The following is a 114,704-nucleotide window of genomic DNA, read 5'->3' as shown; positions in this document are numbered from 1 at the left end:
GCCGCTCCAGCGCACAAAGGCATGCCGGAAACTCGCGGTTTCGCTGAAACCCAGTTGCTCGGCGATGCGGTAGATCGGCAGTTCATCCGCCGCCAGCCATTGCTTGGCGCGCTCGAAGCGCAGTTCGTCGAGCAGTTCCTGATAGCTGCACCCCAGCTCGTGCAAGTGTCGGCGCAGGGTGCGCGGCGAGCAGTTCATCTGTGCGGCCAGGCCTTCAATCCCCGGTGCGGCGCCGAGTTGGCTGGCGAGCAACTGGCGGATTCTGCCCAGCCACGCCTGGCGGCCGGTGAACTCCAGGTTCTGTTTGCGGCAGCGCTCGGCCATGGCCTGGTGGGTCACGGCGTCGGCCAGGGGCAGGGGTTGGTCCAGCCAGCGCTTGTCGAAGGCGAAGGCGTTGGTGCCGGCGTCAAACTGCAGCGGGCAGGCGAAGCACTCGCTGTAGCGCGCGCGATAATCCGGTGCGCTGTATTCGAAGCGTGCGCCAAGCAGCGCCAGGGGCTGGCCGAGCAGGTCGTCGCAGATCACCTTCAGCGAGGCCAGGCACAGTTCGACGTTGAACATTTGCATGGCCGGGCTTTCGCGATAGTCAGCGGCAGTGAACCAGATGCGTTCGCCGTCCGCCTCCAGGCTCAGCGTGAACAGTGTTCCCAGCAGCGCCGGATAGCGCAGCGCCAGGCGCAAAGCGTCACCGAAGGTGGCACTCGTCAGCAGCGCGTAACCGAGCATGCCGTAGGCCGACACGTGCATCTGGCGGCCCAGCGCCAGGCCGACATCGCGGCGCAGGGCCACGGCATTGGCGCACACGCGCATTTCCTGATTGGTGGTGATGCGCGTGTCGGCGCGGCTCAAGTCCGCCGCGCAGATGCCGCTGCCCGCGAGCAAGGCCTCGCTGGGCAGCCCTTGGGCCTTGAAGGTGTCGAGCACCAGCGACACCGCGTTGAGGGTGGTGAGATGAGCGTGCAGCATCGACGGCTCCAACGGGTCTGGTGCGCTGAAGGAGCAAATTGTGTGCCGTCGGCCACGTATCAGGTCCGGTTGAAAAATAAGGTTTGGGCCTGGCTCTCGTTGATCTCGCTGCGGTGGAACGCGATGCGTTGTGCGCTGTTCAGGCCGTTGGTGGTATCGGCTGCCGCGCCCAGGCTGTGCTCCTGTGGGGTCTTCAGACGCGCGCGGATAAACGCCCTGGGCGTGGTCCAGTCGGCTGAATAGTGGAAATGCGCGTACCACAGCACCTTATGGGTGCTGCGGTCGGTGATGGTGTATTCGTCCAGGTAATCCGGTGTGGCGGACTTGATGCGCCGTCGGCTGACGGTTTTTTTGATGGTGATTGCGTCGCGGGCCTTGAGCCATTGCACGCCGGAGGGGGTGGGCGGATGCTGCTGGGTCATCCTCTGCACATTGTCTATGGAGTGTTGATAGAGGGTGGCAGTGGCGTCGCTGAGGGCCTTTTTGACGGTACTGGCCAGGGTCACGTCGCCGTGCGCGAGATTCTTCTGGGTCAGGGCTTGCTCGATACTGCGCGTGGCTTGTTCCAGGCGCTGGGCGTGTTGATGGTACAAGTATTCGATGCCGATGGGCGTGCGCTGGGCCTGACTGGCCAGGCCGGTGATCCGTTGTTTGAAGTCCGGTAAACCGTCGAGCAGGTCCTGGCCTGCGTCCACGCTGGTTGGCAGGTCGATGGGCGTGTTCGCCGTCTGTGGACTCTTGGCCCGTTGCACCCAGAAGCCGTCCGGCTTCTCGTGAAACGTGGCGACCACGGTGTTGGAGAGGGGCGAGCGAACATCCACCAGCCCGGTGTCCAGGCCCGTGGCGGACAATTGCGGCTCGCCCACCACCATGCCGTGGTAACGGGTGCGGATGAATTTTTTCTGCGGGCGTGGCGGGGTGGGCGGCGGGCTGGGGGTGGTTCTCAGTGTGCTGCGTCGGTCGGCCAATTGCGCAAGGTTGGTATTGGCGCGTTCTGTGTACTCGCCGAGCCGGTCGCGCAGGCGGGTCAGCGGTTCCGCCAGGGAGGCGCTGGAGAATTCGGTGGGGAAGTCCTGCAGGCGCTCGCCCAGCACGCTGAACTGTTCGATCAGGCTGCTCAGGGTCTCGATCTGTTCGTCGATGCGCCTGTCACTGCGCTCGTGCAAGGTGTCGCGCAGGGCCTGGATGGCGATGTCGCAGGCGTCGACAATCTGGTCGATGGCCGCCCATGCCAGCGGTGCGCTGAGGGTGGTGTCTTCGCGCAGGCACAGGTTGCGGGCCAAGGTGACTTGCAACGCCTTGAGGTCGCTGCTGCTGTAGGCGGGCAGCAGGCTTTTGGTGTCCTTTATCAGGCGCAGGCCTTCGCCGGGCAGGTCACGCAGTTGGTTGAAGCGCGTTTCGAAGTACTCCAGGCGCCCAATCATGCCGTGCAGCGTTTCATTCATGTCGCGCGCATCGGGGATGTTGCGCACGCGTGGGTCGGCGGCCTGTTTGGCGATGTGGTCCAGGGTGGTGCGCAATTTGGGGGTAAAGGTTTTCAGTACCTCGTTGAGGCCGGCCCAACTGAGGCTCAATTGAGCTTTGATATACCCTACGCTGCGGTGCAGGTAGTCAGGCGTTGGCGCAACCACGTTCAACTCTTTCAGGTTTTGCAGGGCTGTTTCGTAGTCTGTACGCTGGGTCTCCAGTTGATTGAGGTAGGTCCTTTGCGCGGCCTGGGCCGAGGTGGAGGGGGCGTCGAGCAGTGCTTGATGAGCGTTTTGCAGGGTTTGCTGGGCGGTCTTTTTCTGTTGCTCGAAGGCGGTGATCGGGGCGCGCAGTTGGTTTGCCTTGCGTTCGGCTGCCGCCCGGGCTTTGCGCTCCAGGCTTCGTGAGCCGCCACCACGCAGGCGCAGCCGGGTGTCGATGAACCATTCGCCCTTGAGATTGCCGATCAGAAAGGGGCCGTTGCGCATGGGTTGCTTGGGGTCGGCGATCTGCACTTCGTCGTTTTCGTCCACCGTCACTTCGAACCAGCGTTCACCGACCTGTGCGTACCATTTATTGAGCAGCGGGTAGAGGTGACGATGAGGGCCGATGCGCCCTGAGGCTTTGCCGCGCACCGCCGGTTTAGCGACCTTGAAACTGTCCAGCAGGCTGCCCAGATCGCTGGTATTGCGATTGATCGCGGCCAGGGTGTGCAGCGCGTGCGGGTGATTGTTGGGCAGTTCAACTGCCGAGAGGTTGGCCAACTGGTTGACCGTTACGGGTTTGGCGATCACCTCGGGCTTGGCCGGAGGTTTCGCGACCGGCTCCTCCTTGGCCAAACGCGGGGTTGACGGCGCGTTGCGGCTGGCGATGTGCAGGGTCAACACCATCCCGATGTTGAGCAAAAGTGCCGCCAGGGTCGACCATTCGGCCGGTTTGTCCTTCTGCTGCCGCGCGTCGATCACCGCCTGCACCTGGTCCAGGATCTGCCAGATCCAGGCGGCGGTGTTCACGGTGTGACCCAGGAACGGCAGTGCCGCATTGAATATCAGCCAGCCCGCCTGCTTGAACGAGGCCCAACGGCTTTCGGCGTTCGACGCCGACTGCCGGTCGGCCAGTGTGATCAGCGCGTTGGCGTTGGCGTTGAACAGTTCGGCGGGCAGATCGCCGCTGAGTGTTTGCGTGCCCAGGTCCATGGGCCCGCTCATCGTCAAGAGTTTGAAAGGGTCGGCCAGCAACGTCACGACCGCCCAGGGTGAAGGCAACTCGCCGGGGAATGCGTAGCGCGCGTAGTCGTCGCGCACGTTGTCCGGCAGCCAGGCGAGGACCGAGTCGCGCAGGTTGCGCGATTGGCGGATCGCATACAACAGGTCGGCCGGTGACGGGAATTGCAGCAATTGCAGTTCCGCCATCGGGCGATACAACAGGCAGGGCCCGGCGTTCGGGTCCTGGGGGCCAATCACAAACATGTTGGCCACCACGTCTTGCGTGGCGGCGCTGCGGTTTTTCGGTACGAAGGCCAGGGGGCGAAGGACAATGGCTTGCCCGTCGACCTGGCGGTCCGTCGCCTCTGCCGCCAGCACGGCCGCGACGTAGCGATAGCCCAGCTCGTCGACCCCGGCGTGTTGGCTCATTTTGTATTGCAATGCCAGCAGCGGCAGTTGGATACGCAAATGGCTGCTGTACAGGGCGCGCCTGCGGGTTGATTCGAGGGGGTTGTCGAGCAATTTGTTTTTGGCCAGGGCCGGGTAGTTTTGACCGACGTCCACCTTGCGGATCAGGCTTTCAATGTAGGCCACGGTCAGCCATTCCGGCAGGTCATCGGCGTTGCGCTGGCGGATGCTTTTGTCGCCGAGGGGCAGGCCGATCAGGTTTTGCAGGGCCAGGTCGGCGAGGCTGAAGGTGGTGGTGTCGACCTTGCCCGGCAGGGTGAAGCTGCCCCAGACAATCGGGCTGCGCACCTGAATCTCGATGCTATCCAGGTGCAGGTTCGCCGCGTCGGTGTGCTCCTTGAGCATTTCGGCGCGCAGTCTGTCGAGTGCGTAGGTCTGGATGTGCGGGATGTCATCGTCGTAGGACTTGCCGGCGTTGAGGCTGTGCAGGGCGCTGAGGTCTTTGAGGTAGCGTGCGTAGAGGCTCAGGTCGGTCGTGGAGGCGGACGTCAGCCAAGCAGGCAGCGCGTCGAGATAGCGTTTGAGGTCCGGTTGCTTTTTACCGACCAGTTCCTGGGTGGCCGGCGGCAGGTTGATTGAGGATTCGCTGGGGTCGATGCGCCGCAGTTGCTGAGCGTCGAGCTGCCCGATGAACGCGAGCTGTTGGGCGATCAGCGTGCAAGCCTGGTGATCGAAAAAATGCCCGGCGGGCTCGAACAGTCGCCATTGGATGCCGCTGGGCGCATGGCGGTCTACGTAGCTGGGCAAGCTCTGGCCCAGTTGCTCCAGCGTGGCGAATTTCTCGTAGCCGTTGAACAGGGAGTACGTGAGGATATGCGTCTCCCCTTCGTGGTTGCCGATCAGCACGGCAATCGACAGCAGGCCCAGGTGGGTGACGGTCGCGCCGTCGACCTGATCGACATCCACCAGGTAGGCCCGGCTGGCGAATGTGTCGCCGGTCTGGCGGCGCGTCAGTTCCGGCGCGGCGTACAGCGTGCGGGCCATGGCGCAGTCCTGCTCGTCCCAGCCGTCGACGCGGGTCACATTCCAGACCGAGCGCAGCGTGCTGGACAGGGCTTGCCAATGGGGGCCGGAGGTGCCGTTGCTGGAGTTCCAGAACGCCACTTGTTGTTCCTGGTAGGCGGTGAGCATTATCGGCGCCAGCAGGTTGATCAAGGTGGCGATCTGCGTGATGCGTACCGGCAGGTGGGCGCTGGGGGGTTGGTTTTTTGGCTGGATAAGGTAATGCACGCCTTCGACATAGAGCGTGGGTTCGCCCGAGATGGCCTGATTGGTGAGGATATCGGTGAGGGTTTGGTACGTGGTGGGGCCAGCGACGATTTCATCGTCGACCACGTCCCATGCCGGCGTGCCGACCAGGGCGATGTCCGGGTCGAGGCCCAGGTCCGGGTAGAGTTCTTGCAATGAGCGGCGTAACAGCGCGCTGGCGGCTTCCCGGAAGGCGGGGCCCACGCAGAGTTGGGTGACCAGCGTGTCGGTGGGGTTGAGATGAAGGGTAGACGTTTGTTGGCTCATGGGGGGTTCCTGCCTTGCCATTTCATGGACGCTGCCGGAAGAACAGCATCGGCATGCTAGAAAGGGGCAAGGCAGGAAGGAGGCTAACTATGTAGTTGGCCGGTATTTTTTACGGGGTTTTTGTGGCGCGACTCAGGCCAGCTCACCGCACAGGTCCAGTTCCACCAGGCGGCGCACTTCGCTGGTCGCGAGGCCGGCGCCGAGCAGGGCCTGCAATTTGCCGAACGCCGCTTCGCGGGTCATGCCGCCACCGGACAACACGCCCACGCCACGCAAACGGCTGCCGGCTTCGTACACATCCAGCTCCACGCCGCCTTCGTGGCATTGGGTGATCGCGACCACGACCACGCCTTGCGCCTGCGCGCGCTGGAGGCTGGCGAGGAACTCGGGGTCATCGCTGGGCCCGGTGCCGCTGCCGAAGCATTCCAGGATCAGCGCCTGCAGGCCGCTTCCAATCAGGCCGTCCAACTGGGGCGCGCCGATACCGGGCACCAGCGGCAGCACGCCGACATTGGCCAGGGCCTTGGGCTGACGGTAATCCAATGCAGCGGGCAGTGCCTCGGCCTTGGCCACACCGCCGTTGCGTTGCAGCGCGGCAAACGGATGGCGCCCGAAACTGCGCACCTTTGCGCAGCGTGTCGGCGCCATCAGCGTACCGTGGAAGTACAACTGCACACCCGGCGCCAGGCCTTGGCCCAGGGCCAGCAGCGCACCGCTGACGTTTTCCCAGGCATCGCTGTCCGGTACGCCAGCCGGGAGCATGGAGCCGGTGAACAGCACCGGCGCCGGCAGGCCCAGCAGTTGGAAGCTCATGGCGGCCGCGCTGTAGGCCAAGGTGTCGGTACCGTGCAGGATCAGCACCGCGTCGCAACCGGCGTCCACGGCTTCGACCACGGCAGTGCGTAGGCACTGCCAGTAGGCCGGGGTCATGTTGGCGCTGTCGATCAGCGGCGCCATTTCCCGGAAGCGCCATGCGGGCATTGGCTGGTTGGCGAGTTGTTCGCGCATACGGGCTTCGAAACCGGAGGCGGGGATCAGGCCGTTGGCGCTGGCTTGCATGCCGATGGTGCCGCCGGTGTAGAGCACCATGACGTTGTTAGCTGCTTGCATCGAAAAATCTCCTGAACGAAAAACGCCGCCAAGCCCAGAGCATGCCCAAGGCCAGGCGGCGTGTCATCTACGCTTAGCGTTGCGCCAGCGCGATCGATTCAGCAGGCGCTTTAGCGGCAGGCTCCGGTTTCACCGGGTTGGCCGGCCAGGCGTTGAGGTCCAGGTCCAGGTCGGGGAACTGGCTGGAGTCGAAGACCGGGGTCCTGATGCCCGCTGCGCGCTGGTTGTCGTAGTCGTTCAGGATGCGCATGGCGATCTTGAACAGGAACGCCAGGGCGAACAGGTTGACGAATGCAAGCATCGTCATGGTGATGTCGGCGAAGGCGAACACGGTGCTCAGGTTCTCGATCGAACCCCAGAAAATCAGCACCAGCACCAGTGCGCGGTAGCCCATCAGCACCTTGCGGTTGTTGCCGACCAAAAAGCGCAGGTTGCTCTCGCCGAGGTAGTAGTTGTACATGATCGAGGTGAACACGAACAACGCCAGGGCCACCGAGATGAACATCCGGCCCCACTCGCCGACTACGGCCGCCAGGGAGTTCTGGGTCAGGGCAATGCCGTCGCCTTCGAAGCCCGGGGTGTAGAAACCGGAGAGCAGGATCAGCAACGCGGTGCAGGTGCAGATCACGAAGGTGTCGAGGAACACGCTGAACGCTTGCACCACACCTTGAGCGATCGGGTGTTCCACCGACGCGACTGCCGCCACGTTAGGCGCACTGCCCAAACCGGCTTCGTTGGCGAACACGCCGCGCTTCACACCCATGATGATCGCGCTGCCCACCAGGCCGCCGAAGGCCTGGTCGAGGCCGAACGCGCTCTTGACGATGGTCGCGAGCATGGCCGGCACGTGGTCGAATTGCAGCACGATCACGTACAGGGTCACGGCGATGTAGACCAGGGTCTTGACCGGCACCAGCAGGTCGGCAATCGAGGCGATCCGCTTGATCCCGCCGATGAACACCAGGCCCAGCAATGCCGCCAGGGCCAGGCCGGTGTAGGTGGTGTCGAGGCCGAAGGCATTGTTCAGCGAGTGCGTTACGGCATGCGCTTGCAGGCCGTTGAAGGCAAAACCGAAGGTTACCAGCAGCAGGAACGCCATCACCATGCCCAGCCAGCGTTTGTGCAGGCCGTGCTGGATGTAATAGGCCGGGCCGCCACGGAAGGTGCCTTCGGCGTCGGTGCGCTTATACAGTTGGCCGAGGGAGCACTCGATAAAGCTCGAGGACATGCCCACCAACGCGGTGACCCACATCCAGAACACGGCACCCGGGCCGCCCAGGGTCACGGCAATGCCGACGCCTGCGATGTTACCGGCACCGACGCGGCCGGCCAGGCTGAGCATCAGCGCCTGGAACGAGCTGAGCTGGTCGGAGCTGTTTTTCAGGCTGTCGCGAAACACCGAAAACATGTGGAAAAAGTGACGCAACTGAACGAAACGCGAGCGGATCGTGAAGTAGCCGCCGAGCCCGACAATGAGCACGATCAGTACTTTCCCGGAGAGGAAGTCGTTGATGACTTCGAGCATGGAGTGTTCCTCGCTGATTTTTCTAATGGCAAACGCAGGACGGTTCGACGCTGTCGCTTGGCACCAGGCAGTGCGCGACGGTTCGACCCCATCCTTTTGCGGGTGTTGTTATTCATGCGGTTTCGCGTGTGTCCGGGCCTCGTTACCGACGGCCGTTGGCGCGAAGAGGGGCGGCACTATACCTAGGCGAACGTGATCCGTCTGCCTGGGCTGATTAAAGGTTTCAGCCAAGGGGTGGCGGGCAGGGGCGATGTTGGAATTTTTATGGGCGTCATTTCACAACCTTGAGGCAAAAAAAAGGGCCTGAAGAACGAGCCTTCGGGCCCTCAAAAGGTGAGAGGTGTCTAGTCCCTCAACCTGGTGAGCGGTGCAACAAACGCTTAGGCCTTCAGTGGGACCAAGCGTGGGGCAATCATGTTTTCGGGGCGCAGGATGTCGTCGAGCATGGCGTCGTCGAGCAAGCCTTCTTCGCGCACCAGTTCCAGCACGCCGCGGCCGCTTTCGAGGGCGATACGCGCGATGCGGGTGGCGTTTTCATAGCCGATGTACGGGTTCAGCGCGGTGACCAGGCCGATGGAGTGCTCCACCAGTTCGCGGCAGCGCGCTTCGTTGGCGGTGATGCCGACGATGCAGTGCTCGCGCAGCATGTCCATGGCGCGTTGCAGCAGGCGGATCGAGTCGAAGATCTTGAAGGCGATCAGCGGCTCCATCACGTTCAACTGCAGTTGGCCGCCTTCGGCTGCCATGGTCAGGGCCAGGTCGTTGCCGATGACCTGGAAGGCCACTTGGTTGACAGCTTCCGGGATCACCGGGTTGACCTTGCCGGGCATGATCGAGCTGCCTGGCTGGCGTGCCGGCAGGTTGATCTCGTTGATGCCGGTACGTGGGCCGCTGGACAGCAGGCGCAAGTCGTTGCAGATCTTCGACAGCTTCACCGCAGTACGCTTGAGCATGCCGGAGAACAGCACGAAGGCGCCCATGTCGGAGGTGGCTTCGATCAAGTCCGCCGCCGGCACCAGCGGCTGGCCGCTGATGGTGGCCAGGCGTTGTACGGCCAGGGCCTGGTAGCGCGGGTCGGCGTTGATGCCGGTGCCGATGGCGGTGCCGCCCAGGTTCACTTCGGTCAACAGCTCCGGCGCCAGGGTTTTCAGGCGGGCCAGGTCTTCGTTGAGGGTGGTGGCAAAGGCGCGGAATTCCTGGCCGAGGGTCATCGGCACGGCGTCTTGCAATTGGGTACGGCCCATTTTCAGCACATGGTTGAACTCGACGCCCTTGGCGGCGAACGCCTGGATCAGGCTGTCGAGGCTGGCCAGCAGCGCGTCATGGCCCAGCAGCAGACCCAGGCGGATCGCGGTTGGGTAGGCGTCGTTGGTCGACTGCGCCATGTTCACGTCGTTGTTCGGGTGCAGGTACTGGTATTCGCCCTTGTTGTGGCCCATGGCCTCCAACGCGATGTTGGCGATGACTTCGTTGGCATTCATGTTGGTTGAAGTGCCAGCGCCGCCTTGAATCATGTCCACCACGAACTCTTCGTGGAAGTCGCCGCGGATCAGGCGGGCACAGGCTTCGCTGATGGCTGCGTGCTTGGCTTCGCTGAGCTGACCCAACTCGCGGTTGGCGTCAGCGGCTGCTTGCTTGACCATTGCCAGGCCGACCACCAATTTCGGGTAATGCGAAATCGGAACGCCCGAGAGGCGGAAGTTATTCACCGCTCGCAGGGTCTGGATGCCGTAATACGCTTGGGCAGGTACTTCGAGTACGCCAAGCAGGTCTTTTTCTGTGCGGAATGATGCAGCGGAGGACATGATGGAAATCATCTCGATATGGACCCGGAACTAGCCGGAACGCTGTGAATGCTAGGCTTGTGTAAGTTTTTGGGCCAATGCTGTTAAGCACTGGCCTATGCACAAACGGCATAATAGTCGTGTGACCCGGCTATCATGGCGGGCGTGTGGGCCAAAATGGTGCGCACCCGTGGGAGGAACTGATGAACCTTGAGAGCAAATGGCTGGAAGACTTCAGCGCCCTGGCGGCGACGCGCAGTTTTTCCCAGGCGGCGGAGCGACGCTTTGTCACCCAGCCGGCGTTCAGCCGCCGTATCCGCAGCCTGGAGGCCGCACTGGGCCTGACCCTGGTCAACCGCTCGCGCACGCCGGTGGAATTGACGGCGGCGGGGCAGTTGTTCCTGGTGACTGCGCGCACGGTGGTCGAGCAACTCGGTGAAGTGCTGCGTCATTTGCATCACTTGGAAGGCGGGCAGGGCGAAGTCATGCAAGTGGCGGCGGCGCACTCCCTGGCGCTGGGCTTCTTCCCGCGCTGGATCGCGCAACTGCGCAACGAGGGTTTGAACATTGCGACCCGGCTGGTCGCCACCAACGTCGGCGATGCCGTGCATGCCCTGCGCGAAGGCGGCTGCGATTTGATGCTGGCGTTCTACGACCCGGATGCGGCGATGCAGATGGACCCGGAGATCTTCCCGTCACTGCACCTGGGCAATACCGAAATGCTCCCGGTGTGCGCCGCCGATGCCGAGGGCAAGCCATTGTTCGACCTGGAAGGCGAGGGCAGTGTGCCGCTGCTGGCCTACAGCGCCGGGGCATTTCTGGGGCGTTCGGTGAACCTGCTGTTGCGCCAACGTGCCCTGCGCTTTACCACGGTTTATGAAACCGCGATGGCCGACAGCCTTAAAAGCATGGCCCTGGAAGGCCTGGGCATTGCCTGGGTGCCGCAACTGAGTGTGCGGGCGGAACTGGCCCGCGGTGAGCTGGTGGTGTGCGGCGGGTCGCAATGGCATGTGCCGCTGGAGATTCGCCTGTATCGCTGTGCGTTGGTGCGCAAGGCGAATGTGCGGTTGTTGTGGCGCAAGCTGGAAGGTGGCGCGGCGCAGAATACTTGAGCCCGATAGCCGTGTGTCAGGCACTAATATGTCACTGATGCACCGCTATCGGGAGCAAGCTCCCTCCCACAGGGTTTGGGGGTGTTTTCGCTGACTTTTAAGTCAATAAAACCGCCGGTTTGTGCCGCTAGACAGATGGTCATCCGAGGGGCTGTTTATCTGCGTTATTACGGTATACTGCGCGGCCTTCGGCCGGTCCAACCGGCCTTAATTCGTACACCAAGCCACGCCGGATTTCCCGCGTGGCTTGTTGTTTTTTGACGCGCCTGTGGGCGCCCAGAGAGAAGAGGCACGACGATGAGTGCATTGGTTGGCGTGATCATGGGCTCCAAGTCCGATTGGTCCACCCTTAGCCACACCGCCGATATGCTGGAAAAACTCGGCATTCCGTATGAAGTGAAAGTGGTCTCTGCCCACCGCACCCCGGATTTGCTGTTCCAGTATGCCGATGAAGCAGAATCCCGTGGCATCGAGGTGATCATCGCCGGTGCCGGCGGTGCAGCGCACCTGCCGGGCATGTGTGCGGCCAAGACCCACCTGCCGGTGCTTGGCGTGCCGGTGCAGTCGTCGATGCTCTCGGGCGTGGATTCGCTGTTGTCCATCGTGCAGATGCCAGCCGGTATTCCGGTGGCGACCCTGGCGATCGGCAAGGCCGGCGCGATCAACGCCGCGTTGCTGTCCGCCAGCATCCTGGGCGCCAAGCACCCGCAGTTCCACGCGGTGCTGAAAAAATTCCGTGCTGAGCAGACAGACAGCGTGCTGGACAATCCAGACCCACGTATCGCCTGAGGTTGTTGACGATGAAAATCGGTGTAATCGGTGGCGGCCAACTGGGTCGCATGCTGGCCCTGGCGGGAACGCCGCTGGGGATGAACTTCGCTTTCCTGGACCCGGCGCCGGATGCCTGTGCGGCCGCGTTGGGTGAACACCTGCGCGCTGACTACAGCGACCCGGACCACCTGCGCCAACTGGCCGACGAAGTCGACCTGGTGACCTTCGAGTTCGAAAGTGTCCCGGCCGAAACCGTGGCCTTCCTCTCGCAGTTCGTGCCGGTGTACCCGAGCGCCGAAGCCTTGCGCATCGCCCGTGACCGCTGGTTCGAGAAGAGCATGTTCAAGGACCTGGGCATTCCGACCCCGGCCTTCGCCGATATCCAGTCCCAGGCGGACCTGGACGCCGCCGTCGCCAGCATCGGCCTGCCGGCCGTGCTGAAAACCCGCACCCTGGGTTACGACGGCAAGGGCCAGAAAGTCCTGCGCACCGCCGCCGATGTGGTCGGCACTTTCGCCGAGCTGGGCGGCGTGGCCTGCCTGCTGGAAGGCTTCGTGCCGTTCACCGGCGAAGTCTCGCTGATCGCCGTGCGTGCCCGCGATGGCGAGACCCGCTTCTATCCGCTGGTCCACAACACCCACGACAACGGCATCCTCAAGCTGTCCGTGGCCAGCACCGATCACCCGTTGCAGGCCCTGGCCGAAGACTATTCCAGCCGTGTGCTCAAGCAACTGGATTATGTCGGCGTGATGGCGTTCGAGTTCTTTGAAGTCGACGGTGGCCTCAAGGCCAACGAAATCGCCCCGCGTGTGCATAACTCCGGGCACTGGACCACCGAAGGCGCCGAGTGCAGCCAGTTCGAGAACCACCTGCGCGCGGTGGCGGGCTTGCCGCTGGGCTCTACGGCCAAGGTGGGCGAGAGCGCCATGCTCAACTTCATCGGTGTGGTCCCGCCGGTTGAAAAAGTCGTCGCCATCGACGATTGCCACCTGCATCACTACGGCAAGGCCTTCAAGGCCGGGCGCAAGGTCGGCCACGCCAACCTGCGCTGCCAGGACCGTGCGACGCTGCAAGCGCAGATCCTTAAGGTAGAGGCGTTGATCGCCGAGCAATAACCCTGGGGCCGGCGGGAACCAATGGTGGCCGCCGTCTCTCTGATTGCAGGATGACAAAGCCTCGCTAGGCTTTGTCATGACTCACTTTCAATCAGAGGGAAATGCCATGGGTATCATCGGAACCATCTTTATCGGCCTGATCGTCGGCCTGCTGGCGCGCTTCCTCAAGCCCGGTGACGACAACATGGGCTGGATCATGACCATCCTGCTGGGTATCGCCGGCTCCCTTGCCGCCACTTATGGCGGTCAGGCACTGGGTATCTACCAGGCAGGCCAGGGCGCGGGCTTCATCGGCGCATTGGTCGGCGCCATTGTGTTGTTGGTGATCTACGGCCTGATCAAAAAGAAGTAATCGAGCGACAAAGTCCTCTGCGCTGCGCAGGCGCAGAGGGCTAGAATGCCGGCACTGTTTACCTTGTCGAGCTCCTCCATGCGCCGTCTCCTCTTGATGTTTCTCCTGCTCGGCCCAGGCCTGGCTCATGCTGGCGAATTGCCGGAAACCGACTGGCTGGACCTGATGCCGCTGTCGGACCAGAAAGCCCTCGAACAGATGCCGGAAATCGACCACAACTCCCCCGAAGCCCAGGGCACCTTTACCGACAAAGGTGGCTTGAAGCAGAGCAAGGGGTTGCCGGCGGTGATGTATTCCACCAAGACCGTGGCCGCCATGAACGGCAAGAACATCCGCATCGGCGGTTACCCGGTGCCCTTGGAAACCGACGCCAAGGGCCGCAGTACGCTGTTCTTCCTGGTGCCGTACCCCGGCGCATGCATCCACGTGCCGCCACCGCCGCCGAACCAGTTGGTATTGGTGCGTTACCCCAAGGGGTTGAAGCTGGATGATATCTACACGCCGCTGTGGGTCACGGGCACGGTGAAGGTGGAGACGGTCAACAATGACTTGGCCGATGCGGCGTATGCGTTGGATGCGCAGAAGGTACGGGTGGTGAAGGAGTCGGATCTCTAAACCACACACAAAACCCAATCTGGGAGGATTTACAAAGTGCTACTGGTGATGCCCACGCCCAGCGTGTGGCTTTCGCCCGGCGCCAACGCCACCACATCATCCAGCACATTCGCCGTCTCGATGCACAACATGCCCTGCCAGCCGTCGTCGGCCATGTCGTCGAAGGCCTTGGCCCGTTCGGTCCAGGGGTTCCAGATCACGGTCGACCGCGAACCTTCGCTGGTGAGCTGGACGCGGCGCTGCCAGTCTTTATCGACGATGTTCAACTGCGCGGGGGTGTCGAGGTAGATGCGGTCGGTCTCGGCGCTGAAGTGCAGCAGCCCCGCCTGTTGCCGGGTGGCCCAACCGTCGGCGGTATCGATATACGAACACCCGTCCAGACCTTCGACCTGCACGTTGCGCACGTCGCTTACGGCGAAGTAGGTGTGCAGCGCCTGGCTGAGGGTCACCGTTGCGTGGCCATGGTTATGGCTGGTCAGGCGAATGTGCAGTTGATCGTCCAGGCGCAGGCTCAGCGTCAGGTCGACCTGATGGGGCCAGCCGGGAAAGCCGCCCGCAGGCACGGGGAGCACCAGGTCGACGCGCAGCGCGTCGCCGTCGAGTTCGGTTGTGGCCAATTCCCAGATCGCAGTACGCACGAAACCGTGGGCACCCGCAGGTTGATCGCTCTGGCGCATGGCCTGCACGCTGCGCGGGTTGCGGTCGAACACGCCAAACCACGGCCAGCACACCGGTACGCCGGTGCGGATGCCTTTGCCGGCCTTGAAGACGGCGGCCTTGTTCGGCCAGATCAGCGGATGCTCGCCTGCGCGTTGGTAACTGAAGATGTGCGCGCCCTGTTGGGCCACCATCAGTTCGGCACCGTTGTGGCGGATGCGCCAGCAGTCCAGCTCGTCGATTTTCACGGTTTCAACGTGGGGCGTCGGCATAACAAAGCACTCTCAATGGCAGGCAATGGGCAATTGACCGTCAAAAACCGGCGAGGTTTAACGCGCCCGCGACGGCACCGAACGGGTACGGCCGCTGCCATCGATGGCGACGAACACGAACACCGCCTCGGTGACCTTGCGCCATTCGCTGGACAGCGGGTCGTCGCTCCACACTTCGACCATCATCTGGATCGAGCTGCGGCCGATTTCCAGGGCCTGGGTATAGAAGGACAATTGCGCGCCCACGGCCACCGGCACCAGGAACGCCATGCGATCAATGGCCACGGTGGCGACACGCCCGCCTGCGACCTTGCTGGCCATGGCCGTACCGGCCAGGTCCATCTGCGAGACCAGCCAGCCGCCGAAGATATCGCCGAAACCGTTGGTTTCACGCGGAAGCGCGGTGATTTGCAGGGCGAGATCGCCTTGCGGGATGGGATCTTCTTGTTCGAGTTCGATCATGCCGAGGGTGCCTCTGAGCCGTGACGCTTCATGGGTGTTTCAAGTGGATAGCCGTCTCGTAGAAAAACATTCCAGCACCAACGCACGACGCGAGCTGTGTTTCTCATAAGGCGTACTAAAGGGAAACTCTGCCAAACCGGCTGGATGGCACCCAACGGCGTTTTGGCACAGCAGCCCCTCAAGACTGCGGGTCTGGCGCTTGCAAGGGCCGAGTATATCGAGACGCTGGCGTCGCGACGACCTCTGGGCGCTCTTTTGGTCGGTAAATAGACGCTGTAACGGAGCTTTTTCCGGCAACTGTTCTTCTGCCCAGGTTGACGGACTCTCTGCGCCGTGGGGATTTCGCCTGCCTGGACGGTTAAGCGTTCGACGCTGTGCTTTTTCCGGCGATTTGTTATCTTGCCGGACCGCCGCAAGTCCAGGGCGTGCCGTCCTTATTACGCTGATTACTATAAGAGAAGCCTTGCCATGTCCTCCGTGCCCGCAAGCAGTGCGCAACCGTCGCGCCCGCTGACCCGCAACGACTACAAAACCCTGTCGCTGTCTGCCTTGGGCGGGGCGCTGGAATTCTACGACTTCATCATCTTCGTGTTTTTCGCCACCGTGGTCGGAAAACTGTTCTTCCCGGCCGACATGCCCGAGTGGCTGCGCATGATGCAGACCTTCGGCATCTTCGCCGCCGGCTACCTGGCGCGCCCCCTGGGCGGCATCATCATGGCGCACTTCGGCGACCTGCTGGGCCGCAAGAAAATGTTCACCCTGAGCATCTTCATGATGGCCGTGCCGACCCTGATCATGGGCCTGCTGCCGACCTACGCGCAGATCGGCCTGTGGGCGCCGATCCTGTTGCTGCTGATGCGCGTGATCCAGGGCGCGGCGATCGGCGGCGAAGTGCCGGGCGCCTGGGTGTTCGTCTCCGAGCACGTCCCACCGCGGCACATTGGCTACGCTTGCGGCACCCTGACCAGCGGCCTCACCGCCGGCATCCTGTTGGGTTCGCTGGTGGCCACCGCCATCAACACGCTCTACAGCCCGGAACAGGTCTCGGATTACGCCTGGCGCATCCCGTTCCTGCTCGGCGGTGTGTTCGGCCTGCTGTCGGTGTACCTGCGCCGCTGGCTGCATGAAACGCCGATCTTCGCCGAGATGCAGCAACGCAAGACACTCGCCGCCGAACTGCCGCTGCGCGCGGTATTGCGCGACCACCGTGGCGCCATCGTGCTGTCGATGCTGCTGACCTGGCTGCTGTCGGCCGGCGTCGTAGTCGTCATCCTGATGACCCCGACCGTGCTGCAAACCCTCTACCACTTCAGCCCGACCGTTGCGCTGCAGGCCAACAGCCTGGCCATCGTGACCCTGAGCCTGGGCTGCATTGCCGCCGGCGCCCTGGCCGACCGCTTCGGTGCCGGCCGCATACTGGTGGTCGGTTGCGCACTGTTGCTGGCGACGTCCTGGACGCTGTATCACAGCCTGCTGGACCACCCGGACTGGCTGTTCCCGCTGTACGCCCTGACCGGCCTGTTTGTCGGCACCATCGGCGTGGTGCCTTACGTGATGGTCAAAGCCTTCCCGCCGGTGGTGCGCTTCAGCGGGTTGTCGTTCTCCTACAACGTGGCCTACGCCGTATTCGGCGGGCTGACGCCGTTGGCGGTGTCGCTGCTGATGAAGGAAAGCCCGATGGGCCCGGCCTACTACGTTGCCGTCCTGTGTGTGATGGGAATGGGGGTGGGTGGGTATCTGTGGACGCGTGGCAGGTAATCAAGCATCTGAAGATTGTTCCTACGCAGTAGCGTAGGAGCGATCATAGGTTACAGAGTGTTTCCGAATCATCGCTTCAACCGCCTCGCCATCCCCGTCTTTTCGGCACTTGCTGCCTGCAGCCGCTTTTTCTCCCAATACTGGCCTTTCATCTAACTGTCACATTCCGGACATAGAGTGTTCACACGGCCTACCGATACTTGGCCCCGATCCAACTATCCCTATCTGCTAGGAGTAAGGCATGAAACTGAAGCGTTTGATGGCGGCAATGACTTTTGTCGCTGCTGGCGTTGCGACTGCCCACGCGGTGGCCGCTGGTGTTGACCCGGCAATTCCGGCTTACGTGAAGACCACTGGTGTGTCGGGCAACTTGTCCAGCGTCGGTTCCGATACCCTGGCTAACTTGATGACCCTGTGGGCTGAGGGTTACAAAAAGGAATACCCGAACGTCAACATCCAGATTCAAGCTGCTGGTTCTGCCACTGCGCCACCTGCGCTGACTGAAGGCACCTCCAACCTGGGCCCGATGAGCCGCAAGATGAAGGACACCGAACTGGCTGCCTTCGAGCAGAAGTACGGCTACAAGCCAACCGCTATCCCGGTTGCCGTGGATGCCCTGGCGGTGTTCGTGCACAAAGACAACCCGATCAAGCACCTGACCATGGAACAAGTCGACGCGATCTTCTCCTCGACTCGTCTGTGCGGTAGCAAAGCCGACGTGAAAACCTGGGGCGACCTGGGTGTGACCGGCGACCTGGCCAACAAGCCAGTGCAGTTGTTCGGTCGTAACTCGGTATCCGGCACCTACGGCTACTTCAAGGAAGAAGCTCTGTGCAAAGGCGACTACAAGCCTAACGTGAACGAACAACCTGGCTCGGCTTCGGTCGTGCAGTCGATCAGCTCCTCGCTGAACGGCATCGGTTACTCGGGCATCGGCTACAAGACCGCCAGCGTGAAGACTGTGGCCCTGGCCAAGAAAGGCAGCACCGACTTCATCGAAGACAGCGAAGAAAACGCCCTGAACGGCAAATACCCGCTGTCGCGTTTCCTCTACGTTTACGTCAACAAAGCCCCGAACAAGCCGCTGGCTCCGCTGGAAGCTGAGTTCGTGAAACTGGTGCTGTCCAAGCAGGGCCAGGAAGTCGTAGTGAAAGACGGTTACATCCCACTGCCAGCCAAAGTAGCCGCCAAGGCCCTGGCTGACCTGGGTCTGAAAGAAGGCAACTAAGTTGCTGGGCCGGGTAAAGCCGGCCGTTCTGTAGGCGCGGGCTTGCTCGCGAAAGATGATAGAGCACTGCGTTTATTCAGAAGCGGCGCGTTATCGTTAACGCTCTTCGCGAGCAAGCTCGCTCCTACAGAAACTCCGAATTTTTTGGTCCGCTGCCAGCTCTGCTACGCGGCGGATTTTTTGCGTCACTGCACTGTCATCTTTCTGTCATACAGGATCGCTAGGGTGTGCGCATGAATGATCTGGCCAATTCCACCATGACGACGACTTCTCCCCCCAAGCGCATTGATTTCAATACGCCTGAGCTGCAACGCAAGCGCCGCATTCGCGCGCTCAAGGATCGCCTGACCCGTTGGTACGTGCTGGTCGGCGGTCTCGCCGTTCTCGGCGCTATCACCCTGATCTTTTTCTTTCTGGGCTACGTGGTCGCGCCTTTGTTCCAAGGCGCCTCGCTGACCAAGGAAGCCGCGCTGACACCGGCGTGGATACAAGATGCGGGCAAGCCGTTGATGATCTCTTTGGAAGAGCAGAATCAGGTCGCCATGCGGGTTTCCGACAAGGGCCAGGCGCTGTTCTTCGAGGTGGACACCGGTACCGAACTCAAGCGCATCGACCTGCCGTTGGCGGCCGGCGTCAGCGTCGTGTCGATTGGTGAAGACCAGCCGGGCAGCCCGCTGGTGATCCTCGGTTTGTCCAATGGCCAGTCCCTGGTGTTCCGCCACACCTATAAGGTGTCCTACCCGGACGGCAAGAAGACCATCAGCCCGGCGATCGAATACCCTTACGGCGAAACCCCGATCGTGCTGGATGACGCCGGTCGCCCGCTGGAACACGTCGCGCTGAACGCCACCGACACCTCGCTGGTGGTGGCCGGTTCGGCCGGTTCGCACTTGAACGTGCTGTCCCTGAGCCGTGAAGAAAACATGATGACCGGCGAAGTCACCAGCGAGCAGAAGCGTATCGAGCTGCCGCAGATGACCGAGCCGGTGAAGGCGATCTTCATCGACCCACGCCAGCAGTGGCTGTATGTGATTAACGGCCGTGCCCTGGCCGATGTGTTCAGCCTGCGCGACAAGAGCCTCAACGGTCGCTACAAACTGCTGGAAGATGGCGGCGCGGAAATCACCGCCAGTACCCAACTGGTGGGCGGTATCTCGCTGATCGTCGGTAACTCCAAGGGCGGCCTGGCTCAGTGGTTCATGGCCCGTGACCCGGATGGCGAACAGCGCCTGAAGCAGATCCGCACCTTCGAGATGGGCACTGCGCCCATCGTTGAAATCACCGCCGAAGAACGTCGCAAAGGCTTCACCGCCCTCGACGCTTCCGGCAAATTCGGCGTGTTCCACAGCACCGCCCACCGCACCCTGCTGGTGGACCCGGTGGTCGACGGCCAGGGCGTGTTCGGCCTGTCGCCACGGGCCAACCGCGTGATCGTCGAAGCCGGCGGCAAGCTGCAACCGTTGCTGCTGGATAACCCGCACCCGGAAGTGTCGTGGAGCGCGCTGTGGAGCAAGGTCTGGTACGAAAACTACGACGAGCCTAAATACGTCTGGCAATCGACCGCCGCCAACACCGATTTCGAACCCAAGATGAGCCTGGCGCCGTTGACCTTCGGTACGCTGAAGGCCGCGTTCTACGCCATGTTGCTGGCTGCGCCGCTGGCCGTTGCTGCGGCGATCTACACCGCGTACTTCATGGCCCCGAGCCTGCGCCGCAAGGTCAAACCGGTGATCGAGTTGATGGAAGCGATGCCGACGGTGATCCTCGGCTTCTTCGCCGGCCTGTTCCTCGCGCCGTATGTCGAAGGCCATCTGCCAGGGATTTTCAGCCTGCTGATGCTGGTACCGATTGGTATCCTGGTGGCCGGCTTTGTCTTCAGCCGCCTGCCTGAGTCCATCCGCCTGCGGGTTCCGGATGGCTGGGAAAGCGCGATCCTGATCCCGGTGATCCTGTTTGTGGGCTGGCTCTCGCTGTACATGAGCCCGTACCTGGAAACCTGGTTCTTCGGCGGCGACATGCGCATGTGGATCTCCCACGACCTGGGCATCACCTATGACCAGCGCAACGCTCTGGTCGTCGGCCTGGCGATGGGGTTCGCGGTGATCCCGAACATCTACTCCATCGCCGAAGACGCCGTGTTCAGCGTGCCGCGCGGTCTGACCCTGGGCTCTTTGGCCCTGGGCGCCACGCCATGGCAGACCATGACCCGCGTGGTCATCCTGACTGCCAGCCCGGGGATTTTCTCGGCGCTGATGATCGGCATGGGCCGCGCCGTGGGCGAGACCATGATCGTGCTGATGGCCACCGGTAACACCCCGGTGATGGAGATGAACCTGTTCGAAGGCCTGCGCACCCTGGCGGCCAACGTCGCGGTGGAAATGCCCGAGTCGGAAGTGGGCGGCAGTCACTACCGCGTGCTGTTCCTCTCGGCGCTGGTGCTGCTGTTGTTCACCTTCATCATGAACACCCTCGCCGAGCTGATTCGTCAGCGTCTGCGCAAGAAATACTCGTCGCTTTAAGAAAGGTAGAAGTCTGTGAAACAGAACTCCCTGAATGGATGGTTCAAGAGCGGCGCCCCCGGCGTCTGGATCAGCGGTGGCGCGGTGTCCATCGCGGTCATCATGACCCTTGGTTTGCTGGCTGTGATTGCGGTGCGTGGTTTGGGCCACTTCTGGCCGGCTGACCTGATCCAGGCCAACTACAACGTACCGGGCCAGGAAAACCATATCGTCATCGGCGAAGTGGTGCAGAAAGAAGAAGTGCCGCGCGAGCGCCTGAAAAGCGCTGGCCTGCCCGTGCCCGACGCAGGCCCGGAATTCATGACCCGCGAGCTGATCAAGGTCGGCAACCGCGATCTGAACGGCAACGACTTCACGTGGATCGTCGGCGAATGGCTGAAGAACCAGAGCAGGCCGGTGGAGTTGATGACCATCGAGCGCCGTGAATGGGGCAACTTCTACGGCACCCTGGTCAACGTCAAGCAGGATGGCAAGGTCATCGCTGAAGGCGAGGCCGCGTGGCCGGAGCTGCAGGCGCGTGTCGACCGCGTGAACAAGCTGGCGGCCCAGCTCAAGACCCTTGAGAAGTCCGATATCGGCGCGATCAACGCCGGTCTCGAACGTATCCGCCTGCACGGTCGCAAACTGGAGCTGGAAGGCAAACTCGACGCCGCCGCCCAGGCCGACATGGATGCCGACCGTGCCGAACTGAATGCCCGTTACCAGGACATCGAAGCGCGCCTGTCCGACCTGCACGCCCAGTTCAACCGCGACGCTCTGACCGCCCGCGACGCGAACGGCAAGGAAGTGGAAATCGGCATCGGCAAAGTGGTCCACGCCTATCAGCCGAACGCCATGGGCACGATGACCAAGATCGGCTTTTACTTCAGCAAGGTCTGGGAATTCCTTAGCGACGACCCACGGGAAGCCAACACCGAAGGCGGGATCTTCCCGGCTATCTTCGGCACCGTGATGATGACCCTGATCATGGCGATGATCGTGACCCCGTTCGGCGTGCTGGCGGCGGTCTACCTGCGTGAATACGCCAAGCAGAACACCCTGACGCGGATCATCCGCATCGCCGTGAACAACCTGGCGGGTGTACCGGCCATCGTTTACGGCGTGTTCGGCCTGGGCTTCTTCGTGTATGTACTGGGTGGTTCGGTTGACCGCCTGTTCTTCGCCGAAGCCCTGCCGGCTCCGACGTTCGGCACGCCGGGCCTGTTGTGGGCGTCGCTGACCCTGGCGCTGCTGGCGGTGCCCGTGGTGATCGTGGCCACCGAAGAAGGCCTGGCGCGGATTCCTCGCACCGTGCGCGAAGGCTCCCTGGCACTCGGCGCGACCAAGGCGGAAACGCTGTGGAAGATCGTGCTGCCGATGGCCAGCCCGGCGATGATGACCGGCATGATTCTCGCCGTGGCCCGTGCCGCCGGTGAAGTGGCGCCGCTGATGCTGGTGGGTGTGGTCAAGCTGGCCCCGTCGCTGCCGCTGGACGGCAACTACCCGTACCTGCACCTGGACCAGAAGATCATGCACCTGGGCTTCCATATTTATGACGTCGGCTTCCAGAGCCCCAACGTCGAGGCCGCACGGCCGCTGGTGTACGCCACCGCGCTGTTGCTGGTGCTGGTGATCGCCACGCTCAACTTGTCGGCGGTGTGGATTCGTAACCACCTGCGCGAAAAATATAAAGCGTTGGATAGCTAATTGAAGTGACGCGGATTCAATGTGGGAGGGGGCTTGCCCCCGATGGCGGCGTATCAGAAACACCTATGCCGGCTGACACACTGCTATCGGGGGCAAGCCCCCTCCCACACTGGACCGCGCTACACGCAGAATTTGAGTAAACCGCCCAGGCGGTTCAACGAAACGAATTGGTAGCACAGGGAGCATCCCATGCAACAAGAAACCCATTCCCACGGCATCAACATGTCCGCCCTGGGTCGCGACAAACAGAGCCTGAGCCTGGCCCAGGAAACCGTGGCCATCGAAGTGCCGGGCCTGAGCCTGTACTACGGTGAAAAACAGGCGCTGTTCGACGTCAGCATGAACATCCCCAAGCAGCGCGTGACCGCCTTTATCGGCCCGTCGGGCTGCGGCAAGTCCACGCTGCTGCGCACCTTCAACCGCATGAACGACCTGGTCGACGGTTGCCGCGTGGACGGTGCGATCAACCTCTACGGCAGCAACATCTACCGCAAGGGCGAAGACGTGGCCGAGCTGCGTCGCCGGGTGGGCATGGTGTTCCAGAAGCCCAACCCGTTCCCCAAGACCATCTATGAAAACGTGGTCTACGGCCTGCGTATCCAGGGCATCAACAAGAAGCGCATCCTCGACGAAGCGGTCGAGTGGGCGCTTAAAGGCGCCGCGCTGTGGGACGAGGTCAAGGACCGTCTGCATGAATCAGCCCTCGGCCTGTCCGGCGGCCAGCAACAACGTCTGGTGATCGCGCGTACCATCGCCGTGGAGCCGGAAGTGCTGCTGCTCGACGAACCTTGCTCGGCACTCGACCCGATCTCGACGCTGAAAGTTGAAGAGCTGATCTACGAGCTCAAGTCCAAGTTCACCATCGTCATCGTGACCCACAACATGCAACAGGCGGCGCGGGTTTCCGACTACACCGCGTTCATGTACATGGGCAAGCTGGTGGAGTTCGGCGATACCGATACCCTGTTCACCAATCCGGCGAAGAAACAGACCGAAGACTACATCACCGGTCGCTACGGCTAGGATGCTGTGGTTCAGATTGCATTGACGCTGCGGTTCTCCGCACCTTTCCGGACGCTCCAAGGACGCCAACATGATTAGTAAAGAAGGCCTTACCCATCACATCTCCGCGCAGTTCAACGCCGAGCTTGAGGAAGTGCGCAGCCACCTCCTGGCGATGGGCGGGTTGGTGGAGAAGCAAGTCAACGATGCGGTCACCGCGCTGATCGAGGCCGACTCGGGCCTGGCCCAGCAAGTGCGTGAGATCGATGACCAGATCAACCAGATGGAGCGCAATATCGACGAAGAATGCCTGCGCATTCTCGCCCGCCGCCAGCCGGCGGCTTCCGACCTGCGCTTGATCATCAGCATTTCCAAGTCGGTGATCGACTTGGAGCGTATCGGCGATGAGTCCACTAAAATCGCGCGCCGCGCCATCCAACTGTGCGAAGAAGGCGAAGCCCCGCGCGGCTATGTGGAAGTGCGGCATATCGGCGACCAAGTGCGCAACATGGTGCGCGATGCCCTGGACGCGTTTGCCCGCTTCGACGCCGAGTTGGCGTTGTCGGTGGCCCAGTACGACAAGGTCATCGACCGTGAATACAAGACCGCGCTGCGTGAGCTGGCCACCTACATGATGGAAGACCCGCGCTCTATCTCGCGGGTCTTGAGCATTATCTGGGTGCTGCGCTCCCTGGAGCGGATCGGCGACCACGCGCGCAATATTTCGGAACTGGTGATCTACCTGGTGCGTGGCACCGACGTGCGGCACATGGGGCTCAAGCGCATGAAAGCCGAAGTTGAAGGCTCAACTGATCAAATCCCTAATGTTCCGGGTGAATCTGACGATAAGTAAGGTTGCCCGAGAAATTAACGCCCGGCCTTTGGTCGGGCGTTTTCATTTGTGGCAGCTGATTTTTTTTGCGCGTTGGGTGAAAGAAAACCCAACGTGACTACAGAGTTTTGGCAAAATGCCATTAGTCAGGCGTTCTGCGTGCCGCGTTTTTATAGGATAAAGGGTCGATGAGTAAAGTCAGTGTATTGGTGGTGGATGACGCCTCGTTTATTCGCGACCTGGTGAAGAAGTGCCTGCGCAACTACTTCCCCGGGATCAAGATTGAAGATGCGGTGAACGGCAAAAAGGCCCAGGCCATCCTGATGCGCGAAACCTTCGACCTGGTGCTGTGCGACTGGGAAATGCCCGAGATGTCCGGCCTGGAGCTGTTGACCTGGTGCCGTGAGCAACCGCAGCTCAAAGCCATGCCGTTCGTGATGGTGACCAGCCGTGGCGACAAGGAAAACGTGGTGCAGGCGATCCAGGCCGGGGTTTCCGGCTACGTCAGCAAACCGTTCACCAACGAACAGCTATTGACCAAGGTCAAGCATGCCCTGCATAAGGTCGGGCGCCTCGACGCCCTGGTCGCCAGCGCGCCGACCAAGATGAACTCAGCCTTCGGTAACGACTCCCTGAGCGCCCTGACCGGTGGCAAGCCTGAAGCGGTCAAGGCCGCACCAGTGGCGGCGGCTGCCCCGAGCAGAGGCCTGCTCAACAGCCCGCCCGTACCGGCGGCTGCGGCCGCTGCGCCTGCCAGCGGTCGTGGACAGGGCCAGTTGCGCCTGTCCAGCGGCACCCAGCAATGCGTGATCAAGGGCCTGAGCATCAAGGAAGCGCTGCTGGTGGTCCGTCGCAGTGAGGTCCTGCCCCAAGTGCTGGAAAGCGCGGTGCTCGACCTTGAGCAAGGCGACAACGCCGAAGTCGCGCGCCTCAACGGCTACCTGCACGCCATCGTCGCCTTCGAGCCCAAGCCCGACAGTGACTGGCTGCAACTGACCTTCCGCTTTATCGACCAGGATGCGCAGAAGCTGGACTACATCTCACGGCTGATCGCGCGGGGTACGGCGCAGAAGCATTTTGTGCCGGGCGCTTGATCGTCTGAATAACGGGAATCGACCGACGGTCTGATTCCCGTTGGGTTACTTGATTTATATCTGTTTCGATATAGTCTTTCGATGACGCTTCAGTGTCATCGAGCTTTTGCTATGCCTTGAAACAAACCTCTACCGCCTCTGGCCGAATCGTCTATTACGCTTTTTCTTTCCAGGAAAGGAGAAGCCAATGCCGAGGCACAAGGATGTGGTGTTTCTAGGAAGTTCGCTCAAGGATCTCAGACATCGAACTGGCTCGCGCCAGACTGCAGGAATTAGGTTAAGCCCATGACAAATCAAAAGTTACCTACCGAACGTTTCAACTGTGTATGGGATGCCTTGGAAGACACTCCCGAGCAAGCCGTCAATATGCGCCTGCGTTCAAAACTGCTGTTGGCGTTATGCAAGACCATCCGCAGTTGGGAGCTCTCTCAGAAGGATGCGGCACAAAGGCTGGGTATCAGTCAGCCTCGCCTTAACGATGTGCTTAACGGCAAGATCGATAAGTTTTCTCTTGATGCGTTAGCCAACTTGTCGGGCGCCGCCCGGATGGACGTCGATATCTGTTTTACCGCATTGCCGGCCTGACCTCACCCAGAGTTGTCATCAACCGTTGCTAGCCTGCCGTTCAGTCTCCCCGGCAGGTTCGCGCCATGCTCCTTCGCCTATTGCTGTTCTGTGGGCTGGCTACGGTCGCCACGTCGACCCTGGCCATGACCCTCTACAAATCCACCGATGCCAATGGCGAGGTGTTTTTCAGCGACCGGCAAACCCCCGGCGCCCAGGCGTTCGTGATCCAGGAGCGCAGGGCCGAGCGTGTGCAACGGCCGGTGCTCGACCGGCCAAAACCCGGTTACTCGCTGCAAGCCTACCGCTACCCGTTGCCTTGGCGCGGTGGACCCTTTCGCCTGACCCAAGGCCCCAACGGCAACTTCAGCCATACCGACGCCAAAAGCCGCTACGCCATGGACATTGCCATGCCCGAAGGCACGCCGATCATTGCGGCGCGCAGCGGTGTGGTGGTGAAGATCGAAAATAGCCAGGCTGGGCGCGGTAACGATGCGTCAGGGAATTTCGTGCGAGTGCGGCACGATGACGGCACCCAGGGCGTGTACCTGCACCTCAAACAAGGTTCGGTCAGCGTCCGAGTCGGGCAGCGGGTGGCGCTGGGCAGTGCGCTGGCGTTGTCGGGCAATACCGGCAACAGCAGCGGGCCGCACCTGCACTTTGTGGTGCAGCAGAGTACCGAGGCAGGGCTGGTATCGATCCCGTATGAGTTCAACCAGCCCGTGGGGGTGTTGCCCAATTTTGCATTGGGCAATTGAGGGTCAGTCCAGCAGCAGGACCTTGGCCAGCACGATTTTTGGCCCTTTCATCTTCTTGATGATGATCCGCAGGCCTTCAACTTCGAGCACTTCTTCCTCTTCCGGTACCCGCTTGAGGGTGTCGTAGACCAGCCCGGCCAGGGTTTCCGCTTCGATGTGGTCGAGGTCGACGCCCAGCAGGCGTTCCACCTTGAACAGCGGCGTATCGCCGCGTACCAGCAGTTTGCCCGGTTGGTAGGCGAGGATGCCGCGTTCGGCCTTGCGGTGTTCGTCCTGGATATCGCCCACCAGCACTTCGAGCACGTCTTCCATGGTCAGGTAGCCGATGATATTGCCGTCGGCCTCTTCCACCAGGGCGAAGTGCGCGCCGCCTTTGCGGAACTGCTCCAGCAACTGCGACAGCGGCATGTGCCGCGACACGCGCTCCAGCGGGCGGGTCAGTTCGGCCAGGTTGAACGACTCGGGGATATGCTCCAGGTTCGCCAGTTCCAGCAGCAGGTCCTTGATGTGCAGCAGGCCGACAAACTCGTTGCGCTGCGCGTCATACACCGGATAACGGCTGAATTTGTGGCGACGGAACAGCGCGAGGATTTCCTTGAGCGGGGCGTTGAAGTCCAGGGTTACCAGGTCTTCCCGCGAGTTGGCCCAGTCCACTACTTCCAACTCGCCCATTTCCACGGCCGAGGCCAATACGCGCATGCCTTGGTCGCTAGGGTCCTGGCCACGGCTGGAGTGCAGGATCAGCTTGAGTTCTTCGCGGCTGTATTGGTGCTCATGGTGCGGGCCGGGTTCGCCTTGCCCGGCAATACGCAGGATGCCGTTGGCGCTGGCGTTGAGCAGGTAGATCGCCGGGTACATGGCCCAGTAGAACAGGTACAGCGGCACCGCCGTCCATAGCGACAGCAATTCCGGCTTGCGAATGGCCCAGGATTTGGGGGCCAGTTCACCGACCACGATGTGCAGGTAGGAAATCAGGAAGAAGGCGGAAAAGAACGACACGCCCTTGATCACTTCCGGCGACTCGACACCGACGGCGCCCAGCAGCGGCTCGAGGATATGCGCAAAGGCCGGCTCACCGACCCAGCCCAGGCCCAGGGAGGCGAGGGTGATACCCAACTGGCAGGCCGACAGGTAGGCGTCGAGCTGGCTGTGTACGGTGCGCAGGATCTGCCCGCGCCAACCGTTGGTGTGGGCGATGGCCTCGACCCGCGTGGAACGCAATTTGACCATGGCAAACTCCGCCGCAACGAAGAAACCGTTGAGCAGTACCAGGATCAGTGCAAAGAGAATCATGCCGAAATCGGCGAAGAGCGTGGCGAGGGTGATACTTGGGGAAGGGTCCATGATGGGGTTTTGCGGGTTCCGTGTGTTCAATAGGGGTGACAGGAGCGCCTGAAAGGCAGACGCAAGTCGGCCAATGTAGCGTCTGGCGCAGCGCTTGCCTAGTACTCGCTGCCTGACGGGGCCAGGAATGCTATCTCCGAAACCCTACAAATCCACATGTGGGAGTGTCCGGGTTACTCATCATTCACGACCATCCGCGAACGGGTCACCTGGGTCGGCGGAAAATGGCAGGTAAAGGTGCTGCCGTGGCCGAGCACGCTGCTGATTTCCAGGCGGGCGCGGTGGCGCAGTAGCACATGCTTGACGATCGCCAGGCCGAGCCCGGTGCCGCCGGTGTTGGAGTTGCGGCTGGAGTCGACGCGGTAGAAGCGCTCGGTCAGGCGTGGCAGGTGCTTGGCGTCGATGCCGATGCCGGAGTCCTGCACACTCAGGTGTGCGCCCTGCGCGTCGGCCCACCAGCGGATGCGGATATTGCCTTTGTCCTGGGTGTATTTCACGGCGTTGAACACCAGGTTGGAAAACGCGCTGCGCAATTCGCCTTCGCTGCCCTTGAGCAGTATCGACGGGTCGGCTTCCAGGGTGATCTGTTGCCCGCGCTCGCCAGAGAGGGCCTGTGCGTCGTTCTTGATGGTCTGCAACAGGCTTTGCACCGCCACCGGGTGGCTATCCGAGGGGTAATCGGTCGCCTCCAGCTTGGCCAGCAACAGCAAGTCATTGAGCAGGGTTTGCATGCGCGAGCCTTGCTGCTGCATTTGCTGCAGGGCACGGTTCCAGCGCGGGTTGATCTCGTCGACGTTGTCCAGCAGCGTCTCCAGGTAGCCGCAGATCACCGTCAGGGGGGTGCGCAGCTCGTGGGAGACGTTGGCGACGAAGTCCTTGCGCATCTGTTCCAACTGGTGGATGCGGGTCACGTCGCGTACCAGCATCAAATGTTCGTTGTTGCCGTAACGCGTCAGGTACAGCTGGATGCGCACGCGGTCGTTGGTGGGCGAGGGGATTTCCAGGGCTTCTTCGTAATTTTCCTGCTCGAAGTATTCCTTGAAGCGCGGGTGGCGGACCAGGTTGGTCACCGGTTGGCCGCTGTCCTGGGGCGTCTTGAGGCCCAGCAGGGTCTCGGCGGCGCGGTTCCACCATTCGAGGTTGCCGTCGCTGTCGAGCATGATCACCGCGTCTTTCAGCGCGGCGGTGGATTCCTGTACGCGGTCGATCACCGCTTGCAGGCGCCCGCGCACCCGTTGGTCGCGGCGTTGCAGGTGGTAGATGCTGTCGAACACCTCGCCCCACAGGCCGTAGCCGTCGGGTGGTGCTTCATCGGGTTTGTGCTGGCGCAGCCATTCATGCAGGCGCAGCAATTGCTTGAGGGTCCAGCCCAGGTACAGGCCAATGCCGACGGCCAGGCTCCAGCCGTATTGGCCGCTGACCAGGCCTACCAGCAAGCAGCCGGTGATCAACAGCAGCAGGTGGCGGATCAGCGTGCCATGCCAGTTTTGGTTCACTTGAACATGCGTCCTTGTCAGCTGTTAAGTCAGGCTCTTGCGTTCAGAAACCGGCTGGCTCAGCCCTTGGTGGAAAACCGATAGCCGGTGCCGCGCACGGTTTGTACCAGATTCTCGTAGGCATCGCCCAAGGCTTTGCGCAGGCGACGGATATGCACGTCCACGGTGCGTTCTTCCACGTACACGTTGCCGCCCCACACTTGGTCCAGCAACTGGCCACGCGTGTAGGCGCGCTCCTGATGGGTCATGAAGAACTGCAGCAGGCGGTATTCGGTAGGGCCCATCTCGGCGGGCTTGCCGTCGATGGTCACGCGGTGGCTGATCGGGTCCAGCAACAGGCCGCCGACTTCGATCGGCGCTTCGCCATCGGTAGGGCCGGCACGCCGCAGTACGGCTTTCAGGCGTGCGACCAGTTCCCTTGGGGAAAACGGCTTGGTGATGTAGTCATCGGCGCCGACTTCCAGGCCCTGGATCTTGTTGTCCTCTTCGCCCTTGGCGGTGAGCATGATGATCGGGATATCGCCGGTCAGCTCGTCACGCTTGAGGCGGCGGGCCAGTTCGATGCCGGAGGTGCCGGGCAGCATCCAGTCCAGCAGGATCAGGTCCGGTTTACGGTCGACAATAATGGCATGGGCCTGCTGCGAGTTTTCGGCCTCAAGGCAGTCATAGCCGGCCATTTCCAACGCGACGGCGATCATCTCGCGAATGGGCGCTTCGTCGTCGACGATCAGAATGCTCCTGCCAACCATGCCTAAAATCCTCATGTCATTTAACTGTCTTGCGCCGCATTAGATAACGGAATTATTGCAGTCGTGTGACAGTAATTTAGCTGCTTGCGCAATTCCCGCCTCCGTGGACTACGCTTTGGGTCCGAATCCTGACAACCACAAAAGGAAGGTTCCGATGACTTACAGTACTTTTTCCTGGAAGGCCTTGCTGGTCACGGCGGCGTTGACGCTGCCGACATTGGCGTTTGCCGCCGACCCTGCGATGACCAAGGACGGGATGCTGGTCGATCAAAAGGGCATGACGCTCTACACCTTCGCCAAGGATGCCGATGGCAAATCCATGTGCAACGATAAGTGCGCCGCCAACTGGCCGCCGTTGATGGCTGAATCCACCGACAAGCCTATGGGCAAGTGGACCGTGATCACCCGTGACGATCAAAAGAGTCAGTGGGCCTACAGCGGCAAGCCGCTCTACACCTTCGTCATGGACAAGAAGGCCGGCGACACGATCGGTGAAGGCAAGATGGACGGGGCCTGGAAAGTCGCCAAGCCTTAGTTCAACCCCTAGCGATGAGGGGGCTGGCTCCTCATCGCAACCCGTAATCCGCGACAATCCCGACAAAGATCGCCAACCCTGCCCAGTGGTTGTGCAAAAACGCCTTGAAGCACTTCATCCGGTCCCTGTCGCGGGTGTACCAGAATTCCCAGGCAAAACAGCCCGCCGCCGCCAGCAACCCCAAGTGGAACCAGCCGCCCAACTCAAACCGCGCCCCAGCCAGTAACAGGCACGCGAGCGCCAGGCCTTGCAGGGTCAGAATGATCACCCGGTCGGCGTCGCCAAACAGAATGGCGGTGGATTTCACGCCGATCTTCAAGTCGTCGTCGCGGTCCGTCATGGCGTAATAGGTGTCGTAGCCCACCGTCCACAGCACATTGGCGATATACAGCAGCCACGCGGCGGCAGGCAGGCTGCCGGTCTCGGCGGTGAACGCCATCGGCATGCCCCAGGAAAACGCCGCGCCCAGCACCACCTGCGGGTAATAGGTGTAGCGCTTCATGAACGGATAGCTTGCCGCCAGCGCCAGGCCGCCGAGGGACAGCAGGATGGTCGTCGCGTTGGTCAGCAGCACCAGCAGGAAACTGATGCCCATCAGCAGCGCGAAAAATACCAGCGCCTCTTTCGAGCTGATCTTGCCGCTGACCAGCGGGCGTTGCTCGGTGCGCTTCACATGGCCGTCGACCTTGCGGTCGGCCCAGTCATTGATCACGCAGCCACCGGCGCGGGTCAGCACCACGCCGAGCACAAAAATCACGATATTGCTCAAGGACGGCGAGCCCTTGCCGGCGATCCACAGCGCCCACAGCGTCGGCCACAGCAGCAGGTAGATGCCGATGGGTTTGTCCATGCGGGTCAACTGAATGAAATCCCAGGCCCTGGGGTTCAGACGGTTCAAGGATTTGAGCAGGCGTTGATACATCAGCAGTTCTCCGGGTGGTCATGCACCGCATGCCACAGGCTCGGCAGGAAGATTTCGGCGACCAGTACGCTCAGCGTCCCACGATCGAACCGCGAACGGCGCGCCCACAGCCCGTCGACCCGATCCGCCGCAGGCAACCATGGGCGCGGGTAATGGCAGACCTCGATCGCCCGGCGCGTGAACGCGCGGTCGCAGAACAGCAGTTCGCCCAGGGAGCGGCTCCCCAGTGCGTCCATATGCAGCCCGTCGCCTTGTAACGCACTGCGCGACGCCACGCTGCGGGCAAACACCCACGGCCGGGCATGCCCGCACAAATACACCTCGCGTACCCAACCGATACTGGCCAAGGGCAGGTCCAGCGCCGCGCATTCGTCGTCGCGCAGCGGCTGCCAGCCTTCGCACAGCGGCGTCACGCTGAAACCGTCGTTGGACAGCCGCGTCAGGCGCCGCGTCAGCGAGCCCTCGTCGAACAGCCAGTCAAGGGTCAACGGCGCAGGCAGGGGGCTCAGAAGGCTCTGGGTCAGCCATTGGCAAGCATCGGGAAGGGCGATTGAGTGCGGCACGGTGCGTCAATATGGGCAGCAAAAGAGGCGGCGAGCTTACCATGACGCCCGGATCTTTTGCCGGGCTGAACCGCTGCCTTGCGTCGATCGTGCTTGCATCTGCAGGCCCCGATCAGTACAAAACGCGCTGAGCCGCACGGCAACGCGAGATCTATCGACCGTCGGCCAACCTGCCTGGACCCTGAGGAAGCAAGTAAATGAAGAAGTGGCAATGTGTAGTCTGCGGCCTGATCTATAACGAAGCGGAAGGCTGGCCGGATGACGGAATCGCTCCGGGTACCCTGTGGCAGGACGTTCCGGAAGACTGGCTGTGCCCGGACTGCGGCGTGGGCAAAACCGATTTCGAAATGATCGAAATCGCGTAATCGCGAATTTAAGAAACGTATTACAAGGAGAAAGGAATGAACGCACCTGTCGTGATCGTCGGCACAGGACTGGCCGGTTACAACGTGGCCCGCGAGTTTCGCAAGCTCGACAGCGAAACCCCGTTGCTGCTGATCACCGCGGATGATGGGCGCTCCTACTCCAAGCCCATGCTCTCCACCGGCTTTGCCAAGAACAAGGAAGCCGATGGCCTGAGCATGGCTGAACCCGGCGCCATGGCCGAGCAACTCAAGGCCGAAGTGCGCACGCATACCCGTATCACCGGCATCGACCCGGGCCACAAGCGCCTGTGGATCGGTGAAGAAGCGGTGGCCTACCGCGACCTAGTCCTGGCCTGGGGCGCGGAAACCGTGCGAGTGCCGGTCGAAGGCGACGCTGCGCAGCTGATTTTCCCGATCAACGATCTTGAAGACTACGCGCGCTTTCGCGCAGCCGCCGCCGGTAAACGCCGCGTCCTGCTGCTCGGCGCCGGCCTGATCGGCTGCGAATTTGCCAACGACCTGATCCTCGGTGGCTACGAAATCGACCTGGTGGCGCCGTGCGAGCAAGTCATGCCAACCCTGCTGCACCCAGCGGCTGCCGCAGCGGTGCAGGCCGGGCTGGAAGGCCTTGGGGCGCGCTTCCACCTGGGCCCGGTGCTCAACCGCCTGCAACGCAGCGCCGACGGCCTGGAAGCGCACCTGTCGGACGGTGAAGTGGTCCGCTGCGACCTGGTGGTCTCGGCCATCGGCCTGCGCCCGCGTGTCGATCTGGCCGCGGCTGCCGGCCTGCAGATCAACCGCGGGATCATGGTCGACCGCCACCTCAAGACTTCCCACGCCAACATCTATGCCCTGGGCGACTGCGCCGAGGTCGATGGCTTGAACCTGCTGTACGTCATGCCGCTGATGAGCTGCGCCCGCGCCCTGGCCCAGACCCTGGCGGGCAACGCCACGGCTGTGAGCTATGGGCCGATGCCGGTCACCGTGAAAACCCCGGTCTGCCCGCTGGTGGTTTCGCCACCGCCACGCGGCACCGAAGGCGTGTGGAGCGTCGAAGGGCAGGGCGCCGACATCAAGGCCCTGTGCCGCGACACCAGCGGCCGCCTGCTGGGCTACGCGCTGACCGGCAGCGCCGTGATGGAAAAACTGGCGTTGAACAAAGAACTTCCGCCGTTGCTGGCGTAAATACCGGTCGTTCTGTCGGAATAACCCTGTTTTTCACCCTAGAAAGGTCGCCGCGAGACTGGCGCGGCGTCCGAGGGCATGCCATCCTCACTCCCGTCTGCCGCAGAGTAGAGCCTGCGGCGCCTTGGGCGCTGCTCCACTAGAGAGCAGCACGGACATAACAACAAAAAACCGTCAAAGAGGCTTCACTTATGCGTAAACCAGAACTCGCAGCCGCCATCGCTGAAAAAGCGGACCTCACCAAAGAACAGGCCAATCGCGTCCTCAACGCCGTTCTCGAAGAAATCACCGGCGCCCTGCACCGCAAGGACAGCGTCACCCTGGTTGGCTTCGGCACCTTCCTGCAACGCCACCGCGGCGCCCGCACCGGCAAAAACCCGCAAACCGGTGAGCCGGTAAAAATCAAGGCCAGTAATACCGTTGCGTTCAAGCCGGGCAAGTCACTCAAAGACAGCGTCAACCCGTAATAGCGGTATCGTCTCGAAGGGGGCGGGGTGGTAGAAAAAGTGGGCACGCCGACTGGGTTGGGTGCCCATTTTTTGTGCGCGTGGAACAGCGATTGAAGTGCAAGGCAGAGGCTGACAGCCCATAGGGTTATTAGTTGTAGGAGTGCAGCGTTTCTTATTACGCCTGAAACGCGATTATTGAAACGCTGGAACTTAACTATTACGGAGTGCCACTTATCGGTCGAGGTTGCAGGGACGCACTCATGACTATTTTATAGAGGTGTCTCAATGAAACTTACCAATCAAACTTATCTTCCTCCCATCACTCCATCATCTCAGCCCACCGCGCCAGATAACTCCGCTCCATTGACGTCGGGTAATGGGCAGCAAACGGCTGACCGCTCGAAGATTGTATATGGTTCGAATGCGGGTAACGGAGGAGGTATTGAATATCCCACGACGAGTAATGAGAAGGTGGGGGATTCTAAGTCAAGAAGCGCTAGGGCTGCCAAACCCTCCAGGCGGGGAGGGGGAGGGGGAAGTGGATCGGGAGGAGGATCGAATCCAAGTAGCGGTAGTTCGGGCGCTGGACAGGGAGGTGCAGGAGGATCGAATCCAGGTAGCGGTAATTCGGGCGTTGGACAGGGAGGTGCAGGAGGATCGAATCCAGGTAGCGGTAATTCGGGCGCTGGACAGGGAGGTTCCGGAGGAGGATCGAATCCAAGTCGCAATAATCCGGGCGTTGGACAGGGAGGTTCCAGAACAGGATCGAGTTCAGGTTCTAGGTCACCGATAAAACCCAAAGGCGCGTCACCTAGTATGAGGAATTCTATAAAAAACACGCAAGATATTAACGATCTCCACGATAAAAATGGGTTCAAGCCGCTCTCTTCTGAACTGGCGGCCAGTGCGCGCAGCGCACTTATCAATGGGGGGACAAATTTACTGGTGGGTATCCCCATGAGTGTGACGGAACATATGGCTTCCAAAGCCATCATCAGTAGAATCGAAGGGCAAGCTACAATGCCAGGAGCGGAAAAAAAGGGTGCGGACGGCAAAATCACGACCGTAGATCCGGCCGCGACAGAACAGCAAAAAATAGACGCGCGCCTCGAAGACAGTGAAATAAAAACAGAGTTGATGGCCAACCAGATCCTTTCTATTAACGAAGGGCCTGAGGCTAAAGCGGTTAGTAAAAAGGCTGATGCATCAAAGAACACTGCCGAGCGCTTGACCAATCAAGAAAAAACCTTGGAAAGCATAGAAAAGCAGATAGAAGACCTGAGTAAACGATACGACATTGTTCATAAGCCGTATGAAGCGGAGAAGTCGTCAGATACGCCGACTGACAAGTCTCGGATGGACAATATTGCAAAACACTATACGCACCTGAACAAAACGCTCATGAGACTGATAAATGCTGTGGATGCCGATGTGAAGGCCAAAGCGCAGGCCGATGGGGAGCCTAGTTGGTAATTGCTCGCTTCAGGATTAGAGAGTGGCTGATTTTATAAGCAAGTCTGCCATTGCCGTCAAACTTCACTAGCGTCTCGAAGGCTGGCGGGGTGGTAGAAAAAATGGGCACGCTGACTGGGTTGGCGTGCCCATTTTTTATGGGGCGGGAGCAGGGTATCGCCCTCGGCTTGATCCCGCATGAACCGGGTTTCGCCCAGCGGCCAACCGTCGCGGCCATGCTCGGTTTTTTCGATGCGCCGGCCCAGCGGGTCATAGGTCGTCCGGCAGTTCGACGTGGATCAGGTCGTCCCAAGTACTGCTGGCTCCCAGGAACTCGGTGAATGGGTTTAGGAAACGATGCGAGCGAAGTTCTAGATTGTTGCCAGGCGCTGTCCGAAGATTCGCGATCTATCGAGCCATCATGGAAGGCAAGCACAGTGATCCCTTACAGAACTCAAGAAGTAGATCTAGAAGTCCCCGACACCTGGCAGGACCAGAGCATCACGATCTTTAAGCTGCCGGCAGTCGGTAGTGCTAAAGAAGCTAGCTTCATCGTCACTCGTGATGCTACCCAGGGGGCGTCTGCCTTTGTGGACTACGTCGACAACCAAATGAAGAGTGCGGAGCAGCAGTTGCCGGCGTTCAAACTGGCTCAGCGTTGGGACATGGTGCTCTATGGTCATGCGGCCACATTGGTGGATTACAGCTGGCAACGTGAGGGTCGAGAGATCATGTTGCGACAGGTCTTTATAGAGCGTAAACCCGCCGTTTTGATCACGACATTGACAACCACCCCCGATGATCTTGTTCATCATGAGAAGGCTTGGAAGATTGTCATGAATTCACTGAAACCGCGGGTTTCCGATTGATCAGGTGATGTGTTCCGCGTCGATACAACACGAGTGGACCAGGAAGGTAGAGGTACGCGATGGATGCGCAGGCGGCAGCACGCTTGGGTGATGAAATAGCCCACGGTTTTGGGGTCATGTCGATGATCGCCGGTGCTGTGGCGGGCGCATTGATTGGAGCGGCAGTCATCGCTGCTACCGTTGCCACAGGTGGGGTGGCGGTGGCGATCATGGCAGGTTCGATCGCTGCGGGCGGTTTGTCGATGTTCCAGATCGTCAAAGGTCTAAATACGCTTTTCAACCTGCCCGAACCTGCCACGGGGAAGTTGTTGAAGGGCAGTTTCAATGTCTATATCAATGGCCTCAATGCGATGCGAGCGGGAGAGGACATCGCTTCGTCCTGTAGCGGTTTTCCGATGAGTCACCCAATGTGGCCGTTTCCGGTATTGATCGCCGAAGGCAGTGCCACGGTATTTATCAACGGCAAGCCGGCGGCCCGCCTTAATAGCAAAATGGTCTGCGGTGCGCATATCAAGAGCGGCAGCCCCAATACGTTTATCGGCGGGCCGACAGTTTCGGTAGCGTTTGTTCTTGATATCGAAGGTTGGATGCACACTGGATTTGAAGCGCTCGGCATCATGGCCATGGGCGGAGCTGCAATTCTCGCGGCGATGGCAGGCTTTGCCGCCTTGGTCGGGTTTGTGGTGATCGGTGGTGCAATGATGGGTGGCATGGCCTTACTCGGGGACCTGGGGGATCGCCTTGGGCCTGGCTATCGGGACTTGTTGCAAGGCGTCGCCGGGATGGCGCTTTTGGGGCTTGGGCCGAAAATGGCGAAAATCGGTATGTCCCCCAAAGTGAGGTACAAACCGGGTTTTACGCAAGACGATATTCTGGCGATTCCCCGATCCAGCCGGCCGAATCCCGCCGATTACCTTGAAGCCTCCTATATCTCTAAGCATCTGAAGGTCTTCCAGGATGAAGGGGCGGCGTTCCTGTTCACCCCGGACGATATCGCCAATCCGATGTATGCGACCTTTAGCCCATCCAAGTACGTTATGGCCAAGTCAGATTTGCATGGCGTGGTTGGCGAGTTTAAAAAGACGGGCGATATATCAGTATTGGAGTCGGCTCTGGGCTATGACCCGGGCACTTTTGCCGGCAAGGAGATTTATATGATGAACCTGGATAACCCCAAGGTGATCATGCCCACCGGTAATGAGCGTGGGGTCAATTCATTATGGCGTCCCGGCGGACGGACCTACCCTGGTGGCATGCGAGAAGCGGTAATGGACAATGTGGGCATTCCACACGGTAATGACATTAATATTCTGCTCGCGAACCCTGATGTAGTGAGACTTCAATGAGTGCCAATCTAGACAACGTACTGCTACTGGCCCTGGCGAATGACGAATTAGACAAATTCCTCGTGGGGGAGCCGTTCTACTTCCAGGAAGCCAAAAGCGATAACGATGAGCCGCAGAATATCGTCGCAGCGTTCGATCTGCTGCTGCTGCGTTACTGGCAGCAGACCCACGATCCCCTGTTTCCCGCGCGCTTTGTGGCGGCTTTGCTGAAAATTCTGGCGACTTACCCTGATCGTAATCGGGCGATTTATGCGGCGGCGGTTTGGGTCTGGTACTACCGTTTTTGTCTGAGCAAAAAGCACGCACAACCACAAGGTTTTTATGCCGGGTTGTTCGAAATCGACATGAGTGCCGTTGCACTAGCGCTTCAGGCGCAACTTGAAGCCAACAAGGCAGCACTTGTCGTTGATACACGTTGGGCGGGTGCTGCCTGGAACAGTCCGCACGGTCTATGGGACCCGTTGATGCGTACCGCTCTGGTTGTAAGGGACAAACTCGGCGGGCCGGATTTTGTGCCTTTTAATATCTGAGGCACTTTCGGCAGGTAAGGAGTGGTGCCCTGCCGAGGTCTTTGAATACCTGCGGGACGATCTTGGCTTGCAGAGAGACCGATCCCTGAGAGCCGCTTGGGTGCGGTGCAGCCGGTCCAATATCTACTACGGACGCCTGACTCGTCGGCGAGAGGGAGCTTCAGAAATGACCATTCAGTTCCGGGACATTGTTGTAAGACCCGAGCATATGTTCACTTTAGGCGTCGAACAAATTTCAGGCCGATTCTATGTATCGATTCCGGTCAGCAATGGCATGGTCGACTACGAGGAATATTATGAAATCGATCGGGTGACTTTTGACCTTTTCAGCCATGACCCAGATGCTGCGCTACCATTTGTGAGCCGTTGCCGTCGGCGTGAACTGGATGGGCTTTTGATTATCCCTCCGGGTACGAATCGTGGCGCGGCGATCTGACGTCTTGATAAGGCATTGACGACCACTCCTGATTTTTGTTCATCATGAGACGCCTTGGAAGATTGTCATGAATTCGCTGAAACTGCGGGTCTCTGATATCTGATCAGGCGACGTGTTCCATATAAATATACTACGACGCTATCAGAGGCAATCGTGACAATTAATTTCGAAGCACTTTTGATCAGAGATGTTTTTATCGATTACGAGTTTGAAGAAGTTACGTATCGCTGGGATCACCTTGGAAAGAAAATATACGTCAAATTTTACGGCGCGCAGGAGCGTGCTAAACCCGTTGCTCCCGACCACCGCTTATATAGCGAGGCGTTGTGCTCAGGCCGAGAAATTACCCGCGAGCAATATGAACAAGGATTGCCACGCCGATGAGCGTTCTCGATTCAGCCATTGCTTTAGCTAACGTCATACCGAGTAGATGGGCTGAGGCATGGAGGTATCTACGAAACCCGAGGCGATTCAGGTGTTGAAGTGCAGCCCCGTCTCCCGATCCAGATACTGCCCCTGAAATCGCAGGTTCTGCTCTTCAATAAAATACGCTTCGCGCGCCTCCTCCAGCGTGTTGCCCCACACCCGATAAGTCGCTCGCCAGACGTTGTGCCCATCAGCTTCGGTCAGTTGCTCCGGCAAGCCGTTGAGGTCGTTGTGGTAGTAGCGGATTTTTTGCAGCGGGCCGATGCCGTCGACTCGCGCCAAGGGTTCGTAGCCTTCGTCTTCGTAGACGTACAGGCTGGTTTGACTGTGTTTATGCTCTTGCAACAACCGCAGGCCATCCCACATGAACAGGGTCTCGCCCAGCGGATAACCATCGCGGTCATGCTCGGTTTTTTTAATGCGCCGGCCCAGTGGGTCATAGGTCATCCTGACCACGCTGCCGTTTTCATTGCGTACTTCAATCAGTCGGCTTTCGGCGTCGTAGGCAAAGCGCTGTACGCCGCGTTTGGCGCTGCGCTTTTCGATCATTCGGCCGAAGCCGTCGTAGCGGTAACGCTTGTCCTAGTAGGTCAGCAGTTTGTTATGCACCACCAGCCCGGCACCGGGTTGGGGGCCGTCGAGCAAGTTGGCGGCGACATCGTAGGCGAAGGTTTCGCGCTGGCCTTGTATGTTGTTCTGGGTGGCGATGATGCGGCCGGTGGCGTCGTAGTGCAGCAGTTCGCGGTGTTCGTCTTCCCGGCGGCCGATCAGGTTGTCGGCGGGGTCGTACTCGAAGTGCTTTTGCGCCGCCGCTGGCATCAACGAGGGCTGGCTGGCGTGGCGGCGCTGGCGTGCGCGCAGGCGGCCGCTGCGGTCGTATTCGCTGCGGGTGCTGAGTTGGCCTTGGGTGCGCAGCACTTCGCGGTACAGGCGGTCGCGTTCGAAGTCGCTGATGACGTGGCCGTCGAGGTTGATCTGGTGCAGGTGGCCGCTGCCGTAGTACAGGCGATTTAGCCAGCGACCGTCAGGCAACTGGGTCTGGATCAGGTTTCCCAATTCGTCGTGCTGGTGCTACAGCACACCCGCCGAGCTTTTCTCTTCCAGCAATTTCCCCAGCGCGTCATAGATGCAGCATTACCGACTCTGGTCGAGGTCTTGCTGCTGCACCATGCGGTCGGACGCATCCCTGCGTTACTCGATTACCAATCACCTCTCCATGCCTCAGCGAATTCCGATGCTGGATCAAGGCCCACAATTTCCCCTAAGTCATAAAAAGCTTCAAGTATAGACTCGCGCTCTACAGTTTCGATTTCATCTTCGAAATCATTGATGCTGAGCATGCATTTTTTGAAGCAGTTTAAGATATTTGATTTAGATTTATTTTCGGGCAGGTCCAGTAAGCGTTGGATAAGTTTTTTGAGTATTGGACTTATCTTGTCAACAAGACTTTCTTCGCCATCTAGAGTAAGGTGATATCTTTGGTAGTCTTCTAGCTCCTCTTTTCTCATGGTCGTTGACTTCCGATTTTTGCGGATGGAGGAAAGATACCTTTAAATAAAAATTCCTTGGACTTGTCCCAGTTTATTCCGTTGTCAAAATAATTTATTAAGCGATTTCGCAGCTTTTCCGGGTCGCCGATCATGCCTGATAGTTCATATTTGTAAATGGTATCTAGATCATTGGCTAATGTTAGGTTGCTTTTTAGTGTTGTCGCATCAATCGTTTCAAAAGTGTCAGTCAATTCGATAAGATCTGCACCATAATTGCCGCCGATGATAGCTCTCAGCATTCTTCTTTCGGGAGGACGCTCATCCAAGGAAACGTCATCCGATGACAGTTCGCTTACGGCAAGGCCCTTTAAAGCCTTTGTGGATGTGAAAATAAAAAATAGTGTATCGACTGTTCTGAGATCCACGTCACTCCAGGTATTCTGAGCACTTGTCAAATCAAAAAACTGGAGGTAGTAGTCTTTACGCATCTGGACAAGTGTGTACAGGTCATCTTTCAGTTTTAAACTGAGAACCTTGCCTTCTTGCCACGTGATTTTCTTCAGCATCTTCCAGGACCTTTGGATTTAATATTTGTTTTTTGAGGTTTGACACCTCTATGTTTGTCAGCGGCTGCGAGATAAATATCTCGCCTTTTGTTATTGGGGCCAACAGGCCTTTGCTTGTTCGCGACAGGCCCCTCCTTCAACTTATCCTCATATATCCTTTGTTCCAGGCCCCTAGCGATGTCTTTTCCTTTTTGCCCATCTCCTTTGAATACTGCCTCTGGCGCGACGTCAAAAATTTGCTTGTTAGGATAGCGGTAGTCCAACACAGCTTGCGCGGAATGCCCCAGTCCAGGCTTGCTGGCATAACCTACATAAGGCTTGCCGTCTTTCACCCCGACATAGGTGATGTGGGTGGCATTGGCCGGGTTGCCTGCCCAGCCCCATGGATCAAGCCATCCAACCGGATTTGGACCGTACTGGTAAAGGTTGAAACCGCCCATCAACCCAATCGGATCCGGCGTCGTAAACCGCCCCACATCCGGATCATAAAACCGAAACGTGTTGTAGTGCAGCCCAATTTCCCGATCCAGATATTGCCCCTGAAACCGCAGATTCTGCTCTTCAATAAAATACGGCTCACGCACCTCTTCAGTCGTGTTACCCCACACCTGATACCTGGCCTGCCACACTGTTCGCCCATCGGTTTCGGTCAACTGTTCGGGTAGCCCGTTCAGGTCGTTGTGGTAATAGCGCACACTTTGATGCTCGCCCGAGCCGTCGACTCGAGCCAGCGGTACATAAGCGTCCTCTTCATAGATATAGAGGCTGGTCTGGCTATGTCGGTGTTCCTGCAACAGACGCAACCCCTCCCAATCAAAGCGGGTTTCGCCCAACGGATAACCGTTGCTGTTATGTTCGGTTTTAGCGATGCGCCGGCCGAGCGGGTCGTAGGTCATTTTCACGACCGTTTCGCGACCGTCCTTATGGCTACGTACTTCGATCAGGCGATGCTCGGCGTCATAGGCGAAGTACTGCACGCCACGCACGGCACTGCGCTTTTCGATCATGCGACCAAAGCCGTCGTAGCGATAGCGCTTGTCCTGATAGGTCAGCAGCTTGTTATGCACCACCAGCCCCGCGCCGGGATGTGGGCCGTCGAGCAGGTTGGCGGCGGCATCGTAGGCGAAGGTTTCGCGCTGACCTTGCAGGTTGTCCTGGCTGGCAATGATGCGACCGGTGGCGTCGTAGTGCAGCAACTGACGATTGTCGCGTCCGGCGTCGCGGTTCCGCTCCAGGCGCCCGATCAGGTTGTCAGCCGGGTCATAGTCGAAATGCTTTTGCTGGCCCGCCGGCAGCTGCACGGGTTGGCCGCTGGGGCGCCGCACCCGTGAGCGCAGGCGTCCGCTGCGGTCGTATTCGCTGCGGGTGGTGATTTGCCCCTGGGTGCGCAGGACCTCGCGGTGCAGGCGGTCGCGCTCGAAGTCGCTGATCACCCTGCCATCGAGGTTGATCTGGTGCAGGTGGCCGCTGCCGTAGTACAGGCGATTGAGCCAGCGGCCGTCGGGCAGTTGCGTTTGGATCAGGCTGCCGAGTTCGTCGTAGTGATAGTTGAGGCTACCGGCGGCGCTTTGTTCGGTGAGCATTTGGCCCAAAGGGTCGTAGGCAAAAGCCAGGGCCTGCGCATTGCCGTCGTTGCCGTTGAAGGTGACGGCAGTAAGTTGGTCTACCGGGTCGTAGGCGTATTCGGTACGACCGTCACTCGTCTCTTTCACCAGCAGGCGGCCGACGGCATCGCGTTCCAGTCGATGCACTATGGAGGGCTGTGTCGTCAGCCTGTCATCCACGGGCACGTATTCGACGCCAGCCACGTTATCAAGGCCGTCATAGGCATAACGTCGTGCGCTACCGTCAAGGTCCTGCTGTTCGCTGAGCCGGTCGCCCTCGTCCCAGGCAAAACGATAATGCTCGCCGTTTTCGTTGGTCAGAGTTTGCAGGCGGCCATAGGCGTCATAGCGGAATTCGATCTGTCGGCCATGGGCATCGATACGCCGGTGCACCTGGCCGCGCCGCCCGTACTGATACCGCGTGGTGGCGCCTGCGGCATCAATGTAAGCGGTGAGTTGGCCGCTGGTGTCACGCAGGTATTGTTCAGTGCGCCCGTCCGGCAGTTCGGTTTGCAGCAACCGGCCTTGGCTGTCGTGCTGATACTGGACGCGCTCGCCGAGGGCGTCGATGACCACCTGCAAGAAGCCCTGACGGTTGTATTCAAAGGCGGTTGGGTAGCCCGAGCAGTCGGTGTGCTGAGCCAACTGCCCGAACTCGTTCCAGCGCAAGGTTTTGGACTTTCCAGTGGCATCGACGATTTCGACCACTTGGCCGAAAGCGTCATAGCGGTATCGAGTGATGTGGCCCAGCGGGTCGATCTCACTGACGCAGTTACCTCGTTGATCGTATTGATACTGCCAGGCTTGGCCGGCGGCGTCGGTCTCCACGAGTGGTAATGACCAGTGCTCCAGCCACAGTGTCGATTCGATACGGCCCAATGGATCTTCGGTCGTACACAGGTTGCCGGACTCGTCGTAGCTGAACTGCCATTTCCCGCCCTGAGGGTCGGTGGCCCCCAGTAACTGGCGCTCATCATTCCATTCGAAGTGCCAGGTTTGCCCGAGGTTGTCGGTGTACTCGGTAATCTGGAATTGTGGGTTCCAGCGTCGAGTGCTGACTCTTTGCAGGCCATCTGTAATTCGTGTGATCCCGGCGTGAAGGTCATAGTCAAACTGATAGTGGTCACCCTCATCGGTCCAATGCCGGACCACACGCCATTCGCTCTCTTCCACGCAGGCCCATTGGTAATAGCAACGCAGCCCTGTGGGCAATTGGTGCTCGACCATGCGCCGCCCGGCGTCATAGGCAAAGCGCCGCTGCACCTGCGCGCCAGCGTCCCGCACTAGCGCCAGATCGCCATGTTTGTCGTACTCGTAGCTCACCAACTGCTCGCGAGTGTGATCGGGATACACACGCTCAATCTGTGATACGCGCCCGGGCCATAGAGGGCTGTACACCAATTCAACACGCACCAGGTCAAAGGTGTCGCGCAGTTGCACGAGGCGGTTGCTGGCGTTGTAGTCGAGGTAGATCCGGTTGTCGTTGCGATCTCCCAACTGACTCAGGCGCAGGTGCGATGGGTTGCCCGGCTCCGGCTCGAACAGCTGATACAAGCCATCCACCGTTTCAATCAGTAACTGTCCATTGGTGTTGCGCCGCACGCTCAAGCCTTCGCCGGCACTGAATACGGCACCACCCAAGGGAATGACACCCATGTCGATCTGCCGCGCCTGCTCATCGGTGTAGATCAGGCGCTCGCCGCCGTCGGGATGCAGGTCAATTTCGACGAAGACTTCGTAAATCACGCTCCAACTGGCGCCGAAAAGCCCGTCGCCGCGCTCATCACGACTGCTGTAATAACGCTGCCACTCAATCGGCAACAAACCGGGCAGGGCGAAGTCTAGATCGTCTTCGCCATCAAGAATCTTTGCGCCGGTCGCGCTGTGGACCGGGTTGGGGGAGCCCACCACGGCTGAGGTGATCGCATTGGTCACCTGGCTGGTGCCCCACGACACCAGGCCGCCGACCACCATGCACGGCAATTTGCTGAAGAATTTCGACCCGCCACCGCGCAGCATCAACAGTGCGGTCACCGCCAACCCTACGCCTGGAGTCTTACCGCTGCGAATCTCGCGGACCACCACCGGGCCGCCACCAATGCGCACGTTGCTGGAGATCATCCCCGATTCAACAATTGACGCATCGCAGGTACTGCGATCACCACTGCGCGCTGCCGGTTGGCCGTTGATGGTGACCTTGCTGGAGCCCTCGGCAATAAATTGCGGAGGCATCGGTGGATGCTTGGTGCAGATCACGATGTCCAGTGGCTTGGGCACTGCTCCCGGTGCGGGAACGGCGACGGTCGGGCGCCACATCTGTGAGAAGAAGCCCTTGGCCATGTCCAAGTAGCTGGATTCTTCGGGGCTTCCGCCTTCGGTAGGTTGCGGGCTGACCGGACCAATGGCACCGGCGGCACGTGCAGACGGGATACCGTTGGTAAAGGTGTTGTGGGAGCCGGTGGCGATTGTTGCCATTACCACCGGCGGGAATAACGCATTGCCTATCCAGTCACAAACCTTTGTCAGTCCCTTGTCCGCCCCCGTCTTGCTCATGCCTATGCCGACGATGATGCCCACCACTGCACCCAGCACAAAGCAGCCTAGCCCGCCGGTTACGACCGTAATACCGGTGGCGGCCACAATTGCAGCAGTGGCGACGGCCGTAATAGCGATGTTGGCCGCAATTTCCAGCACGCCGCCCAGGATGTCGGCCATCACCGAGGTGTGCAGCAGGCCGTCGCCGAGACGTGCCGCCCAGAGAGCGTCAGACATTTATTAGGGACTTCAAGGCTTGGGATTCAGCTGCAAGGTGCTTTTGATGGTTGCCCAATGGGCGCGTTCCGCATCGCCCAAGGGTTGGGCTTTGACATAACTCAGGGCAAGCATCTGCCGAGTGCCGGGTATCACAAGCGCTAACTGGTATTGATGGATCCGCTCGGTGCCCTTGCTGAACTGGTTGTGCACTTCGATGGCGTCTATATCCTGCGCGGCGCCCACACGAAGTGCCTTGGCCGGTTGGTAGCGCAAGTCCTGTACCTGCTTCTCCAGCTTCGCCAGTTGCTCTTCGAAGTTGCTTTGCAGCGTCTCACCATCACCTAGAAGGCTACGGCTGACAATCAACGACGTACCCAGAGCGGCGAACTTCAGGATATTGATGGAAGCATCTTGAACGTCATCGCTGGGCAGCGTGAATTGCAGTTCATTGAGTTGATAGGTCATGAAACGGAATCTCGTTATTGGTTGGGAGGCGGATTGGGAAACATGGAATTGACGGCGGCATCTATCTCGCCCTTGACCCCTTGGCCCATAGGCGTCGTGCCTGCTTTTCCGCCGATGTTCAGGTGCAGGTTGCCCCCGGTATTGATTTCAGTATTGCCCTCGGAATACACGTTAATCTGCACGCCGGTGAGGTTGATCTGGCCACTGGCATTGAGCTCCAGCACGCTTTTTCCGCAGACCAGGCGCAGGTTTTGTCCCACTTCGATCAAGTAGCTTTGGCTGATTGCGTCGGTCTTGCTGAAGCCGACCATGAGCATGTCGTCGTGCTTGACCGCACGCACGCGGTCGTTGCCAATTGTCACCACTTCGTCATGCCCAATACTCTTGTTCCGGTCATGCCCCACCGAATGGCTCTCATCCACCTCCACCACAATGTCCTGATTCCGCTCGGCATGGATATACAACTGCTCCAACCCCTTCTTGTCCTCCATGCGGATTTCATTGAAGTTGGCCGGCGTGCCGCCCTTGCTCGAACGACTTTTCATGCCGCTCTGGGTCGCGTTCTCCGGCAAATCGTAGGGCACCGTCTGCTCCGCGTTGTACACCCGCCCGGTAATGATCGGCCGGTCCGGGTCGCCTTCCAGAAAGCTCACAATCACTTCCTGGCCGATCCGTGGGATCTGCATCGAGCCCCAGTTCTTGCCGGCCCAGGATTGCGACACGCGTATCCAGCACGAGCTGTTTTCGTTGGATTGGTCGTGGCGGTCCCAGTGGAAATGCACCTTTACGCGGCCGTATTGGTCGGTCCAGATTTCCTCGCCTTTGGGGCCGACCACCAGGGCGGTCTGCGGGCCTTTGACGATGGGCCGGTGAGTGTTGGCCAGCGGGCGGAAGTTTTGTTGGGCATCGATGCAGGTGAGGCTGCTTTCGTACTGCGCAGAGTTTGAGCCGCCGCCGCTTTCCAGGCTTTCCTGATGGATGTTGTAGCGGATGCCGACGATCAGGTATTCGCGGTTCTGGTCCTGGCGACTGAAGCCGGTGAGGCTGAACAGGTGGCCGGAACCGAGGCCGCGGGCGTTGCCGCTGAATTCGATTTGTTCATGCAGGGTTTGCAGCGCTTCGATGCGGGTGCGCGCGTAGTGTTCGCCGTCCGCGCTTTGCACGTAGGCGCCGGGGTAGTCGTACAGCGGATAGTCGCCGGCGGTATGCGGGCGCGGCATGGCCGAGCGCACGTCGATGCTCGCGCTGGGACGCTGGAAGTCGTAGTCGTTGAGCTCCAGCGAGCCCGGCTGCACTTGCTGCGCCAGATGCCAGTTATGCAGGTGGTCGCGTTCGCGTTGCTGCTCGTCCTTGGGGTAGTACGGAACCGACGCGTAGCCCGGCACCGTGGCGTGGGCGCCGTAGGCATCGGCCAGCACCAGTACGTGGCGGTCCTGTTCATGGCGGAAGAAGTAGTAGATGCCTTCCTGTTCCATCAAACGGCTGACAAAATCGAAGCTGGTCTCGCGGTACTGCACGCAGTATTCCCACTCGCGGTACGGCCGGCTCAGGGCGTCTTCGAAATCGGAAAAACCCAGGTCGCGGAACACCTGCTTGATGATCTGCGGGATGCTCTGGTTCTGGAAAATCCGACAGTCCGAGGTGCGGCTCAGCAGCCACAGCCACGGGCGCAGCGTGACCTGGTAGCTGGCGAACTGGCCCTGGTCGATACTCTGGCTGCACTGCGCGACGATGCCGTGGAAATACCGCTCGCCACCGTCCGCCAGTTGCAGGCCGACGCTCATCGGCTTGCCGAGCAACTGGTTGAGGTCGATGTTGGCGTCCAGGGAAGTCAGTTGCAGCTCATAGGCGAACAGCCGCCCCAACTCTTCGCCGCCGCCCATTTGATTGAGCAGCAGCACGTCCGGCCCGAGGGGGCTGGTGATTTTGGCCAGGCGTGAGGTTTGGTTAAATAGCATCGGGCGTCTCGAAAATGACTAAATAACTGAAGAAACCGGCTGCAAATGTGGGAGGGGGCTTGCCCCCGATAGCAGTGTGTCAGTTGATGCATATGGTGACTGACTCACCGCCATCGGGGGCAAGCCCCCTCCCACATTTGATTATGTTTCTTCAGGTCAATCGTTGAACTGATAGTGCAATTCGTTATCCCGGCTACTGATCCGCACACCCGCCAGCGCCTTGCCTTCGAGCATGCGCGTGAGGAACTCACGGCTCATGTCCGGCAGCAGGCTGTTGGTGAGGATGGTGTCGATCATGCGCCCGCCGCTTTCGGTCTCGGTGCAGCGCGAGACGATCAAATCGACCACCGCGTCGTCGTAATCGAAGGCGACTTTGTGGGTGTTCTGCACACGCTTCTTGATGCGCTCGAGTTGCAGGCGGGTGATCGCCTTGAGCATCTCGTCGCTCAGCGGGTAATACGGGATGGTCACCAGCCGGCCGAGCAGGGCGGGTGGGAAAATTTCCAGGAGCGGCTGGCGCAAGGCCTTGGCGATGGCTTCCGGCTCGGGAATGTTCGCCGGGTCTTTGCAGACCTGGGAAATCAACTCGGTACCGGCGTTGGTGGTCAGCAGGATCAGGGTGTTCTTGAAGTCGATCACCCGGCCTTCGCCGTCTTCCATCACGCCCTTGTCGAACACCTGGAAGAAGATCTCATGCACGTCCGGGTGGGCTTTTTCCACCTCGTCCAGCAGCACCACGCTGTAAGGCTTGCGCCGTACCGCTTCGGTCAGCACGCCGCCTTCGCCGTAGCCGATGTAGCCCGGTGGCGCGCCCTTGAGGGTCGACACGGTGTGGGCTTCCTGGAACTCGCTCATGTTGATGGTGATGACGTTCTGCTCGCCGCCGTACATGGCTTCGGCCAGGGCCAGGGCGGTTTCGGTCTTGCCCACGCCGGAGGTGCCGGCCAGCATGAACACGCCGATCGGCTTGCTCGGGTTGTCGAGGCCGGCGCGGGAGGTCTGGATGCGCTTGGCGATCATCTGCAAGGCGTGGTCCTGGCCGATGATGCGTTTCTTCAGGTGCTGGTCGAGGTTGAGCACGGTCTCCAGTTCGTTGCGCGCCATGCGGCCGACCGGGATGCCGGTCCAGTCGGCGACTACCGAGGCCACGGCCTGGTAATCCACGGTCGGCAGGATCAGCGGGGTTTCGCCTTGCAGCGCGGTGAGGCGTTGTTGCAGGTCGACCAATTGCGCACGCAACTCATCGTTGCCGCTGTCCACGACACCGGCTTTTTCACGCAACGTGGCGCGGGTGGCGAGCAACTCATCGACCAGGGTTTTCTCTTCGGCCCAGCGGCTTTCCAGGCTGGCCAGGCGTTCGCGCTCGGCGCTCAGCAAGGCTTCGCTGTTGCTCTGGCGCGCACCGATGGCGATGCCGATCGCATGCTCGCGGGCGATGATTTGCAGCTCGGTTTCCAGGGCTTCGATGCGGCGACGGCTGTCGTCGACTTCGGCCGGCACCGCATGCAGGCTGATGGCGACGCGGGCGCAGGCGGTGTCCAGCAGGCTGACGGATTTATCCGGCAACTGGCGCGCCGGGATGTAGCGGTGGGACAGCTTCACCGAGGCTTCCAGCGCTTCGTCGAGGACCTGCACCTGATGGTGTTTCTCCATGGTCGAGGCCACGCCGCGCATCATCAGCAGCGCCTTGTCTTCCGACGGTTCGGCCACCTGTACCACCTGGAAACGGCGGGTTAGGGCCGGGTCTTTCTCGATGTGCTTTTTGTACTCGGCCCAGGTGGTCGCGGCGACGGTACGCAAGGTGCCGCGGGCCAGGGCCGGCTTGAGCAGGTTGGCTGCGTCACCGGTGCCGGCGGCGCCACCGGCACCCACCAGGGTGTGAGCTTCGTCGATAAACAGGATGATCGGTTTAGGCGAGGCCTGGACGTCTTCGATGACCTGGCGCAGGCGCTGTTCGAATTCGCCTTTCATGCTGGCGCCGGCTTGCAACAGGCCGACGTCGAGGCTGCGCAGTTCCACGTCTTTCAGCGCGGGCGGCACGTCACCGGCGACGATGCGCAGGGCGAAGCCTTCGACCACGGCGGTTTTGCCCACGCCGGCTTCACCGGTGAGGATCGGGTTGTTCTGGCGTCGACGCATGAGGATGTCGACCAACTGACGGATCTCTTCGTCACGGCCGACGATCGGGTCGAGCTTGCCGCTGCGTGCCTGTTCGGTCAGGTCGACAGTGAAACGCTTGAGCGCTTCCTGCTTGCCCATCGCACTCGGCGCCATCGCGCCGCTGGCTTCGCCCGGAACGGCGCCGGCGTTGAAACCGTCGCTTGCGCTCAGGGCATTTTCCGGCGAGTCGCCGACGTACTCGTCAAAGCGTTCGCTCAGGGCTTCGGCCTTGATCTTGTCGAACTCCGACGATAAGCCCAACAGCGCATGGCGCAGGCTCGGCGTCTTCAGAATGCCCAGCACCAGATACCCGGTGCGCACCTGGCTTTCGCCGAACATCAGGCTGCCGTAGACCCAGCCGCGCTCCACGGCTTCTTCCACATGCGAGGACAGGTCGGTGATCGAGGTCGAGCCACGCGGCAGGCGGTCCAGGGCTTCGGTCAAGTCGCGTGCCAGGCGCGCCGGTTCCACGTTGAATTGGCGGATGATGCGGTGCAGGTCCGAGTCCTGCAGTTGCAGCAACTGGTGAAACCAGTGGGCCAGTTCCACATACGGGTTGCCCCGCAGTTTGCAGAACACGGTGGCGGCTTCGATGGCTTTGTAGGCCACGCTGTTGAGTTTGCCGAACAGTGCGGCGCGACTGATTTCACCCATGCTCTGGATTCCTTGAGGTGGTGGCGTGATCGGCGTAATGCCGGGCCAGGATTAGGTCGTTGGCATCAACCGCAGGGCGGCCGAGCCAGGTGTTGAAGCCCAGGCGGAAGCGGCCGTTGAGTTGCAGCGCCGGTACTTCGGGTTGTTGCAGAACCAGGTTCAAGTCCCAGTCCAATTCATGGCCCAGGTACTCGGCCACCCAGGCCACCAGCTCGTTGAACGGCTGGCTGCCGGGCAGCATGCCCATGTAATCATCAAGCTTCAGCGGGCCCAGGCGGATACGGAATTTATGCTGGCGGTCCCACACGTGGCTGCCCAGGCAGAAGTCCACGCCCAGCCGGTTGGCGCTGACGCTGACGCGGCTGCGTTCGGGCAGTTCGAGCCACTGGCCGATGTATTCTTCGATTTCTACCGGCAGGCCGAAGTACTCGCCAAGGATCGCCTTCAAACCATCCGGGTAGCGGGTTTGCGCCGACAGGTGGCCGCTGTAATGCAGCTTTGCCGTGTCCGGGATCAGCCCCTGGTTGAGCAGGCTCGGCATGCCCCGACCGCTCAAGGCGGCGAGGCGCGCTGACCAGTAATCATCGTCCGGGCGGTCGTGGCTGACGGTTGGCCGCGCCTCGGCCCAGGCCCGATAAAACAGGCTCAACAGGCGATGATGGAAGATATCCAGGAACTGCTTGCTGGTGCTGTCGGCGTTGTTGCGCTGGCGCTCGCGCACGTATTCGGTGATGTGCAGCGGCAGCGGGCCGTTGGGACCGCCGAGGCCGAAAAAGAACTGTTCCAGCCGCGCCGGCTTGCCGTCGCCACCGGGGTCGACCGAGGCCAGGGTGGCCGGGGCGAAGGTGCAGTCGGCCTGTTGCCCGAGGCGCAGCGGGTCATCCGCCAGACGCAGGGAATGGCCCAGGCGCGGCAGGTCCGGCGATTCGCACTCGATACGCCGCAGCGCCTGGAAGAAATCGTATTCCCAGGGCTCCCGGTGCATCGCATCCAGGGTACTCACAGGGTCGGACGACGTCCGGGCTTGGCTTTCCATCGCATGATCTCGCCGCGTTCGGTGGTACGGATCACCGTCTCGGTAAAGCTGTTGATCGACACGTAGCGTGCCAGGAAGCGTTCCAGCACCGCACCGAGCAGGAACACCCCGGTGCCGCGAAACGCGTTTTCATCGAATGCCAAGGTAATTTCCAGGCCGCGCCCAAACACAATCGGGCCGGGCATCGGCAGGCGCCGGGTCACCGTTTTGCTGCTGACTTCGCGCAGGCCTTCGATCTGCAATTGCAGGGCGGCGTCGTTGCTGTCGCCATACAGGCGCAACAGTTCGCGTAAGGCGCCCGCGCCCTGGCCCTGTTCGCTGAGGGACAAGTAATTGAGCGACAACTGGCTGATCAGGCGCCAGGCCTTGGCGTCATGGGCGTGGCTGGCCCGCGGGCGGCTCGGCCCGGCGACGCAGCGCACGGCCAGCACCGGGGCGCTGTCGGCGAGGGTGAAGTCGGTCTTGCCGTTGCCCACGCTCATGAACAGCGGCAAATCGCGGTTGGTACACAGCGCCGTCACACCGAGTTGGCGCAGGTCGTGGCGGTACGGCGCTTGCTGGCTGTCCACCAGGCTGACGAAGGTTTCGCTGCCCACGTAGGTGGAGCGCGGGCCGTTGCGCCGTTGGTCGCTGGACAACACTCGGGGCTCGCGGCGCACGGTGTAGTACGCCTGGTCGCGGCCATAGCGCGATGGGTCGCGCACCGCATAGAACGGCAGGAACGGCTGCTCCGGCCCGGTGCCGTGGCCGGTGATGCCGCTCAGGGAGTGAATCTCGAAGTCCATCGGCCGTGTGCGGTCGGCGATCACATGGTGTTCGTTGACCCGGTCGGACAAGTGGATACGGTCCACGCGTTTCGGGAACAGGTTGATCGCTGGGGTGCAGAACGGCAGGAACTGCGCGGCGCCGACGCTGCCTTCCAGGCTCGGTTCGTGACGGTCGAACAGCACGATCAGTTCCAGTTCCTGGCCGTCGCAACGTTTGACTGCGCGGCGCAGTTCGGCGAACTCGACGAACAGGAAACGGTGGGGCAGGGCGAAGTATTCCTGCAACAGCCGATAGCCCTGGAACGCCCGCGCCACCACGGGCATGGCCGCGTCGGCGTCGTCAAAACCCCGCGAGCGCAGCGCGTCTTGCGGCAGGCGCTCGACCCAATCGCCCCCCGGCTTGCGCGCAAACACCGCGCAGGCGTTGCCCAGCAACTGTTCGTAGAGGCGGAACGGTTGCTCGTCGGCGCCGCTGAGGTACAGCGGCAGGTTGTCCAGTTCGAGGCTGTTGAACGGCAACTCGGCGCCAGTGCGCAGGGTCAGGCGCAAGCCAGCCTTGGCTTTCGGTTCGCTGGCCGCCAGGCGCCCGAGCACGGCGGCGGGGTTGCCGAAGTACTCGGCGTGGCTGACCTGCAACGGCCACAGCGTCACCGGGTGAGCGGTGCGGTACTCGCAGCAGGTCTGGGTTTCACGGCCCAACGCGGCGCGCAAGACGGTGTCGCGCGGCAACGGGAAGCCGCTGGCCAGGGAGCCTTCATCCGGGTCGGTCTGCAGTTGCACCACGGTCATCGACGGGGTCGGTGCCAGGTAGTGCGGGTAGGCGATTTCCAGCAGGTTGTGGGTGAAGGTCGGGTACTCGGCGTCGAGCTTGAGTTGCACGCGGGCCGTGAGGTAGGCAAAGCCTTCGAGCAGACGTTCGACGTAAGGGTCGGCGCAGTCCATGCCAGACAGGCTCAGCCGACTGGCGATCTTCGGGTATTCCTTGGCGAACTCGGCGGCGCTTTCGCGCACGTGGTGCAGTTCCTGGTTGTACAGCTCCAGCAGGCGCGGGTTCATGGGCGTCTCCGCTGGTCGGCGTTGACCACGCGTACATGGCCGGACTCCAGGTCCAGGTCGGTTTGCAGCAGCAGGCGCAACGGCACCGGCTGCGCCCACAGGTCGCCTTCGATCTCGAAACTCAGCGCGTTGTGGTTCATTTCACCGTGGCCGACGCGCGCTTTCACGCGCAAGGTATGGCGCAAAATGCGCGGTTCAAAAGTGGCGATGGCCTGGTAGATCAGGGCTTCCAGGGCCTTGATATCCACACTGGACACGCTATTGCCCGCCAGGGCCGGCAGGCCGTAATTGACCACCGAGGTGCCGGCCGGGGTGTGCAGAGTGGCATCGGCATCGAGCAACGATGTGGTGTTGAGCAGCCACGCCAGGTCACGCAGCACCGAGGCCTTCAATTGGGTCAGGGACAGCACGCGTTTGTCGGCGCTTTCCTTCGGATTGGTCGGGTCGTCGTCGGTCAACCGGTCCAGCAGGGATGGTTGCAGACGGTCGCGGGTGGCGATTTCGGTTACCACGTAAAGGGCGCTACATACATTTTTTGATCCCAGCCTGAGCCGCAAGACGCAAATCTACTGACTTGCGCTGTCTCCAGGCGTCCTTGGATTTGGCGAACCGCCTGCATTTTGGTGAGGCAATCGGGGCTCGGCGCAGGCATGTGCTCGCTATGCCACACCGAAAAAATCGGGATGCCATTAAAGATCTCTACGCGCAGTGCCTGCTGTTTATCCAGGCTGAAGCTGCAAGGCCACTCCATATCCAGTTGCACGCGACCCTGGTCGGACTGGAGTAGCGTGCATTGACCTTTATCATCGATCAACCGGAGTTTCTGCCCGACAAAGATTGCTTGGATCGAAGGATTTTCCGCATGTTCGGCGCATGCGCTCAGACTGATAAAGCTCATGGCCAGGCAGAGGGCGAGCAATGGTTTTTTCATTATGTGAGTTCCCAAAACCAGACAGCTCTGGAGCGGAAAAAGAGATCGCCGGTTTGGGTTATTCCTCGGTTTCATAGATCAATATGATCGCCGGTACGGTTATCCAGGGACTCGCCTGATTGCTGGAAACAATCTTTGAAAAAAATAAGCCCGGTTTTGCCCATCAGCGTGTGACGGTCTTCGGCGGTGTTACCCAGAATGGCGGGTCGTCCTAGATGCCTTTTCCACAGCCAATTAGCCAACGACTCGGCACCCCTGGCGTGTCCATGCGCACACTTGGGCTCCGTATAGGTAGATGTGTTGACCTTGATGCTCAGCTCGGCATTGAGCACCAGACTCATACGGATAGCGCATTGATTGGCCCAAGGACCATCGCAAGGGTCTGCTTTTGGATGCGTAACCAAAAGATCGGAATACGCCTTCCACACATTGATAAACGAAGGTTTGGCCATGACTCAGATACCGAAAAAGAAGGGGTCGAATGTGAGCACGCACCAACCCCCCGGCGCATGGCGCCAGGGGGTGTTCATATCAACGCTTGGTGTTGGAACGGATGTTCCAGCCAAACTTGATCGCGCCGCCGTCTTTGGTGCCGTCGGCTTTCTGCGGCTGGTAGTCGACCATCACCTGGGCGAAGTTCAGGGTGACGTTTTCGGTCAGGCGATCATCGGAGCCCGAACCGCCGGTGCTCAGGGACGTGACCAGGACTTCTTCCAGATTGATCACCATGTATTCGACCTGGCTTTCACCGCCGGCCTTGCGCACGGTCAGCTTGACCTTGTCGATGTGCTTGCCGCTGGCGCAGTGCATCATCAGGTTCGGCGAGGATTTGTCGACGTACTTGGTCAGCGACAGGTCCTGGATGTTCACCTTGCCCGCGCCGCCGCCACCGCCTACGTGCATGTTGCCGGACTGGGACATGCCCCAGCTCCAGTTCAGCACGTCGATTTCGTCCTTGTGGGCTTTGTCCATGGACTCGCCCTTGATGTCGCCAATCTTGATGAAAATATCAACAGCCATGTTTTCTCCCTGTGTGGACTCAGCCACTTGATTTGGTTTGTGTGGGAGGGGGCTTGCCCCCGATGCAGGCGACACGGTCTTTCAGTCAGGCCGCGTCGATGCCATCGGGGGCAAGCCCCCTCCCACAGAAGAGCGAGTTCAACCGCTGGTTATGCGCTTTTTGCCGAAGGCAGTTTCGATACCAGGCGCAGCGACACGGTCAGCCCTTCGAGCTGGTAGTGCGGGCGCAGGTAGAACTTGGAGTTGTAGTAACCCGGGTTGCCTTCGACGTCTTCCACGATCACTTCGGCTGCAGCCAATGGGTGCTGGGCCTTGGTGGTTTCGGTGGAGTGCGCCGGGTCGCCGTCGACGTAGTTGAGGATCCAGTCCTGCAACCAGCGTTGCATTTCGTCCTTCTCTTTGAAGGAACCGATCTTGTCGCGCACGATGCACTTCAAGTAGTGCGCGAAACGGCAGGTGGCGAACAGGTACGGCAGGCGCGCCGCCAGGTTGGCGTTGGCGGTGGCGTCCGGGTCGTCGTACTCGGCTGGTTTCTGCAGCGACTGCGCGCCAATGAACGCGGCGAAATCGGTGTTTTTCTTGTGCAGCAACGGCATGAAACCGTTCTTCGCCAGCTCCGCTTCACGGCGGTCGCTGATGGCGATTTCGGTCGGGCACTTCATGTCCACACCACCGTCATCGGTAGGGAACGTGTGGGCCGGCAGGTTTTCCACTTCACCGCCGGATTCCACGCCACGGATGCGCGAGCACCAGCCGTAGTGTTTGAACGAACGGTTGATGTTCACCGCCATCGCGTAGGCGGCGTTGGCCCAGGTGTACTTGGAGCTGTCGGCGCCGTCGGTGTTTTCTTCGAAGGCGAAGGCTTCCACCGGGTCGGTCTTGGCGCCATACGGCAGGCGCGCGAGGAAGCGCGGCATGGTCAGGCCGATGTAGCGCGAGTCTTCCGATTCACGCAGCGAGCGCCAGCCGGCGTATTCCGGGGTGGTGAAGATCTTGGTCAGGTCGCGCGGGTTCGACAGTTCCTGCCACGAGCCCATGCCCATCACGGTCGGCGAAGCGGCAGCGATGAAGGGGGCGTGCATCGCGGCGCAGACTTTGGACAACTCGCCCAGCAACTCGACATCCGGTGGCGACTGGTCGAAGTAGTAGTCGCCGACCAGGCAACCGTAAGGTTCGCCGCCGAACTGGCCGTATTCTTCTTCGTACATTTTCTTGAAGATCGGGCTCTGGTCCCAGGCGGTGCCCTTGAATTTCTTCAGGGTCTTGTGCAGGTCCGGCTTGGAGATGTTGAGCACGCGAATCTTCAGTTGCTCATCGCTCTCGGTGTTGTTGACCAGGTAGTGCAGGCCACGCCAGGCGCTTTCCAACTGCTGGAAGTCCGGGTGGTGGATGACCTGGTTGACCTGCGCGGTGAGCTTGGCGTCGATGGCGGCGATGATCGATTCGATCGACTTGATCGCGTCGTTGGACACCAGGTCCGTCTGCGCCAACGCCTGTTCGGCCAGGGTGCGCACGGCGGTTTCCACGGCTTCGCGGGCACGCTCGGTCTTCGGTTTGAATTCTTGCAGCAACAGCGAGGCGAACTCGCTGGTTTCTTCGGTAGCGCCCAGGTTTTGAGCGCTTTCGCGAACGGTATTCTCGGTCATGATTACTGGTCCCCTGCCGGCTTCGGCGCGCTCGCAAGGGCCTGCAGCAATGCTGGGTCCTTGATCGCTTTCATGATGATTTCTTCAGCGCCGGTCTTGCCGTCCATGTAGGTCAGCAGGTTGGCCAACTGGGTGCGGGCTTCGAGCAGCTTGCTCAGCGCGTCGACCTTGCGGGCCACGGCGGCCGGGCTGAAGTCGTCCATGCTTTCGAAGGTGATGTCCAGGCTCAGGTTGCCTTCGCCTGTCAGCTCGTTGGGTACGTGGAACGCTACGCGCGGCTGCATGGCCTTGAGGCGCGAGTCGAAATTGTCGACGTCCACTTCAAGGAATTTGCGGTCGGCCACGGGCGCGAGCGGCTCGGCGGGTTTACCGGCGAGGTCGGCCATCACACCCATCACGAAGGGCAGCTGGACCTTTTTCTCGGCGCCGTAGAGCTCGACGTCGTACTCGATCTGCACTCGAGGCGCGCGGTTGCGCGCGATGAATTTCTGAGAACTTTGCTTCGCCACGTTGCTGCTCCTGGTCGCTTGAGCGACGGTATTGTTACTGCGCAGTCGGTCGGCTTACTCGCCGTCCGGGCCACGCAGGTTTTCAAATTGGGACATGCCGTCGGGAATCAGATTGCGCACGATGGCCGCGAAGTCGGCATGCACCAGGTGCTTTGCGCGGTTCAACAGCACCGGCAACGGGCTCGAAGGCTCGTAGCGGCTGTAGTACGCAAGGATCTTGTCGAGGCTGCGCAGCACGTCATCGCGGTTGGCGATATCGCCGCTGGGGCGCGGTGCGACGGGGGCGGCGGCGAAGTCGGCCGAGGGGGCATTGTCGTCACTGACGGCCTCGGGTTCGCGGCTGTCGGTCTCGCTGCTTGGGACAAACTGGCTGAGGATCTGCAGCGCCTGCTTGAGCGGTTGCTTCAACAGGCTGAGGTCGACGCCCTGGGCTGAGCCGACCTGGTCGCTGACCTGTTGTTCGATGGCTTCGCAGGCGGCACGCGCGGTGCTCAAGGCGTCGCGGGTGGCTTGCAGTTGCTCGGGGTCGCTGTCGAGAAACGCGGCGTTGAGCTGCTGGGCGCCGAGTTGTTCGTCGGGGAAACTCATCAGGCCGCTGGCGTTCAGCGCAGCGCGCAGGCTCACGGGGCCGAAGGTGCGCGAGCGTGTGAGGATGCTTTCGCGCAGCAGGCGAATCGTCGCGTCGCTGGTCAAGCCGGACAGGGCGTTGATGCGCACGGTGGGATCGTTATCGTCGTCGGCATCCAGGTGCGGATGCAGGTCGGCCCAGTATTCGCGCAGCAGTGCGTTGATCAGCGTGAGCGCGTCGGCCAGCCCGGCCACACCCTGGAGGGCGAGGGCGCTTTGCAGCAGGAAATGGGTGATGCGCAGGTCTTTGCTGCGCTGCAATAAGTCGAGACTTTGTTGCTGGATGCTGCGCCAGTCCGGTGGTTCGGCAGGCAGGACGGAGTCGCCCATGCTGCGCTCGGGCTGACCCTTGGCATCACGCTCCAATTGTAGAAATTGCGCGTCATATTCCATGTCTTCACCACATGGCGAAGTCGCGGAAACGGCAGCGAGCAGCAACGGCACATCCACTGAAATCGATCTCCCTATCGGCCCGTTAGATGGCGGGCAATTCATGCATTAGTTGCGTGATGAACTTTGCATGTTTTCTTGGTCATATAAGTGCGACGCCACTAATGTGCCATCACTGGTATTCAAGAAGTTGTGCATTTTTGGTGTAGTAGTTATGGCTTGTCAAGGTAAGCTATTCGCCCTCTGTGACAGATGTGCAGTGCTTGGCAAGCTGCGCGACTAATTGGTCAGGTTGCGGACTAAAGCAGGATTTTTCTCACAGACACCGGTTAAGATCAGCGATCATGCTGGTAAAAGCAGGTTATGACGGTCGTTCGCAGCACCTGACGGGACCCCTCGGGAAAGGTTGCCGCCGGGAATCGACTGCGCGCGAAGTATCAGCAAGGAGGCAAGATGTCGCTGTGTTTGACTATCACTAGTTATCACAAGATTACCCCTGGGCAGTGTGCCGAAAAATCCTTGAACCAGGGTTCGATGGCGATCGGCCGCAGCTCGGATAATGACTGGGTATTGCCTGATCCTGAGCGTCTGGTTTCCTCGCAACATTGTGTAATTCAATACAAAGATGGTCGTTATTATTTAACCGATAACAGCACAAATGGCGTGGAGTTGGTTAACGCCGGCATCCGTCTGCGTCGGGGCAATAGCGAGCCGTTGCAGGATGGCGAGCTGATCCGCATCGGTGATTACGAAATTCAGGCGCGCATCGATTTCAATGTGCAAGCCGTGGATAGCCAGGCGTTTGCCGGGGATTCCCCGAACAGTTTTGAAGCGCTGATGGGCGCCGTCGTGAGTAAACCGGCAGCCGCGCCGGTGATCGCACCGCAGTTCCAGGGCGCGTCGTCGATGGACACTCTGCCGGATCTGTTCGATTTTCTCAGCCCGACCGCCGTGCCGCCGCCGACCGTGGCCGATCACGTGCCTTGCGAGCAACACGACTTCCGCCCGCCGGCCCCGGTGGCTGTGCCGGTTGTCCCAGCACCTGCCGTGTCGGGCTCGGTCATTCCCGAAGATTGGGACCTGTTTGGCGACACGCCAGCTCCCGTGGTCAGCGCACCGCCACCGCCACCGCCACCGCCATCTCCCGCGCCCGTTGTCCCGCCGCCACCCGTGGTTGAGCCCTTGCTCCCCGTGGCCGACAGCCAACAACCCGATCTTTTGCAAGCCTTCCTGCGCGGTGCCGGCCTGGACCAACTGCGCCTGGACAAGGCCCAGGCCGAAGCCCAGATGGAAAGCATCGGCCGCAGCTACCGGCTGATGGTCGACGGCCTGATTGACGTGTTGCGCGCCCGGGCGAGCCTCAAGGGCGAGTTCCGCATGCAGCAAACGATGATCCAGCCAGCGGAAAACAATCCGTTGAAATTCGCCCCGAATGCCGACGAAGCGTTACTGCTGCTGCTTCGTCATGGAAACCAGGCGTTTATGGCGCCGGACATCGCGGTGCGCGACAGTTTCGACGACTTGCGCGCTCACCAATTGGCAGTAATGGCCGGTGTGGAAGCGGCGATCAAACATCTGCTCAGCCGCTTCGAGCCGGCACAGTTGGAAGAGCGCATGGGCAAGCCCGGCGGGCTGTCGAGCCTGTTCAGCGGCTCGCGCCAGGCCCAGTACTGGCAGCAGTTCACCGAGCTCTACAGCAATATTTCCCGCGAGGCCCAGGAAGATTTCCAGGACCTGTTCGGCCGCGAATTCAGCCGAGCCTACGAAGAGCACAGCGCACGCCAGCGTCGCTGAAGCGTGTCGCAACCATGGATAAAACGGAAAGCTAAGTACGTCATTGAGGACGAAGGATGATTCCCAGGTTTTTACTCGCAGTAGCCACCCTGCTGATGCTGACAGCGTGCGCCAAGGATGCTGTCAAACCCGAAGCAGCAGCCTCGGTCGAAGCGAACACCGCTGCCGTCGAGTTGCACTTTCATGCGATTGCCGGGCTCAACCCCGGCGCCAACGGCCAGGCCGCCCCGGTGCGGGTGCGGATCTTCGAACTGAAAAACGCCGCCACCTTCAGCCGTTCGGATTACTTCGCCCTGGCTGACCGCGCGCAATCCACCCTTGGCCTCGACCTGCTGGACCAAGACGAAGTGATGGTGCAGCCCGGCCAGCAACTGAGCATCCAGCGCGACCTCGACCCGTCCACCCGCCAGATCGGCCTGTTGGTGGGCTATCGCGAGCTGGACCGCGCGCAATGGCGCACGGTGCTCAACGTGCCGCCGCGCCAATACACCGAATACCAGATCAGCCTCGATGTGCGCGCCGTGCGTGCGGACGTCGTGGTTTCCCCATCCAGCCCAGCCCAATAACAAGCAAACGGAGCCCTCATGTCCTGGAACAATCGCGTGGTCTGGTCGGAAGGCATGTTCATCGGAACGCAGCACTTCCAGCAGCATGACCGTTACCTGGAAAACCTGATCGACGCCCGCAGTCGCCCTTTGTCCGCCGGGGCCTGGGGGTTTTCCGAGTTGCTGATCGATCAGGGCCTGCTGGCCCAGGGCAAGCTGGCGATTGTGTCGGCACGCGGCCTGCTGCCCGATGGCACGCCGTTCAATATTCCCCAGGATGACCTGGCGCCCAGCCCGCTGAATATCGACGACAGCCTGCGCGACGGCCTCGTCTACCTGGCCTTGCCGCTCAAACGCGCAGGGGCCCGCGACACCGTCGACGAGGGCGAAGAGCTTGGCGCTGCCCGCTACGTGAGCCAGGTGCGCGAAGTGCGCGACGACAACGCACCGTTCGAGAACCGCGCCCCGGTGGCCGTCGGTTCCCGCGCACTGCGCCTGCTGACCGCGCAGGACGGCATCAGCGATTACGCCGCGATTGGCCTGGTGCGCATCAAGGAAAAACGCGCCGACCGGGCGCTGGTCCTCGACGACACCTACATCCCGCCGGTACTCGACGTGGCCGTGAGCAAACCGCTGACGGCGTTTCGCAGCGAACTGCTCGGCCTGCTGCACCAGCGCGGCGAAGCCCTGGCCGGGCGCGTGGTCGCTTCGGGCGCGGGCGGCGCGTCGGAGATTGCCGACTTCATGCTGTTGCAACTGGTCAACCGTGCCCAGCCGCTGATCCAGCACCTCAGCCACCTGAGCCCGCTGCACCCGGAGCGTTTGTTCAGTGAACTGGTCAGCCTGGCGGGTGAGTTCGCCACCTTCTCCACCGCCGGCCGGCGCCCCCAGGAATACCCGCAGTACCAGCACGACGACCTGGTCCTGAGCTTTGCCCCGGTGATGCAGGCTCTGCGTGAAGCGCTGTCGATGTTGATCGACAGCAAGGCCACGCCGATCCCGATTGTCGAGAAAGCCTACGGCATCCACGTGGCCATGCTCGCCGACAAAACCCTGATCGACAGCGCCAGCTTCATCCTCGTGGTGCGCGCCGATGTGCCCGGTGAAACCCTGCGCGCGCGCTTTGGCCAGCAGAGCAAAGTCGGCTCGGTGGAGCACATTCGCGACCTGGTCAACCTGCAACTGCCTGGCATCGGCCTGCTGCCGTTGCCGGTGGCGCCGCGCCAACTGCCGTACCACGCAGGCTCGACCTATTACGAGCTGGACCGGGGCAGCGAGCACTGGCAGCAGTTGAGCAATTCCGGTGGTTTCGCCTTCCATATCGCCGGGCAGTTCCCGGGCTTGAACCTGGCCTTCTGGGCGATCCGAGGATAATCCGCGATGCACCCCAATGATGATGACCGCACCCAGTTCATGCCGCGCCCGGGTGGCCGGGAGCCTGCTCCTGCGTGTGCCGAACCGGCACCGCTGTCGATGCCGGCCGCGCCGATCCTGACCGGCAAAAGCCAAGGCCTGAATCCGCTGGAAAGCGCCGCCGGCCCGCTGCTGGCGTTGCTGACACGCCTGCGCAACACCATCGCCCATCCGGCGCCGGCCAGTTTGCGTGCGCAGTTGCTGGCCTACCTGCGCCAGTTCGAAGAGCGCGCCGAAGCTGCTGGCGTGGCACGCAACGAAGTGCTGCTGGCGCGTTACGCCCTGTGTACCGCCCTGGATGAGGCCGTGTTGAGCACGCCGTGGGGCAGCACCAGCGATTGGGGCAAGCAGAGCCTGCTGATCACCGTCCACAACGAAGCCTGGGGCGGTGAAAAGGTCTTCCAGCTACTCGACCATTGCCTGCAAAGCCCACGCGAGCGCTTGTACCTGTTGGAACTGTTGTACCTGTGCATGTGTCTGGGTTTCGAAGGTCGCTACCGCGTGATGAACGATGGGCGCAGCCAACTGGAAGCCCTGCGTGAACGCACCGCGGCGGCAATTCGCAGCGCGCGTGGCGAGCATGAGCGCGAACTGTCGCCGCACTGGCGCGGCGTGAGCGTGGTACGCGATCGCCTGGCGCAGTTCGTGCCGCCGTGGATCGCTGTGGCCATCGGCCTGGCGCTGCTGCTGGCGTTGCTGTTCGGCCTGCGCCTGAAGCTGGCCGCGGACGCCGAGCCGGTGTTCAAGAATATCCATGCCCTGGGCGAGATCCCGGTGCAGGCCATCGACCGCCCCGTGGCGCAGCCGAAAGTGATCGAGCGCCCGCGCCTCGCCGGTTTTCTGGTGGAAGACATCAAGGCCGGTCGCGTCGCGGTGGAAGACAAGGTCGACCGTTCCGTCGTGACGATCCGCGGTGATGAGCTTTTTGCCTCGGCCAGCTCCAGCATCGTCGATGACTACCAGCCGTTGATGCTGCGCATCGCCGACGCGATCCGCAAGGTCAAGGGCCAGGTGCGCGTCACCGGGCACAGCGACAACCGCCCGATTGCCACGCTGCGCTTCCCGTCCAACTGGGCCTTGTCCGAAGCGCGGGCCAAGTCGGTGCTGGAGATCCTTGCGGCCAAGACCGGCCAGGGCGAGCGCTTCAGTGCCGAGGGCCGAAGCGACACTGAGCCGGTGGCCACCAACGCCACCGCAGAAGGCCGTGCCCGCAATCGCCGGGTTGAAATCACCGTACTCGCGGAGGGCGTCGAGTGAAGGCGTTTTTCAGTTTCATGATTCGCTGGGTGATCCCGTTGCTGGGCCTGATCGCCCTGAGCCTGATCATCTGGTTTGTCGGGCCGTTGCTCGACGTACTGATGCCCGAAGGGCGGCGCTGGGCGCTGATCATCCTGGTGTTTGCGGTGTGGCTCGCCTACCGCGTGTTCCGCATCCTCCAGGCCCGCCACCAGGCCGCCGAAGTGATGCGCAGCCTGGCCGCGCAAACGCCGGCCGACCCCAACAGCGTCGCCACCGCCGAAGAACTCACCAGCCTGCGCCAGCGCATGGACGAAGCCCTGGCCCTGCTGAAAAAAGCCAAGCTCGGCGGTGACGAGCGGCGCAACCTCTACGAACTGCCGTGGTACGTGATCATCGGCCCGCCGGGTTCGGGCAAGACCACCGCGCTGGTCAATTCCGGGCTGCATTTCCCGCTGGCGGCCCAATTGGGTGCCGGTGCGGTGCGCGGCGTCGGCGGCACGCGCAACTGCGACTGGTGGTTTACCGACCAGGCCGTATTGCTCGACACCGCCGGCCGCTACACCACCCAGGACAGCAACTCCACGGTGGACAAAGCCGCCTGGCTGGGCTTCCTCGACCTGTTGAAAAAGCAGCGTTCGCGCCGCCCGATCGATGGCGCCTTTATCGCCATCAGCCTGTCGGACCTGCTGCTGGGCAGCGATGCCGAACGCGCTGCCCATGCGGCGGCGATTCGCCTGCGTATCCAGGAGCTGTACACCCAACTGGGCGTGCGCTTCCCGATCTACCTGATGCTGACCAAGCTCGACCTGGTGCCGGGCTTCATGGAGTTTTTCGACAACCTGAGCAAAGAGGAGCGCGCCCAGGTGTGGGGCATGACCTTTGCCCTGGACGACGGCAAGCAGGGCGACAGCCCGCTGGCCCACCTGCAAAGCGAATTCGCCGGCCTCGAACAGCGCCTCAACGAACGCCTGGTCGAACGCCTGCAACAGGAGCGCGACCCGGCGCGGCGCGACCTGATCTACGGCTTCCCGCAGCAGTTCGGCGCATTGAAAGATTGCCTGCAAGGTTTCCTCGAAGGCGTGTTCAAACCCAACGCCTTTGAAGAGCGCGTATTGCTGCGCGGCGTGTACTTCACCAGCGGCACCCAGGAAGGTAGCCCGATCGATCGCTTGATCGGCGCGATGGCCCAGAGCATGAACCTGGACCGTCAGCACCTGGCGCGCCAGAGCGGCAGCGGGCGCAGTTACTTCATCGAAAAACTGTTCAGCGCGGTAGCCTTTGCCGAGCGCGGGCTGGTGGGCGTCAACCCGCAGGTCGAACGGCGGCGCAAATGGATCGCGCGCGGTGTGCTCGCGGCCACCGTGGCGCTGGTGATCGGGGTCAGCAGCCTGTGGTGGGTCAGTTATCGCGCCAACCAGGCGTATATCGCCCAGGTCGACCAGAAGGTCGCGCCCCTGGGCCAGGCCGTACAGAACCTCAGCCCGGCACAGCGCGAAGTGCTCGCCGTGCTGCCGTTGCTCAACGCGGTGAAACACCTTGCCGGTGATTCGCCAAGTTGGTCCGAGGGCCTGGGCCTGTATCAAGGCGATATGCTCGAAGCCGAATCCGCCAGCGTCTATCGCAAGCTGTTGATTGCCGTCTTCGCGCCACGCCTGGTGACGCGCATCGAGGAGCAACTGCACGGCGGCGGCAATTCCGACTTCCTCTACGAAGGCCTCAAGGCCTACCTGATGCTCGCCGACACCGAGCATTACGACCCGGACTTCATCAAAGCCTGGATCGCCCTCGACTGGGACCGCAACCTGCCGCGCGATTTGCCGGCCGATCAGCGCCAGGCGCTGGCCGAACACATGCAGGCGTTGTTCGAACGCCACCCGCCGAGCGCACGCCTCGACCCGCGCTTGATCGACGACCTGCGTCGGCAGTTGCAACAACTGCCGGTGGCCCAGCGCGTGTATGACCGGGTCAAACGCCAGAAACTGCCCGATGGCATTCCAGACTTCCGCCTCAACGAAGCCGCCGGCCGCGACGCCGCATTGGTGTTCAGCCGCAAAAGCGGCAAGCCGTTGGGCGAGCCGCTGAGTGGTTTCTTCACCGCCAAAGGCTATCGCCAGGCATTCCTGCTGAGCAGCCTGAACCAGACCGGCACCCTGGCCGAAGAGCAATGGGTGCTCGGCCAGGAACAGGCCGACCAGCAGAACGTGGTCAGCCTGGCTGCCGACGTGCGCCGCCTGTACTTCCAGGACTATCAGCGTCAGTGGGATGCGTTGCTCGCCGACATCGACTTTGTGCCGATCACCAGCGTGGCCCAGGCGGCGGACGTACTGCGAGTGATTTCCGGGCCGACTTCGCCGCTGAAAAAGCTGCTGGTGGCGGTGGCCAGGGAAACCGACTTGCAGGCGCAAGAGCGCCAGTTGGCGGCCAAAGGCGTGCCGGTTGAAGGCGGTGTGGACAAGCTCAAGGAGCGCCTGGGCAACCTGCTCGGCCAGGAGCAGCCCAGCGCGAATGCGCCGGCCACGGCGGACGACCCGGTGACCGCGCACTTTGCCGAGCTCAACAGCATCGTCAGCAAGAACGAAGGCGAGCCGGCGGCCATCGACGGCCTGCTGGCCGACATGAACGCGCTGTATGTGCAAGTCAGCGCCATGGTCGGCGCCAGCGGCGATGCCTTGCTCGGCGAGGCGAAGAACCAGGCGGCGGCTGCAGCCACGCGGGTCAGCCTGAACGCCGAGCGCCAGCCGCCGCTGGTGCAGGGCATGGTCAAGTCGGTGGTCAACTCGACCACCAACAGCATGATGGGCGGCGTGCGTAACCAACTGAACGCGGCCTGGGTCAGCGAAGTGGTGAATGTGTATCGCCAGTCGCTGGCCGGGCGTTATCCGATGTCGCCGGGCAGCGCGCGTGACGCCACGCTGGATGATTTCGGCCAGTTCTTCGGCGTGGGCGGGGTGATGGATAACTACTTCCGCAAATACCTGCAGCCCTACGTGGATACGTCCGCACAGACCTGGCGCTGGCAGCCGGGCGCGGCGCAGAAACTCGGGATTGCGCCGGGCGTGCTGCAAACCTTCCAGCGTGCCGCGACGATCCGTGACGCGTTCTTTCGCGCAGGCGGTACTCAGCCGATCGTGCGTTTCGAGCTCAAACCGGTGGCGATGGACGCCAGCATCACCCAGTTCCTGCTTGACCTCGACGGCCAGCAATTGAGCTACGACCACGGCCCGAGCCGCCCGGTGGCGATGCAGTGGCCGAACCCCGGCAGCATTGGCGTGGTGCGTATTTCGATCATGCCACCGTCGGCCAGCGGCCGTTCCGGCGTGACCCTGGACGGCCCGTGGGCCTGGTTCCGCCTGCTCGAACAATCGGACCTCACGCCCGGCAATGCGCCGGACCGCTTCAGCCTGCGCCTGCGGGTCGACGGTGCGAGCATCGCCTACGAATTGCGCGCCAACAGCGCCTTCAACCCGTTCAAGAGCCGCGTGCTCAGTGGCTTCAGCCTGCCGGAGCGGTTATGACGACGCTGGGCTTCTACGGCAAGCTGGCCAGCCGCGGGGATTTTGTCAGCCGCGCCTTACCGCAGAGTTTTATCGGCCCGTGGGACAGCTGGCTGGCGGCGGGTTTGCTCGCCAGCCAACACAGCCTGGGTGCCGACTGGCTCAACGTGTACCTGGTCAGCCCGCTGTGGCGCTTTGTGCTCGCGCCCGGCGTGTGCGGGCCGAACGCGGCGGCGGGCGTGGTGATGCCGAGCATCGACCGGGTCGGGCGGTATTTCCCGCTGGCCGTGGTCGCGTTGCTCGATCACGACACCAACCCGGCGTCCCTGGTGGGTGGCCCGGACCGCTGGTTTGAAGAGGCCGAAGAGCTGCTGCTCAGCACCCTGGACGCCGGCGCCACCTTCGAACGCTTCAACGACGGCGTCGACAGCCTGGGCTTGCCGGCGACTGAACTGCGCGCGGTGGACAGCCGTTTCGCCGGGCTACAGCGGGTCGCCGCCACCGTGCCCCATGCACGCATGACCGCGCTCGCCGAACAGGCCTGCGACGGCGCCAGCCTATGGTGGGGTCGTGGTTCGCAGACGATTTCCCCGGGTTTATTGCGGTGTCAGGGCTTGCCTGCCACCCGCGATTTTGCGCAGTTTTTGCTCGGACAAGAAGGTGTGATGTAGATGGGGTCGACGTACAAATCCGCGAGCAAAAGCCATGTGGGCATGGTTCGCCAGGTCAATGAAGACGCGTGCCTGGACCTGCCCGAGAATCGCCTGTGGGTGGTGGCCGACGGCATGGGCGGGCATGCCGCCGGGGATTTCGTCAGCAGCCTGATCGTCGACAGCCTGCGCAGTGTGCCGCTGGGGCGTTCCCTCGAGGAATACTCGGCGGCCTTGCGCAATGACCTGATCCGCGTCAACGCGGCCGTGCGTGAAGAAACCGCCAACCGTGGCGTGACCATGATGGGCAGCACCGTGGTGGTGTTCGCCGCACGCGGCTTGCGCGGCGTGTGCCTGTGGGCCGGCGACAGTCGCCTGTATCGCCTGCGCGACGGCGTGCTCGACCGCATCTCCCGCGACCACAGCTACGTGCAGGACCTGCAAGACAGCGGCCTGCTCAGCGAGGCTGATGCCCGTGTGCATCCGCGCGCCAACATCGTCACCCGTGCCATCGGCGTGGAAGCCCAACTGGAACTGGCGGTGGTCGACCTGCTGATCGCCCCCGGCGACAGCTACCTGCTGTGCAGCGATGGCCTGAACAAGACCGTCGAAGATCATGAGATCCGTGAAGTGCTCAACCATGACGCACCGGATGAAATCGTGCGCAGCCTGGTCCACCTGGGGCTTAACCGAGGCGCACCGGACAACATCACCGCCATCGTCGTGAAGGTATCGGCATGAACATCGTGATCCCGGGCTACGACATCGAAGGCGAGATCGGCGAGGGCGCCATGGCCAGCGTATACCTGGCGACCCAGCGCTCGCTGGAGCGCAAGGTCGCGCTAAAGGTGATGGCTGCAGCGCTGGCGGCGGACCCGAGTTTCTGCGAGCGTTTTTTGCGCGAGGGCAAGACCCTGGCGCGGCTGTCGCACCCGCATACGGTGACCATCCATGACATCGGCAATGTCGGTGAGCTGTATTACATGGCCATGGAATACCTGCCCAACGGCACGCTCAAGGAGCGCATCGCCGCCGGCCTCACGCCGGAGCAAGGCCTCACGCTGATCCGCCAGATCGCGTCGGCCCTGGGTTACGCCCATGCCCGGGGGCTGGTCCACCGTGACGTCAAGCCGGCGAACATTCTGTTCCGCGCCGATGGCACCGCCGTGCTGTCGGACTTCGGCATCGCTAAATCCCTGGACGACCGCACCCAGTTCACCCAGGCCGGTTTCGCCGTGGGCACGCCGAGCTACATGAGCCCGGAACAGGCGCGGGGCCAGGAAATCGATGGCCGTGCGGACCTGTATGCGCTGGGCGTGGTGCTTTACGAGATCCTCGTCGGCAAGTTGCCTTATAACGGCACCGATGCGCTCTCCACGGCCTTGGCCCACCTGACCGAGCCGCTGCCGGAGCTGCCGCTGCATCACGGGCGTTATCAAGAGGTGCTGCGCAAGCTGTTGGCCAAAGACCCGAATGAGCGTTTCCCGGATGCGGCGGCGTTGCTGCTGGCGCTGGATCAACTGCCGACGGAGTCGCCGGACGCCACGCTGGTGCGGCCGTTGCCGATTCCGCTGAGTTTCGATCTGGCCGGCATCACCCCGCAATCCATCGAGATACCGACGGACAAGCCGCAACCGGTGCGTCAGCCGGTGGTGCCGCCAACCCCACACCATACGGTGTCCGAGCAGCGCCGTGGGCCGGTGTTGGCGTTGGCCGCCGTGGCGATCGCCGTCGCGTTGGCGATCGGTGGCGCCAGTTACTGGTGGTTGAGCGGTAGCGATATGCCTGCCAAGCCGCCGGCTGCTGGAGCGCCCAAGGTCGCGCCGCCTGTCGTGGTCGCCGACGTGGACGGTGGTCAACGCCCCTTGCTGATGGCGGGCAAGAAAACCCTGTTCCAGCGCGTGCTCAGCAAGCCCGGCGCGAAACTCTCCAGCGCTGCCGGCAGCGCGCCAGGCAAAGCCCTGCCGGCGTTTTCCGTGCTCTACGTGTATCAGCGCAAGGACGTCGACGGCAGCCCGTGGGTGCGCGTCGGCGCCGCCACCGATGGGCGCAGCGACGGCTGGTTGCCGGCCGCCCAGGTCAGCGACTGGAAGCAAAGCCTGGTGCTCAAGTTCACCGAACGCTCCGGCCGGGCGCCGGTGATGTTCCTGCGTCAATCCGGCGACGTGGAAAAGCTGCTGGCCGATCCCGCCGCCGCCAAAGGCGTGCTGGCCAAGGCGCAGAACAACCGTGACGACAACGGTCAGGTCCTGGCCCTGGAACCGGCCGCCAGCGCCGTGCCGCAGAACCAGTTCTACCTGTTGCCGATCTTCGATTCCAAAGAGAGCTTCGACGAAAACGGCCAGCCGGTGCAGTTGCTCAACGTCGCGTCCATCGACCCCGGCAGCAGCGCGCTCGCCAAGCCCGCGACCCCGGTAATCAACGCCAACGCCGATGCCTTCCGCACCGCCGTGGTCTTGGTGGTCGACACCACCGTGTCGATGCAGCCGTATATCGACCAGATCCGCGATGTGGTCCACGAACTGCAAACCCGCATCGCCGAACGGGGCGAGTTGGACAGCGTCAGTTTCGGCCTGGTGGGTTTTCGCAGCAGCATCAAGAAAACCCCAGGCCTGGAATACGTGGCCAAGACTCTGATCACCCTCGACCAGGGCCGCGACCCGCAGCGCTTCCTCGACCTGGCGCGTGAGGTCAAGGCGTCCAGCGTGTCCAGTCATTCTTTCAACGAGGACGCGTTTGCCGGAGTGATGCAGGCGGTGGAAGGCATGGACTGGTCCGGCTATGGCGGCCGTCTGATCCTGCTGGTCACCGACGCTGGCGCGCTGCGCAAGAACGACCCGTTCGCCGCCACCCAGATGAACGAAGCCGAAGTGCGCCAGGCGGCGCTGGGCAAGCAGATCAAGATCTACGCCCTGCACCTGCGCACCGATGCTGGCAAGAAAACCCATGGCGGCGCCGAAAGCCAGTACCGCATCCTCACCGCCGACGCCAACCCGCAGATCGGCGACCTGTACACGCCGGTGCCGGGTGGCGATGTGCGCAAGTTGGGCGAGCGCGTCGATGAGATCGGCACGGTGTTCGCCAACCTGGTGCATCAGGTGCGCAGTAACACGCCGCAGCCGGTGCCGTTGTTGAGTGCCGCGCCGAGCCTGGCGGATAAATCCGCCGCCATCGGCTACGCCATGCACATGGACTTCCTCGGGCGCAAAACTGCAAGCCAGGCGCCGCAGTTGGTCAGCGCCTGGACCGCCGACCGCGACCTGACCAACCCGGCGCTGCCGGCGTTCCAGGTGTGCGTGATGTTGAGCAAATTGCAGCTCAACGACTTGCAGCAGTCGCTGAAACTGATCGTCGACGCCGCCCGCAAAACCCAGACCTCGCCCAAAGACTTCTTCCAGGAAATCGCCAGCGCCTCGGCCTATATGAGCCGCGATCCGCAGGCCCTGCGCAAGGGCGGCAACCTGGCCGATGGCGGCATTCTCGGCGAATACCTGGAAGGCCTGCCGTACCGCAGCAAGTCGCTGAACATGACCCAGGATCTATGGCTGTCGTTGAGCGTGGCCGAGCAGGAAGACTTTATCGACGAGCTGGATTCGAAGATCCGCCTCTATGAAACCTTCCACAATGACCTGGCCAACTGGGTCCGTTTCGGCGCTGCCGAGCCGGGCGATGCGTTGTACCGCGTGCCCTTGTCGACGCTGCCGTAATGCTGAACCTGAACGCGGTCCACAAGAGCCGGGGCGTCGGTAGCCAGCGCTATAGCCTGGTGATTCCGGCGTTGCACCTGCGCGCGGGTGAGCAAGTGGCGATTGTCGGGCCGAGCGGGTGTGGCAAAAGCACCTTGCTCGACCTGCTGGCCCTGGTGCTCGCGCCGGATCAGATGGACCGGTTTGAATTCAATCAGACCGACATCGGCGGCTTGTGGCGCGCCGATCGACAGACCGCCTTGGCCGACCTGCGCAGCCGGCACCTCGGTTATGTGCTGCAAACCGGCGGTTTGCTGGGTTTTCTCGATGTGCGCAGCAATATCGCCCTGCCCCGGCAATTGCTGGGGTTAAAGGACGATGGCAGCGTGGCGCGCCTGGCCGAGCAATTGGAGATCAGCGATCAGTTGGCCAAGAAGCCGGCGGCGCTGTCGGTCGGCCAACGCCAGCGCGTGAGCTGCGCCCGCGCCCTGGCCCATGCGCCGCAATTGGTCTTGGCCGATGAGCCGACCGCGTCCCTCGACCCGCTTAACGCCGAACGGGTGATGCAGGCGCTGTTGGCCCGCGCTCGTGAACACCGCGCCGCTTGCGTGATCGCCACCCATGACGAACCCCTGGCCCGCGCCAGCGGCTTGCAGGTGCGCCGCATCGCTTGCCGCCGCGACAGCGACGGCGGCGTCACCGCCACCCTCGGGGAGGTGTGCTGATGCGCCTCGGCTTGGTGGCTTCCCTGGCTTGGCAGGATTACCGCAACGATGCGTGGCTGTCGGCCTGCTCGGTGCTGGCGCTGGTCGCCGTTATCGCGCCGTTGCTGGTGCTATTTGGCCTGAAATTCGGACTGGTCAGCAGTTTGACCGAGCGCCTGGAGACCGACCCCGCCACCCGCGAAATTATTCCGTTGGGCGGTGGTCGATTCAGCCGCGCCTTTGTCGAGCAGTTGGGCCAGCGCGGTGATGTGGCGTTCGCCATCCCGCGCACGCGGCAGATCGCGGCGACCGCGCAGGTGGGCACATTGACCCTGGAAATGCTGCCGACCGCGCCGGGCGATCCGCTGCTCAAAGGTTTGCCGATGCCCCAGGGCCTGGAGCAGATCGTGCTGAGCCACACCGCCGCCGAGAAGCTCGCGGCGCGGCCGGGGGATTGGCTGGAAACCAGTTTTGCGCGTCAAGTCGCGGGGCGCGTCGAAGCCCGGCGTACACGCTTGCAGGTGCTCGCGGTACTGCCGCTGGAGGCTTTCGCCCGCGACGGTCTGTTTGCCCAATTGAGCCTGCTGGAAGCGGTGGAAGACTACCGCGATGGCCGCGCCGTCGCGGCGCTGGGCTGGGACGGCGACGCGGTCGGCGTGGGCGAGCAGCGGGTGTATCCGGCGTTTCGCCTGTACGCGCGCAACCTCACCGATGTGGAGCCGCTGCGGGTGTATTTCGCCGGACAGAATCTGTTGGTGTCGACTCAGGCATTGAGCATCGCCCAGGTGCAGTCGTTGAGCCGCAACCTGTCGATCGTGTTCTGGATCATCGCCGGGTTGGCCTTGGCCGGGGCGTTCGCGGCGATCTTCGCCGGGGCGCTGGCCGCCGTGGCGCGCAAGCGCAGGGAGTTGTCGGTGTTGCGCCTGTTGGGCTTTTCCACCGCCGCGCTGTTGCGCTTTGTGGTGCTGCAGGCGCTCTACAGCGCTGGCTTGGCTGCCGTGTTCAGTGCGGGTCTGTATGGCCTGGCCGAGGCGGGGTTGAATCAATTATTCGTGCAGGTGCCGGGTGAACACGCCAGCCACCTGTTGGTGCGTCATTACGGCCTGGCCCTGCTTGCTGTGCTCGGCGTCAGCGCCGTGGCGGCGGCCTGTGGCGGTTGGCGCGTGGCGCGTATCCAGGCTTCTGAAGGAATCCGAGATGTATAAGTTACTGGGCGCCGCCCTGGCGCTGAGCCTGGCCTCACTGGCCTGGGCCGATGAAGCCAGCGATAAGCTCGACAACCCCAAGCCGTTGCCGGGCGACGTCAGCCTGCCGCTGCCGTGCGAAGGCAACCTGCTGTTCCGCTACGTCTATGTGCTGGCCCAAGGCACATTGGACGACCGCGAGATCAGCCTCGGCTACCCGTTTGCCGAAGGCGAGGCGGGCTATCAGCAGTCGTTTATTTCCGGCTATCGCCGCGACTTCATCAACGGCCAGTTCAGCCTCAAGGACCTGCCCAAAGACTGGAATAAAGTCATCGCGCCCTTGATGCCGAAGACCGACGCCAAGACCCCGCTCAAGCCGATGCTGTACTTCATCGGCAAGTACGAAGTGACCGCGCGTCAATACGCCCAGGTGATGTCCCAGGCGCAATCGCTGGCCAGTGGCGAACCGGCGCCCGCGTGCGATGCGCCCAGCGGCATGGCCGGGCGTTTGCCCAAGGTCAAGCTGTCGCGCTTTGAAGCCGAGCGCTTCTCTGCGGTGTACAGCGCCTGGCTGATGAAATACCACCGCGAGTTGCTGCCGGTCAGCGGGCGCGGCGCTTCTGCCGACGACGGCGGCCTTGGTTTTGTGCGCCTGCCCACCGAAGTGGAGTGGGAATTCGCCGCGCGCGGGGGGCAGGCCGTGAGTCGCCAGGACTTGGAAGGGCGCCTGTTCCCCCGGCGTATCGAGGGCAGTGAAAGCGACGGCACGCTGGCCGATTGGGCGGTGTTCAACCAGGTCGCCGGCGGCACCGGCCAGGCCGCACGATTGATGCCCATCGGCACCAAATTGCCCAACCCGATCGGTATGTTCGATGTGATCGGCAACGCGGCGGAAATGGTCCAGGAATCCTTCCAACTGGTGCATGCCGGGCGTCGCCAGGGCGCCTACGGGGGCTTTGTGGTCAAGGGCGGCAATTACCTGGAAGGCGAGGGCACGCTGTTCACTGGCATGCGCCGTGAGTACCCGTTGTTCGCCGCCGACGGCACCGAGCAAAGCAACGAGACCACCGGTTTTCGCGTGGCGATTGGCGCGCTGTCGGCACCGCGTTCGCGCTACAAGGAGCTGTTCGCGCAGTGGCAGAAAGAGGGCCGCCTGGCCTCGCTGACCGATGCCATCGATGACGCCCAGGACCCGACCAAGCGCCTGGACAGCATCATCGCCGCCAGCGTCGACCCGCGGCTGCAAGCCGAGCTGGGGCTGGTCAACGAAGAGCTCAAGCGCAACGTCTCGCTGATCGCCCAGCAACGCGAAGAAGCGGCGGGCAACCTGATTCAGTCGGCGGCGTTGGTGGCGGAGACCATCAACAACTACAACATCCGCCTGATCAACCTGCAAAAGAGTCGCCAGCAGGCCGTGGATGCCAAGGACGAGGCCAGCGCGCAGCTGTTTGCCACGGCCATCGCCAACGGGCGCAGTGCGCTCGACGGTGCGGTGGCGATCTATATCGACAACCTGGCCACCGGCACGCGCTACACCGATGCGGTGATCCAGGCGCAGTTTCAACGGATCAAGGAAGAGTTGGATCGCAAGCCAGTGCTCGGCAAAAGCCTGGTGACGCGCGCGACACTGTTCGTTCGCCATGTCGGCGACTACCGCAAGCAACAGCGGGCCGACCCGGCAACGATCTTGAAGGAATTGCTCGCAGCCAGCGGTCAGCGGTCTTGACCGTTGGCTTGCGGGCGAGCTTGGAAGGGACTCAGGCGGCGGTGGGCCGTGCTGGGCAAGTCAAACTTAAAAGAGAACACATCTATGCTTTTTTCCCGTAAGGCGGTTTCCAAGCGTCACCTGCTGCTGATCGCGGCCGGTTTCAGCACCGTGTTGACTGGTTGTGCCACGTCGCCGGCCTCCAAGGTCGCGTCGAGCACCAAGGTCGAGTACTACCCGAACTGCTATGAGCCGGTACAGCACCTGCGCACGACCGATTCGGACATGACCAAGTCGGTCGTCACCGGCGCGGCCATCGGCGCTGCCGGCGGTGCATTGCTCGGCGCCCTGACCGGCGACTCCGAGAAGCGCGGCCGTAACGCAGCGATTGGTGCTGCGGGCGGCGCCCTGGTCGGCGGCGCGGCGGGTTACTACACCGAGCGTCAGAAGCAGGTCGCCGATGACAACCAGCGCATTGCGTCCTACGCGGCTGATGTGAACAAAAGCGCCTCCGACATCGATCGCAGCACCGCCTACGCCAAGGCCTCCCAGCAGTGCTACCAGAGCGCGTTCACCAAGCTGGTGGCCGACCGTAAAGCCAAGACCGTCAACGACACCGAAGGCCGCAAGCGCCTGGCGGAAATCGTTTCCGGCCTGAAGGAATCCAATGACCTGATCGTCGCGGTCAATGGCAAAGCCAGTGAAGACCTGAACAACTACACCCAGGCTTACGAGAAAGACCTGCAACAGGTTGGCGTGCAGCGCAATGACGTGGTCACCGTGGCGACAGCGGATGCCACTCCGGCGGTCGTACCGGCCAAGAAAGGCAAATCGACCAGCAAAGTCGTGACCAAGCGTCCGCCGCTGCCTGTGGTGCCGAAAGAAGCGGTCGCCACCGAAAAAACCTTCCAGACTGCCCAGACCAAGCAAGCTGAAAGCAAGCAGGTCGCCAGCGCCGGTAAAGCGCAGATCGAAGGCACTTGCCGCGATCCAAACCTGGCCGACTGGGCACCGGTACCTTGCCCGAACGTATAAGCAAGTTGTTGCTATAAGCGTTAAACGCCAACCGATCTCCGGCTAAAGCGCGAGGTCGGTGGCGTTCTTTCGGCAAATTGTTACACTGCTGCGGCCACTCAATAATTACACCGAGGCCGTGTGCATGAAATTTCGTTTTCTCCTCTGGGTACTGGGCCTGATGATGGGCAAAGCCAGTCGCACCAACCCTGCGTTCCAGCAGCAGTTGGGTGACAAAGACCTGGCGTTCCAGTTGCAGACCCTCGACGGCAAGGTTGCCCGTCATTTCATCGTCAAAGACCAGCGCATCACCAGCCGTTCGGGGGTTCACCCCGCGCCGGCCTTCGCCATTGCCTTTAAAGATGCCGCCTACGGCTTCGCCACGATGCAGGCGAAGAACAAGCAACTGGCGTTCATGACGGGGATTCAGGACAAGTCGATTCAGATCAAGGGCAACCCGGCGCTGGTGATCTGGTTCCAGGGGTTGACCAAGTATTTGAAGCCGAAGAAAAAGAAGTAGATCGAGGTGGATTCATCGGGGGCAAGCCCCCTCCCACACTTGAGCGTGTTCGCAGATCAAAATGTGGGAGGGGGCTTGCCCCCGATAGCGATCTAACAAGCTACCGATTCAGCCCTGGCTGAACTGCGAGGCCAATTCGCGCAACAGCACCTCGGCATCCAGCACCTTGGCCACGACTTCTTCAGCCTTGTCACGGCTCAAGCCCAAACGTTCAAGCAACTCGTCGGGGATGGTTTCATCCGGCCCGGACCCGATGCCTCGGCTGCGCAGCAGGCGCACGGCCAGGCACACCAGATTCGGGTACTCGGCGTATTGGCCGTCGTAGAACGGGTCGTGCTGGAAGCGCAGGGCGGTGGACAGTTCGTCCGGCATGTCCCAGTAGCGCATCAACCAGGCGCCGATCTGCTCGCGGCTGATCCCCAACAAGTGTTGCTCCACAAAGCTGTGGCACAGGTGCGGGTTGACCTCCAGGTGTCGGCAGATCAGCGAGAAGTGCGGCGGGAATACGTGGGCCAGCAGCAGATAACCAAAGTTGTGCAGCAGGCCGGCCAGGTAGGTCAGGCCGGCTTCCGGGCGTTGCGCGCGCGGCATCGCGCGGGTCAGGCCTTCGATGACGGCGGCGGTGTAGATCGACTGGTGCCAGTACGGTGTGGCGTGGTGCGGATGGTCCTTGGGCAGACTCAGGGTTTTGCCCAGGGCCAGGCCCAGCGCCAGGTTGATCACCAGGTCGAAGCCCAGCACACGCACGATCGCGTCTTCCACCGAGCGGATTTTGCCCGGCGAGGCGTAATAGGGCGAGGCGGCCCAGCTGACCACTTGGGCGGCCAGCGACGGGTCGGTTTCGACCACGCTGGTGATGTCTTCGATGGTGGCGTTGGGGTCGACGCGCAGTTTGATGATCTTCTGCGCGGTGTCGGCCAGCGGCGGAATCTCGATGGTCGCTTCCAGGCGCTGTTGGATGCGTCGGGCGGTAAACGCCTGCATGGCCTGGGAGATCTCCTCGCGGTCATCATTGGGCCGGTCGAGGTTGGGGCGGATGTTGCTCAGCGGCTCGCCGAATTGCGCGGCGCTGGCCTTGGTCAGCATGGTCTTGAAGTCGACGCTGGCGATCTCCAGCAGCAAACCGGCTTCGCCCGAGTGAACCAGCAGGCTCGGCTCATCCAGCAGGCTGCCTTCATACAGGCAAGGTGAACTGGTCAGCGCCGGCAGGCCGGGCAGCAGGCTCAGGTCGTGCTTGCCCAGCATGCGTTCGATACGCTCCGGTGACACCGACGTCAGGCGGCGGCCGGTGAGTTCGGTGAGGCGGTTGAGGTCGAGCAACTGGCTTTGAGGGAACAGCACCATAAGTGCGCCCACCGCATCCTCCAGCAGCACCGCCTGGACCTTTCGCGCAGGGTTCAGGCCCGGATGTTCGGTGACTTCCGTGTAGCTGATGGAGAGCTTCGCGAGCAGCGCCCGAATAACCGCTGGTGCGGTCAGCGGTGCGGTGGTGTGGGCAGCTTCTGACATGGCCTGATCCAATTTCGTACAGTCTTCGGAGTATAACCAGCTTGATACATATGTTGGTCGGATAAGTGAAACAGGCGTCACACTTGGCCGTATTGCTGCCCATGCCGGAGCCATCGGTCCAGCAGCGGGCTGACGTGATCCGGCCAGCGCTCGAGCAAGGCTTGGGCCGCGTCGCGCACCGCCGGCAGCAGGTCGGCGTCGCGCATCAGGTCGGCGACCTTGAATTGCAACAGGCCGGTTTGGCGGGTGCCGAGCATTTCGCCGGGGCCGCGCAGTTCGAGGTCTTTTTCGGCGATGACAAAGCCGTCATTTGTTTCACGCATGATACTTAAGCGTTGACGACCGACCTGTGACAGCGGCGGGTGATACAGCAACACGCAGTGACTGGCCGCGCTGCCCCGGCCGACGCGGCCGCGCAACTGGTGCAGTTGCGCCAGGCCCAGGCGCTCGGGGTTTTCGATGATCATCAGGCTGGCGTTGGGCACGTCCACCCCGACCTCGATCACCGTGGTGGCCACCAGCAATTGCAGGTTACCGGCCTTGAACTCAGCCATCACCGCGGCTTTTTCCGCTGGCTTCATGCGCCCGTGGATCAGCCCGACCTTGAGTTCGCCCAAGGCGCTGGTGAGGTCTTCGTAAGTGGTCTCGGCGGCCTGGCAGGTCAGCTCTTCGGACTCTTCAATCAGTGTGCATACCCAATACGCCTGACGGCCTTCGGCACAGGCGCCGCGTACCCGCTCGATCACTTCCACGCGCCGCGTGTCGGTGACCAGCACGGTATTGACCGGGGTGCGGCCGGGCGGCAGTTCGTCGAGGATCGAGGTGTCGAGGTCGGCGTAGGCGCTCATGGCCAGGGTGCGCGGGATCGGTGTGGCGGTCATGATCAATTGGTGCGGGCTCATGCGTCCGCCCACGCCTTTCTGGCGCAGGGCCAGGCGCTGTTGCACGCCGAAGCGGTGCTGTTCGTCGATGATCACCAGCGCAAGGTTTTTGAACTGCACTTCGTCCTGGAACAGCGCGTGGGTGCCCACCACCATCGGGGCGCCGGCGGCGATCTGTTCCAGCGCCGTTGCGCGGTGCTTGCCTTTGAGTTTGCCCGCCAGCCACGCGACTTCCAGGCCCAGCGGTTCGAGCCAGCGCTTGAAGGTGATGAAGTGCTGCTCGGCGAGAATCTCGGTAGGTGCCATCAGCGCCACCTGGTAACCGGCTTCCAGCGCCTGCAAGGCGGCGAGGGCAGCGACCACGGTCTTGCCCGCGCCGACGTCGCCCTGGATCAGGCGCAGCATCGGTTCCGGTTGGCTGAGGTCGTAGGCGATTTCATTGCCCACGCGTTGCTGGGCACCGGTCGGCGCAAAGCCGAGGTTCGCCAGGTACTGTGCGGGCAGGCGCGTGGCCTTGGGCATCGCCGGTGCGCGCAGGGAACGCATGCTCTCGCGCAGGCGTTGCTGGGACAGTTGGTGGGTCAGCAGTTCTTCGAAGGCCAGGCGATGCTGGGCCCAGTGATGGCCGAGGGCCAGTTCGTCGACATCGGCGTCGGCCGGCGGGTGATGCAGGTAGCGGATCGCATCGTCCAGCGGCGCCAGTTGATAGTCGCGGGCCAGCTCCACGGGCAGCCAGTCGGGCAGGCTTTTCGGGCCGAGCATGCTCAGGGTCTGCTGGCACAGTTGGCGCAGGCGCTGTTGGGTGAGGCCTTCGGTCAGCGGGTAGATCGGCGTCAGGGTGGTGTCGACCGGCGGCGGCTCGTCGCCGGTAATGGCGCGGTATTCCGGGTGGTAGATTTCCAGGCCGGAGGCGCCGGGGCGTGCTTCGCCATAGCAACGCACGCGGGTGCCGCGCTTGAGGCCTTCCTTCTGCGCGTTGCTGAAATGATAGAAGCGCAGGCTCAGGCCACCGGTGCCGTCCTGCAAGCGCACGACTAAACTGCGGCGCTTGCCCATTACCACGTCGGCGCCGCTGACGGTGCCTTCGATTACCGCGTCTTGCCCTGGACGTAAATGGCCGATGGGCACCACGCGGGTGCGGTCCTGGTAGCGCAGGGGCAGGTGGAACAGCACATCCTGAAGGTTCTCCAGGCCGACCTTGGCCAACTTCTCGGCCATGGCTTCGCCGACACCCTTGAGCGCCGTCACCGACACCTGCGACAGCTCAGTCATACTGCGGCTTAGCTCGCAGCAGGCGGCTTGGCCACCGAACACAGGCGGATCGAGTCGGCCAGGATCTCAATGGCTTTGGGTCGTGGGAAGCTGGCGCGCCAGGCGATCGCCACGGTACGGAACGGCACCGGCGGCGTGAGTGGGCGCACGGCGATCACGCCTGGGGCGTAGTGATGGCTGTCCACCGCCGACAGCGGCAGGATCGAGATGCCCAGGCCGGAGGCGACCATGTGGCGAATGGTTTCCAGGGAGCTGGATTCGACGGTGGTGTGTTTGGCGCCGTCGTGGCCCTTGGTCAGGGTCGGGCAGGCTTCCAGCACCTGGTCGCGGAAGCAGTGGCCTTCACCGAGCAGCAGCAGGCTCTTGTCATTGAGCAGGCCGGCGTCGATGGTGTCTTTCTGTGTCCACGGGTGCGAGGCCGGCATCAGTACGTAGAACGGCTCGTCGTAGAGCGGCAGGGTCAGCACGTCGGCCTCGTTGAACGGCAGCGCAATGATGATCGCGTCCAGCTCGCCGTTGCGCAGTTTGTCGCGCAGCACGTGGGTGAAGTTCTCTTCGATATACAGCGGCATCTGCGGCGCGACGCGGTGCAGTTGCGGAATCAGGTGCGGGAACAGGTACGGGCCGACGGTGTAGATGGCCCCGACTTTCAGCGGCGCGGTCAGCTGGTTTTTGCCGGCCTGGGCCAGTTCACGAATGCTTTGGGCTTGCTCCAGAACCTTTTGGGCCTGGGCAACGATGCCTTCACCGACCGGCGTCAGGCGCACGGCGCTTTTGCTGCGCTCGAAAATCAGCACACCGAGTTCGTCTTCAAGTTTTTTCACACCCACCGACAGCGTCGGCTGGCTGACGTGGCAACGCTCGGCCGCGTGGCCGAAGTGTTGTTCTTGGGCGAGGGTCACGATGTAGCGTAATTCTGTAAGAGTCATAGCGGGCGTCCATGAGGTTGCGAGCCAAGCATACCGACTGCAATCGATAGACGCACGTTATCAGAACTTTGATAAGGATTGAGCGGGGAATGTGCGAGATTTTGCTGAAGCGATAAAACCCAATGTGGGAGGGAGCAAGCCCCCTCTCACACAGCCCTGCGCGTGCCTTTAGCGGCGACGCTTCTCGATGTTGTAAACGAACGGCGCGACGATCTCAATGCTGCCGCTTTTTACCATGTCGGCCGGTGGCTTGGGCAATGGCTGGGCATTACGGATCATATCCAGGGTGGCGCGGTCCAGGTTGGCGTTGCCGGAGCGGCCCACCAGCTCGTAGGACAGCACATTGCCCTGTGCATCGACCACGAAGCGCAAGCGATTCATGCCTTCCTTGCCACTGTTCAGAGCGCTTTGCGGGTACTTTTTGTACTTCTGCAGGTGCGCCAGCAGGGCGCCTTCCCAGGAGGCTTTGGCGGCGACCTGTTGCGGCGACGGACCCGGTGCGGGCTGGGCCGATTTTTCCGCTGGCGTGTTGGTCGGCGGCGTGTCGCTCGGTGGCGCTTCGGAAGGTTTCTCCTTGGGCGGTTCGGGCTTCTTCTCCACCGGCTTGGGCGGCTGAGGTTTGGGCTTGGGTTTGACCGGCTTGGGCACCTGGATCGTCGGCTTGGGCGCCTCGGCCAGTTTCGGCAGCGGCAGCTCTTCCACCGGGGCCGGCGGCTGCGGCGGCGTGACCACCTTGGGCGGTGCCGGTGGCGGCGGTGCGGGCATCGGCGCCAGGTCAATGACCATGGCCGCCGGTGGCAGTTGGACCGTGCGCGGCGCTGACCAGTGGAGCGCGATGGCGATCGCGATGGCATGCACGCCCAGCACGACGGCGAGGCTGGTGCCATAACGCGTCAGTTTGTGGCGCGTCGTGATCATTTCTTGGCTGCCGTCTCAAGTCCGACCAGGCCGACCTTGAGGTAGCCGGCTGCCCGCAGGGCATCCATCACGCTCATCAGATCGCCGTAGTCCACGCCCTTATCGGCCTGGAAGAAGATCGTCGTGTCTTTCTTGCCGTGGGTCTTGGCGTCGAGCACTGGCCCCAGGGTTTCGGTTTTGACTTCTTCTTCGCCCAGGAACAGGCGCTGGTCCGCCTTGACGCTGAGGAAAATCGGTTTCTCCGGCCGCGGCGCAGGCTTGGCGCTGGACGCGGGCAGGTCGACCTTGATATCCACGGTGGCCAACGGTGCCGCCACCATGAAGATGATCAGCAGCACCAGCATCACGTCGATAAACGGCGTGACGTTGATTTCGTGGTTCTCGACGAGTTCGTCGTCGCCTTGATTCAAATGCAGGCCCATGGCCGATTACCCCACTTTCACCATGTGCGGTTGCGAGCTGCGCTCGGTAGGCAGGTGATCGAGGTCGCGGCTGACCAGCAGCAAGACTTCTGCCGACGCGTCCGATACCTGGGCCTTGTAGCCGGCAATCGAACGGGCGAAGACGTTGTAGATCACCACCGCAGGAATCGCGGCAACCAGGCCCAGGGCGGTCGCCAGCAGGGCTTCGGCGATGCCGGGAGCGACGACGGCGAGGTTGGTGGTCTGGGTTTTGGCGATGCCGATGAAGCTGTTCATGATGCCCCACACGGTGCCGAACAGGCCGACGAACGGCGCAGTGGAGCCGATGGTCGCCAGCACGCCGGTGCCGCTGCTCATGTTACGACCGCAGGCTGCCACCAGGCGCTCCAGACGGAACGCCACGCGCTCCTTGATACCTTCTTTTTCGCGGGTGTTGGCCGACAGGCGCATTTCTTCCAGCGCGTCGTGTACCAGCGTATTGGCCAGGGTGCCCTTCTTGGTCGCGCTCTCGCTCGCTTCCCTGAGGGTGGTGGCCTTTTTCAGGTGGACGATTTCGCCGCGCAGGCGGCGCTTGGCGCCCAGCAGCTCGAAGCCTTTGGCGATCCAGATGGTCCAGGTGATGATCGAGGCGATGGCCAGGCCGATCATCACGGCTTTCACCACCACGTCGGCGTTTTGGTACATGCCCCACGGCGACAGGTCGTGGGCCATGCCGAGGGTGTTGTTCTCTTCCAGCACTACGCCGGGTTCGTCGGCGGTGGCCGGCGCTGCAGCCTGGGCCGGCGCTGCGGCGGGGGCGGCAGCATTTTGTTCGGCAGCAACTGGAGCAGCCGGTGCGGTGGCATCAGCGAATGCGGCGGTCGGTGCCAGCAGTACGCTGAACAGCAACGCAGTAATCGCGCGCCAGGCGCGAGACGGACTGTGAAGCCTGGTTGGCGAAGCGGGGTTTGTATGACGTGTCATGCTGGCCGGACCTAAGAGAAAAAAATGAGTGATCGTCCTTCCAGACCCTATGAGGTCGAGGACAAATGGGCCGTTATTATTGCAAGTAATTCTTGTTAACAGAAGCAATGCAGTAACTTTATTTGCCCTTTTTCTGGCCGCTGGTCTCTTGTGACGGCTAATCTAGACCTTTCAGTTCGGAGTTTTGTGATGTCTGCGCCTTCTGTTGTGATTGCCGGTTGTGGCGATGTGGGGAGCCGGCTGGCCAGCCAATTACTCGCCTCGGAATGGGAGGTTCATGGCCTGCGGCGCGATATTTCGCGCCTGCCCGACGGCGTGATCGGCATTGCCGGTGACCTGTTCAATAAGGATTGCCCTGACACCTGGCCGATCGGCGGGGTGGATTACCTGGTGTATTGCGCGGCGGCGACGGATCACGACGAAGCCGGTTATCGCGCCGCGTATGTGCAAGGGTTGCAGCATGTGTTGGAGTGGTTGACGGATTACGGCCAGGAGCCCAAGCATCTGCTATTTGTGTCCAGCAGCAGTGTGTATGGGCAGCAGCAGGGCGAATGGGTCGACGAGACATCTGAGACCCAGGCAAAAGGCTATTCCGGGCAGGTGATGCTGGAGGCCGAGCAAGTGGCGCTGAACAGCGGCATTCCGGCGAGCATCGTGCGGTTGACGGGGATCTATGGGCCGGGCCGTGAGTGGCTGCTGACTCAGGTGCGCCAGGGTTATCGCGTGGCGATCGATCCGCCCTTATATGGCAATCGGATTCACGCCGATGATGCGGCGGGCCTGCTGGCGTTTTTGTTGCGGCATGTGGAGCAGGGCGGTTCGCTGGATCAGATCTATATCGGTGTTGATGACGCGCCGGCGCCGCTGGCCGAGGTGGTGGCCTGGTTGCGCGATTACCTGGGTGTGACGCAGTGGTCCGAGGACGCCAGTGTGCGCCGTGCCGGGAGCAAGCAATGCAGCAACGCCCGGGCGAAGGCGTTGGGCTGGGTGCCGACGTATCCGAGTTATCGTGAAGGCTATGCGGCGATCCTGAAGGGCTGAGCCGCGTTCAGAAAGGGTGGGAGGGAGCAAGCCCCTCCCACATTCAGATCTGTGTGATGGCGGTTATTGTTTTTCCAGTAACCACTGGCGTGGCCCTGGTGTAAACGAGGGCACTTCATCAGCCTGCGCGGTGTTGATCGCCTGGAAGATTTCCAGTTGCTTGCCCTTGCGTGCAAAGATCCACGGATTGCCCACGCCGTGCTGTTGCAGCCACATGCTGTCGTAGCCGCCGCTCATGGAGGCGCAATCACCCGCCAGGCACAACGAATATCGATCGGCGCCCGGCAGGCCGGCGACTTGGCCGTTGGCCTGGAACTGCACGATGGCGCCTTCACCATTGCCGCTGGCTATTTTCCAGTCGCCGCCCATATAAGCGGCGTACAGCGCGCGCTCGAAGTTGGCGCCCAATGGCGCGCCTTCCGGTGCGGGTTCCTTGGCGCGGGCAAACAGCTGTTCGGGCTCGTTGTCGTTGGCCACTTGCAGCAGTTGCCTGCTTTTGCGTTTGAGTTCAGTGGCGGCGCTGCCGTAAAAGTCGACGCTCCAGGCGCCAGGCTTCTCACTGAGCAACTTGCCTTCCGCTACTTCAAAACCGTTGTAGTAGCGGGCCTGCAAAGCCTTGGTATTGACGTCCCATTCGAGGTTCGGACCAAAGCTCTGCAGTGCTTCACGCAAAGGGCCGCCCTTGGCTGCCGCGTCGATGGCAACCTGGTTGATCCAGGTGCCGCTCACGTCCAGGTCGGCGGGGTTGCTGGCGCAGCCGCCGAGCAACAGGGCGAGCAACGAAGAGGCTACTAGCGCTTTGCGCATCATGAAATCCTTTTAAAACGAAGTCGGCGCAGCCTGTGGAGGCTGCGCCGGGTGTTTTACTCGATGACCAGAATCGCGTCCATCTCAACCTGTGCGCCCTTTGGCAGGGCAGCAACGCCGATGGCGGCGCGGGCTGGGTAAGGCTGTTCGAAGTACTTGCCCATGATCTCGTTGACCTTGGCGAAGTGGCTCAGGTCGGTGAGGAAGATGTTCAGCTTGACGATGTCCTTGAACGAACCACCGGCAGCTTCGGCGACCGACTTGAGGTTTTCGAAGACCTGTACGGTTTGTGCTTCGAAGCCTTCAACCAGTTCCATGGTCTTTGGGTCCAGCGGGATCTGGCCGGACATGTAGACGGTGTTGCCTGCCTTGATCGCCTGGGAGTAGGTGCCGATGGCGGCTGGGGCTTTGTCGCTGGTGATAACAGTCTTGGTCATGAATGACTCCTTGTAAGAGGTGGGCTATGCACGCATGCGGGTGATGCGAATCACACCGGTCAAGGCGCGCAGTTTCTTGATCACGCGGGCCAGGTGTACGCGGTCGTGTACGCTGACCACCAGTTGGACCACGCTGATGCGACCATCGCGCTCGTCCATGCTGATTTTTTCGATATTGCCGTCGGCCGCGTTGACGCTGCTGGCCAGCAGGGCGATCAGGCCGCGTTGGTGCTCCAGCTCTACCCGCAGCTCGACGTTGAATTCACCGGTGACATCCTTGGCCCACGAGAGCTGGATGCATTTTTCCGGGTTGTGGCGGATTTCGCTGATATTGCGGCAGTTGTCCAGGTGGACCACCATGCCTTTGCCCGCCGACAGGTGACCGACAATCGGGTCGCCCGGGATCGGCGTGCAGCACTTGGCGTAGCTGAGCACCAGGCCCTCGGTGCCGCGAATCGCCAGCGGACCTTCCGGGCTTGGCAATTGCTCGCCTTCGCCGAGCAGGCGACGGGCGACCACATAGGCCATGCGGTTGCCCAGGCCGATGTCTTCGAGCAGGTCTTCGATGGTTTCCTGGCGGTACTCGTTGAGCATCGCTTGCACGCGTTCGCCGGGGATCTTCTCCAGGGCGCTGTCGAAACCGTTGAGCACCTTGTTCAACAAGCGTTCGCCCAGGCTGATGGACTCGGAGCGGCGCTGCAGTTTCAAGGCGTGACGAATATGAGTACGCGCCTTGCCGGTGACCACGAAGTTGAGCCATGCCGGGTTCGGCCGGGCGCCCGGTGCGCTGACGATCTCCACGGTGGAGCCGCTTTGCAGCGGTTCCGACAGCGGGGCCAGGCGCCGGTTGATGCGGCAGGCGATGCAACTGTTGCCGACATCGGTGTGTACGGCGTAGGCAAAGTCGACCGCCGTGGAGCCTTTGGGCAGCTCCATGATCCGGCCCTTGGGCGTGAACACGTAGACCTCGTCCGGGAACAGGTCGATCTTCACGCTCTCGATGAATTCCAGGGAGTTGCCCGCACGTTGCTGCATTTCCAGCACGCCTTTGACCCACTGGCGGGCGCGGGCGTGGGTGCCTTTGGACTGCTCGTCGCCGCTGGACTTGTACAGCCAATGGGCGGCGATGCCGTTGTTGGCCATCTCTTCCATTTCCCGAGTGCGGATCTGGATCTCGATCGGCACCCCATGCATACCGAACAGCGTGGTATGCAGCGACTGATAGCCGTTGGCCTTGGGAATGGCAATGTAGTCCTTGAAGCGTCCCGGCAGGGGTTTGTACAAATTATGTACAGCGCCCAGTACGCGGTAGCAGGTGTCGACCTTGTCGACGATGATCCGGAACGCATACACGTCCATGATCTCGTTGAAGGCCCGGCGCTTGCCGCGCATCTTCTTGTAGATGCCGTAGATGTGCTTCTGCCGTCCGCTGACCTCGCCCTCGATCTCGTCGATCGCCAGGCAGTGGCTCAGGGACTCTTCGATCTTGTTGACGATTTCCTTGCGGTTGCCCCGGGCGCGCTTGACCGCCTGGTAGATGCGCGCCGAACGCATCGGGTACATGGCCTTGAAACCGAGGTCTTCGAATTCGATACGAATGGCGTGCATGCCCAGCCGGTTGGCGATGGGCGCGTAGATTTCCAGGGTTTCCTTGGCGATGCGCCGGCGTTTTTCGCCGGACAGCACTTCCAGCGTGCGCATGTTGTGCAGCCGGTCGGCGAGCTTGACCAGAATCACCCGGATATCCCGGGCCATGGCCATCGCCATCTTCTGGAAGTTTTCCGCCTGGGCTTCGGCCTTGGTCTCGAAGTTCATCTGGGTCAGTTTGCTGACCCCATCGACCAGTTCGGCCACGGTGTCGCCAAATTGCGCGCAGAGCGCTTCTTTGGCGATGCCGGTGTCTTCGATCACGTCATGCAGCATCGCGGCCATCAGGCTCTGATGGTCCATGTGCATGTCGGCCAGAATATTGGCCACCGCAAGAGGATGGGTGACATACGCCTCGCCGCTGCGGCGGCGTTGGCCGTCGTGGGCTTGTTCGGCGTAGAAATACGCTCGGCGGACCAGGTTGACCTGGTCTGGGCCGAGGTAGGTCGATAAGCGATCGGCGAGGGCGTCTATGCTCGGCAAAGGATGAGCTCCTGCCGCGGGCATTGATACCGTGCCGTGCTACGTCGACCAGGCATAGGCTTAGGCGTCCTCGTTGGACTCGCCTTCGAACGCGGCAAACAGCGGTTCGTCTTCAACGATTTCGGCGTTGGCGATGAACTCGTAGCTCATCAGGCCTTCAGCGATTTCACGCAGGGCGACAACGGTAGGCTTGTCGTTTTCCCACTGGACCAGGGGCTCTTTGCCGCCAGTGGCCAGTTGACGGGCACGCTTGGTAGAGAGCATGACCAGCTCAAAGCGGTTTGCCACGTGGTCTAGGCAGTCTTCAACGGTTACGCGGGCCATGATATTCCTCGGAGCGAATGCAAGATGCGCGCTGCCCGGTTGGGCGAGCGGACTAAACAGTTTAAAAAATCACCAGCGTTTAGGGAAGCGCTGATTTCTCCCAGGCCCTCGCAAAACCGCTGCAAGTGCCAATGTAAGGCCCTCGCAGCTATTTTGGGAAGAGCTAATCAACCGAGCAGTTCGGCCAATAATTTACCAAAACGCTGCTGTTGGCGCTTTTGCTGGAGCTGATTGGCGCGGAAAATCGCCTTCAAATCGTCCAGCGCGTGGGCAAAATCGTCATTGATGATCAGGTAGTCGTAGTCGACGTAGTGGCTCATTTCGCTGACGGCTTCACGCATGCGGCCTTCGATGATCGCGTGGCTGTCCTGGCCTCGGTTGGTCAGGCGTTCGTGCAAGGCTTCGAGCGACGGCGGCAGGATGAAGATCGACCGCGCCTTGGGCATCAGTTGGCGCACTTGTTCGGCGCCCTGCCAGTCGATCTCCAGGATCAGGTCGTGGCCTTCATCCAGGGTTTGTTGCAGGTGGCTTTGCGACGTGCCATAGAGGTTGCCGAACACTTCGGCGCGCTCAAGGAAGGCGCCGTGCTCGATCATCTTGACGAATTCGGTGCGCTCGACGAAGTGATAGTGGACGCCGTTCACCTCGCCCGGGCGCATGGCGCGGGTGGTGTGGGACACCGAGATGCGGATCTGTTCTTCAGCCTCGGTCAAGGCCTTGACCAGGCTGCTCTTGCCCGCGCCCGAAGGGGCGGAAATGATGTAAAGGGTGCCGGTGCTGTGGGTCATGGAGGTTGCCTTACTCAATATTCTGTACTTGTTCGCGCATCTGCTCGATCAACACTTTGAGGTTGACCGCCGCCGTGGTGCTGCGCGGATCGAACGCCTTGGAGCCCAGTGTATTGGCTTCGCGGTTGAGTTCTTGCATCAGGAAGTCCAGGCGCCGACCAGCGGCGCCGCCGGACTTGAGCACGCGGCGTACTTCAAGGATGTGAGTACTCAGGCGGTCGAGCTCTTCGGCGACGTCGCTCTTCTGCGCCAGCAGGACCATTTCCTGCTCCAGGCGCACCGGATCGAGGTCGGCCTTCATATCGGCGAAGCGGTCGAGGACCTTCTGGCGCTGGGTCGCGAGCATCTGCGGCACCAGCTCGCGCAGGGTGACCACGTCGGCTTCAATCGAGGTCAGGCGCTCGTTGATCAGCCGGGCCAGTTCGGCGCCTTCGCGCTCGCGGCCGGCCTTGAGTTCCTTCAAACCCTGGGTGAACAGGGCAAGGGCTTCGGCATTGAGGGCTTGCGGGTCGCTGGCGTCAGCCACCAGCACGCCGGGCCAGGCCAGTACTTCCAGCGGGTTCAGCGCGGCCGGCTGTTTGATCAGGCCGGCGATGGTTTCGGCGGCGGCGACCAGTTGCGCGGCGCGCTCGCGGTCGACCTGCAGCGGTTTGCCGGTGGTTTCCTCGTTAAAGCGCAGGGTGCATTCCAGCTTGCCGCGGGAAATGCCCTGGCGCAGTGCCTCACGTACCGCGCCTTCGAGGTCGCGGAACGATTCCGGCAGGCGCAGGTGCGGCTCCAGGTAGCGGCTGTTGACCGAGCGCAGTTCCCAGCTCAGGGTGCCTTGGGCGCCGGCTTTTTCGACGCGGGCGAAGGCGGTCATGCTGTGCACCATGGAGGTACCTCGCGTTGCAGTCCCGCGATGGCGGGCTGATAGGTAAATTGAAGCCGACAGGCTGCGAAGGCGCAGGAGTGTAGCGCAGTGGGACGATTGGCCCCAAACCCTGGCACTGACAAAGCACCGCCAGTCGACGATTCGTAACCGGATTTTTTAGACGTGCCCCGAATCGGCTCGCGGCTCTATAATGCTCGGCAGTTTTTCGTCCTCTGTACAGGTATCCCCTATGAAACGTCCAAGTGGTCGCGCTGCCGATCAGCTCCGCTCGATCCGCATCACCCGCAACTACACCAAACACGCCGAGGGATCTGTACTGGTCGAGTTTGGCGATACCAAGGTGATCTGCACCGTCAGCGTCGAAAACGGCGTGCCGCGTTTCCTCAAGGGCCAGGGCCAGGGTTGGTTGACCGCCGAATACGGCATGCTGCCGCGTGCCACCGGCGAGCGTAACCAGCGTGAAGCCAGCCGTGGCAAGCAAGGCGGCCGTACCCTCGAAATCCAGCGCCTGATCGGCCGTTCGCTGCGCGCTGCGCTGGACATGTCCAAGCTGGGCGACGTGACCCTGTACGTCGACTGCGACGTGATCCAGGCCGACGGCGGCACGCGTACTGCCTCCATCACCGGTGCCATGGTTGCACTCGTCGACGCGCTGAAAGTGATCAAGAAACGTGGCGGCCTGAAGGGCGGCGACCCGCTCAAGCAGATGATCGCCGCTGTGTCGGTGGGCATGTACCAGGGCGAGCCTGTGCTGGACCTGGACTACCTGGAAGACTCGGCCGCCGAGACCGACCTGAACGTGGTGATGACCAGCACCGGTGGTTTCATCGAAGTGCAGGGTACCGCCGAAGGTGCGCCATTCCAGCCGGCAGAGCTGAATGCCATGCTGGCCCTGGCGCAGAAAGGCATGACCGAGATTTTCGAGCTGCAGAACGCCGCGCTGGCCGACTGAGCCAGCTTCAAGGAGAAGCGCCATGAGTGACAGCCAATTGCCGGTTCCGGCACCGTCCAAGGAAGTGCGCCAGTGGGCGATGTTGTGTCACTTCGCGGCGTTTCTGGGGTTGGTGTTCCCTTTCGGCAGCCTGTTGGGGCCGTTGATCCTGTGGCAGATCAAGAAGGACATGGACCCGCTGATCGATGATCAGGGCAAGGAAGCCCTGAATTTCCAGATCACCGTGGCCATCGCCTGGCTGGTCTGCATGGTGCTCGGGTTTGTGGTGATCGGCTTTCTGTTGATGTTGATCCTGGTGGTCGCGGCATTGGTGCTGACGATCATTGGCGGGATCAAGGCCAACAACGGCACGGCCTACCGCTACCCGTGGACCTGGCGGCTGATCAAGTAACCAGGCGCGCACAAAAAAACCGACAGCGATGTCGGTTTTTTTTGTGCCTGGGCAAAGACCTCAGATGGTCAGTGTCCAGTCGTAGTCCACGATCAGCGGCGCGTGCTGCGAGAAGCGCGGCTGGCGTGGCAGGCGTGCGCTGCGCACAAAGCGGCGCAGACCCGGGGTCAGCAGCTGGTAGTCGAAACGCCAGCCCAGGTTGAGCATCTCAGCCTGTTCGTTGTCGGGCCACCAGCTGTACTGGTCGCCTTCACGGCTGACTTCGCGCAGGGCATCGACATAGCCCATGTTGCCGACAATCTCGTCCATCCAGGCCCGTTCCGGCGCCAGGAAGCCCGGGGATTGCTGGCTGTCGCGCCAGTTCTTGATATCCAGCTTCTGTTGCGCCACGTACAGCGAGCCACAATAAATGTACTCGCGACGTTTGCGTCGCTGTTTATCCAGATAACGGGCGAAGTCGTCCATTAGCTTGAACTTCTGGTTCAAGTCTTCATCGCCGTTCTGCCCCGAAGGGAGCAGCAAGGTCGCGATGCTGACCTTGTCGAAATCGGCTTGCAGGTAGCGCCCGTAGCGGTCGGCTGTCTCGAAGCCGAGGCCGCTGATGACCGCCTTGGGTTGCAACCGCGAGTACAAAGCCACGCCACCTTGGGTGGGCACTTCGGCATCGCAGGCATAAAGGAAGTAGCCATCCAGTTGGAAGGCTGGATCGTCCAGTTCAAAGGCGGAGGCGCGGGTGTCCTGCAGGCAGATGACGTCGGCATTCTGGGCTTGCAGCCAACTGAGCAAACCACGCTCGACTGCAGCCTGAATACCATTAACGTTCACACTGATGATCCGCATAAATGGCCCCAAAAATCGCGTGCGTGTATGATACACGCCGTCTACCTAATTAGCTAAAGCCGCGGTATCTGAGGTTTTTTTCATGCAGGCGTATCAACGCGATTTCATTCGTTTTGCCATCGATCGCGGTGTTTTGCGCTTCGGTGAGTTCACCCTCAAGTCCGGGCGCACCAGCCCGTATTTCTTCAATGCAGGCTTGTTCAACTCGGGTTCGGCCCTGGCTCAGCTGGGGCGTTTCTACGCGGCAGCCATCGTTGAAAGCGGTATTTCCTTCGACGTTCTGTTCGGTCCGGCCTACAAGGGCATCCCCCTGGCCGCCGCGACGGCCGTGGCGTTGGCTGAACACCATGGGCGCGATCTGCCGTGGTGCTTCAACCGCAAGGAAGCCAAGGCCCATGGCGAAGGCGGTAGCCTGGTGGGCGCGCCGCTGACCGGCAACGTGCTGATCATCGACGACGTGATCACTGCAGGCACCGCCATCCGTGAAGTGATGCAGATCATCGCGTCCCAGGAGGGTGCCAAGGCGGCAGGCGTGCTGATCGCCTTGAACCGCCAGGAGCGCGGCAATGGTGAATTGTCGGCGATCCAGGAAGTGGAGCGCGATTTCGGCATCCCGGTGGTGAGCATCGTGTCGTTGAACCAGGTGTTGCAGTTCCTCGAAGACGATCCGCAGCTCAAGCAGCATTTGCCGGCGGTGCGGGCGTACCGCGAGCAATTCGGCGTCCAGTAAACGCCGCACAACAAAAAGCCCCACCCTCTGTAGGAGCGAGCTTGCTCGCGAAAAACGTAAAGGCGCCGCGTTCATCCAGAATAAACGCGTCATCGTTGGCGTTCTTCGCGAGCAAGCTCGCTCCTACAGGGGTGGGGCTTTTTGTGTTTAAGGACGCTTGCGATTACTGATCAGCGTACCCACACCGGTATCGGTGAAGATTTCCAGCAGGATCGCATTCGGTACGCGGCCATCAAGGATCAGTGAGCTGCCGACGCCGCCCTGTACCGCTTCCAGCGCACAACGGATCTTCGGCAACATGCCGCCGTAGATGGTGCCATCGGCGATCAACTCGTCCACTTGCTGGGTGGTCAGGCCGGTCAGCACCTTGCCTTGCTTGTCCATCAAGCCCGCAATGTTAGTCAGCAGCATCAGCTTTTCAGCCTTCAGCGCTTCGGCCACTTTGCCGGCCACCAGGTCGGCGTTGATGTTGTAGGACTCACCGTTGGCGCCTACGCCGATCGGTGCGATAACCGGGATGAAATCGCCTTTGACCAGCAGGTTCAGCAAGTCGGTGTTGATGCCGATCACTTCGCCCACCTGGCCGATGTCGATGATTTCCGGCTGGGTCATTTCCGGCGTCTGACGGGTCACGGTCAGTTTTTTCGCGCGGATCAGCTCCGCGTCCTTGCCGGTCAGGCCAATCGCGCTGCCGCCGTGGCGGTTGATCAGGTTGACGATGTCTTTGTTCACCTGGCCGCCGAGGACCATCTCCACCACGTCCATGGTCTGCGCGTCAGTGACACGCATGCCATCGATGAAGTGACTTTCGATCGACAAGCGCTTGAGCAGGTCGCCGATTTGCGGGCCGCCGCCGTGGACCACCACCGGGTTGATCCCCACGGCTTTCATCAGCACGATATCGCGGGCAAAGCCGGTTTTCAGCTCGTCGCTTTCCATCGCATTGCCGCCGTATTTGATCACCAGCGTCTTGCCGACGTAGCGTCGAATGTAGGGCAGCGCTTCGGACAGGACCTTGGCGGTGTTGGCAGCGGCTTCGCGTTCGAGGGTCATTCAGGGCTCCGGTGCAAAAAAATCAGAACGGTAATTGGAGATCAGGGGCAACACGTTTCAACTGGGCGTGGAACACGTCCTTGATGCGCTGCAACTCAGCCTCGGTATCCGCCTCGAAACGCAGCACCAGCACCGGTGTGGTGTTGGATGCGCGAACCAGGCCCCAGCCTTTGGCGTAATCGACTCGCACACCATCAATGGAGGTCAGGTTGGCGCCTTCGCCCCATTGCGCATCGTGCAATGCGTCAATGATGCTGAATTTGCTCTCTTCGGTCACATGGATATTGATCTCTGGCGTAGAAATATCATTCGGGAAGGTCTGAAACAGCTCCTGCGCCGTGGATTTTTCCTTGCTGAGGATCTCCAGCAGACGAGCGGCGCTGTAAATGCCGTCGTCAAACCCGAACCAACGCTCTTTGAAGAACACGTGGCCGCTCATTTCGCCGGCCAGCAGCGCGCCGGTTTCTTTCATTTTCTTTTTGATCAACGAATGACCGGTCTTCCACATTAGCGGGCGACCGCCGTACTCCTTGATCAGCGGCGTCAGGCGACGGGTGCATTTCACGTCGAAGATGATTTCGGCATTCGGGTTGCGCGCCAGCACATCACGGGCAAACAGCATCAGCAGGCGGTCGGCGAACACGTTTTCGCCGGTGTTGGTCACCACGCCCACGCGGTCGCCGTCGCCGTCGAAGGCCAGGCCTACGTCGGCCCCGGTTTCCTTGACCTTGGCGATCAGGTCCACCAGGTTTTCAGGCTTGCCCGGGTCCGGGTGGTGGTTGGGGAAGTTGCCGTCGACGTCGCAGAACAACGGTACCACTTCGCAGTTCAGGGCTTCGAGCAGTTGCGGGGCGATCACGCCGGCCGCGCCGTTGCCGCAGTCCACCACCACTTTCAGGCGGCGTGCGAGTTTGACGTCACCGGTGATTTCGTCGGAGTAGCGCTGAAGAATGTCGACCCTGGTGATGCTGCCTTTGCCGCTGGTCAGGTCGTTGGTTTTCAGGCGTGTGTGCAGGGCCTGGATCTGTTCGTTGGCCAGGGTGTCGCCGGCGATGACGATCTTGAAGCCGTTGTAGTCCGAAGGGTTGTGGCTGCCGGTGAGCATCACCCCGGATTTGCCGGCCAGCACGTTGGCGGCGTAGTACAGCGCCGGGGTCGGCACCAGGCCGACGTCGCTGACATGGCAACCGCTGTCGGCCAGGCCCTGGATCAATTGTTCCACCAACTCGGGGCCGGACAGGCGGCCGTCACGGCCAACCGAAACGTTTGGCTCATCCTGGGCCAGGCTTTGGGCGCCGATGGCGCGGCCAATCCAGTAAGCGGTTTCGGCGGTCAGGGTCTTGGGCACCACGCCACGGATGTCATAGGCGCGGAAGATGCTGTCGGGAAAGGTCGGTGCTACTCGGGCGGCGGTACTCATCGCGGGGGAAACTCCATCTGAGAGAGGCAAGGCTGGCCTTAATGCGGCTGACCGGCAGGCTTAAACTGAAGGGTATGACGGCGTTTTCGGTGCAGAGTTCGTGGTGCAAAAAGGCCATCGGAGCATCCGCTCCGCGCTTATGTTCGGGTAGTGCTTTGATTTTACTGAGAAAATATCGTTCGTCAGGTCCGCGCATTCTTCATCCTGAAAGGCCATGCGGTGGCGTCGGGCCGGGCCGGACAGTGGCGTCCGCCCCGGTTCAGCGTGGTCAGTGACTGCCGGAATGCCCAAAGCCGCCGGCACCGCGCTGGGTTGCGTCGAATTCTTGTACCAGTTCGAAGTGCGCCTGCACCACCGGCACCAGCACCAACTGCGCAATGCGCTCGCCGACGACGATGTTGAAGGCGGTCTGGCCACGGTTCCAGCACGACACCATCAACTCGCCCTGGTAGTCCGAGTCGATCAGGCCGACCAGGTTGCCCAGCACGATGCCGTGCTTATGGCCGAGGCCGGAGCGCGGCAGGATCAGCGCCGCCAGGCCCGGGTCGCCGACGTAGATCGACAGGCCGGTGGGAATCAGTAGGGTCTGGCCCGGCTCAAGGACGGTGTCTTCCTTGAGCATGGCGCGCAGGTCCAGGCCGGCGGAGCCCGGTGTGGCATAGGCCGGCAGTGGGAAGTCGGTGCCGATGCGGGGGTCGAGGATCTTGGCTTGCAAAGCGTGCATGTAAATTAAACCTGGTTCAGCCGTTGGGCGATAAAAGAGATCAGTTGGCGGGCAATCTTGCCCTTGCTGGTCTGGGCGAAAAGGGTGGCGTGCAGGTCGCGGTCGATCACGCTGCAGGCGTTTTCCTCGCTGTTGAAGCCGATGCTCGGGTTGGCGACATCATTGGCAACGATCAGGTCGAGATTTTTGTCTTTCAATTTGCGAGCGGCGTAGTCCAGCAAGTGCTCGGTCTCGGCGGCGAAACCGACGCTGAACGGGCGGTCCGGGCGGCTGGCGATGGTGGCCAGGATGTCCGGGTTGCGCACCATTTGCAGGAGCAGGCCGTCGCCGCTGGTAGGGTCTTTCTTGAGCTTTTGCGGGGCGACGACTTCCGGGCGGTAATCCGCAACCGCTGCCGAAGCGATAAACAGGTCGCAGGGAATGGCCGCCTCACAGGCCGCCAACATGTCCCGGGCGCTGACGACGTCGATTCGCGTGACGCGATCGGGGGTCGGCAAATGCACCGGGCCGGTGATGAGCGTCACGCGCGCGCCTGCCTCAACCGCCGCTTCAGCCAGGGCAAAGCCCATTTTCCCTGAGCTATGGTTGGTGATGTAGCGCACCGGGTCGATGTTTTCCTGGGTCGGGCCGGCGGTGATCAACACGTGCTTGCCGGTCAGGGCCAGGTGCTGGAAGCACTCGGCGGCGCACAGCGCCAGGTCGGTGGCTTCGAGCATGCGGCCCATGCCGACGTCGCCGCAGGCCTGGCTGCCGGAGGCCGGGCCGAACACCTTGAGACCGCGGCTTTGCAGGAGTTGCGTGTTGGCTTGGGTGGCCGGGTCGCGCCACATGGCCTGGTTCATGGCCGGGGCGATGGCGACGGTGGCGTCGGTGGCCAGGACCAGGGTGGTCAGCAGATCATCGGCGATGCCTTGCGCCAGGCGGGCGATCAGGTCGGCGGTGGCCGGGGCGATCAGCACCAGATCGGCCCATTTGGCCAGTTCGATATGGCCCATGGCGGCTTCGGCGGCCGGGTCCAGCAGATCCAGGTGAACCGGGTGGCCGGACAAGGCCTGCATGGTCAGTGGGGTGATGAACTCACTACCGCCGCGGGTCATGACCACGCGCACTTCGGCGCCCTGGTCGAGAAGCCTGCGAACCAGTTCTGCGCTCTTGTAGGCGGCAATGCCGCCGCCGACGCCGAGAACGATGCGTTTCCGATACAGACGCTGCATTGGTTTGCCTTTCCAGTTCAGTGAAGCCAGTTCAGTGACGCCTGCGACGCCCCCTCCCCAGGTGAAATCGCATGCAAAAAAGAGCGGCTACGATAACACAGCGTCCGCCGGGCAACAGCGGCACACATGCACAGGGAGGTGGGATGAGTATTCGTGATTGGCCGGCAGCAGAGCGGCCACGAGAGAAACTGTTGGAGGGGGGCGCGGCGAGTTTGTCCGACGCCGAACTGTTGGCAATCTTCCTGCGCACCGGGGTAACCGGGCGAAGCGCAGTGGACCTGGCACGCCATCTTCTCGCGCAGTTCGGTGGACTGCGCCCGTTGCTGGAGGCCAGTCAGGTGCTGTTCAACCAGCAGTTGGGGCTGGGGCCGGCAAAGTTTGCCCAACTGCAGGCGGTGCTGGAGATGTCCCGGCGCCACCTGGCCGAACAGTTGCGCGGTGACTCGGTGCTGGAAAGCCCGGTCGCTGTGCGTGACTACCTCAAGGCGCTGTTGCGCCACGAGCCTCACGAGATTTTCGGCTGCCTGTTTCTCGATTCAAAGCATCGGGTACTGGGTTTCGAGGCGTTGTTCCAGGGCACCATCGATGCCACCGTGGTTTATCCCCGGCAAGTGGTCAAGCGCGCCCTGGCTTACAACGCGGCGGCGTTGATCCTGTGCCACAACCATCCTTCGGGGAGCGTGGAGCCGAGTGCGGCTGATCGAAAATTGACCAAGATTCTGCAAAAAGCCTTGGAAGTGGTGGATGTACGGGTGCTGGATCACATCATCGTGGGCGATGGTGATCCATTGTCGATGGCGGAATACGGGTGGATGTAGGAGGGGAGCAGCTGCAAGCCTCAAGTGGGCTTGCAGCTTGCCGTTCAGGGCTTGACGCTGACCTTGGAGAAATCCTGCCGCCCAAACGGGCTCACCTGGTATCCCTCGACATTCTTGCGGGCCAGGGCGAACGCCGTCGGGTGCGCCAGCGGCAGCCACAGAGCCTGTTGCTGGATCTGCGCCTGGGCCTGTTGATACAGCTTGCTGCGCACCCCTTGCTCGCTGGTGGTCTTGCCGGCGCTGATGAGCTTGTCCAGGGCCGGGTCGCAATAGCGCGCGAAGTTGGTGCCGGATTTCAGCGCCGCGCAAGAGAACTGCGGCGTCAGGAAGTTATCCGGGTCGCCGTTGTCACCGGCCCAGCCCATGAACAGCAGGTCGTGTTCGCCGGCCTTGGCGCGGCGAATCAGCTCGCCCCATTCGATCACGCGGATCTCAGCCTGGATGCCGACCTTGGCCAGGTCCGCCTGCAGCAGTTGCGCGCCGAGGTTTGGGTTGGGGTTCAGCAGGCTGCCGGTGGGGCGTGTCCAGATTGTGGTCTTGAAGCCGTCCTTGAGCCCGGCCCGCTCCAGCAGCAGCTTGGCTTTGGCGATGTCCTGTGGATAACCCGGCAAATCCTTGGCGTAGCTCCAGGTGTTGGGCGGGTAGGGGCCGTTGGCGGCTTCGGCGGTGCCTTCGAACACGGCTTTGAGGTAGCTGTTCTTGTCGAAGGCCAGGTTGATCGCCTGGCGCACTTCAGGCTTGTCCAGCGGCGGGTGCTGGCTGTTGATCGCGACGAATGCGGTCATGAATGCTGCGGTTTTTTCCACTTTGAGTGCGGGGTCTTTCTCGGCTTCGCCCACATCCAGCGGTTTGGGTGACAGTGCGATCTGGCATTCGTCGCGGTGCAGTTTCTGCAGGCGCACGTTCGCATCCGGGGTGATGGCGAAGATCAAGTTATCCACAGCCGGTTTGCCGGCGAAGTAGTCCGGGTTGGCTTTGTAGCGCACTACGGCATCTTTCTGGAACCGCGTGAAAATGAACGGGCCCGTACCGATAGGCTGGCTGTTGAGCTTCTCCGGGGTGCCGGCCTTGAGCAGCTTGTCGGCGTATTCGGCCGGGTAGATCGAGGCAAAACCCATGCTCAGCGCGGCGAGGAAAGTCGAGTCGGCGTGATCGAGGGTGAAGCGCACGGTCAGCGGGTCAAGGGCGTCGATCTTCTTGATCAGTGTCGGCAATTGCAGGGACTGAGCGTGGGGGAAACCGCTCTGGGCGATCTTGTGCCACGGGTTGGCCGGGTCGAGCATGCGCTCGAAGCTGAAGCGTACATCCTCGGCGGTCAGGGTGCGGCTTGGGGTGAAATAGTCGGTGCGGTGGAATTTTACGTTGGGGTGCAATTGGAAGGTGTAGGTCAGGCCGTCCGGCGACACTTCCCAACTGTCCGCCAGGCTTGGCACCAGTTTGCCGCTGGCCGCGTCATAGTCCACCAGGCTGTTCATCAGCACGTCGGCCGAGGCGTTGGTGGTGGTCAGCGAGTTGTACTGCACCACGTCGAACCCTTCGGGACTGGCCTCGGTACAAACGCTCAGATTGGTCGCCGCCAAGGCCTGCGACGCGATAAATAGAGGGGCTAGCAAAAGCGGTAGGGCAGCGAGGCGCATGTTCGGTTTCCTGTGCAGATCGAAGGCCCATCTGCGAGTGCAGTCTGGAAAAGTCCTACCGTAGTGGTCTGATTGATAAATGACTAGTCCATTTTTGCCTGTGCTTTTGCCTCAAATGCTGTTTTGATGGCGCCTCAGCGCGTTTCGCCGCGTACTTTTTGGTGCCGGCGGGCGTTGTAAATCATTCTGTGCGACGAGCGGTCGGCTATTGCAGCGGCCCCTCCTGGCAACGGTTCGGGCATCTGTCGCCGAGATTTACGCCGGTAAAAACACACGGGCTGTTGTTGCACTTGGGTCTTTCTGGTATAAAGCAGCGCTCTTTTCTAGGGGCCCGGTTCCTTCGCTTGTAGGTGTAGCCGGTAAGACCCTAAAGAAACGCGGCGCCTGGCGCCAAATGACTGAGAGATTAAGCGGCCAACCCATGCCGGGTTGGGCATGTGGTTTTAGAGGGCTGAGGCATGTCGAGAGTCTGTCAAGTTACCGGTAAGGGTCCGGTGACTGGGAATAACATTTCCCACGCAAATAACAAAACCCGTCGTCGTTTCCTGCCGAACCTGCAGCATCACCGCTTCTGGGTTGAAGAAGAGAAACGTTTTGTTCGCCTGCGTGTATCTGCCAAAGGCATGCGCATCATCGACAAGCGTGGCATCACTGTCGTGCTGGCCGAAATCCGTGCCGCTGGCAAGATCTAAGGAGCTCTATCATGCGTGAATTGATTCGAATGATCTCTAGCGCCGGTACTGGTCACTTCTACACTACCGACAAGAACAAGCGTACTACCCCGGACAAGCTCGAAAAGAAAATGTTCGACCCGCGCGTTCGCAAGCACGTGATCTACAAAGAAGGCAAAATCAAGTAATTGATTTTCTTCCTTGTGAAAAAAAGCCCGTATCTCACGATGCGGGCTTTTTTTTGCGTGGGATTTGTTGATCAGGCTTTCTGTTCGAATACCACGTAGATCTTGCGGCAGGGCTCCAGCACTTCCCAGGTGCCGCTGAAGCCGGCCGGGATCACGAAGCGGTCGCCGGCGCGCAAGGTCTTGGCGTTGCCCTCGGCATCGCGCAGTACGGAAACCCCCTGCACAATCTCGCAGTACTCATGCTCGGTGTAGTTGACCTTCCACTGCCCGACCTCACCTTCCCAGACCCCGGCGCTCATCTGGCCGCACGGGCTGTTGTAGTGGTTGTAGATCGTCTGCTCGGGATCGCCCTTGAGGATTTTCTCGGCAGCAGGGCGATAGCGATCGGCGGCGGTCTTGGCTTGGCTGAAATCGATGATGTCCTGGATGCTCATGTGCGTGTCCCGTCTGGCCTGCGGTTGGGGAGCCCAAAGTCTATGTTTATTAAAATGAACATCGCAAGGGCGTTTACCGGCGTTATGTCAAATATATTGATACATCCCCAGCCGCTGGTTTAGGGTGGTAGCTGCCTTTAGCCGAACAAATGGCTGGTGGGGCAAGCATTCTTTGAGGCTGCCTGGGCACATTGCCTGGCCCTTGTATTCAATAAGAGGAGGACACTCGCATGACCACCCTGACCCGTGCCGACTGGGAACAACGCGCCAAGGACCTGAAGATCGAAGGTCGCGCCTATATCAATGGCGAGTACACCGCTGCGGTTTCCGGCGACACGTTTGAATGCATCAGCCCGGTCGATGGCCGCCTGCTGACCAGCGTTGCCAGTTGTGACGTCGCCGACGCCCAGCGCGCTGTGGAAAATGCCCGCGCCACGTTCAATTCCGGTGTCTGGTCGCGCCTGGCACCGGCCAAGCGCAAGGCCACCATGATCCGTTTCGCCGCGTTGCTCAAGGCCAATGCCGAAGAGCTGGCGCTGCTGGAAACCCTGGACATGGGCAAGCCGATCAGCGATGCCCTGAACATCGACGTACCTGGCGCGGCGAATGCCCTGAGCTGGAGCGGCGAGGCAATCGACAAAATTTACGATGAGGTTGCCGCCACCCCTCACGATCAATTGGGTCTGGTGACCCGTGAGCCGATCGGTGTGGTCGGCGCCATCGTGCCGTGGAACTTCCCGCTGATGATGGCTTGCTGGAAACTCGGGCCGGCGCTGTCCACCGGTAACTCCGTCATCCTCAAACCGTCCGAAAAATCCCCGCTGACCGCCATCCGCATCGCGGCCCTGGCCGTTGAAGCCGGTATTCCAAAAGGCGTGTTCAACGTGCTGCCGGGTTATGGCCACACCGTGGGTAACGCGCTGGCGCTGCACATGGATGTCGACACCCTGGTGTTCACCGGCTCCACCAAAATCGCCAAACAACTGTTGATCCGCTCCGGTGAATCGAACATGAAGCGTGTGTGGCTGGAGGCGGGCGGCAAGAGCCCGAACATCGTGTTCGCCGATGCCCCGGACCTGCAAGCCGCCGCCGAATCTGCCGCCGGTGCCATTGCCTTCAACCAGGGCGAAGTCTGCACCGCCGGTTCGCGCCTGCTGGTGGAGCGTTCCATCAAGGATAAATTCCTACCGCTGGTGATCGCTGCGCTGAAGGGCTGGAAGCCAGGCAACCCGCTGGACCCGGCCACGAACGTCGGCGCGCTGGTGGACACTCAACAGATGAACACCGTGCTGTCCTACATCGAAGCCGGCCACGCCGACGGCGCCAAATTGGTGGCCGGCGGCAAGCGCATCCTTGAAGAGACCGGCGGCACCTACGTCGAACCGACGATTTTCGACGGCGTAACCAACGCCATGAAGATTGCCCAGGAAGAAATCTTCGGCCCGGTGCTCTCGGTGCTCACCTTCGACAGCGCCGAAGAAGCCATCGCCATCGCCAACGACACCCAATACGGCCTGGCCGCAGCGGTGTGGACGGCGGATCTCTCCAAGGCGCACCTCACCGCCAAAGCCTTGCGCGCCGGTAGCGTGTGGGTCAACCAGTACGACGGCGGTGACATGACCGCGCCGTTTGGCGGCTTCAAGCAGTCGGGTAACGGTCGCGACAAGTCGCTGCATGCGTTCGACAAGTACACCGAGCTGAAGGCGACCTGGATCAAGCTCTAAGCAACACCGCAGGTCCCCTGTAGGAGCGAGCTTGCTCGCGAAGAACTCAAAGACACCGCGTTCAACCAGACAGTACGCGTTATCGTTGGCGTTCTTCGCGAGCAAGCTCGCTCCTACAGTTCGTTTACAACCCTGAAAGTAGTTATCCACAGGAGCGTGGAAATGCGTTGGGCGACTTATTTCGCCGTCCTGGCCTCGGTGCTCAGCGTCGGCCTGGCGTTGGGCGTCAGCATGCCGTTGGTATCCCTGCGCCTGGAAGGCTGGGGCTACGGCAGCTTCGCCATCGGCGTGATGGCCGCGATGCCGGCCTTCGGCGTGCTGTTGGGGGCGAAGGTCTCCAGCCGGCTGGCGTCCTGGCTGGGCACCGCCCATCTGATGCGCTTGTGCCTGTGGGCGGGGGCGGTGTCCATCGGCCTGCTGGCGATCCTGCCAAGCTACCCGGTGTGGTTGGTGCTGCGGCTGATGATCGGGGTGATCCTGACCATCGTGTTTATCCTGGGTGAAAGCTGGATCAACCAGTTGGTGGTGGAGCAATGGCGTGGCCGGCTGGTGGCGCTGTATGGCTGCACCTATGCGCTGAGCCAACTGTCGGGGCCGTTGTTGTTGGGTCTGCTGGGCACCGACCATGATTATGGGTTCTGGGTGGGCGTAGGCCTGTTGACGCTGGCGCCGTTGCTGTTGCTGGGGCGTTCCGGGGCGCCGACCGCCGAGTCTTTCAGCGTGACGTTTGCCGAGCTGTGGCGCTTTTGCCGGAGCCTGCCGGCGATTGCCTGGGCGGTGGCGTTGTTCGCTGCGTTCGAGGCGATGATTCTGACGCTGCTGCCGGTGTATTGCCTGCAACAGGGCTTCACGGCCGAGGTCGCCCTGGTGATGGTCAGTACGGTGGTGGTGGGTGACGCGTTGCTGCAGTTGCCCATCGGCGCACTGGCCGACTACCTGCCGCGCCGCACGCTGTTCTTGAGTTGTGCCCTCGTGTTGCTGGCGTCGAGCCTGGCGATTCCGTTGTTGCTGCACACGCCGTTGATCTGGCTGGTGTGGGTGCTGTTCGGCGCCAGTGCGGGCGGGTTGTTTACGTTGTCGTTGATCCTGATTGGCGAGCGTTACCGCGACGATGCGCTGGTGCGCGCCAATGCCCACGTGGCGCAACTCTGGGGCATCGGTTGCCTGATCGGGCCGTTGGTGGCCGGTGCGGGCAGCCAGTGGGTCAGCGGGCAGGCGTTGCCGTGGCTGATGGCGGCGGGAGCGCTTGGGCTGGTGCTGCTGTTGTTGCGCCAGGGCGCGTTTGGCGTCGTGCAATCGGCCTGATACTGGTACTGCTAGGGTTTTACAGCATGCGTTCCAGGCCGACAGAGGTGGCGAACCAGGCATTGAAGCGGCGCCACCAACTGCCGGGCTCGCGGGTCAGGGTGTGCAGTTGCCCGTTATCCTCGGTCGTCCACACCACCTGGCCATCCTGTAGTTTTGCTTCGTAGCTCAATGCTGGCGCCATGCCTTGCAGCGCCAGGTTGCGCACATGCTCGGCCAGCTCCGGGCTGTCCACCAGCACGCCGACTTCGGTGTTCCACAGCACCGAGCGTGGGTCGAAGTTGAACGAGCCGATAAACGCTTTCTGCCGATCAAAAATCATCGCCTTGCTGTGCAGGCTGGAGTCCGAGCCAAGGAACGTGCCGCGACGAAACAGGTGTGGCCCGCTGCCTGTGCCGGGCGCACCCGGTTGGCGGCGCAACTCATAGAGTTTCACGCCGTGCTCCAGCAGCGCCTTGCGATAGGGCGCGTAGCCGCCGTGTACGGCCGGAACGTCAGTGGCTTCGAGGGAGTTGGTCAGCAGGCTGACCGAGACGCCCGCGTCCGCGCGCCCGGTCAGGTACACCAGGCCCGGCTGCCCCGGCACGAAATACGCCGAGATCATCACCAGCTCATGGTCGACGCCTTCCAGCTCCGGCGCCAGTTGGGTGGTCAGCAGCAGCCGTGGGTCTGGATCAGCCTTGGCGAGTACCTTGCTCGGGGCGTCCCACAGTGCCTGATTCCAGGCCCAGATCAGCTCGCTGCGCCAGATGTCCAGGCGCGGTTCGGTCTTGTAGATGCGTAGACGGTTGTAGAGCGCGTGGTTCTGTTGGCGCGATTGGGCCAGTGATGCTTCCAGGCGCAGGCGCCCTTTGCTCAAGTCGCCTTTGGACGGCAGGTTAGAGACGAACTCATCGATGGGTTTGCTCAGTGCGCTGTTCCAGTACTGGTCGAAACTGTGGCCCAGTTGCTCGGCCACCGGTCCCACGCTGAGCATGTCGATATCGGTGAAATTCAGGTTCGGTTCGGCGTCGAAATATTCGTCGCCCAGGTTGCGCCCGCCGACGATGGCTGCGCTGTTGTCCGCCAGCCACAGCTTGTTGTGCATGCGGCGATGTTGCCGCGACAGGTTGAGCAGGCGCCCCACGGCCCGTGTCACGCCGGTGCTGCGCCCCAGGTGCAGCGGGTTGAACAGGCGAATCTGGATGTTGGGGTGGGCGGCGAGGGTGGCGATGACCTGATCGAGGCCGTCGCTGGTGGTGTCGTCCAGCAGGATGCGCACGCGCACGCCACGGTCGGCGGCCTTGAGCAGTTCATCCACGAGCAGGCGCGTGCTGATGCCGTCGTGGACGATGTAGTACTGCAGGTCGAGGCTGGTCTGGGCGTTGCGGATCAGTTCGGCGCGGGCCATGAACGCCTCGCTGCTGTTGGGCAGCAAGCGAAAGCCGGAGCGGCCCTGATGTGGCGCGGCCTGGGCCTGGATCGAGCGCCCGAACGACGACTGCGTCGCCGGCACGCTGGGGATGCGCGGCACATCGACCGTAGCGCAGCCGCCCAGGGCCAGGGCGCCCGCCAGGAAAAACGCTAAAAGCCGTCGAGTCTTCAAGGGCGCTGCTTCCACATCAGGGCGGTTGTCGACATATGACGGCTATTTCCCGGGAAAGGTCAGTCGGCGGCCTCGGCCAGCATCTTGCTCGCGGTGGCGCCGACCTTGCGCACCGCCTCTTCAATCTGCGGCGTTGGTTTGGCAGCGTAGTTCATGCGCAGGCAGTTCCTGTACTTGCCGGAAGCTGAAAAGATACTGCCCACGGCGATTTGTACGCCTTGTTCCATCAGCGCACGGTTGAGCTTGAGGGTGTCGAAGCCTTCCGGCAGCTCAATCCACAGCATGAAGCTGCCTTGAGGTCGGCTGGCGCGGGTGCCGGCGGGGAAATAACGGCTGACCCAGTCGAGCATCAAGTCGCGATTACGTTGGTATTGCGTGCGCATCCGCCGCAAATGCGGTTCGAAATGGCCGCCTTTGAGAAATTCAGCGATGGCGATCTGCGGCTGGGTCGCGGTGGAGCCGGTGCTGATGTATTTCATGTGCAGCACCCGCTCCAGGTAGCGGCCCGGAGCGACCCAGCCAATCCGCAGGCCCGGCGCCAGGGTTTTCGAGAACGAGCTGCAGAGCAATACGCGACCATCTTCGTCGAAGGATTTGATGGTGCGCGGGCGCGGGTAGCTGTAGGCCAGTTCGCCATACACATCGTCTTCGATGATCGCCACGTCAAAGCGCTGGGCCAGGGTCAGCAGCGCCCGCTTGCGCGCCTCCGGCATGATGTAGCCCAAGGGGTTGTTGCAGTTGGGGGTCAGTTGAATGATTTTGATCGGCCACTGTTCCAGGGCCAGTTCCAGGGCTTCGAGGCTGATGCCGGTGAGTGGGTCCGTAGGAATTTCCAGGGCTTTCATGCCCAGGCCCTTGAGGGTTTGCATGGCGCCGTGGAAGCTCGGCGAGTCTACTGCGACGATATCGCCCGCCTCGCAAATGGCACGGATGCTGGCGGACAGCGCCTCATGGCAGCCGGTGGTGATCACGATGTCTTCGGCGGTCAATTGGCAGCCGGAATCCAATGACAGTCGAGCGATTTGCTCGCGTAATTCCATACAGCCGAGGATGTTGTCGTAATACAACCCCGGCAGATCCTGGCGCCGACTGACGCGGGCCAGGCTGCGTAGCAGGGGCTTGAGGGTGGGCGACAACACGTCCGGCATGCCGCGGCCCATCTGTATGACATCTTTACGCGGCACTGCGCGAATCAACTCGAGCACCTGGTCCCACTGGGAAATTTCCACCGGGCGCTGGGCCGGGCGGCCGACTTCGGGCAAGGCCGGCAGCTCACGGCTCGCGGGCACAAAGTAACCGGACTTGGGCTTCGGCATCGCCAGGCCGTTGTCTTCCAGCACGCGATACGCTTGCTGCACGGTGCTCAGACTGACTCCGTGTTCCACGCTCAAGGCCCGTACAGAAGGCAGCCTATCGCCGGGGCGGTAGAAGCCCTGCTCGATGCGGGTGCCCAGCAATTCGGCGAGGTTGACGTAAAGGGTCACGGCGATCACTCCCAAAGGACCAGTACAGATCCAGGGAAAATACAGGATTCAGCCGTTCGTGGGCAGTGTCTGTATGGATTTAATAAAATTTGGTTGAATCTGTAATGGTTTTGTCCGCCCGCCCATTCTAGTCACTCATGGCAACCAGCAAATGAGGGCAGCAAAATGAACGGCATGAGCGATGTGCGGCTGACGTTACGCAGTCAGGAACTGGAAGCAGGGCAGGAGCCGGCGATGTCGACCCTGACGCGCAACCGCTGGAGCCTGTTCTGGTGCCGCCGCCACACGCGCAAGGCGTTGCTGGACCTGACTGCCGAGCAACTGCGGGATATCGGGCTGACCGCCGAGCAGGCGCGCCAGGAAGGCTTGAAGCCGTTCTGGCGCAGTTGAGTCACACCCGTTCTTTCAGCCGGTGCCAGAGCATCCCCAGCGCCAACAGCGGCGAGCGCAAGTGCTTGCCGCCGGGGAAGGTGATGTGCGGCACCTGGGCGAACAGATCGAAACGTCCCTGCTGCTGGCCGCTGATGGCTTCGCCCAGCAGCTTGCCCGCCAGGTGCGTAGCGTTGAGGCCATGACCGGCGTAGGCCTGGGCGTAATACACATTGGGTTGATCCGCCAATCGGCCGATCTGCGGCAAGCGGTTGGCACCGATGCCGATCATGCCGCCCCATTGGTAGTCGATCTTCACGTCGGCCAGTTGCGGGAATACCTGCAACATCTTTGGTCGCATGTAGGCGCTGATGTCCTGGGGGTCGCGGCCGGAATAATGACAGGCGCCGCCGAACAGCAGGCGACGGTCGGCAGACAGGCGGAAGTAGTCCACCGTCACCCGCTGATCACACACCGCCATATTTTGCGGCAGCAACTGGGCGGCCTGGGCTGCGCTTAGCGGCTCGGTGGCGATGATGTAACTGCCGGCGGGCAGCACTTTGCCGCTCAGTTGGGGGTTCAGGCCATTCAGGTAGGCGTTGCAGGCCAGCACCAGGGTCTTGGCGCGCACATTGCCGCGGGCAGTGTGTACGTTGACCTCGGGGCCGTAGTCGATGCGCGTCACTTCGGAGTGCTCGAACAGTTGTGCGCCCAGTTGCTCTGCGGCGGCGGCTTCGCCGAGGGCCAGGTTCAGCGGGTGCAGGTGGCCCGAACCCATGTCGATCATGCCGCCTACATAGCGGTCGGAGCCGATCACGCTGCCCATTTCGCCGGCTTGCAGCAGGCGTACTTCATGGCGATAGCCCAGGCTGCGCAACTCTTCGGCGTCTTCGGCGAGGCCGAGCAGGTCGCGGGGTTTGTTGGCCAGGTCGCAGTAACCCCAGGTCAGGTCACAGGCGATCTGGAAGCGCTCGACGCGCTCGCGCACGATTTCTACCGCCTCCAGGCCCATCAGTTTCATTTGGCGCACGCCGTCGGTGCCGATCACATTGGCGAACTGCTCCAGGCCGTGGCCGACGCCGCGAATCAATTGGCCGCCGTTGCGCCCGCTGGCACCCCAGGCAATCTTGCGCGCTTCCAGCAGCACCACGCTGAACCCGCGTTCGGCCAGCTCCAGGGCGGTGTTGAGCCCGGAAAAACCACCGCCGATCACGCACACGTCGGCAACCCTTTCGCCGGCCAACGCCGGGTAGTCGGGTTGCGGCAGGCTGCTGGCGGCGTAGTAGGAAGCGGTGTGCCGGGCACTGGCAGTCATGGGGAATATCCCTGTTTGGAAAACTTGACGCAGGATACAGCGGTCGGACGAAGCTGTCTCACCGTGGGCTTTTGCGGCAGAATCCACGCCTATTCGCCGTTCGGTACGTGTTTCGATGAGTTGCAACAGTCAGAAAATCAGCGCATTGCGCCGACAGATTCCCTCGTTCGAGTGCGTCCCCGGCTGCCACGATTGCTGTGGGCCGGTGACGACTTCACCCGAGGAAATGTCGCGCCTGCCGCGTAAGACCGCTGCCGAGCAGGAAGCTGCCATGGACGAATTGAACTGTGTCCACCTGGGCCCCAATGGCTGCACGGTGTATGACGAGCGCCCGCTGATCTGTAGGCTTTTCGGCACCACAAAGACCTTGCCGTGCCCCAATGGGCGGGGGCCGGTGGAGCTGATTCACCCGCGCGTCGAGAAGCAGATCCATGAATACATGGCGAGTACCCGGCAGGTGCTGGTCTAACCGATGGATGCGGTCAAAATGTGGGAGGGGGCAAGCCCCCTCCCACATTGGCCTGATTGCGGCGGTCAGTCGGGGATCGGCAGATTGAGGCTCTCTTTCACCTCTTCCATCACGATATAGCTCTTGGACTCCCGCACATGGGGCAGTTTGAGCAGGATGTCGCCGAGCAACTTGCGGTACGAGGCCATCTCGGAAATCCGCGCTTTCACCAGGTAGTCGAAGTCCCCCGACACCAGGTGGCACTCCAGCACATGGGGCAATTTCAGCACGGCGCGGCGGAATTCTTCAAAGGTGTCGCCGGATTTGTAATCGAGGCTGATCTCGACAAATACCAGCAAACTCCCCTTCAAATGCTGGGGGTTGAGCCGTGCGTTGTAGCCCATGATGATCCCTTCACGCTCCAGGCGGCGCACGCGCTCGGTGCAGGGGGTGGTCGACAGCCCGACCTTTTCCCCCAGCTCCGTGAACGAAATTCGCCCGTCGGCTTGTAGGATGCGCAGGATGTTGCGGTCGATCTTGTCCAGCTCCCGCTTAGTCTGGGTGTTGGTACGCATAGGGGATACGCCTCTGTTAAAAGGGTTTTTGCCGAGAATTGTCGCCAAATATAAGCATTTATATAGTGAAATGCACTGGTGATTGCTTTTTATACTGCTCACATTATTGCTCGAACAACACACGTCGGCGGTCAAGCCGCGATGAGGATATGAAAATGCGCGTTCTGGTCTTGGGTAGCGGCGTCATTGGTGTGACCAGTGCCTACTATTTGGCGCGAGCCGGTTTTGAGGTGGTCGTGGTCGATCGTCAGCCTGCCGCTGCCATGGAAACCAGTTTCGCCAACGCCGGCCAAGTGTCTCCAGGCTACGCTTCGCCCTGGGCGGCGCCGGGTGTGCCGCTCAAGGCCATCAAGTGGCTGCTGCAACGCCACGCGCCGCTGGCGATCAAGGCCACCGCTGATATCAACCAATACCTGTGGATGGCGCAGATGCTGCGCAACTGCACCGCCAGCCGGTATGCGGTGAATAAGGAGCGCATGGTCCGCCTGTCCGAGTACAGCCGCGACTGCCTCGACGAGCTGCGCGCTGAAACCGGCATTGCCTACGAAGGCCGCAGCCTCGGTACGACCCAACTGTTCCGCACCCAGGCCCAGCTCGATGGGGCGGCCAAAGACATCGCCGTGTTGAAAGAGTCCGGTGTGCCGTTCGAATTGCTCGACCGCGCCGGCATCGCCCGCGTCGAACCGGCCCTGGCCAGCGTCACCGACATCCTCGCCGGTGCCCTGCGCCTGCCGAACGACCAGACCGGCGACTGCCAGATGTTCACCACCCACCTGGTCGAAATGTGCAAGCAGTTGGGCGTGGAGTTCCGTTTCGAACAGGACATCCAGCGCCTCGACTACGCCGGTGATCGCATCAACGGCGTGTTGATCGACGGCAAGCTGGAAACCGCCGACCGCTACGTACTGGCCCTCGGCAGTTACTCGCCGCAGTTGCTCAAGCCGTTGGGGATCAAGGCGCCGGTATACCCGCTCAAGGGCTACTCGCTGACCGTGCCGATCACCAACCCGGCGATGGCGCCGACGTCGACCATTCTCGACGAGACCTACAAGGTCGCTATCACCCGTTTCGACAACCGTATCCGTGTCGGCGGCATGGCTGAAATAGCCGGTTTTGACCTGTCGCTGAACCCGCGTCGGCGTGAAACCCTGGAGATGATCGTCAACGACCTTTATCCTCAGGGCGGCGATCTGAGCGAAGCGATCTTTTGGACCGGGCTGCGCCCAACCACTCCCGACGGTACGCCGATTGTCGGCGCCACCCCGTTCAAGAACCTGTTCCTGAACACCGGCCACGGCACCCTCGGTTGGACCATGGCATGCGGTTCCGGTCGTTTGCTGGCGGATCTGATGGCCAAGAAAACCCCGCAGATCAGCGCCGAAGGCCTCGATATTTCCCGTTATGGCAACCACCAGGAGTCTGAAAAACATGTCAATCCAGCGCCAGCTCACCAATGAGCGCATGAGCCAGATCGTTGCCCACAGCGGGACCGTGTATTTGTCAGGGCAGGTCGGCGATGACCTGAGTGCCGGGGTTGAACAGCAGACCCGTGAAGCGCTGGCTACTATCGAGCGCCTGCTGGACCTGGCCGGTACCGACAAGACCAAGTTGCTGTCGGTGACGATCTATATGAAAGACATTGACGCCGATTTCGCCGGCATGAACTCAGTGTGGGACACGTGGCTGCCTAAAGGCGTTGCCCCGGCCCGCGCCACGGTTGAAGCGAAACTGTGCGAACCGCAAATCCTGGTGGAGCTGTCCGTCGTGGCCGCCCTGCCTTAAGCAACGATCCCTCTCCCGGCACCGATGTTGTTGGTCGGTGCCGGTTTTTTTTCACTCTGCCGCCTAGAAGCCTGCCGCCATGCGTCCAGCCCGTGCCCTGATCGACCTCCAAGCCCTGCGCAACAACTACCAATTGGCCCGTGAAGTCACGGGGGCCAAGGCCCTCGCCGTGGTCAAGGCCGATGCCTACGGCCATGGTGCCGTGCGCGTGGCCCAGGCGCTGGAAGCCGAGGCCGATGGTTTTGCCGTGGCGTGTATCGAGGAAGCCCTGGAACTGCGGGCCGCGGGCATCCGCGCGCCGGTATTGCTGCTCGAAGGGTTTTTCGAAGCCGACGAGCTGCCGCTGATCGTCGAGCATGATTTCTGGTGCGTGGTGCATTCGCTGTGGCAACTGGAGGCCATCGAGCAGGCGGCCTTGCGCAAGCCCCTCACCGTGTGGCTCAAACTGGATTCGGGCATGCACCGCGTCGGCCTGCATCCCAAGGATTACCACGAGGCGTACCAGCGCCTGCTGGCCAGCGGTAAGGTGGCGAAGATCGTGCTGATGAGCCACTTCGCCCGCGCCGATGAGCTCGATTGCGTGCGCAGCAATGAACAAGTAGCGGTGTTCGAGGCGGCGCGCCAGGGTTTGTCGGCTGAGGTCAGCCTGCGTAATTCACCGTCGGTGATGGGCTGGCCGAATGTGCCCAGCGACTGGGTACGCCCCGGCATCATGCTGTACGGCACGACGCCGTTTGGTGAAGACCAGGCCATCGCCGCACGCTTGCAGCCGGTGATGACCCTGGAATCGAAAGTCATCTGCGTGCGCGAATTGCCGGCTGGCGAGCCGGTAGGCTACGGCGCCAAGTTCATCACCCCCAAACCGATGCGGATCGGCGTGGTTGCGATGGGCTATGCCGACGGTTATCCGCGTCACGCCCCCACCGGCACGCCGGTGCTGGTGGCGGGGCAGCGCAGCCAGTTACTGGGCCGCGTATCCATGGACATGCTGTGCATCGACCTCACCGACGTGCCCCAGGCCGGCCTCGGTTCCACCGTGGAGTTGTGGGGCAAGAACATCCTCGCCAGTGACATCGCAGTCGCCGCCGAGACCATCCCTTACCAGATCTTCTGCAACCTGCGCCGCGTGCCAAGGCTCTATTCCGGCGCTTGATCGGCCGTTACGAACGGCGCTGGCGAGGATTTAGGCTCAAGTGTTGTAAATACTGAACGCTGTCGCCATGATAACGCTCAATTACAACAAAGCCTGAATCCTAGGAGGCTCCCGCATTGGACGTCGGCGAACGACTGCAATCCATCCGTAAGCTGAAGGGTCTTTCCCAGCGTGAGCTCGCCAAGCGTGCGGGTGTCACCAACAGCACCATTTCGATGATCGAAAAAAACAGTGTCAGCCCTTCCATCAGTTCCTTGCGCAAGGTGCTGGGCGGCATCCCTATGTCGATGGTCGAGTTCTTTTCCGAGGAAACCCTCGAGGAAATACCGACCCAGATCGTCTATAAAGCCAACGAGCTGATCGACATCTCCGACGGCGCCGTCACCATGAAACTGGTGGGCCGCGCGCATCCGAGCCGGGCGATCACGTTTCTCAACGAAATTTACCCGCCTGGCGCCGATACCGGCGGAGAAATGCTCACCCATGAAGGCGAGGAAACCGGGATTTTGGTGGAAGGTCGCCTGGAGTTGGTGGTCGGTCTTGAAACTTTTGTGCTCGAAGCCGGCGATAGCTACTACTTTGAAAGCACCAAACCCCATCGTTTTCGCAATCCGTTCGATGTGCCGGCGCGACTAATCAGCGCAGCCACACCCGCGAACTTTTGACAGAAGAGGCGTCCTGCCAGCATTGCAGAGACACCCGCAGCCATATTCCGCGAAACTGAATCTCCCTTTGCTTAATAGGGTTGTTTCAGCCAAGCGGGCTAACCGTTATACTTTCGCCGCCTGCGAAACCGTGGCCGCAGGCGTGAATAGCCACCATTGAGGGTGAACGCGTGAACCTAATTATGAAAATGCTGGCTGTACCAGCAACCGTACTGGCCCTATGGGCTGTCAGCGCTCAAGCTGCGACCAATGATGACATTGCCAAGCGCCTGGAGCCTGTTGGCCAAGTGTGTGTGCAGGGGCAGGAGTGCAAAGGGATGGAAGTCGCCGCAACTGCGGGCGGCGGCGGCGGTGCAAAAACGCCGGACGAGATCATCACCAAGCACTGCAGTGCGTGCCACGGAACCGGCCTGCTGGGCGCCCCGAAAATCGGCGACACCGCCGCCTGGAAAGACCGCGCCGACCACCAGGGCGGCCTCGACGGCATCCTGGCCAAGGCGATCACGGGTATCAACGCCATGCCGCCAAAAGGCACCTGTGCTGATTGCTCGGATGCTGATCTGAAGGGCGCAATCAAGAAGATGTCCGGGTTGTAATCCAGCGATCTTCGTCAAAAATGCCGCTTACGAGCGGCTTTTTTGTGCCCTCGATTTATGTTTAGAGGCTGTTCTTTGCAGCAAAGACCCGCCACTCTCTGTCCAACCCCTAATCACGAAATGTTCAGGAGGGTCGGATGGTGCAGTTATGTTCAATCGAGCAAGCCGTTGACGACGTACTTGCGCGCTTGCCGGCGCATATCCACATGGGCTTGCCTCTGGGCCTGGGCAAGCCCAATCTGTTCGTTAAT

Annotated in this window: 102 protein-coding genes and 3 pseudogenes (2 of these 105 running past the window's edge); 54 read left to right on the top strand and 51 right to left on the bottom strand. The window is 61.6% G+C overall.

Translation table 11 applies throughout. The features are described from left to right. The 5 genes from U5A08_RS29325 to aspA form a co-directional block, all read right to left on the bottom strand. Positions 1-966: the 5' portion of an AraC family transcriptional regulator gene (locus U5A08_RS29325; protein WP_321849611.1), read on the bottom strand. Its footprint begins 27 nt before the window's first position; the window shows 966 of its 993 coding nt (coding positions 1-966); its start codon is at positions 964-966; the stop codon falls past the left edge of the window. A 59-nt stretch (positions 967-1,025) separates the two neighbouring features. Further along, complete coding sequence (locus tag U5A08_RS29320; RefSeq protein ID WP_321849609.1) at positions 1,026-5,621, bottom strand: dermonecrotic toxin domain-containing protein; 4,596 nt, start codon at positions 5,619-5,621, stop codon at positions 1,026-1,028. 132 nt (positions 5,622-5,753) lie between these two features. Then, positions 5,754-6,731: an asparaginase gene (locus U5A08_RS29315; protein WP_321849608.1), complete on the bottom strand. Its 978-nt coding sequence runs from the start codon at positions 6,729-6,731 to the stop codon at positions 5,754-5,756. Between the two features lie 73 nt (positions 6,732-6,804). Beyond that, positions 6,805-8,256 carry an alanine/glycine:cation symporter family protein gene (locus U5A08_RS29310; RefSeq protein WP_321849607.1) on the bottom strand — a complete coding sequence of 484 codons (1,452 nt, stop codon included), beginning with the start codon at positions 8,254-8,256 and terminating at the stop codon, positions 6,805-6,807. Between the two features lie 380 nt (positions 8,257-8,636). Then, the gene (gene aspA / locus U5A08_RS29305; protein WP_017850012.1) at positions 8,637-10,061 is read right to left on the bottom strand and encodes an aspartate ammonia-lyase; all 1,425 of its coding nucleotides are present in this window, start codon (positions 10,059-10,061) and stop codon (positions 8,637-8,639) included. A 182-nt stretch (positions 10,062-10,243) separates the two neighbouring features. On the opposite strand from aspA, the gene U5A08_RS29300 reads away from it, so the two are divergent. From U5A08_RS29300 to U5A08_RS29280, 5 genes are all read left to right on the top strand, one after another. Next, complete coding sequence (locus U5A08_RS29300; protein ID WP_247403539.1) at positions 10,244-11,152, top strand: LysR substrate-binding domain-containing protein; 909 nt, start codon at positions 10,244-10,246, stop codon at positions 11,150-11,152. A gap of 297 nt (positions 11,153-11,449) precedes the next feature. Then, on the top strand, positions 11,450-11,941 hold the full coding sequence (gene purE / locus U5A08_RS29295; RefSeq protein ID WP_003195648.1) for a 5-(carboxyamino)imidazole ribonucleotide mutase: 492 nt from the start codon (positions 11,450-11,452) through the stop codon (positions 11,939-11,941). Between the two features lie 11 nt (positions 11,942-11,952). Then, on the top strand, positions 11,953-13,038 hold the full coding sequence (locus U5A08_RS29290) for a 5-(carboxyamino)imidazole ribonucleotide synthase (protein ID WP_247403542.1): 1,086 nt from the start codon (positions 11,953-11,955) through the stop codon (positions 13,036-13,038). 106 nt (positions 13,039-13,144) lie between these two features. Further along, a complete protein-coding gene (locus U5A08_RS29285; RefSeq protein ID WP_253400169.1) occupies positions 13,145-13,390 on the top strand; it encodes a GlsB/YeaQ/YmgE family stress response membrane protein in 246 nt (81 codons plus the stop codon). Between the two features lie 78 nt (positions 13,391-13,468). Then, positions 13,469-14,005: a DUF3299 domain-containing protein gene (locus tag U5A08_RS29280; RefSeq protein WP_253400168.1), complete on the top strand. Its 537-nt coding sequence runs from the start codon at positions 13,469-13,471 to the stop codon at positions 14,003-14,005. Between the two features lie 29 nt (positions 14,006-14,034). Here U5A08_RS29280 and U5A08_RS29275 read toward each other — a convergent pair whose 3' ends face one another. After that, entirely contained in the window at positions 14,035-14,934 is a 900-nt protein-coding gene (locus tag U5A08_RS29275) for a D-hexose-6-phosphate mutarotase (RefSeq protein ID WP_321849598.1), read from the bottom strand. A gap of 57 nt (positions 14,935-14,991) precedes the next feature. Beyond that, positions 14,992-15,396 (bottom strand): acyl-CoA thioesterase, encoded by a 405-nt coding sequence (locus U5A08_RS29270; RefSeq protein WP_010566936.1) that lies wholly within the window; start codon positions 15,394-15,396, stop codon positions 14,992-14,994. Positions 15,397-15,864: 468 nt separating this feature from the next. Here U5A08_RS29270 and U5A08_RS29265 point away from each other — a divergent pair, with 468 nt between their 5' ends. The 9 genes from U5A08_RS29265 (at position 15,865) to U5A08_RS29225 (ending at position 26,837) form a co-directional block, all read left to right on the top strand. Beyond that, a complete protein-coding gene (locus tag U5A08_RS29265) occupies positions 15,865-17,154 on the top strand; it encodes an MFS transporter (protein ID WP_253400166.1) in 1,290 nt (429 codons plus the stop codon). Between the two features lie 241 nt (positions 17,155-17,395). Further along, the gene (locus tag U5A08_RS29260; protein ID WP_247404674.1) at positions 17,396-18,382 is read left to right on the top strand and encodes a phosphate ABC transporter substrate-binding protein PstS; all 987 of its coding nucleotides are present in this window, start codon (positions 17,396-17,398) and stop codon (positions 18,380-18,382) included. 485 nt (positions 18,383-18,867) lie between these two features. Further along, positions 18,868-20,901 carry an ABC transporter permease subunit gene (locus U5A08_RS29255; protein WP_321852298.1) on the top strand — a complete coding sequence of 678 codons (2,034 nt, stop codon included), beginning with the start codon at positions 18,868-18,870 and terminating at the stop codon, positions 20,899-20,901. A gap of 15 nt (positions 20,902-20,916) precedes the next feature. Continuing rightward, positions 20,917-22,587: a phosphate ABC transporter permease PstA gene (gene pstA / locus U5A08_RS29250; protein WP_321849594.1), complete on the top strand. Its 1,671-nt coding sequence runs from the start codon at positions 20,917-20,919 to the stop codon at positions 22,585-22,587. Between the two features lie 189 nt (positions 22,588-22,776). Further along, positions 22,777-23,610 (top strand): phosphate ABC transporter ATP-binding protein PstB, encoded by an 834-nt coding sequence (gene pstB, locus U5A08_RS29245; protein WP_253400164.1) that lies wholly within the window; start codon positions 22,777-22,779, stop codon positions 23,608-23,610. 70 nt (positions 23,611-23,680) lie between these two features. Beyond that, on the top strand, positions 23,681-24,442 hold the full coding sequence (gene phoU / locus U5A08_RS29240) for a phosphate signaling complex protein PhoU (protein ID WP_247404684.1): 762 nt from the start codon (positions 23,681-23,683) through the stop codon (positions 24,440-24,442). A 167-nt stretch (positions 24,443-24,609) separates the two neighbouring features. Further along, positions 24,610-25,515: a response regulator gene (locus U5A08_RS29235; RefSeq protein WP_253400163.1), complete on the top strand. Its 906-nt coding sequence runs from the start codon at positions 24,610-24,612 to the stop codon at positions 25,513-25,515. A gap of 285 nt (positions 25,516-25,800) precedes the next feature. Next, entirely contained in the window at positions 25,801-26,100 is a 300-nt protein-coding gene (locus tag U5A08_RS29230) for a helix-turn-helix domain-containing protein (protein ID WP_253400162.1), read from the top strand. A gap of 65 nt (positions 26,101-26,165) precedes the next feature. Beyond that, positions 26,166-26,837, top strand: coding sequence for a M23 family metallopeptidase (locus U5A08_RS29225; protein WP_321849590.1), 672 nt, complete (start codon positions 26,166-26,168; stop codon positions 26,835-26,837). Between the two features lie 3 nt (positions 26,838-26,840). Here the strand turns inward: U5A08_RS29225 and U5A08_RS29220 are convergent, their stop codons facing one another. The 3 genes from U5A08_RS29220 to phoB form a co-directional block, all read right to left on the bottom strand. Further along, on the bottom strand, positions 26,841-28,181 hold the full coding sequence (locus U5A08_RS29220) for a hemolysin family protein (RefSeq protein ID WP_253400160.1): 1,341 nt from the start codon (positions 28,179-28,181) through the stop codon (positions 26,841-26,843). A 173-nt stretch (positions 28,182-28,354) separates the two neighbouring features. Then, positions 28,355-29,677: a phosphate regulon sensor histidine kinase PhoR gene (gene phoR / locus U5A08_RS29215; protein WP_253400159.1), complete on the bottom strand. Its 1,323-nt coding sequence runs from the start codon at positions 29,675-29,677 to the stop codon at positions 28,355-28,357. Positions 29,678-29,736: 59 nt separating this feature from the next. Then, the gene (gene phoB, locus U5A08_RS29210; protein ID WP_003176964.1) at positions 29,737-30,426 is read right to left on the bottom strand and encodes a phosphate regulon transcriptional regulator PhoB; all 690 of its coding nucleotides are present in this window, start codon (positions 30,424-30,426) and stop codon (positions 29,737-29,739) included. A 154-nt stretch (positions 30,427-30,580) separates the two neighbouring features. Here phoB and U5A08_RS29205 point away from each other — a divergent pair, with 154 nt between their 5' ends. Further along, positions 30,581-30,961 (top strand): COG4315 family predicted lipoprotein, encoded by a 381-nt coding sequence (locus U5A08_RS29205; RefSeq protein WP_321849587.1) that lies wholly within the window; start codon positions 30,581-30,583, stop codon positions 30,959-30,961. Positions 30,962-30,992: 31 nt separating this feature from the next. On the opposite strand, the gene ubiA is transcribed toward U5A08_RS29205, so the two are convergent. Together ubiA and U5A08_RS29195 are read right to left on the bottom strand one after the other, a co-directional pair. Further along, complete coding sequence (ubiA, locus tag U5A08_RS29200; protein ID WP_321849585.1) at positions 30,993-31,883, bottom strand: 4-hydroxybenzoate octaprenyltransferase; 891 nt, start codon at positions 31,881-31,883, stop codon at positions 30,993-30,995. Further along, a complete protein-coding gene (locus U5A08_RS29195) occupies positions 31,883-32,446 on the bottom strand; it encodes a chorismate--pyruvate lyase family protein (RefSeq protein WP_253400156.1) in 564 nt (187 codons plus the stop codon). The genes ubiA and U5A08_RS29195 overlap by 1 nt, the downstream gene beginning before the upstream one ends. A 197-nt stretch (positions 32,447-32,643) precedes the next feature. Here U5A08_RS29195 and U5A08_RS29190 point away from each other — a divergent pair, with 197 nt between their 5' ends. The 9 genes from U5A08_RS29190 (at position 32,644) to U5A08_RS29150 (ending at position 39,462) form a co-directional block, all read left to right on the top strand. Beyond that, on the top strand, positions 32,644-32,811 hold the full coding sequence (locus U5A08_RS29190; protein WP_253400155.1) for a rubredoxin: 168 nt from the start codon (positions 32,644-32,646) through the stop codon (positions 32,809-32,811). Positions 32,812-32,847: 36 nt separating this feature from the next. Then, on the top strand, positions 32,848-33,996 hold the full coding sequence (locus U5A08_RS29185; protein WP_321849581.1) for an NAD(P)/FAD-dependent oxidoreductase: 1,149 nt from the start codon (positions 32,848-32,850) through the stop codon (positions 33,994-33,996). 191 nt (positions 33,997-34,187) lie between these two features. Beyond that, positions 34,188-34,463: an HU family DNA-binding protein gene (locus U5A08_RS29180; RefSeq protein WP_003213368.1), complete on the top strand. Its 276-nt coding sequence runs from the start codon at positions 34,188-34,190 to the stop codon at positions 34,461-34,463. A 798-nt stretch (positions 34,464-35,261) separates the two neighbouring features. Next, positions 35,262-35,918, top strand: coding sequence for a type III secretion effector protein (locus U5A08_RS29175; RefSeq protein WP_253400153.1), 657 nt, complete (start codon positions 35,262-35,264; stop codon positions 35,916-35,918). Positions 35,919-36,334: 416 nt separating this feature from the next. Further along, the gene (locus U5A08_RS29170; RefSeq protein WP_253400458.1) at positions 36,335-36,766 is read left to right on the top strand and encodes a DcrB-related protein; all 432 of its coding nucleotides are present in this window, start codon (positions 36,335-36,337) and stop codon (positions 36,764-36,766) included. 59 nt (positions 36,767-36,825) lie between these two features. Beyond that, on the top strand, positions 36,826-38,112 hold the full coding sequence (locus U5A08_RS29165; RefSeq protein ID WP_253400152.1) for a PAAR domain-containing protein: 1,287 nt from the start codon (positions 36,826-36,828) through the stop codon (positions 38,110-38,112). Next, positions 38,109-38,642, top strand: coding sequence for a hypothetical protein (locus U5A08_RS29160; protein ID WP_253400151.1), 534 nt, complete (start codon positions 38,109-38,111; stop codon positions 38,640-38,642). The genes U5A08_RS29165 and U5A08_RS29160 overlap by 4 nt, the downstream gene beginning before the upstream one ends. Before the next feature lie 208 nt (positions 38,643-38,850). Further along, entirely contained in the window at positions 38,851-39,078 is a 228-nt protein-coding gene (locus tag U5A08_RS29155) for a hypothetical protein (protein ID WP_373423789.1), read from the top strand. A 153-nt stretch (positions 39,079-39,231) separates the two neighbouring features. Beyond that, positions 39,232-39,462, top strand: a complete 231-nt coding sequence (locus U5A08_RS29150; RefSeq protein ID WP_321849576.1) for a hypothetical protein — start codon at positions 39,232-39,234, stop codon at positions 39,460-39,462. Positions 39,463-39,552: 90 nt separating this feature from the next. On the opposite strand, the pseudogene U5A08_RS29145 reads toward U5A08_RS29150, so the two are convergent. The 16 genes and pseudogenes from U5A08_RS29145 to tssA all read right to left on the bottom strand — a co-directional run. Further along, positions 39,553-40,629 (bottom strand): annotated as a pseudogene (locus tag U5A08_RS29145) (RHS domain-containing protein); the annotation flags it as partial. Between the two features lie 74 nt (positions 40,630-40,703). Further along, complete coding sequence (locus U5A08_RS29140) at positions 40,704-41,012, bottom strand: hypothetical protein (RefSeq protein ID WP_247408257.1); 309 nt, start codon at positions 41,010-41,012, stop codon at positions 40,704-40,706. Beyond that, entirely contained in the window at positions 41,009-41,560 is a 552-nt protein-coding gene (locus U5A08_RS29135; RefSeq protein WP_247408259.1) for a DUF8309 domain-containing protein, read from the bottom strand. Before U5A08_RS29135 ends, U5A08_RS29140 begins: the two co-directional genes overlap by 4 nt. Then, on the bottom strand, positions 41,554-45,936 hold the full coding sequence (locus U5A08_RS29130; RefSeq protein ID WP_321849574.1) for an RHS repeat-associated core domain-containing protein: 4,383 nt from the start codon (positions 45,934-45,936) through the stop codon (positions 41,554-41,556). Before U5A08_RS29130 ends, U5A08_RS29135 begins: the two co-directional genes overlap by 7 nt. Positions 45,937-45,948: 12 nt before the next feature. Further along, positions 45,949-46,383 (bottom strand): DcrB-related protein, encoded by a 435-nt coding sequence (locus tag U5A08_RS29125; protein ID WP_247407299.1) that lies wholly within the window; start codon positions 46,381-46,383, stop codon positions 45,949-45,951. Positions 46,384-46,397: 14 nt separating this feature from the next. Further along, positions 46,398-48,341: a type VI secretion system Vgr family protein gene (locus U5A08_RS29120; protein ID WP_321849570.1), complete on the bottom strand. Its 1,944-nt coding sequence runs from the start codon at positions 48,339-48,341 to the stop codon at positions 46,398-46,400. Positions 48,342-48,497: 156 nt separating this feature from the next. Then, positions 48,498-51,155 (bottom strand): type VI secretion system ATPase TssH, encoded by a 2,658-nt coding sequence (gene tssH / locus U5A08_RS29115; RefSeq protein ID WP_253400147.1) that lies wholly within the window; start codon positions 51,153-51,155, stop codon positions 48,498-48,500. Continuing rightward, positions 51,148-52,191, bottom strand: a complete 1,044-nt coding sequence (tssG, locus tag U5A08_RS29110; RefSeq protein ID WP_253400146.1) for a type VI secretion system baseplate subunit TssG — start codon at positions 52,189-52,191, stop codon at positions 51,148-51,150. Before tssG ends, tssH begins: the two co-directional genes overlap by 8 nt. Further along, positions 52,155-54,014, bottom strand: a complete 1,860-nt coding sequence (gene tssF / locus U5A08_RS29105) for a type VI secretion system baseplate subunit TssF (RefSeq protein ID WP_321849569.1) — start codon at positions 54,012-54,014, stop codon at positions 52,155-52,157. The genes tssG and tssF overlap by 37 nt, the downstream gene beginning before the upstream one ends. Further along, the gene (tssE, locus tag U5A08_RS29100; RefSeq protein ID WP_034116446.1) at positions 54,011-54,526 is read right to left on the bottom strand and encodes a type VI secretion system baseplate subunit TssE; all 516 of its coding nucleotides are present in this window, start codon (positions 54,524-54,526) and stop codon (positions 54,011-54,013) included. Before tssE ends, tssF begins: the two co-directional genes overlap by 4 nt. Beyond that, positions 54,520-54,945 carry a hypothetical protein gene (locus tag U5A08_RS29095; protein WP_321849563.1) on the bottom strand — a complete coding sequence of 142 codons (426 nt, stop codon included), beginning with the start codon at positions 54,943-54,945 and terminating at the stop codon, positions 54,520-54,522. The genes tssE and U5A08_RS29095 overlap by 7 nt, the downstream gene beginning before the upstream one ends. Then, positions 54,945-55,397 (bottom strand): annotated as a pseudogene (locus U5A08_RS29090) (type VI secretion system amidase effector protein Tae4). Before U5A08_RS29090 ends, U5A08_RS29095 begins: the two are co-directional and overlap by 1 nt. 79 nt (positions 55,398-55,476) lie before the next feature. Then, a complete protein-coding gene (locus U5A08_RS29085) occupies positions 55,477-55,965 on the bottom strand; it encodes an Hcp family type VI secretion system effector (RefSeq protein WP_247406914.1) in 489 nt (162 codons plus the stop codon). Positions 55,966-56,114: 149 nt separating this feature from the next. Next, entirely contained in the window at positions 56,115-57,611 is a 1,497-nt protein-coding gene (gene tssC / locus U5A08_RS29080; protein WP_046488991.1) for a type VI secretion system contractile sheath large subunit, read from the bottom strand. A 2-nt stretch (positions 57,612-57,613) separates the two neighbouring features. Continuing rightward, complete coding sequence (tssB, locus tag U5A08_RS29075; RefSeq protein ID WP_247406909.1) at positions 57,614-58,120, bottom strand: type VI secretion system contractile sheath small subunit; 507 nt, start codon at positions 58,118-58,120, stop codon at positions 57,614-57,616. A 54-nt stretch (positions 58,121-58,174) separates the two neighbouring features. Continuing rightward, positions 58,175-59,197 (bottom strand): type VI secretion system protein TssA, encoded by a 1,023-nt coding sequence (gene tssA / locus U5A08_RS29070; RefSeq protein ID WP_321849557.1) that lies wholly within the window; start codon positions 59,195-59,197, stop codon positions 58,175-58,177. Positions 59,198-59,590: 393 nt separating this feature from the next. Between tssA and tagH the strand changes: the two genes are divergently transcribed. From tagH to U5A08_RS29005, 13 genes are all read left to right on the top strand, one after another. Further along, positions 59,591-60,931, top strand: coding sequence for a type VI secretion system-associated FHA domain protein TagH (tagH, locus tag U5A08_RS29065; protein ID WP_321849555.1), 1,341 nt, complete (start codon positions 59,591-59,593; stop codon positions 60,929-60,931). A 56-nt stretch (positions 60,932-60,987) separates the two neighbouring features. Beyond that, a complete protein-coding gene (gene tssJ, locus U5A08_RS29060) occupies positions 60,988-61,497 on the top strand; it encodes a type VI secretion system lipoprotein TssJ (protein WP_321849553.1) in 510 nt (169 codons plus the stop codon). Between the two features lie 18 nt (positions 61,498-61,515). Next, positions 61,516-62,850, top strand: coding sequence for a type VI secretion system baseplate subunit TssK (tssK, locus tag U5A08_RS29055; protein ID WP_321849551.1), 1,335 nt, complete (start codon positions 61,516-61,518; stop codon positions 62,848-62,850). Between the two features lie 6 nt (positions 62,851-62,856). Beyond that, a complete protein-coding gene (locus tag U5A08_RS29050) occupies positions 62,857-64,146 on the top strand; it encodes a DotU family type VI secretion system protein (RefSeq protein WP_321849550.1) in 1,290 nt (429 codons plus the stop codon). Continuing rightward, positions 64,143-67,643 (top strand): type VI secretion system membrane subunit TssM, encoded by a 3,501-nt coding sequence (gene tssM / locus U5A08_RS29045; protein ID WP_321849548.1) that lies wholly within the window; start codon positions 64,143-64,145, stop codon positions 67,641-67,643. The genes U5A08_RS29050 and tssM overlap by 4 nt, the downstream gene beginning before the upstream one ends. Next, positions 67,640-68,293 carry a type VI secretion system-associated protein TagF gene (tagF, locus tag U5A08_RS29040; protein ID WP_321849547.1) on the top strand — a complete coding sequence of 218 codons (654 nt, stop codon included), beginning with the start codon at positions 67,640-67,642 and terminating at the stop codon, positions 68,291-68,293. The genes tssM and tagF overlap by 4 nt, the downstream gene beginning before the upstream one ends. Further along, a complete protein-coding gene (locus tag U5A08_RS29035) occupies positions 68,294-69,013 on the top strand; it encodes a PP2C family protein-serine/threonine phosphatase (protein WP_253400135.1) in 720 nt (239 codons plus the stop codon). Then, positions 69,010-71,979, top strand: coding sequence for a serine/threonine-protein kinase (locus U5A08_RS29030; protein WP_321849545.1), 2,970 nt, complete (start codon positions 69,010-69,012; stop codon positions 71,977-71,979). Before U5A08_RS29035 ends, U5A08_RS29030 begins: the two co-directional genes overlap by 4 nt. Then, positions 71,979-72,683: an ABC transporter ATP-binding protein gene (locus tag U5A08_RS29025; RefSeq protein WP_321849543.1), complete on the top strand. Its 705-nt coding sequence runs from the start codon at positions 71,979-71,981 to the stop codon at positions 72,681-72,683. Before U5A08_RS29030 ends, U5A08_RS29025 begins: the two co-directional genes overlap by 1 nt. Continuing rightward, positions 72,683-73,867 carry an FtsX-like permease family protein gene (locus U5A08_RS29020; protein ID WP_253400132.1) on the top strand — a complete coding sequence of 395 codons (1,185 nt, stop codon included), beginning with the start codon at positions 72,683-72,685 and terminating at the stop codon, positions 73,865-73,867. Before U5A08_RS29025 ends, U5A08_RS29020 begins: the two co-directional genes overlap by 1 nt. Further along, positions 73,860-75,572, top strand: coding sequence for a formylglycine-generating enzyme family protein (locus U5A08_RS29015; protein ID WP_321849541.1), 1,713 nt, complete (start codon positions 73,860-73,862; stop codon positions 75,570-75,572). The genes U5A08_RS29020 and U5A08_RS29015 overlap by 8 nt, the downstream gene beginning before the upstream one ends. An 84-nt stretch (positions 75,573-75,656) precedes the next feature. Then, positions 75,657-76,586 carry a type VI secretion system-associated lipoprotein TagQ gene (tagQ, locus tag U5A08_RS29010; RefSeq protein WP_276195459.1) on the top strand — a complete coding sequence of 310 codons (930 nt, stop codon included), beginning with the start codon at positions 75,657-75,659 and terminating at the stop codon, positions 76,584-76,586. Between the two features lie 124 nt (positions 76,587-76,710). Continuing rightward, the gene (locus U5A08_RS29005; protein ID WP_094774023.1) at positions 76,711-77,085 is read left to right on the top strand and encodes a helicase; all 375 of its coding nucleotides are present in this window, start codon (positions 76,711-76,713) and stop codon (positions 77,083-77,085) included. 108 nt (positions 77,086-77,193) lie between these two features. Here U5A08_RS29005 and U5A08_RS29000 read toward each other — a convergent pair whose 3' ends face one another. From U5A08_RS29000 to exbB, 6 genes are all read right to left on the bottom strand, one after another. Beyond that, positions 77,194-78,594, bottom strand: a complete 1,401-nt coding sequence (locus U5A08_RS29000) for an aminoacyl-tRNA deacylase and HDOD domain-containing protein (protein ID WP_321849538.1) — start codon at positions 78,592-78,594, stop codon at positions 77,194-77,196. Positions 78,595-78,671: 77 nt separating this feature from the next. Then, positions 78,672-80,747, bottom strand: a complete 2,076-nt coding sequence (recG, locus tag U5A08_RS28995; RefSeq protein WP_253400127.1) for an ATP-dependent DNA helicase RecG — start codon at positions 80,745-80,747, stop codon at positions 78,672-78,674. Positions 80,748-80,755: 8 nt separating this feature from the next. Then, entirely contained in the window at positions 80,756-81,676 is a 921-nt protein-coding gene (locus U5A08_RS28990) for a hydrogen peroxide-inducible genes activator (protein WP_247406180.1), read from the bottom strand. A gap of 168 nt (positions 81,677-81,844) precedes the next feature. Next, positions 81,845-82,594 (bottom strand): energy transducer TonB family protein, encoded by a 750-nt coding sequence (locus U5A08_RS28985; RefSeq protein ID WP_321849536.1) that lies wholly within the window; start codon positions 82,592-82,594, stop codon positions 81,845-81,847. Next, the gene (exbD, locus tag U5A08_RS28980) at positions 82,591-83,016 is read right to left on the bottom strand and encodes a TonB system transport protein ExbD (protein ID WP_247408689.1); all 426 of its coding nucleotides are present in this window, start codon (positions 83,014-83,016) and stop codon (positions 82,591-82,593) included. Before exbD ends, U5A08_RS28985 begins: the two co-directional genes overlap by 4 nt. A gap of 6 nt (positions 83,017-83,022) precedes the next feature. Then, positions 83,023-83,979: a tonB-system energizer ExbB gene (gene exbB / locus U5A08_RS28975; protein ID WP_321849535.1), complete on the bottom strand. Its 957-nt coding sequence runs from the start codon at positions 83,977-83,979 to the stop codon at positions 83,023-83,025. A gap of 189 nt (positions 83,980-84,168) precedes the next feature. Here exbB and U5A08_RS28970 point away from each other — a divergent pair, with 189 nt between their 5' ends. Then, the gene (locus tag U5A08_RS28970; RefSeq protein WP_247398370.1) at positions 84,169-85,020 is read left to right on the top strand and encodes an SDR family oxidoreductase; all 852 of its coding nucleotides are present in this window, start codon (positions 84,169-84,171) and stop codon (positions 85,018-85,020) included. Positions 85,021-85,083: 63 nt separating this feature from the next. On the opposite strand, the gene U5A08_RS28965 is transcribed toward U5A08_RS28970, so the two are convergent. The 6 genes from U5A08_RS28965 to U5A08_RS28940 form a co-directional block, all read right to left on the bottom strand. Beyond that, positions 85,084-85,827 carry a hypothetical protein gene (locus U5A08_RS28965; protein WP_247398368.1) on the bottom strand — a complete coding sequence of 248 codons (744 nt, stop codon included), beginning with the start codon at positions 85,825-85,827 and terminating at the stop codon, positions 85,084-85,086. A gap of 56 nt (positions 85,828-85,883) precedes the next feature. Then, positions 85,884-86,264 (bottom strand): RidA family protein, encoded by a 381-nt coding sequence (locus U5A08_RS28960; protein WP_003176922.1) that lies wholly within the window; start codon positions 86,262-86,264, stop codon positions 85,884-85,886. 24 nt (positions 86,265-86,288) lie between these two features. Then, the gene (gene spoT, locus U5A08_RS28955; protein ID WP_253400124.1) at positions 86,289-88,394 is read right to left on the bottom strand and encodes a bifunctional GTP diphosphokinase/guanosine-3',5'-bis pyrophosphate 3'-pyrophosphohydrolase; all 2,106 of its coding nucleotides are present in this window, start codon (positions 88,392-88,394) and stop codon (positions 86,289-86,291) included. 60 nt (positions 88,395-88,454) lie between these two features. Beyond that, the gene (rpoZ, locus tag U5A08_RS28950) at positions 88,455-88,718 is read right to left on the bottom strand and encodes a DNA-directed RNA polymerase subunit omega (RefSeq protein WP_247398362.1); all 264 of its coding nucleotides are present in this window, start codon (positions 88,716-88,718) and stop codon (positions 88,455-88,457) included. Between the two features lie 167 nt (positions 88,719-88,885). Beyond that, entirely contained in the window at positions 88,886-89,506 is a 621-nt protein-coding gene (gmk, locus tag U5A08_RS28945) for a guanylate kinase (RefSeq protein WP_253400123.1), read from the bottom strand. A gap of 10 nt (positions 89,507-89,516) precedes the next feature. Next, complete coding sequence (locus tag U5A08_RS28940) at positions 89,517-90,380, bottom strand: YicC/YloC family endoribonuclease (RefSeq protein WP_321849531.1); 864 nt, start codon at positions 90,378-90,380, stop codon at positions 89,517-89,519. Between the two features lie 229 nt (positions 90,381-90,609). Here U5A08_RS28940 and rph point away from each other — a divergent pair, with 229 nt between their 5' ends. Then, positions 90,610-91,332 (top strand): ribonuclease PH, encoded by a 723-nt coding sequence (gene rph / locus U5A08_RS28935; RefSeq protein WP_016975928.1) that lies wholly within the window; start codon positions 90,610-90,612, stop codon positions 91,330-91,332. Positions 91,333-91,354: 22 nt separating this feature from the next. Then, positions 91,355-91,723, top strand: coding sequence for a DUF4870 domain-containing protein (locus U5A08_RS28930; protein WP_017846057.1), 369 nt, complete (start codon positions 91,355-91,357; stop codon positions 91,721-91,723). Positions 91,724-91,783: 60 nt separating this feature from the next. On the opposite strand, the gene U5A08_RS28925 is transcribed toward U5A08_RS28930, so the two are convergent. Further along, a complete protein-coding gene (locus U5A08_RS28925) occupies positions 91,784-92,563 on the bottom strand; it encodes a catabolite repression control protein Crc (RefSeq protein WP_003195493.1) in 780 nt (259 codons plus the stop codon). A gap of 82 nt (positions 92,564-92,645) precedes the next feature. Here U5A08_RS28925 and pyrE point away from each other — a divergent pair, with 82 nt between their 5' ends. After that, positions 92,646-93,293 (top strand): orotate phosphoribosyltransferase, encoded by a 648-nt coding sequence (gene pyrE, locus U5A08_RS28920; RefSeq protein WP_017846056.1) that lies wholly within the window; start codon positions 92,646-92,648, stop codon positions 93,291-93,293. 147 nt (positions 93,294-93,440) lie between these two features. Here the strand turns inward: pyrE and argB are convergent, their stop codons facing one another. From argB to coaBC, 4 genes and pseudogenes are all read right to left on the bottom strand, one after another. Beyond that, positions 93,441-94,346: an acetylglutamate kinase gene (argB, locus tag U5A08_RS28915; RefSeq protein WP_017846055.1), complete on the bottom strand. Its 906-nt coding sequence runs from the start codon at positions 94,344-94,346 to the stop codon at positions 93,441-93,443. 22 nt (positions 94,347-94,368) lie between these two features. Next, positions 94,369-95,775 (bottom strand): annotated as a pseudogene (locus U5A08_RS28910) (phosphomannomutase/phosphoglucomutase); the annotation flags it as partial. Positions 95,776-96,034: 259 nt separating this feature from the next. Further along, entirely contained in the window at positions 96,035-96,490 is a 456-nt protein-coding gene (dut, locus tag U5A08_RS28905) for a dUTP diphosphatase (protein WP_017846053.1), read from the bottom strand. Positions 96,491-96,495: 5 nt separating this feature from the next. Continuing rightward, the gene (gene coaBC / locus U5A08_RS28900; RefSeq protein WP_017846052.1) at positions 96,496-97,704 is read right to left on the bottom strand and encodes a bifunctional phosphopantothenoylcysteine decarboxylase/phosphopantothenate--cysteine ligase CoaBC; all 1,209 of its coding nucleotides are present in this window, start codon (positions 97,702-97,704) and stop codon (positions 96,496-96,498) included. A 143-nt stretch (positions 97,705-97,847) separates the two neighbouring features. Here coaBC and radC point away from each other — a divergent pair, with 143 nt between their 5' ends. Continuing rightward, a complete protein-coding gene (gene radC / locus U5A08_RS28895) occupies positions 97,848-98,522 on the top strand; it encodes a RadC family protein (RefSeq protein ID WP_253400122.1) in 675 nt (224 codons plus the stop codon). A gap of 44 nt (positions 98,523-98,566) precedes the next feature. On the opposite strand, the gene U5A08_RS28890 is transcribed toward radC, so the two are convergent. Next, positions 98,567-100,159, bottom strand: a complete 1,593-nt coding sequence (locus U5A08_RS28890) for an ABC transporter substrate-binding protein (protein WP_253400121.1) — start codon at positions 100,157-100,159, stop codon at positions 98,567-98,569. Between the two features lie 458 nt (positions 100,160-100,617). Between U5A08_RS28890 and rpmB the strand changes: the two genes are divergently transcribed. Together rpmB and rpmG are read left to right on the top strand one after the other, a co-directional pair. Then, entirely contained in the window at positions 100,618-100,851 is a 234-nt protein-coding gene (gene rpmB / locus U5A08_RS28885; protein ID WP_003176907.1) for a 50S ribosomal protein L28, read from the top strand. 11 nt (positions 100,852-100,862) lie between these two features. Then, complete coding sequence (rpmG, locus tag U5A08_RS28880; protein WP_003176906.1) at positions 100,863-101,018, top strand: 50S ribosomal protein L33; 156 nt, start codon at positions 100,863-100,865, stop codon at positions 101,016-101,018. Between the two features lie 71 nt (positions 101,019-101,089). Here rpmG and U5A08_RS28875 read toward each other — a convergent pair whose 3' ends face one another. Continuing rightward, positions 101,090-101,452 (bottom strand): cupin domain-containing protein, encoded by a 363-nt coding sequence (locus U5A08_RS28875; RefSeq protein ID WP_247398331.1) that lies wholly within the window; start codon positions 101,450-101,452, stop codon positions 101,090-101,092. 230 nt (positions 101,453-101,682) lie between these two features. Between U5A08_RS28875 and U5A08_RS28870 the strand changes: the two genes are divergently transcribed. Next, positions 101,683-103,176, top strand: a complete 1,494-nt coding sequence (locus U5A08_RS28870; protein WP_253400120.1) for an aldehyde dehydrogenase — start codon at positions 101,683-101,685, stop codon at positions 103,174-103,176. Between the two features lie 162 nt (positions 103,177-103,338). Next, positions 103,339-104,481, top strand: a complete 1,143-nt coding sequence (locus U5A08_RS28865; RefSeq protein WP_321849527.1) for an MFS transporter — start codon at positions 103,339-103,341, stop codon at positions 104,479-104,481. A 19-nt stretch (positions 104,482-104,500) separates the two neighbouring features. On the opposite strand, the gene U5A08_RS28860 is transcribed toward U5A08_RS28865, so the two are convergent. Together U5A08_RS28860 and U5A08_RS28855 are read right to left on the bottom strand one after the other, a co-directional pair. Next, a complete protein-coding gene (locus tag U5A08_RS28860; protein ID WP_321849526.1) occupies positions 104,501-106,066 on the bottom strand; it encodes a phospholipase D family protein in 1,566 nt (521 codons plus the stop codon). A gap of 59 nt (positions 106,067-106,125) precedes the next feature. Continuing rightward, positions 106,126-107,550, bottom strand: coding sequence for an aminotransferase-like domain-containing protein (locus U5A08_RS28855; RefSeq protein ID WP_321849525.1), 1,425 nt, complete (start codon positions 107,548-107,550; stop codon positions 106,126-106,128). Between the two features lie 165 nt (positions 107,551-107,715). On the opposite strand from U5A08_RS28855, the gene U5A08_RS28850 reads away from it, so the two are divergent. Beyond that, the gene (locus U5A08_RS28850; RefSeq protein ID WP_321849524.1) at positions 107,716-107,940 is read left to right on the top strand and encodes a DUF1127 domain-containing protein; all 225 of its coding nucleotides are present in this window, start codon (positions 107,716-107,718) and stop codon (positions 107,938-107,940) included. A 1-nt stretch (position 107,941) separates the two neighbouring features. On the opposite strand, the gene U5A08_RS28845 is transcribed toward U5A08_RS28850, so the two are convergent. Then, positions 107,942-109,234 carry an NAD(P)/FAD-dependent oxidoreductase gene (locus U5A08_RS28845; protein WP_253400115.1) on the bottom strand — a complete coding sequence of 431 codons (1,293 nt, stop codon included), beginning with the start codon at positions 109,232-109,234 and terminating at the stop codon, positions 107,942-107,944. Positions 109,235-109,349: 115 nt separating this feature from the next. Here U5A08_RS28845 and U5A08_RS28840 point away from each other — a divergent pair, with 115 nt between their 5' ends. After that, positions 109,350-109,703 (top strand): YkgJ family cysteine cluster protein, encoded by a 354-nt coding sequence (locus tag U5A08_RS28840; protein ID WP_247401968.1) that lies wholly within the window; start codon positions 109,350-109,352, stop codon positions 109,701-109,703. A gap of 65 nt (positions 109,704-109,768) precedes the next feature. On the opposite strand, the gene U5A08_RS28835 is transcribed toward U5A08_RS28840, so the two are convergent. Continuing rightward, entirely contained in the window at positions 109,769-110,257 is a 489-nt protein-coding gene (locus tag U5A08_RS28835; protein ID WP_003206849.1) for an Lrp/AsnC ligand binding domain-containing protein, read from the bottom strand. A gap of 155 nt (positions 110,258-110,412) precedes the next feature. On the opposite strand from U5A08_RS28835, the gene dadA reads away from it, so the two are divergent. The 6 genes from dadA to U5A08_RS28805 form a co-directional block, all read left to right on the top strand. After that, a complete protein-coding gene (gene dadA, locus U5A08_RS28830) occupies positions 110,413-111,714 on the top strand; it encodes a D-amino acid dehydrogenase (RefSeq protein ID WP_247401972.1) in 1,302 nt (433 codons plus the stop codon). Then, positions 111,686-112,039: a RidA family protein gene (locus tag U5A08_RS28825; RefSeq protein ID WP_247401974.1), complete on the top strand. Its 354-nt coding sequence runs from the start codon at positions 111,686-111,688 to the stop codon at positions 112,037-112,039. The genes dadA and U5A08_RS28825 overlap by 29 nt, the downstream gene beginning before the upstream one ends. Before the next feature lie 79 nt (positions 112,040-112,118). After that, positions 112,119-113,192: an alanine racemase gene (gene alr, locus U5A08_RS28820; RefSeq protein WP_321849523.1), complete on the top strand. Its 1,074-nt coding sequence runs from the start codon at positions 112,119-112,121 to the stop codon at positions 113,190-113,192. Positions 113,193-113,308: 116 nt separating this feature from the next. Beyond that, entirely contained in the window at positions 113,309-113,857 is a 549-nt protein-coding gene (locus U5A08_RS28815) for a cupin domain-containing protein (protein ID WP_321849522.1), read from the top strand. 182 nt (positions 113,858-114,039) lie between these two features. Then, a complete protein-coding gene (locus U5A08_RS28810; protein ID WP_253400113.1) occupies positions 114,040-114,453 on the top strand; it encodes a c-type cytochrome in 414 nt (137 codons plus the stop codon). Positions 114,454-114,590: 137 nt separating this feature from the next. Then, a protein-coding gene (locus U5A08_RS28805; protein WP_321849521.1) for an acetyl-CoA hydrolase/transferase C-terminal domain-containing protein crosses the window boundary here: on the top strand, positions 114,591-114,704 show its start. 1,809 nt of this gene lie beyond the right edge of the window; 114 of the gene's 1,923 nt are visible here — the first part of the coding sequence; the start codon lies at positions 114,591-114,593; the stop codon falls past the right edge of the window.

Source organism: Pseudomonas paraveronii (genome assembly GCF_963681955.1).
GTDB lineage: Bacteria > Pseudomonadota > Gammaproteobacteria > Pseudomonadales > Pseudomonadaceae > Aquipseudomonas > Aquipseudomonas paraveronii.
The sequence above is the reverse complement of the archived record's forward strand: the minus strand, read 5'-3'. Positions and strand labels throughout refer to the sequence as shown.

Excerpts from the sequence above, each read along its gene's own strand:
- U5A08_RS29320 (WP_321849609.1), bottom strand. The coding sequence starts at position 5,621 with ATGAGCCAACAAACGTCTACCCTTCATCTCAACCCCACCGACACGCTG.
- U5A08_RS29315 (WP_321849608.1), bottom strand. The coding sequence starts at position 6,731 with ATGCAAGCAGCTAACAACGTCATGGTGCTCTACACCGGCGGCACCATC.
- U5A08_RS29310 (WP_321849607.1), bottom strand. The coding sequence starts at position 8,256 with ATGCTCGAAGTCATCAACGACTTCCTCTCCGGGAAAGTACTGATCGTG.
- aspA (WP_017850012.1), bottom strand. The coding sequence starts at position 10,061 with ATGTCCTCCGCTGCATCATTCCGCACAGAAAAAGACCTGCTTGGCGTA.
- U5A08_RS29300 (WP_247403539.1), top strand. The coding sequence starts at position 10,244 with ATGAACCTTGAGAGCAAATGGCTGGAAGACTTCAGCGCCCTGGCGGCG.
- purE (WP_003195648.1), top strand. The coding sequence starts at position 11,450 with ATGAGTGCATTGGTTGGCGTGATCATGGGCTCCAAGTCCGATTGGTCC.
- U5A08_RS29290 (WP_247403542.1), top strand. The coding sequence starts at position 11,953 with ATGAAAATCGGTGTAATCGGTGGCGGCCAACTGGGTCGCATGCTGGCC.
- U5A08_RS29285 (WP_253400169.1), top strand. The coding sequence starts at position 13,145 with ATGGGTATCATCGGAACCATCTTTATCGGCCTGATCGTCGGCCTGCTG.
- U5A08_RS29280 (WP_253400168.1), top strand. The coding sequence starts at position 13,469 with ATGCGCCGTCTCCTCTTGATGTTTCTCCTGCTCGGCCCAGGCCTGGCT.
- U5A08_RS29275 (WP_321849598.1), bottom strand. The coding sequence starts at position 14,934 with ATGCCGACGCCCCACGTTGAAACCGTGAAAATCGACGAGCTGGACTGC.
- U5A08_RS29270 (WP_010566936.1), bottom strand. The coding sequence starts at position 15,396 with ATGATCGAACTCGAACAAGAAGATCCCATCCCGCAAGGCGATCTCGCC.
- U5A08_RS29265 (WP_253400166.1), top strand. The coding sequence starts at position 15,865 with ATGTCCTCCGTGCCCGCAAGCAGTGCGCAACCGTCGCGCCCGCTGACC.
- U5A08_RS29260 (WP_247404674.1), top strand. The coding sequence starts at position 17,396 with ATGAAACTGAAGCGTTTGATGGCGGCAATGACTTTTGTCGCTGCTGGC.
- pstB (WP_253400164.1), top strand. The coding sequence starts at position 22,777 with ATGCAACAAGAAACCCATTCCCACGGCATCAACATGTCCGCCCTGGGT.
- phoU (WP_247404684.1), top strand. The coding sequence starts at position 23,681 with ATGATTAGTAAAGAAGGCCTTACCCATCACATCTCCGCGCAGTTCAAC.
- U5A08_RS29235 (WP_253400163.1), top strand. The coding sequence starts at position 24,610 with ATGAGTAAAGTCAGTGTATTGGTGGTGGATGACGCCTCGTTTATTCGC.
- U5A08_RS29230 (WP_253400162.1), top strand. The coding sequence starts at position 25,801 with ATGACAAATCAAAAGTTACCTACCGAACGTTTCAACTGTGTATGGGAT.
- U5A08_RS29225 (WP_321849590.1), top strand. The coding sequence starts at position 26,166 with ATGCTCCTTCGCCTATTGCTGTTCTGTGGGCTGGCTACGGTCGCCACG.
- U5A08_RS29220 (WP_253400160.1), bottom strand. The coding sequence starts at position 28,181 with ATGGACCCTTCCCCAAGTATCACCCTCGCCACGCTCTTCGCCGATTTC.
- phoB (WP_003176964.1), bottom strand. The coding sequence starts at position 30,426 with ATGGTTGGCAGGAGCATTCTGATCGTCGACGACGAAGCGCCCATTCGC.
- U5A08_RS29205 (WP_321849587.1), top strand. The coding sequence starts at position 30,581 with ATGACTTACAGTACTTTTTCCTGGAAGGCCTTGCTGGTCACGGCGGCG.
- ubiA (WP_321849585.1), bottom strand. The coding sequence starts at position 31,883 with ATGTATCAACGCCTGCTCAAATCCTTGAACCGTCTGAACCCCAGGGCC.
- U5A08_RS29190 (WP_253400155.1), top strand. The coding sequence starts at position 32,644 with ATGAAGAAGTGGCAATGTGTAGTCTGCGGCCTGATCTATAACGAAGCG.
- U5A08_RS29185 (WP_321849581.1), top strand. The coding sequence starts at position 32,848 with ATGAACGCACCTGTCGTGATCGTCGGCACAGGACTGGCCGGTTACAAC.
- U5A08_RS29180 (WP_003213368.1), top strand. The coding sequence starts at position 34,188 with ATGCGTAAACCAGAACTCGCAGCCGCCATCGCTGAAAAAGCGGACCTC.
- U5A08_RS29175 (WP_253400153.1), top strand. The coding sequence starts at position 35,262 with ATGAGGAATTCTATAAAAAACACGCAAGATATTAACGATCTCCACGAT.
- U5A08_RS29165 (WP_253400152.1), top strand. The coding sequence starts at position 36,826 with ATGGATGCGCAGGCGGCAGCACGCTTGGGTGATGAAATAGCCCACGGT.
- U5A08_RS29160 (WP_253400151.1), top strand. The coding sequence starts at position 38,109 with ATGAGTGCCAATCTAGACAACGTACTGCTACTGGCCCTGGCGAATGAC.
- U5A08_RS29155 (WP_373423789.1), top strand. The coding sequence starts at position 38,851 with ATGTTCACTTTAGGCGTCGAACAAATTTCAGGCCGATTCTATGTATCG.
- U5A08_RS29140 (WP_247408257.1), bottom strand. The coding sequence starts at position 41,012 with ATGAGAAAAGAGGAGCTAGAAGACTACCAAAGATATCACCTTACTCTA.
- U5A08_RS29135 (WP_247408259.1), bottom strand. The coding sequence starts at position 41,560 with ATGCTGAAGAAAATCACGTGGCAAGAAGGCAAGGTTCTCAGTTTAAAA.
- U5A08_RS29130 (WP_321849574.1), bottom strand. The coding sequence starts at position 45,936 with ATGTCTGACGCTCTCTGGGCGGCACGTCTCGGCGACGGCCTGCTGCAC.
- U5A08_RS29125 (WP_247407299.1), bottom strand. The coding sequence starts at position 46,383 with ATGACCTATCAACTCAATGAACTGCAATTCACGCTGCCCAGCGATGAC.
- U5A08_RS29120 (WP_321849570.1), bottom strand. The coding sequence starts at position 48,341 with ATGCTATTTAACCAAACCTCACGCCTGGCCAAAATCACCAGCCCCCTC.
- tssH (WP_253400147.1), bottom strand. The coding sequence starts at position 51,155 with ATGGGTGAAATCAGTCGCGCCGCACTGTTCGGCAAACTCAACAGCGTG.
- tssG (WP_253400146.1), bottom strand. The coding sequence starts at position 52,191 with ATGGAAAGCCAAGCCCGGACGTCGTCCGACCCTGTGAGTACCCTGGAT.
- tssF (WP_321849569.1), bottom strand. The coding sequence starts at position 54,014 with ATGAACCCGCGCCTGCTGGAGCTGTACAACCAGGAACTGCACCACGTG.
- U5A08_RS29095 (WP_321849563.1), bottom strand. The coding sequence starts at position 54,945 with ATGAAAAAACCATTGCTCGCCCTCTGCCTGGCCATGAGCTTTATCAGT.
- U5A08_RS29085 (WP_247406914.1), bottom strand. The coding sequence starts at position 55,965 with ATGGCTGTTGATATTTTCATCAAGATTGGCGACATCAAGGGCGAGTCC.
- tssC (WP_046488991.1), bottom strand. The coding sequence starts at position 57,611 with ATGACCGAGAATACCGTTCGCGAAAGCGCTCAAAACCTGGGCGCTACC.
- tagH (WP_321849555.1), top strand. The coding sequence starts at position 59,591 with ATGTCGCTGTGTTTGACTATCACTAGTTATCACAAGATTACCCCTGGG.
- tssJ (WP_321849553.1), top strand. The coding sequence starts at position 60,988 with ATGATTCCCAGGTTTTTACTCGCAGTAGCCACCCTGCTGATGCTGACA.
- tssK (WP_321849551.1), top strand. The coding sequence starts at position 61,516 with ATGTCCTGGAACAATCGCGTGGTCTGGTCGGAAGGCATGTTCATCGGA.
- U5A08_RS29050 (WP_321849550.1), top strand. The coding sequence starts at position 62,857 with ATGCACCCCAATGATGATGACCGCACCCAGTTCATGCCGCGCCCGGGT.
- tagF (WP_321849547.1), top strand. The coding sequence starts at position 67,640 with ATGACGACGCTGGGCTTCTACGGCAAGCTGGCCAGCCGCGGGGATTTT.
- U5A08_RS29035 (WP_253400135.1), top strand. The coding sequence starts at position 68,294 with ATGGGGTCGACGTACAAATCCGCGAGCAAAAGCCATGTGGGCATGGTT.
- U5A08_RS29030 (WP_321849545.1), top strand. The coding sequence starts at position 69,010 with ATGAACATCGTGATCCCGGGCTACGACATCGAAGGCGAGATCGGCGAG.
- U5A08_RS29025 (WP_321849543.1), top strand. The coding sequence starts at position 71,979 with ATGCTGAACCTGAACGCGGTCCACAAGAGCCGGGGCGTCGGTAGCCAG.
- U5A08_RS29020 (WP_253400132.1), top strand. The coding sequence starts at position 72,683 with ATGCGCCTCGGCTTGGTGGCTTCCCTGGCTTGGCAGGATTACCGCAAC.
- U5A08_RS29015 (WP_321849541.1), top strand. The coding sequence starts at position 73,860 with ATGTATAAGTTACTGGGCGCCGCCCTGGCGCTGAGCCTGGCCTCACTG.
- tagQ (WP_276195459.1), top strand. The coding sequence starts at position 75,657 with ATGCTTTTTTCCCGTAAGGCGGTTTCCAAGCGTCACCTGCTGCTGATC.
- U5A08_RS29005 (WP_094774023.1), top strand. The coding sequence starts at position 76,711 with ATGAAATTTCGTTTTCTCCTCTGGGTACTGGGCCTGATGATGGGCAAA.
- U5A08_RS29000 (WP_321849538.1), bottom strand. The coding sequence starts at position 78,594 with ATGTCAGAAGCTGCCCACACCACCGCACCGCTGACCGCACCAGCGGTT.
- recG (WP_253400127.1), bottom strand. The coding sequence starts at position 80,747 with ATGACTGAGCTGTCGCAGGTGTCGGTGACGGCGCTCAAGGGTGTCGGC.
- U5A08_RS28990 (WP_247406180.1), bottom strand. The coding sequence starts at position 81,676 with ATGACTCTTACAGAATTACGCTACATCGTGACCCTCGCCCAAGAACAA.
- U5A08_RS28985 (WP_321849536.1), bottom strand. The coding sequence starts at position 82,594 with ATGATCACGACGCGCCACAAACTGACGCGTTATGGCACCAGCCTCGCC.
- exbD (WP_247408689.1), bottom strand. The coding sequence starts at position 83,016 with ATGGGCCTGCATTTGAATCAAGGCGACGACGAACTCGTCGAGAACCAC.
- exbB (WP_321849535.1), bottom strand. The coding sequence starts at position 83,979 with ATGACACGTCATACAAACCCCGCTTCGCCAACCAGGCTTCACAGTCCG.
- U5A08_RS28970 (WP_247398370.1), top strand. The coding sequence starts at position 84,169 with ATGTCTGCGCCTTCTGTTGTGATTGCCGGTTGTGGCGATGTGGGGAGC.
- U5A08_RS28965 (WP_247398368.1), bottom strand. The coding sequence starts at position 85,827 with ATGCGCAAAGCGCTAGTAGCCTCTTCGTTGCTCGCCCTGTTGCTCGGC.
- U5A08_RS28960 (WP_003176922.1), bottom strand. The coding sequence starts at position 86,264 with ATGACCAAGACTGTTATCACCAGCGACAAAGCCCCAGCCGCCATCGGC.
- rpoZ (WP_247398362.1), bottom strand. The coding sequence starts at position 88,718 with ATGGCCCGCGTAACCGTTGAAGACTGCCTAGACCACGTGGCAAACCGC.
- gmk (WP_253400123.1), bottom strand. The coding sequence starts at position 89,506 with ATGACCCACAGCACCGGCACCCTTTACATCATTTCCGCCCCTTCGGGC.
- U5A08_RS28940 (WP_321849531.1), bottom strand. The coding sequence starts at position 90,380 with ATGGTGCACAGCATGACCGCCTTCGCCCGCGTCGAAAAAGCCGGCGCC.
- rph (WP_016975928.1), top strand. The coding sequence starts at position 90,610 with ATGAAACGTCCAAGTGGTCGCGCTGCCGATCAGCTCCGCTCGATCCGC.
- U5A08_RS28930 (WP_017846057.1), top strand. The coding sequence starts at position 91,355 with ATGAGTGACAGCCAATTGCCGGTTCCGGCACCGTCCAAGGAAGTGCGC.
- U5A08_RS28925 (WP_003195493.1), bottom strand. The coding sequence starts at position 92,563 with ATGCGGATCATCAGTGTGAACGTTAATGGTATTCAGGCTGCAGTCGAG.
- pyrE (WP_017846056.1), top strand. The coding sequence starts at position 92,646 with ATGCAGGCGTATCAACGCGATTTCATTCGTTTTGCCATCGATCGCGGT.
- argB (WP_017846055.1), bottom strand. The coding sequence starts at position 94,346 with ATGACCCTCGAACGCGAAGCCGCTGCCAACACCGCCAAGGTCCTGTCC.
- dut (WP_017846053.1), bottom strand. The coding sequence starts at position 96,490 with ATGCACGCTTTGCAAGCCAAGATCCTCGACCCCCGCATCGGCACCGAC.
- coaBC (WP_017846052.1), bottom strand. The coding sequence starts at position 97,704 with ATGCAGCGTCTGTATCGGAAACGCATCGTTCTCGGCGTCGGCGGCGGC.
- radC (WP_253400122.1), top strand. The coding sequence starts at position 97,848 with ATGAGTATTCGTGATTGGCCGGCAGCAGAGCGGCCACGAGAGAAACTG.
- U5A08_RS28890 (WP_253400121.1), bottom strand. The coding sequence starts at position 100,159 with ATGCGCCTCGCTGCCCTACCGCTTTTGCTAGCCCCTCTATTTATCGCG.
- rpmB (WP_003176907.1), top strand. The coding sequence starts at position 100,618 with ATGTCGAGAGTCTGTCAAGTTACCGGTAAGGGTCCGGTGACTGGGAAT.
- rpmG (WP_003176906.1), top strand. The coding sequence starts at position 100,863 with ATGCGTGAATTGATTCGAATGATCTCTAGCGCCGGTACTGGTCACTTC.
- U5A08_RS28875 (WP_247398331.1), bottom strand. The coding sequence starts at position 101,452 with ATGAGCATCCAGGACATCATCGATTTCAGCCAAGCCAAGACCGCCGCC.
- U5A08_RS28870 (WP_253400120.1), top strand. The coding sequence starts at position 101,683 with ATGACCACCCTGACCCGTGCCGACTGGGAACAACGCGCCAAGGACCTG.
- U5A08_RS28865 (WP_321849527.1), top strand. The coding sequence starts at position 103,339 with ATGCGTTGGGCGACTTATTTCGCCGTCCTGGCCTCGGTGCTCAGCGTC.
- U5A08_RS28850 (WP_321849524.1), top strand. The coding sequence starts at position 107,716 with ATGAACGGCATGAGCGATGTGCGGCTGACGTTACGCAGTCAGGAACTG.
- U5A08_RS28845 (WP_253400115.1), bottom strand. The coding sequence starts at position 109,234 with ATGACTGCCAGTGCCCGGCACACCGCTTCCTACTACGCCGCCAGCAGC.
- U5A08_RS28840 (WP_247401968.1), top strand. The coding sequence starts at position 109,350 with ATGAGTTGCAACAGTCAGAAAATCAGCGCATTGCGCCGACAGATTCCC.
- U5A08_RS28835 (WP_003206849.1), bottom strand. The coding sequence starts at position 110,257 with ATGCGTACCAACACCCAGACTAAGCGGGAGCTGGACAAGATCGACCGC.
- dadA (WP_247401972.1), top strand. The coding sequence starts at position 110,413 with ATGCGCGTTCTGGTCTTGGGTAGCGGCGTCATTGGTGTGACCAGTGCC.
- U5A08_RS28825 (WP_247401974.1), top strand. The coding sequence starts at position 111,686 with ATGTCAATCCAGCGCCAGCTCACCAATGAGCGCATGAGCCAGATCGTT.
- alr (WP_321849523.1), top strand. The coding sequence starts at position 112,119 with ATGCGTCCAGCCCGTGCCCTGATCGACCTCCAAGCCCTGCGCAACAAC.
- U5A08_RS28810 (WP_253400113.1), top strand. The coding sequence starts at position 114,040 with ATGAAAATGCTGGCTGTACCAGCAACCGTACTGGCCCTATGGGCTGTC.